The sequence below is a fragment of the Jannaschia formosa genome (assembly GCF_003340555.1).
GTDB classification, from domain to species: Bacteria; Pseudomonadota; Alphaproteobacteria; order Rhodobacterales; family Rhodobacteraceae; genus Jannaschia; species Jannaschia formosa.
Window position 1 is genome coordinate 1 of the sequence record NZ_QPLJ01000011.1, and the last position, 111,333, is coordinate 111,333.

Below are 111,333 nucleotides of genomic sequence, written 5' to 3' on the forward strand. Positions count from 1 at the left end.
TGATCGAGAACTTCTCGATCGCCCGGAAGGAGCCGCACGTCGCGATCTCGGTCGACATGCTCGACACGGGCGTCGACGTGCCGGAGGTGGTCAACCTCGTCTTCTTCAAGCTCGTCCGATCAAGACGAAATTCTGGCAGATGGTCGGGCGCGGAACCCGCCTGTGCCCCGACCTTTTTGGCCCGGGGATGCGAAAGACCGAATTCCGGATCTTCGATGTCTGCGGGAAGCTTGAGTTCTTCGGCGCGAATCCAGAGCTGTCCGACCCTCCCGTGCCCAAGTCCCTGACGGAACGGCTGATAGCGGCCAGGCTGAAGCTCACCCAGGCCATCGATCAGGCTGTCGCTACAGGATCGCCGCCGCAGACGATTCTGCCCGTGGCGCAGAATGAAGCCGTGTCTCGTGAAGAACTTGCCGAGGTCCGGACTGGCATGGTCGGCGAGGTCAGGCCCTTCATTTCGGGGCTGGATACGTCGTCCTTCAGCGTCAGGTCTCATCTCCGCCTCGTCGATGCCTGGCAGGCGGAAGACGCGCCGTGGTCGCAGCTTTCCGACGATGCGGCGGAGGAACTCGCCCATCTCGCCAGCCTTCCGAGCAGCACGGATCTTGGCGGGGAGGAGGCGAAGCGTTTCGATCTGCTGATGTTCGAGGTTCAGCTGAGCCTCTTCGGGCGGTCGACGAAGCTCGAAGCATGCCGGAGGAGGGTGACGGAGATCGCGACGGCGCTGTCCACGAAGATGGAAATCCCCGCAATCGCCCGCCACGCCGAGTTGATTGAGGACCTCATGAGCGAAGTTTGGTGGACGGGGTTGACCGTCCCGGTCGTGGAGCGTGCCAGACTTCGCCTGCGCGATCTGGTGCATCTCATCGACCAGGTGTCACGGCCGGTCCTCTACACGGACTTCTTAGATGAACTTGGCGTGCCGACTACGGTGGCGCTCAGCCCGACAGCTGATTTTGCGGCCTCCAAGAAGAAGGCACGTGCATTTCTTGCCGAGCATGAAGACCATGTCACGCTGCGGAGATTGCGCAGCGGAAAGGCTCTGACCGCTCTCGACATCTCTGAGCTTGAGCGCATGCTCCTGGCAGCTGGAGTCGGATCTGATGCCGACATCGGGGCGGCGAGGACCATGGAAGCTGCGCAGGTTGTTGGGTTCGGTGTCTTCCTGAGATCTCTGGTCGGGCTCGACCGGGGTGCTTCCCAAGAGTACTTCGCTGCCTTCATTGCTGACGGCGCAAGTGCCGATCAGATCGAGTTCATTGCCATGGTGATCGAGTATCTGGCGGAAAGCGGCGTCATCGATCCGGGGCTGCTCTATACGTCTCCCTTCACCGACACATCACCGAATGGACCTGACGACCTATTTGAGGCCGCTGTGGTCGAAGACCTATTCGAAAGGCTGCGTGCGATAAATCAGAGCGCGGTTGCGATCGCCGGCGCGAACGCGTCAGCAGAGGCGGGATAGGGTTCGACCCCGTTCATATTGGGTCCTGCCGTAGCTGCGCGCGGCCATTGACCTGCGCCCGCAAGCGCGCACTCCGCCATCGAACTGACCATCGGTCGCATGAAGACCGGCGGTCGCCTGTCGCGCTCGCCCCTCAAGCGCACCCTCGGTGACGCGCTGCACACGGTGATCTGCGGCGCAGGACATAACATCCCCCTTATCCTCGCCCACTTCAGGCATCTCCCACCCGCAATCACGGCCCCCCTCCTGCTCTTTTTTGGTGTTGGTCCAAACCAGCAAGGACGAGCAGAACGCCGGAATGGCCGCGACGGCGTGATGTTCAGAACCGACTAGTGAAGCACGGGGCGATGGGCGAGATCCTCTGCTCGATGGATCATGCGAACGATCGTCCGGAGTGACGGTCGCCGCTGCGGAGCGGCGCTCTCGATGATTTCGATGATGACCGCGCCGAGAAGGTGATCAAGGTCGCTTGCATCCAGTCTACGTAGCGCGAAGTCGATCAACTGCTTGTTCGACAGCTCGTGAGTGCGGGTGGGCGGGACGCGGCTCGGGAGCGGTCCCGGCAGGCCGATCGTCGAGTTCGCCGTCAGCACCCAGCCGAGCCACGACATGTCGCATGTCACCCGGAAGTAGGGGCAGCTCCACGCTCGTGCAGTAGACGGCTCAAGAAAGGCGAGAAGCGCGTTCGTGAGCGACCACGTCAGACCGTTTCGGGACGTGGGTGCGCCAGACTTCTCGACCTCGTCGATCACGACGAGGCCGTTCGCGAGGCGCGTGTCCAGTACCATCTCCAGGGGACGACCGGGGCTGGCGGGAGTCCATCCGCGTTGGCACCCGGCAACGCTGAAAGACGCATTCTCTGCAATGGCGTCCATGACGGTGGTAGGCAGGCAAAGCTTCTTGCCCAGGCTACGAGCCCAATGGGACTTGCCCACGCCGGCCGGGCCGACGAGAAGCTGCGGCGGCAGACGCAAGCCACGGTGACCCTCGCGCACGGAGCGGCGCAGGGCCCGCCAGACTCGCTCGGTCGCCACGTCCATCCAAGGCATCTCTTCGTGGATGGCCGACGCGATCTCGTCCGCACGATGTTCCGAGGAGATGGCAACGACATGTGCCCCCTCCTTCACTCTTATGAGCCGCTTGCGATCGTCGTGCTTGAGGTCCTTCGGGAGCATTTTCTGCCGATCCCTGGCGGCGACGTAGCGCTCTGCTCGACGGCGGATACGTGCTCGCTCGGCCGCAGTGATTTCAGGACGCAGACTCAGTCGCTCCTCCTCCTCCTCCAGCTGGTCCATGCGAAAATTTACCAAGTACCTCTGAAGGCGGCGTGCGACATCGGCGACCTCTCCTGTCGAGGCGGGCCAGATCAGGTCAAAGAAGGGAATGATATTCATGGACATGGCAGGCGGACTCCCGCCGAGGGACGCCGCGTCGAACTCTCGATGGAAAGTCCGCTTGGGCGTCAGATGGCGGGGTCCGGACCCGATGAAAGCCAGCCAAGACGATAACCAAAACAGATGAAAGACTTGACAGGGGTTGCGCATGAAAACCGTCAGATGCGCACTTTTATGGGTCGTTCACATTCCTTTCGGGCCCGTCAGCCGCATTTCGAGAAGCCGCAGGCCGCGCAGGTGGCGCAGCCCTCGACCATGTGGACCTCGAAGGATCCGCAATTGGGGCAGGAGGGGCCCGCCACGGGACGATCGGCCGGGGTGGCCGGGTCGATCTTCAGCCCCAGCCCCTCGCCCGACAGGAAGCCGATGGCGACCATGTGCCGCTCAATCACGCCGCCGATCGCGGCAAGGATCGAGGGCACGTATCTCCCCTGCATCCAGGCGCCGCCGCGCGGATCGAACACGGCCTTCAGCTCCTCGACGACGAAGCTCACGTCCCCCCCGCGCCGGAACACCGCCGAGATCATCCGCGTCAGCGCGACCGTCCAGGCGAAATGCTCCATGTTCTTGGAGTTCACGAAGATCTCGAAGGGCCGCCGCTGGCCGTCGAGCTCGATGTCGTTGATGGTGATGTAGAGCGCGTGCTCGCTCATCGGCCACTTGATCTTGTAGGTCTCGCCGGTCAGCTGGGCTGGGCGGTCGAGCGGCTCGAACAGGCGGACGATAGGATTATCGGGTCCCGCGCTTGCAGGTGCAGTCTCTTGGCTTGTCGCAGGATGCACTTCATCCGAGGCCAGTGAGGAGATGGGGACGTCGAGCGCCGCTGCGAGTGCCGTCACAGTCTGCAACTTCGGGCTTTTCGACCGACCTTCGAGAATGTCCGTCACCGCCCGTCTGTTCAAACCCGCCATCTTGGAAAGCGTCGCAGGCTTCAAATCGCGTTGCTTCATAATTCCCGCAAGCCTGTTAGCCAGCGACGCCGGCTCGGTGGCCGCCGCGCTCAGCACGCTCCCCGTGACGTCGTTCGGCCGGTAGGTCGTGCAGCCCTTGCAGCCCGTCCTCCAGGCCTGCGTGTAGACGTCCTTGAACGCCTCGAAGGAAATGTCGGCGGGCACGTTGATCGTCTTGGAGATCGAGGAATCCACCCATTCCTGCGCCGCCGCCTGCATCGCGACATGGTCGCCCGGCTCCAGGTCGCCGACCGAGACGATGCTGTCGGGCAGCGGGGCGTCGCCATGGAGCTTGCGCCAGACGGCGATGGCGAAGTCCTGCACCACCTCCTCGGTCCGCGTCCCGTCCGGCTGCAGCACCTTGCGCGTGTATTCGGTGGCGAAGATCGGCTCGATCCCCGAGGACACGTTGCCCGCAAGCAGGCTGATCGTCCCCGTCGGCGCGATCGAGGTCAGCAGCGCGTTGCGCAGCCCCGACTCGCCGATGGAGGCACGCACATCCGGGTCGAGCTTCTGCACCATCGGCGCGGCCAGGATCGCGTCGCGGTCGTAGAGCGGGAAGGCCCCCTTCTCGGCGGCCAGCCGGGCCGAGGTGAAATAGGCTGCGTTGGCGATAGTGCGCAGCCAGTTCCGCGTCGCCTCGACCGCCTCGGGCGCACCATAGCGCAGCCCGCACATCGCCAGCGCGTCGGCCAGGCCCGTCACACCCAGCCCGATCCGGCGCTTGGCCTTCGCCTCCTCGGCCTGCTGGGGCAGGGGGAAGCGCGAGGCGTCGACGACGTTGTCCATCATCCGGATCGCCGTGCCGGTCAGCTCCTCCAGCGCCTCGGCGTCGAGCGCGGCCTCCTCCGTGAACGGCGCCTCGACCAGCCGCGCAAGGTTGATCGAGCCCAGGAGGCAGGCGCCGTAGGGCGGCAGGGGCTGCTCGCCGCAGGGATTGGTCGCGGCGATGGTCTCGGCATAGGCGAGGTTGTTGGCCGCGTTGATCCGGTCGATGAAGATCACCCCCGGCTCGGCATAGTCGTAGGTCGCGCGGATGATCGCGTCCCACAGGTCGCGCGCGCGGATCGAGCGGTAGATCGTGCCGTCGAAGATCAGGTCCCAGTCGGCATCGGCGGCGACCGCCTCCATGAACGGGTCGGTGACGAGGACCGAAAGGTTGAACATGCGCAGCCGGGCGGGGTCGGACTTGGCGGCGACGAAGTCCTCGATGTCGGGATGATCGCAGCGCAGCGTCGCCATCATCGCGCCCCGGCGCGAGCCCGCCGACATGATCGTCCGGCACATCGCGTCCCAGACATCCATGAAGCTGAGCGGCCCCGACGCATCGGCGGCCACCCCCGAGACGGAAGCGCCCGCGGGCCGGATGGTCGAGAAGTCGTAGCCGATCCCGCCGCCCTGCTGCAGCGTCAGCGCCGCCTCCTTCAGGGCGTCGAAGATGCCGGCCATGCTGTCCTCGACCGTGCCCATGACGAAGCAGTTGAACAGCGTGACGGAGCGGTCCGTCCCCGCCCCCGCGACGATCCGGCCGGCGGGCAGGAAGCGGAAATCCTCCAGGGCCTCGCGGAAGCGGGGCCGCCAGAGCTCCGGCTCCTCCTCGGGTGCGGCGAGCGCGGCGGCGATCCGGTCCCAGGTCGCCGGCAGGTCCGCGTCGAGCGGCGTTCCGTCGGCGGCCTTCAGGCGGTATTTCATGTCCCAGATCTGCTCGGCGATCGGGGCGGCGAAATCGGACATCGGGTCGCGATCCTCTAGGGCTGGTTGCGCGCGGGGCTCCGGCAGCTAGATATGCACGTATAGCCCCGGGTGTCACATGATCAATCTCCTCAAACTGAGCGTCGGCAGCGACAGCATGTCCGACCTGGCCCGCTGGCAGGCGAGCGCCGGGGCCAAGGGCCCGGACGGCGCCCCGCGCCACGTCACCCGGATGTGGCCCAGGCGCGAGGCAGAGATCCTCGCCGGCGGCTCGATCTACTGGGTGATCCGCGGCGCGATCCTCTGCCGCCAGCGGATCGTCCGGCTGGACGAGGTGCGCCGCGCCGACGGCATCCCTCGCTGCGGCATCGTGCTGCACCCGGACTTGGTCCCCGTGGTCGCGACGCCGAAGCGCCCCTTCCAGGGCTGGCGCTACCTGACGGCCGAGGACGCCCCCGCCGATGCCGAGGGACGGCAGGACGAGGCGCCGCTGCCCCCGGCGCTCTCGGTCGCCCTGGCCGAGATCGGCGTGCTCTGACACAGGGAGCGTTAAAGCCCCATCAAGGTTAACGCCCGCCCTCTCCTTCGATGCTCCGGAAATATGCCGGGGGGCCCGAAGGGCGGGGGCAGAGCCCCCTCCGCTGTCTCAGACCAGCGCGCCCTCGGGCGAAAGCACCGTCTTCTCGCCCAGATAGGGCGCCAGCACCTCAGGCAGCACGACCGATCCGTCCGCCTGCTGTCCGTTCTCCAGCACCGCGATCAGGCAGCGCCCCACGGCGAGGCCCGACCCGTTCAGCGTGTGCACGAACTCGGGCCTGCCGCCGCCCGCGGGCTTGAACCGCGCGTTCATCCGCCGCGCCTGGAAGTCGCCCGTGGTCGAGCAGGAGGAGATCTCGCGATAGCTGTCCTGCCCGGGCAGCCAGACCTCGATGTCATGCGTCCGCCGCGCGCCGAAGCCCATGTCGCCGGTGCAGAGCACGACCGTCCGGTAAGGCAGACCCAGCCGCTCCAGGATGTCCTGGGCGAGTCCGGTCATCCGGTCGAGCTCCGCCCGCGACTCGTCGGGATGCGTGACCGAGACCATCTCGACCTTCTCGAACTGGTGCTGTCGCAGCATCCCCGCCGTGTCCCGCCCGGCCGAGCCCGCCTCGGACCGGAAGCACAGCGTATGCGCCGTCATCCGGATCGGCAGCGCCGCCTCCTCCAGCATCTCGCCCGCGACCGAATAGGTCAGCGTCACCTCGCTGGTCGGGATCAGCCAGTAGCCCTCGCGTGTCAGGAAGCTGTCGTCGCCGAACTTCGGCAGCTTGTCGGTGCCGAGCATCGCGTCGTCGCGCACGAGGACCGGAGTCATGTGCTCCACGAGGCCGTTCTCGGTCGTGTGGACGTCCAGCATGAACTGCGCCAGCGCCCGGTGGAGGCGCGCCACCGCGCCGCGCAGCATCACGAAGCGCGACCCCGACAGCTTCGCCGCCGTCTCAAAATCCATCCCCGGCACGACGCCCGCGATCTCGTAATGCTCCTTCGGGGTGAAGTCGAAGGCGCGGGGGGTGCCCCAGCGGTGGAGCTCGACATTGCCCGACTCGTCCGCGCCGTCGGGCACGTCGGCGTCGGGCAGGTTGGGGATGCCCAGCAGGGCGTCGCGCAGCCGGGCGTCGGTCTCGCGCGCCTCCTCCTCCAGCCGGGCGATCTCGTCCTTCTTCTCGGCGACCAGCGCGCGCAGCCGCTCGAACTCGGCCTCGTCCCCGCTGGCCTTGGCGCGCCCGACCTCCTTCGAGGCGGCGTTGCGTTCCTGCAGCGCGGCCTCCGAGGCCTGGATGCTGCCGCGCCGCGCCTCGTCGAGCGCCAGCAGGTCGGACGACATCGGCGCAAGCCCCCGGCGGGCGAGGGCGGCGTCGAAGCCGGCCGGATCGTCGCGGATGGTGCGGATGTCGTGCATGGCGCGGGGCCCTCCTGTGGCGTGGCGGTCCCATAGCGCGGCCCATGTCCGGGGGCCAGCCCGCCCGAGGCCGGTCCGGGCTTGTGACCCGCCCTTGCACGCCCCATGTGGCCCCCGTAGGTTCGCCGCGATTTCGACGGGGGCCGCCCCCGATCACTGCCGAGGACCCCGCCCATGTTCGCAACCCCCGCCTACGCCCAGGCCGCCGCTGGCGGCGCCGGAAGCGCATTCGCCCAGTTCATCCCCCTGATCCTGATCTTCGCGATCATGTACTTCCTGCTGATCCGCCCGCAGCAGAAGAAGGTGAAGGAGCACAAGGCGATGGTCGAGGCGCTGCGCCGGGGCGACCAGGTCGTCACCCAGGGCGGGCTGATCGGCAAGGTGTCGAAGGTGAAGGACGACGGCGAGCTGGAGGTCGAGATCGCCGAGGGCGTCAAGGTCCGCGTCGTCCGCGGCACCATCGCGCAGGTCCTGTCCAAGACCGAACCCGCGAGCTGAGCCCATGCTGCAGATCGCGCTCTGGAAGCGGCTGTCGATCCTTCTGGTCTGCGTGATCGGTCTGGCTCTGGCGGCGCCGAACCTGTTCTACGGCCCGGTCGAGCGTCACAACGACGCCGCCACCGCGCTGGAGCGGGGGGCCGTGCCGACGCCGGAGATCGAGGCTGCGCTGGCCGAATGGCCGGATTTCCTGCCCTCGGGGCTGGTGAACCTCGGGCTCGACCTGCGCGGCGGGGCGCATCTTCTGGCCGAGGTGCAGCTTCAGGACGTCTATGCCTCGCGCATCGACGGCTACTGGCCCGAGGTCCGCGACATCCTGCGCGAGCTGCGCGACACCGTCGGCACGATCCGCCGGCAGGAGGCGCCGCCGGACGAGCTGCGCGTCCGCATCTCCCAGCCCGAAGGGATGCAGGCCGCCGTCGAGGCCGTGCGCGAGCTCGCCTCGCCCATCGTCTCGATGACCGGCGTGGGCCAGACCGACATCGCCGTCTCGGGCAGCGGCGACGTGCTGACCCTGACCCTGTCGGAGGCCGAGCGCGCCGCGACCGACGACCGCACCATGCAGCAGTCGCTCGAGATCATCCGCCGCCGCGTCGACGAGGCCGGCACCCGAGAGCCGACCATCCAGCGCCAGGGTGCCGACCGCATCCTGATCCAGGTGCCCGGCATCGGCTCTGCCCAGGAACTCAAGGAGCTGATCGGCACGACCGCGCAGCTGACCTTCCACCCGGTCATCGCGCGCGGGGCCGACCCGTCGACGACGCCGTCGGCCGACGAGCTTCTGCTGCCCGACATGGAGGACGAAGGCGTCTTCTACCTGCTGGAGCGGTCCCCGGTCGTCTCGGGCGACGAACTGGTCGACAGCCAGCCGGGCTTCGACCAGAACGGCCTGCCCGCCGTCACCTTCCGCTTCAACCCGGCGGGCGCGCGCGCCTTCGGGGTCTACACCTCCGAAAATATCGGCGCCCCCTTCGCCATCGTCCTCGACGAGGAAGTGGTCACGGCCCCGACGATCCAGAGCGCGATCACCGGCGGCTCGGGCCAGATCACCGGCAACTTCAACGTCGAGGAGGCCAACCGCCTCGCCATCCTGCTGCGCGCGGGCGCGCTGCCCGCCGACCTGACCTTCCTCGAGGAACGCACCATCGGCCCCGAGCTGGGGCAGGACAGCATCGACGCGGGCCAGGTCGCGGCCGTCGTCGCGATGGTCGCCGTCATCGCCTTCATGATCCTGAGCTACGGCATCTTCGGTTTCTTCGCGACCGTCGCTCTCTCGCTCAACGTGGCGCTGATCTTCGGGCTGCTCAGCCTCATCGGCGGAACGCTGACCCTGCCGGGCATCGCCGGGATCGTGCTGACCATCGGTATGGCGGTCGACGCCAACGTGCTGGTGTTCGAGCGCATCCGGGAGGAGCTCAAGACCGCCAAGGGCCCCGCCCGCGCCATCGAGCTGGGCTACGAGAAGGCGCTTTCGGCCATCGTCGACGCCAACATCACCACCTTCATCATCGCGGTGATCCTCTTCGCGCTGGGCTCCGGCCCGGTCCGGGGCTTCGCGGTGACGCTGGGCATCGGCATCCTGACCAGCGTGTTCACGGCGATCTACGTCACCCGCCTGCTGATCGTGTTCTGGTTCGAACGCCGCCGCCCCCGCACAATCGAGGTCTGACCCATGCGCCTGCGACTCGTTCCCGACGAGACCCACTGGGATTTCATGAAGTGGCGGCACTGGACCTTCGGGGCCTCGGTGATCGCGATGGTGGCCTCGCTGATCATCTGGGCCGTCATGGGGCTGAACTTCGGCATCGACTTCCTCGGCGGAACCACGATCCGGACCGAAAGCACCCAGGCCGTCGATGTCGGCGCCTACCGCGCCGCGCTGGACCCGCTGGCCCTGGGCGACGTGACCATCACCGAGGTCTTCGACCCGACCTTCGGGCCCGACGAGAACGTGGCGCAGATCCGCATCCAGGCGCAGGAGGGGGCGGAGTCGGTCACGCCCGAGACCATCGCCGCCGTCGAGGCCGCGCTGCAGCAGGTCGATCCCTCGCTGACCTTCCCATCGGTCGAATCGGTCGGGCCCAAGGTTTCGGGCGAGCTGATCATGACGGCGCTGATCGCCGTGGGCGCGTCGCTCGCCGCGATCCTGTTCTACATCTGGCTGCGCTTCGAATGGCAGTTCTCGGTCGGCGCCATCGCGGCGCTGATCCACGACGTGGTGCTGACGGTCGGAGTGTTCTCGCTGCTGCAGATCCGCTTCGACCTGGCGACCATCGCGGCGATCCTGACCATCATCGGCTATTCGATCAACGACACGGTCGTGATCTTCGACCGGCTGCGCGAGAACCTCATCAAGTTCAAGAAGACGCCGCTGATCGAGGTGATGAACCGCTCGGTCAACGAGACGCTGTCGCGGACCCTGATGACCTCCGGCACGACGATCCTGGCGCTCGTGGCGCTGATCGCGCTGGGCGGGGACGTCATCCGCGGCTTCGTCTTCGCGATCCTCTGGGGCGTCGTCGTCGGCACCTATTCCTCGGTCTATGTGGCCAAGAACGTGGTGCTGATGCTCGGGGTGGAGCGGGACCCGAAGAAGCCGTCCGACGCCGGGACGCAATTCGCCGACATCGACGCCTGAACGACCGGGCCTCCGGTTTACCGGAGGCCCGCCGCGGGTCGACCCGCGGCGTCCCCGGCCTCAGCGGCGGGGATCGTCCTCGTCCTCGTCGTCGTCCCCGCCCTCGGGCAGGTTGAAGAAGCTGTCGGCGTCGCGCGGGTCGCGGTTGTCGCGCTTCTCCTCCTCGTCGTCCGACCCGGTCAGGCTGAACGTCTCCAGCCCGGCCATCGATGCGGGCAGGGCGGGCTCGCCGCCACCCAGCGACTGCTCGGTCGAGAGCAGCTTGCGCCGCTCCTCGTCGGACATGGCGGCGCCGTCCCGGGCCTTCTGCGCGGCGGCCTTCTGGACGGCGGCGTCGAGCTCGGTCTGCTTGCACAGGCCCAGGGCGACGGGGTCGATCGGCTCCATGTGCTGGATGTTCCAGTGCGTCCGCTCGCGGATCGACTGGATCGTCGGCTTGGTCGTGCCGATCAGCTTCGAGATCTGCGCGTCGGTCAGCTCGGGATGGAACTTGACCAGCCAGAGGATCGAGTTCGGCCGGTCCTGGCGCTTCGACAGCGGGGTGTAGCGCGGGCCGCGGCGCTTCTCCTCGCCGATGGCAGCTGCGTTGTGCTTGAGCTTCAGCTTGTGGCCCGGGTCCTTCTCGGCGGCCCGGATCTCCTCGGCGGTCAGCTGGTTGTTGGCGATCGGGTCGAAGCCCTTGACCCCGACGGCCACGTCCCCGTCGGCGATGCCCTGGACCTCCAGCTCGTGCAGCGAGCAGAAGTCGCCGATCTGCTTGAAGCTCAGCGTGGTGTTGTCCACCAGCCAGACGGCGGTGGCCTTGGCCATGATCGGTTTGTTCATCCTCGGTCTCCTATCTCTGTCCCAGGCGGGCAAGCCTCTCGCGCGGCCCGGATCAGGGGCTGCGGCCGGGGCCGCGGGTTCGCGCTTTCGGGGGAACTCTCCGTTGCATATAGTGACGGGCGCCATCAAGGGGAAGCCGTGAAATGAGACGCCTGCTGGCCCTGTTCGCCCTGCTGGCCGCGCCCGCCCTCGCCGACGGAGAGCCGGCGGGCGAGTTCGACTACTACGTCCTCGCGCTCAGCTGGTCGCCGTCCTGGTGCGCGCTTGAGGGCGACGCGCGCGGCTCGCCCCAATGCGCCGACGGCACGGGCTTCGGCTTCGTGCTGCACGGGCTCTGGCCGCAATACGAGGCGGGCTGGCCCAGCTACTGCCGTGGGCCGCATCCGGAGGCGACGCGCGCCCAGACCGCGGCGATGGCCGACATCATGGGCACGGCGGGCAGCGCCTGGCATCAGTGGAAGAAGCACGGCCACTGCTCGGGCCTGACGGCGGGCGACTACTTCCGCCTCGCGCGGCTGGCCTTCGACGGCGTGACGCGCCCCGCCGAGCTGCGCGCGCTCGGCCGCCCCGTGACCCTGCCCGCCGAGGTCGTCGAAGCCGCCTTTCTCGAGGCCAATCCGGGCCTCTCCGACGAGGGCGTGACCGTGACCTGCCGCGACCGGCGGGTGCAGGAGGTGCGCATCTGCCTGACCCGCGCGCTGGAGCCGCGCGCCTGCGCCCCCGACGCGGCCCGCGACTGCGGGCTGCGCGACGCGCTGCTCCTGCCGGTGCGCTGAGGGCGGGGGACAGGGGTCAGACCGCGCCCAGCCTGTCGGCCCAGTCCTCCACCGGGGCGGGACGGCCGAGGTAATAGCCCTGACCGTAGCGGATGCCGAGGGCAGTGACGGCGCAAAGCTGCGCCTCGTCCTCGATCCCCTCGGCGCAGACCGACATGCCCAGCTCGTCCGTCATCCGCACGAGATGGCGCAGGATCGTCTCCTCCCGCCCGTCGCCGCCGAGCCCGGCGACGAAGCCGCGATCCAGCTTCAGCACGTCCACCGGCATCTTGCGCAGCCGGTCGAGGTTGGACAGGCCGGTCCCGAAATCGTCCAGCGCGACCCGCACGCCCCGCGCCCGCAGGCGTCGGACCAGATCCTCGGCCCGGTCCGGACGGGCGATGACGGCGCTCTCCACGATCTCCACCATCAGACGCTCTGCCGGCAGGCGCTGCAGCACGTCCTGCAACCATCGGCAGGAGCCGGAGCCTTGGCCGTCCAGCACCGCCCCGGTGATGTTCACCGTCACGAACAGGTCGGGATGCGCCACGACCGGCTGCACGACCTTCTCCAGCAGCCCGGGCATCAGGTCCGAGAGGTGGCCGGGAATCCGTTCGAGAATGTCGACGAAGGCCTCCGGCTCGACCCGTGCGCCATCCGCCCGCGTCCACCGCAGCAGCGCCTCCAGCCCGGCGATGCGCCCGGTGGCCAGCTCGACGATGGGCTGGACGTGATACCTGAGCGCGCCGGAGGCCAGCCCTTCCGCGACCTCCGCCCGCGAGGGCGGAGAAGACCGGCTCCCCAGCGCGGCGCCGATCACCAGCCGGTCGCCGCCCAGATCCTTCGCCCGCGCCACCTGAGCGCCGCAGCGAAGGATCGCACGGGTCCGCGATTCGCCTGCGGGCACCTGGACCAGCCCGGCGGAAAGCGTCCGCATCGCCGTCCCCGTCGCGCTGTCGATCAGGGCGCGGCCACCGATGAGGCGGAGCGACTCTACGATCTCGGCCGCCGCCTCGAGTTGTGCGGCGGGCAAACGCAGGAGGAAACGCCCTTCGTCGACCTGCTCCAGCTCGGCCCTCGCCGGCAGGGCGCGGTGCAGCGCGTCCCCGATCCGGTCGATCAGGCGCGTGCTGACGTCGTAGTCGTGACCGTCGACCAGCGCGCGGAAGTCGTCGAGATCGAGCAGCGCAAGACAGCCTTCCTCCGCGGCGTCCAGGTCCGGCAGAACGGCGGGGGTCTTCGCCGCGCGCTTCTGCCACCACAGGGTCGCCGTCGCGCCCGCGGCCGCGCCAAGCAGGCAGGCGATGATCCAACCGTCGCGCATGGAACCCCTTCGATCTGGACGAACGGAGAAATAGTCACATCTGAAACGGATATCATGACAGACCGGACCAGCCGGCCGGGAGTGGAAGATGAGGCGTGACCTTTCGGCAACGCCGGACCCCGGCACCGGGGAGCTGCACGTTGGGCGACCGCATGAGATGCCGCCCGATGGCCCGCCGCCTCAGATCGGCTGGCGCTGTGCCAGGGCCGCGCGCAGCGTGCCGTCGTCCATGTAGTCGAGCTCGCCGCCCACGGGCATGCCGCGGGCGAGGCCGACGGCCCGCGCGCCGGTACCCTCGATCTCGCGGGCGACGTAATGGGCGGTGGTCTGGCCGTCGACCGTGGCGTTGAGCGCGAGGATCACCTCGGTCACGCCTTCGGCGGCGATGCGGTCGCGCAGCTTCGGGATCGACAGGTCCTCGGGCCCGACATCGTCCAGCGGCGAGAGCGTGCCGCCCAGCACATGATAGCGGCCCTGGAAGACCTGCGCCCGCTCCATCGCCCAGAGATCGGCGACGTCCTCGACGACGCAGATCTGGCCGTTGGCCCGCGCCTCGGAGGCACAGATGCCGCAGATGTCCCGGGTCGAGACGTTGCCGCAATTGAGGCAGGGCCGGACCGACTGCCCGACCTCGGTCAGAAGCCGGGCCAGCGGCACCAGCCGCGCGTCCCGCTTCTTGACGAGATGCAGCACGGCGCGCCGCGCCGACCGAGGGCCGAGCCCCGGCAGGCGCGCCATCTGCGCGATCAGCTCCTCGATGGCTTCCTGGCCGTCCAGGCTCCGCTGGGCCAAGGTCAGAAGGGCAGGTTCATGCCCGGCGGCAGGCCGAGTTCCTGCGCCATCTTCCCCATCTCCTCGCGGCCGCGCTCGTTGGCGCGCGCCTGCGCGTCCTTGATCGCGGCGAGGATCAGGTCCTCGGCCATCTCCTTGTCGTCGGGGCTGAAGATCGAGGGGTCGATGTCGAGCCCGATCAGCTCGCCCTTGGCGGTGGCGGTGGCCTTCACCAGCCCCGCGCCGCTTTCGCCGGTGACGTGGATATGGGCCAGGCTCTCTTGCATCTCGCCCATCTTGGCCTGCATCTCCTGGGCCTTCTTCATCATCCCGGCCATGTCGCCGAGGCCGCCCAATCCCTTGAACATCGCCGCTCTCCAAAAACTTGCGTCCCCACCGAGGTAGCGGTGGGGACGCAGGGCTTCAAGCGGGCGCCGGACCGTTCGGGTCCGGCGTGGTCCTGGGGCGGGGAGGGGCTCAGAGCTCCTCGTTTGCGCCGATGAACCAGGTGTCCTTCTCGACCATGCGGCTGACCTCGGTCAGCAGGTCGGCGGTATCCTCGTCCCCGGCCTCGTCGGCGGCGTCGATGCCTTCGCGCAGCGACTTGCCGTATTGCTTGAACCGGGTGACGAGCTCGCCGATGTGCTTCTGGATGTCGGTCAGCTCGACGGGATAGGCCGGCAGGTCGGACTTTTCGGCGACTTCCTGCGTCGTGCCGCGGGCAAAGCCGCCCATGATCGCGACGCGTTCGGCGATCATGTCGGTGCCCTCGCCGAGCCGCTCGGACACCTCGTCGAGCAGTTCGTGGACGCCGATGTAGCCGCGCCCGCGCAGGTTCCAATGGGCCTGCTTGACGGCAAGCCGGAGGTCGATGCCTTGCACAAGCCGGGCGTTCAGCACCTCGCACATCTGTTCCTGGGTCTGCTGGTCGATGCCTGTGACGAAGCTGTCGGGCATGGGTCTCTCCTCGTGGTGCGGTTTCCGAGAAGGCAACTTTGAGCGGCGCGATTCGGTTTCATCCCGCGGCGCCCGTTCCGAAGGCCGGGCCGGGGGACGCCCCCCGGACCCCCGACCGGAGCCGGGTGCTACCGCGTTGATGCGGAGTGGCCTCTCAGGTCGATCGAGGGTGATGCGCGCCGCCGCGAAGGGGCTTCATGCAAGCTCGGTCGGAGGGGGCTCTGCCCCCGCCCTGCGGGCCCCCCGGAGTATTTCCGGCCACAGGAAGACGCAGGATCGGCCGAGAGAGGGCCGCGGCCGGAGTCCGGTTCAGTCCTCGTCGAACGGATCCCATTCCTCCTCGACCTCTTCCAGCGCCTCGCCCGCCGCCTGCTTCTCGATCTGCGCGCGGGTGCGGACCTCCAGCAGTTCGGCGCCCGGGAACGCGGCGAGCACGGCCTGGGTCAGGGGATGGGCGAGGGCGGCGGCCTCGCTCTCGCGGCGGGCGGCGTCGCGGGTCTCGGCGATGGTGGGGGCGCCGCCCTTGCCGATGGTGACGACCCAGCGCACGCCGGTCCAGCCCTGCAGGCGTCCGGCGAGGCGCTGCGGCAGGTCAGGGGCGGCGCCGGGGGCCAGATCCAGCTCGATGCGGCCGGGGGCGTAGCGGACGAGGCGCAGGCCCGTCTCGACCTCGACCAGCAGCTTCACGTCGCGATTGGCGCGGATCAGCTCGACCACCTGAGGAAAGGTCTGGAACCGGGAGAGCGCCTGCTCCGGTTCGGCGGCCAGCGCCGGGGCCGCGCCGCCGCCGGCCCGCGCAACCGGGGCGCCGCCATTGCCCGAGGGCGCGGGGCGGGGGGCCTGAGACGGCGCGGGGGCGGCGGGCGCGTCGCGCAGCTTGCGGATCAGCTCGTCCGGGGAGGGCAGGTCGGCGACATGGGTCAGCCGGATCACCGCCATCTCGGCGGCCATCATCGGGTTCGGGGCCTGCGCGACCTCCTCCAGGGCCTTCAGCAGCATCTGCCACATCCGGGTCAGGCTGCGCATCGGCAGGGCCTGGGCCATGGCCTGGCCGCGGGCGCGTTCGTCGGGGCCGACGGTCGGGTCCTCGGCGGCGTCCGGGCTGATCTGGATGACCGAGACCCAATGCGTGACCTCGGCCAGGTCGCGCAGCACGGCCATCGGGTCGGCGCCGTCGCTGTATTGCGCGCCGAGTTCCATCAGCGCCGCCGCTGCCTCGCCCTTCATGATCAGGTCGAAGAGGTCGAGCACCCGGCCCCGGTCCGCGAGCCCCAGCATCGCGCGGACCTGATCGGCGGTCGTCTCGCCGGCGCCGTGGCTGATCGCCTGGTCGAGCAGCGACATCGCGTCCCGGACCGAGCCCTCGGCGGCCCGCGCGATCAGGCCCAGCGCATCGGCGGCGATCTCGGCGCCTTCCCGGTCGGCGATTGTCCGCAGATGCGCGATCATCACCTCCGGCTCGATCCGGCGCAGGTCGAAGCGCTGGCAGCGCGACAGGACCGTGACCGGGACCTTCCGGATCTCGGTCGTTGCGAAGATGAACTTCACATGCGCGGGCGGCTCCTCCAGCGTCTTGAGCAGCGCGTTGAACGCGCTGGTCGAGAGCATGTGGACCTCGTCGATGATGTAGATCTTGTAGCGGGCCGAGGCGGCGCGGTAGCGCACCGAGTCGATGATCTCGCGCATGTCGCCGACGCCGGTGTTGGAGGCGGCGTCCATCTCCAGCACGTCGACATGGCGCCCCTCGGCGATGGCGCGGCAGGGTTCGCAGACGCCGCAGGGATCGGTGGTCGGCCCGCCGGTCCCGTCGGGGCCGATGCAGTTCAGCCCCTTGGCCACGATCCGGGCCGTCGTCGTCTTGCCGGTGCCCCGGATGCCGGTCAGGATGAAGGCCTGCGCGATGCGCCCCTGCTGGAACGCGTTGCGCAGGGTGCGCACCATCGGGTCCTGACCGATGAGATCGGCGAAGGTCGCGGGCCGATACTTGCGGGCGAGGACCTGGTAGGCCCCCGTCGTCGTCCTGTCCTGCGGCTGATCCTGCATCGGGCCTCCTCGAGAGACTCCCGGTTCTAGTCACGCGGCCCCGTCGCGTCCACCGCGATCAGAGCGTCCAGAGGATCGCGCCGACCGCCACCGCGCCGGCCGAGAAGACGATGGCCAGCACTGCGAACATGCGGGGGCTCTGCTCCTCGGTGGCATGGGTCTCGAGACGGCGGGAGCTCTGCTTCGAATTGCGCCAGGCCGAGAAGAAGATGAGCAGCGAGGCCGCGATGAACACGCTGGCCACGAGCTTCGGCAGCCAGGGCGGATCGGCGGCGTCGAAGACGGCGCGCAGGCCCACCGCGATGGCGATGGCGGCCATGCCGGTCCGCATCCACCCCGCGAAGGTCCGGTCGTTGGCGAGCGCGGTACGGTCCTCGGCCCAGTCGGTGCGAGACTCGGCCCAGTCGGTCTTGCGGTCGTGGTCGGGAGGCGTCTGGTCCATGGCGAAGCAGATAGGGCGGAGACGGCCAGGCCCAACCTCGCGAGGCCCGGCAGCGGCGACAGCCCGCCCAACAGCGCGCAGGCGTCACCCTGTCCGACACCTTCCGCAAGCGGACGGGCCCGCTGTCGCAGGCCCGAGCGCGGGCGTCAGGCCGATTCGGCCATCCGTTCCTCGAAGCTCATCTCGATGAAGCTGGGGACATGATCGCCCAAGCCGACCACCCGCGACCCGCGCTCGCCCTGATCGCGCCCGCGTCCGCCGCGAGAGCGTGTGCCGCGGCCGCTCCGCTCGGCCGTGTCCGGCTCCTCGGCCCGCGCGGGGGCCTCCTCGGCGGGCTTGCGCGCCTTCGCCGCGAGATCGCGATCCCGCGCCTCGTCGGCGGCGGCATCCTGCGCCGCGTCGGGCTGCGCCGCGTCGGGCGCGGTTTCCTCCGCCGCCTCCTCGGAAGGCTTCGCCCGCGACCGGCTGCGCGAGCGGGTCCGCTTCGGCGCCTCCTCCTCCTCGGCGGCGTCGCCCGCGGGCGCGGTCCAGGGATTGTCGCCGCGGGGGATCGAATGGCCGATCAGCCGCTCGATGGCGTCGAGATACTTCTCGTCCGAGGGCGTGTAGAGCGTGTAGGCCGTGCCCGTCCTGCCCGCGCGCCCGGTGCGGCCGATGCGGTGGACATAGTCCTCGGCATGGCTGGGGACGTCGAAGTTGAACACATGGCTCACATTCGGGATGTCGAGCCCGCGCGCCGCCACGTCCGAGGCCACGAGGAACCGGAGCGAGCCGTCGCGGAACGCGTCAAGCGTGCGCGTGCGCTGCGACTGGTCGAGATCGCCGTGGATCGGCTCGGCGTTCAGCCCGTGCTTCTTCATCGACTTCGCCACCACGTCGACCTCGGTCTTGCGGTTGCAGAAGATGATGGCGTTGCGGCAGTCCTCGGCGTCGCGGGCGATGATCGAACGCAGGATCTCGCGCTTGTCCTTGGCGGCGTAGTGCTTGTTCTTCGGCCTGTGCTCCACCAGGACCTGGGTGATCGTCTGCGACGTCGTGTTCTGCCGCTCGACCTCGATCTTTACGGGGTTGGACAGGAAGGTGTTGGTGATCCGCTCGATCTCCGGCGCCATGGTCGCGCTGAAGAACAGGGTCTGGCGCGTGAAGGGCGTCATCTCGAAGATGCGCTCGATATCGGGGATGAAGCCCATGTCGAGCATCCGGTCGGCCTCGTCCACGACCATGATCTCGACGCCGGTCAGAAGCAGCTTGCCGCGCTCGAAATGGTCGATCAGCCGGCCGGGCGTGGCGATCAGCACGTCGACGCCGCGGTCGATCAGCTGGTCCTGCTCCTTGAAGGAGACGCCGCCGATCAGCAGCGCTTTCTTCAGCCGCGAGCCCTTGGCGTAGAGCTCGAAATTCTCGGCCACCTGCGCGGCCAGCTCGCGCGTGGGCGCCAGCACCAGGCTGCGCGGCATCCGCGCCCGCGCCCGGCCCTTGCCGAGTCGCGAGATCATCGGCAGCGTGAAGGCCGCCGTCTTGCCCGTGCCGGTCTGGGCGATGCCCAGCACGTCGCGGCCTTCCAGGGCGGGCTTGATCGCACCCTCCTGGATCGGGGTGGGGGTGGTGTATCCGGTGGCCTCGATGGCCTTGAGAACCTTCGGATCGAGGTTCAGATCAGAGAAAGTGGTCATTCGCGTCCTGATTGGAGAGCGGGGCCGTATTGCCCCGGCGCTCGGGTGGCGGAACGCGATCGAACAAGCGCTCCTCGGGATCGTCAGCCTGCATGTCCTGCGGGCGCGCTTCGCGTAGCAAAGTCGCCTCGTCCGGTCAATCGCTTGCGGGGTCGCGGGTCTGGACCCGGCCCATTACGACCTATGTGGTGCCCTCAACGCATCCGGACAAGAGGAGAATCGAGATGCCGAAGAAACGCGGAAGCGCCCATTGGGAAGGTGGTCTGAAGGACGGCAAGGGCACGGTCTCGACCGAGTCCAACGCCCTTGACGACCAGCCCTATGGCTTCAACACCCGGTTCGAGGACAAGGTCGGCACCAATCCCGAGGAGCTGGTCGCGGCGGCCCATGCCTCCTGCTTCTCGATGGCGCTGTCGATGGTGCTGGGCGAGGGCGGCATGACCGCTTCGGCGATCGACACCAACTGCGCGGTGACGCTGGACCAGGTCGACGGAGGCTTCGCGGTGACGAAATCGCACCTCGTCGTCACGCTGACCGTCCCCGGCGCCGAAGAGTCGGCCGTGCGCGACGCCTGCGAGACGGCCAAGGCGAACTGCCCGATCTCGAAGCTGTTGACGGCCGAGATCACGATGGAGGTGAAGATCGCCTGACCGCCGAAGGGTGCAGCGCGGGGCGGTAGCCCCCCGCCAGCACCGCGCGCGCGACGGGGTTGGTCAGGATCGTGACCGGCCCCGTCGCCAACGCCTCGGCCGAGCCATAGCCGTCCGGCGCGTAGGGCAGGGCGCGGCCGCCAGTCAGCAGGAAGGCGCGCCCGGCCTGCGCGAAGAAGCTGCCGTCGGGCAGATCCGCGGCCGTCCCCGTCTCGTGGCGCAGGCGCCGGGCGCCGGGGATCGCGCGGGCCGCGTGAAGGCGCGCGTCCATCGCCGACGCCCCCTCGCGCGTTCCGAAGGCTTCGGCCCAGGCACCGCGCCACCTTTCGTAGTCGGCCCGCCGACATTCGGCGCAGGGCCGATGCCCGGCCGCAAGCGCCACCGCCTCGTCGAGGAAAAACAGCTCGGTATAGCGCCCCGGACGGAGGATCTTCCGGGGCTTTCCCCTCGGAACCAGCGTGCAGCAGACCCAGTTGCGGTGCGCCCAGCGTTTCGGCCCGATCTCCCCGGCCTCGTCGTGCAGGACGCCGCGATTGCCCATCATCGTGCCGCGTTCGGGGACGGTGGCAAGGCTGCCGTCGGGCTGGACGCGGTTCGGATGCGGCATCTCAGCCGCCGGTATCGAGCCGCGCCGCCAGAGCCGGATCGTCCTCCGCCGCTTCCTCGATCCGCTCGGCCCAGCCGGGCAGGGCGCCCAGTTCCGCCAGCGGGTCCGCCAGCCGCCCGCCCTCGTCGATGGGGAGCCCGGCGCGGAGCGCGGCGAAAGCCAGCTCCGGCTCCTCGGCGATAAGCGCATCCATCACGACGCCGGTCCAGGCGTCCGGCGTCTCGGTCCCCGGCTCCTCGGTCCCCAGATAGGCGACGTATCGCGCGGCGAAACGGTCGAGCGGCAGGTCTCCGGGGGGCAAGGCGTCCGTCTCCTCGGGCAGGCCGAGGGCCCGGGCGACGAGGGCGCGGGGGATCATCGGCGGTACCCTGTGCAGGGGGCAGAGGAGGCCTCCGCTCTCCGGCCCGCGGCCTCCACCCGAGGTGCCCCCGGCGATGCGAAGAAGCTGGATCGGCGCGACGACGGGAAGCGTCCGCTCACACCATCATCTCCTTCGTCGCGCTCAACGTCACCTTCGGGTGGTCGCGCTCGATCCGGTCGATGTCCCATTGCAGGCGCGTCAGGAAGACCGGGTCGCCGTCGTTGTCATGGGCGATGTGCTGGCCGTTCTTCGCGATCACCTGATCCACCGCGTCCTTCGGCCCCGACAGCCAGCGCGCCGACTTGAACTGCGACGGATCGAACCGCACCGGCAGGCCGTATTCCTGTTCGATCCGGCTGGCCAGCACCTCGAACTGCAGCGCGCCGACAACGCCGACGATGAAGCCCGAGCCGATGGCGGGTTTGAAGACCTTGGCCGCGCCCTCCTCGGCGAACTGCATCAGCGCCTTCTCCAGGTGCTTGGCCTTCATCGGATCGCCCGCCCGCGCCGTCTGCAACAACTCCGGCGCGAAGGAGGGGATGCCGGTGAAGCGCAGCGTCTCGCCCTCGGTCAGCGCGTCGCCGATGCGGAGCTGGCCGTGGTTCGGGATGCCGATGATGTCGCCGGCCCAGGCCTCCTCGGCCAGCTCGCGGTCGGCGGCGAGGAACAGCACCGGGTTGGTGATCGCCATGGGCTTCTTCGACCGGACATGGGTCAGCTTCATCCCCCGCTCGAAATGTCCCGAGGCAAGGCGCACGAAGGCCACCCGGTCCCGGTGCTTGGGGTCCATGTTCGCCTGCACCTTGAAGACGAAGCCCGTGACCTTCGACTCGTCGGCGCTGACCTGGCGCGGTTCCGCCCTCTGCGGCTGCGGAGGCGGCCCGAACTCGGCGATTCCGGTCATCAGCTCCTGCACGCCGAAGCTGTTGATGGCCGAGCCGAACCAGATCGGCGTCAGCGTGCCGTCGAGAAAGGCCGTGCGGTCGAAGGCGGGCAGCAGCTCCCGCGCCATCTCCACCTCCTCGCGCAGCTTCGCGAGCAGGTCGGCGGGGACGTGGCTTTCAAGCTTCGGGTCGTCCAGCCCGCTGATCTTCACCGTCTCGGCGACCCGGTTGCGGTCGGCCCGGTCCATCAGCTCCAGCCGGTCGTGCAGCATGTCGTAGCAGCCGAGGAAGTCGCGCCCCATCCCGATCGGCCAGGAGGCGGGGGCCACGTCGATGGCGAGGTTCTCCTGGATCTCGTCGACGATGTCGAAGGTGTCCCGGCTCTCGCGGTCCATCTTGTTGCAGAAGGTCAGGATCGGCAGGTCGCGCAGGCGGCAGACCTCGAACAGCTTCTGGGTCTGGCTCTCGACGCCTTTCGCGCCGTCGATCACCATCACGGCGGCGTCGACGGCGGTGATCGTGCGATAGGTGTCCTCGGAGAAGTCCGAGTGGCCGGGCGTGTCGACGAGGTTGAAGCGATAGGCCTGGCCACCCTTCGTGAAGTCGAAGGACATCGCCGAGGCGGAGACCGAGATGCCCCGCTCCTGCTCCATCTTCATGAAGTCCGACCGCGTCCGCCGCGCCTCGCCCTTGGCGCGCACCTGCCCCGCCATCTGGATCGCGCCGCCGTAGAGAAGGAACTTCTCGGTCAGGGTCGTCTTGCCCGCATCCGGGTGCGAGATGATCGCGAAGGTGCGGCGCCGCCCGATCTCGGGCGGCAGCGGGGGCGCGTTGGTCTGGAGCGTGTCGGGCATGCCGCCCCTATAGGCGCGCCCGCGACCCGTCGCAATCGGGGGCCACGCGTTAACGGTTTGCAGCAATTCGCGCGCTAACGCTGGCGGCAGGAGGGTGCGCCATGCGGGCATTCAGACGTCAGGCCATCGCCATCGAATGGGCGGTCGGCCTTGCCGCGCGCGGGGTCGCGCGGGGCTACCACATCGTGCGGGCGGCGCGTTCCGGCCATTCGGCGTCATAGGCGGCGCCGTCGAACCCGGCCTTCGCCTCCGCCAGCAGCGCCCCGACGCTGGGCAGGTCCGGGGCAAGCCGGCCGGACCAGAGATCCGCGCGCAGGATCGCGCGGGCGCATTGGCTGTAGATCTCGCCGATCGTGACGACGACGACGAGGGTCGGTCGCCGCCCGCGATCCTCGAACCGCGCGACCAGACCGGGATCGGTCGTCAGCCGGGAAGTGCCGTTGACCCGCACGACATTGGCCGACCCGGGCACGAGGAACATCAGCGACATGCGCGGATCGCGCACGATGTTGCGCAAGCTGTCCAGCCGCTGGTTCCCCCGCCAGTCGGGCAGCAGCAGCGTCCGGTCGTCGGGCGCCTGCACGACCGGGCCATCGTCGCCGCGCGGGCTGGCATCCGTCCCCTCGGGCCCGACCGTCGAGAGGATGCAGAAGCGCGAGGCCATCACCCACCGGCGGTAGAGCGGCGTCAGCCGGTCCGCCACCTTGTCCAGCGCCGGCGCGCCCGGAGCGCCATAGAGCGCGTGCAGCGCGTCGAGATCGGTGACGTCGTGAGCCATGCCCGCCTTATCCCCGCCGGAGGCTGTCGGCGCAACGGCGGCGAGGTCGCCCGGACCTCCTCGTCACGGGTTCGCGGGTTCCCGAATTCCAACCTCTACCCCGCGACCGATCCTTCAGGCCGAAGCGCGGCGCGACAGCGCCCGGGCGGGCGGGGGCTCGATGCCCCCGGGCGCCCGTCTCCCCCTAGTGCGTCGGCTCGACCACCGGATCGATGAGCGTGCGGCCGCCGTCGACGGTCAGGATCTGGCCGATCATGAAGCCCGACGCGCTCGACACCAGGTATTGCACCGTCTCCGCCAGCTCCGTCGGGGCGGCGATGCGGCCCATCGGCGTCGCGTCGACGATGGCGCGGCGCAGGTCGCTCTCCTCCGAGATGCGCTGCTTGAGGTTGGCCGACATGACCGAGCCGACCGCCAGCCCGTTGACGCGGATACGCTTGGAGGCAAGCGAGACCGCCAGCGAGCGCGTCGCCTGGTCCAGCGCGGCCGCGCTGACCGAGTAGGCCAGAAGCTCCGGCTGCGTGCGCCGCCCGGCGATCGAGCCGACGTTGACGATCGAGCCGATGATCCCCTCGTCCTGCCCGTCCTCCTCGGCCTGGTGGATCATGCGCTTCGCCACGGCCTGGCTCAGCCGCAGCGCGGTCATCAGGTTCTGCTCCAAGAGGATGCCGACGCTGTCGTCCTCGGGGTCGAGCGGATCGGTGATCATGATCTGGCGCGAGGCGTTGACCAGGATGTCGACCCGGTCGAAGGCGTCGATGGTCGCCGACAGCAGGTTGGCGATGGTCAGCCGCTCGCGCAGGTCTCCCGCGAAATAGCGCAGGTTGCCGGCCTCGTCGCTCTGCGCCTCGCCGATCTCGTCCTCCAGCCTTCCCTCGTCGCGGTCGGCGAACATCACGTTCGCGCCCTGCTCGACGAAGTGGCGCGCGATGGCGAGGCCGACGCCGTTGGCGGCGCCGGTGACGATGGCGGTCTTGCCCTCGATGCTGAGGCTCATGCCTGTCTCCGGTTGGGGCGGCGGGCCGCGATCACCTTGTAGCCCCGGGCGTCCTCCAGGACCGTGACCTCTCCGAAGGCCGCGTTCAGGGCCGCCTCATAGGGCAGGTGGCGGTTGGCGACCAGCAGAAGGCGGCCGCGCGGGCTCAGAAGCCGCGCGGCCGCGGCGACGAAGGCGCGCCCGAGGTCGGGATCGGCCTTGCGCGCGGCATGGAAGGGCGGGTTGGTGACGATGGCGTCGAAAGGGCCGCCCTCGAACCTCGTCGCATCGGCCCAGTGGAAACGCACGCGGGGGTCGGTGACGTTCGCGCGCGCGCTCTCCAGCGCCGCGTGCTCGGCCTCGACCAGATGGCACTCCCGCACCGCGTCGGAGTCCAGCACCCGCGCGGACAGGTATCCCCAGCCCGCGCCGAGGTCGCAGACCGACCCCGAGAGGCCACCGAGATGCCCGGCCAGAAGCGCCGAGCCCGGATCGACCCCATCCGCCGAGAACACGCCCGGCGCGGTCCGGAAGCCCCCGGCCACCGAAGGCGCGGTCGCCCAGTCTTCCGGCACCGTCGCGGGCGCCTCGAAGGCGAAGCACTTGCCGTGGGCCTTGGAATAGACCTCTCCGACCGGGACGGAGCCCCGCAGCCGCTTCAGCACCGAATCGACGCCGTCGGTCTTGGCCCCGTCGACGATCACGGTCCCGCCGGCGCCCACCCTCGCGCAGGCCCGCGCCAGCAGATCGAAGCTCAGCGCCTTGGCGCGGGCGGCGAAGACCACGGCGGCAGCGAAGGAGCCTTCCGCGCGCGGAACGACCGTCAGCCCCCGCGCCTCCAGCGCGTCGACATCCGGCCGGAACCCGTGCTCGACCACGACCCGGTCGACCGGCAGCCCGTCCAGCGACAGGTCGCCCGGTGGCCGCAGCAGCAGGACCCGCCCCTCGGGCGGCAGCCGGACGATCCCGCCGGACAGCGCGAGGGACAGGCGATCGGTCATGAGCGGAGGATTACTCCTCCTTCTCCATCGTGCATTGCAGGGGGTGCTGGTTGCGGCGGGCGAAATCCATCACCTGCGCGACCTTGGTCTCTGCGATCTCGTGGCTGAAGACGCCGACGACGGCCACGCCCTTCTTGTGGACGGTCAGCATGATCTCGACCGCATGGCTGTGGCCGATGCCGAAGAACCGCTCCAGCACGTGGACGACGAATTCCATCGGCGTGTAGTCGTCATTGAGCAGCAGCACCTTGTAGAGCGGCGGCTTCGCCGTCTTCGGCTTGGTCTTGGTGACGACCGAGGTGTCGCCCTCGTCGTTCCGGCCCGGCGGCTTGCCGGCCATTGCCTGAAACTGGATATCGTTGCGCATGGGCGCCTCTGGCGTTTGCGTCTGGAACCGGGTGACCTTCGGATATAGGCGGCCCAGACCTATAGAAAAGAGGCGCCGATGACCAGCCCCAAGACGCGCGGACCGACCGCGATCGGCTTCGATGCCGACGACACGCTGTGGCACAACGAAGCGGTCTTCCGCCTCACGCAGGAGCGTTTCGCCGACCTGCTGCGCGACCATGCCGAGCCCGACCACCTGATGGAACGGCTGCTGGAGGCCGAGCGGCGCAACCTCGGGCATTACGGCTTCGGGGTGAAGGGGTTCGTGCTGTCGATGATCGAGACCGCCATCGAGGTGACCGAGGCGCGGGTCCCCGCCGCGACCATCGCCGACCTGCTCGCGGCGGGGCGCGAGATGCTGCGCCATCCCGTCGACCTGATGCCCGGCGCCGAGGAGACGGTGCGCGCGCTGGCCCCGACCCATCGCCTCGTGCTGATCACCAAGGGCGACCTGCTCGACCAGGAGCGCAAGCTGGCCGAGAGCGGGCTGGGCGAGCTGTTCGACGGCATCGAGATCGTCAGCGACAAGACCGCCGCGACCTATGTCGCGGCCTTCGACCGTCACGGGGACGGGCCGGGGCGCGCGCTGATGGTCGGCAACTCGATGCGCTCGGACGTGCTGCCCGCGCTGGAGGCGGGCGCCTGGGGCGTCTTCTGTCCCTCCGAGATCGAATGGGCGCTGGAGGCTGCCGAGCCCCCGCGGGACGCGCCGCGCTATCGCCGGATCGGGACGCTGGCGGAGCTGCCGGAGCTGATCGCCGACCTCGATTGAAGGCGCCTCCACCGGGGAGGGGTGATGCCGGAACCGCGCGCCTTCGCGGCCGATGGCGGTCTTCGTGACGGGGCGGCGGAAGGCGCGCCCGGCCCAGGATGCGCCCGGGCCGGCGCCGTTCAGCGGACCAGGATCGCGTCCTCGGGCGCGTCTTCGGGCGGGCGGGTGCCCGGATAGACCAGCCCCGCCGAGATCACGAGCTTGGCCGCGTCCTCGACCGTCATGTCCAGCAGGATGACGTCCTCCTCGGGAACGTAGAGCAGGAAACCCGAGGTCGGGTTCGGCGTCGTCGGCAGGAAGACCGACAGCATCGGGACCGAGGCGCGGTCGCGGATCTCTCCCTTGGCGGTGGTCGAGATGAAGGCGATGGCCCAGATCCCGCGGCGGGGATATTCCACGAGGCAGGCCTTCTCGAAGCTCTGCTGGTCCTGGTTCAGGATCGTCTCGGCGATCTGCTTGAGACCGCCATAGACCGAGCGGATGATGGGCGTCTTCTGCACAAGGTTCTCGCCCCAGCGCAGGATCGAGCGGCCGACATAGCCCTTCACGACCCAGCCGACGAGCAGCGTGAACAGCAGGAAGAAGGCGACCCCGATGCCGCGGATGTTGACCTCCAGCCCGAAGCGCTGGAGCAGCCAGATGTCGGGCCGGTAGCTGAGCGGGACGAAGGGCAGGACCCAGCTGTCGAACCAGCCGATCACCGTCCAGATCAGCCAGGTCGTCAGCCCGATCGGAGCGATCACCACCAGCCCGGTCAGGAAGTTGTTCCTGATCCGGGTCAGGAACCCCGTCCGGGATCCCCGGGGGGGCGTGTCGTCTCCGAGCTGCATCGAGGGTCCGCCGGTCGATCGTCGGCCCTGACATATGCGGAGGGTCGGACGGGAACAAGGCGAAGCCGGACCGCCCGGCGCCTGGCTTCCCGTACGGCAAGGCCGGTGCCCGCTATTTCGGCAGCGACCGGCGAGAGCGGGTCGCTTCGCGACGCCGGGCCGCGGCCCTCGCGTCGGGCCCGGGGACGGGGGCCAAGGCAGGCCTGGGGACGCCTCAGGCGCTCCGCTCCTCCAGGTCGACTGCGGCGGCGCGGGCGGCATCCGCGTCCTCGCCGAAGCGGCTCAGCAGCGCGGCTTCCAGCCCCTGGTTGAGCGCGCGCGCCCGATCCACGTATTCGGGGTTGTCCTTCAGCGGCACGCCCGGCTTCCAGAGCTGCGCCAGCTCCAGCATTGTCTGGCGGTCGTGGGTGTAGAACGCCTCGCGCGCCTCGTGCGCCTCGGTCTCGGTCCAGCCCAGCCGCTCCAGCGTGTAGCGCCCCGCCCGCAGCGAGCTGTCGAACATCTCGCGCACGATGTCGCGGGCGCCCGCGCGATAGAGTTCGTAGACATGGACCCGGTCGTAGGCGCGGGCGACGATGTGGATGTCCGGGTTGGCGGCCAGCGCCATCTTCGTCAGCTTGACCGCGTCGGCGGGGTTGTCCAGCGCGACGACGAGGACCTTCGCCTTGGCCAGCCCTGCGGCCTGCAGCATCTCGGGCCGGGTCGGGTCGCCCATGTAGGTCTTGATGCCGAAGCCCCGCAGCAGCTCGATCGTGTCGACGTCGCGGTCGAGCACGACCGTCCGGACCCCCGCGCCCTGCAGCATCCGGTGCACGACCTGCCCGAAGCGGCCGACGCCGGCGATGATGACGTCGGCGGTCTCCTCGATCTCGTCCTCCGCGTGCCGCGTCGCGGCGACGAGGCGCCGGGCGAGACGCTCGTAGAGGATGAAGAGCAGCGGGGTCAGCAGCATCGACAGCGCGATGACCAGAAGCAGCAGGCTCGACGTCTCCGTCCCGAACACCTGGCCCTGCAGCGCGACCGAGACGAGGACGAAGCCGAACTCCCCGGCCTGCGCCAGCGACAGCGCGAAGAGCAGCCGGTCGCGGCCCCTGAGCCGGAACAGGATCGCGAGTCCCAGGAGGATCGTGACCTTCAGCGCGATCAGCCCGACGACCAGGCCCAGCAGCCCGAACGGCGCACCGAGGAAGGCGTCGAGGTCGATCCCTGCGCCGACGGTGATGAAGAAGAGGCCGAGAAGGATGCCCTTGAACGGCTCGATATCGGCCTCGAGCTCGTGCCGGTACTCGGAATTGGCCAGCACGACGCCGGCCAGGAAGGTGCCCAGCGCGGGCGACAGCCCGACCAGCATCATCAGGACCGCGACCCCGATCACGAAGAGCAGCGAGACGATCGTGTGCATCTCCCGCAGCCGCGCCCGGCCCGCATAGCGGAAGACCGGGCGGGTCAGGAACATGCCGCCCAGGATCACTCCGGCCACGGCGCCCACGGTCATCAGCGTGACGCCCCAGCCCGGCAGCGTCTCCAGCCAGTAGTCGAACTCGGCCATGAAGGTGGCGCTCTCGCCATCGCCCATGGAGGTTTCGTGCCCCTCGGCCTCGGTGGCGGCATGGCCCGCGCCGAGCAGCGGCATGATCGCCAGCATCGGGATCACCAGCACGTCCTGCGCCAGCAGCACCGAGAAGGCAGACCGCCCGCCCAGCGTCGGCGTCAGCGCCTTCTCCTCCAGCGTCTGCATGACGATGGCGGTCGAGGAAAGTGCCAGGACCATGCCGATGGCCACCGCGACCTGCCAGGTCATCCCGAGCAGGATCGAGACGCCGGCGACGGCGGCCACGGTCAGCACGACCTGTCCCAGCCCCAGCCCGATGAGCCTGGCGCGCATCTGCCAGAGGGTGCGGGGTTCCAGCTCCAGTCCGATGACGAAGAGCATCATGACGACGCCGAATTCGGCGAAGTGCTGCAGGCTTTCCGTCTCGGAGCCCACGAGCCCGGTGATCGGACCGATCAGGATGCCCGCGACGAGATAGCCCAGCACCGACCCAAGCCCGAGCCGCACCGCGAGCGGCACGCAGATCGTCGCCGAGGCGAGGTAGATCGCAGCCATGAAGAGGAAGGTTTCCATTGCGTGACGCTAGGCGAGGGCGGGGGCGGGAGCAACATGGCGCGGTGGGCTGGAGAGCGCCCGTCAGACCGGAAGCGGCGCGTCGCGCTTGGGCTGGTCGAGCACGATCTGCGACTGCACCCGCGCGACCGCCTCATGCGGCAGCAGGACCCGGTGCAGCAGGTCGTTGAGCTGCGCGAGGTCGGCGCACCAGACCCGCAGCAGGTAGTCGGCCTCGCCGGTCATCGTCCAGACCGAGGCGACGCGCGGCTCTGCCTCCAGCAGGCGCAGGAAGGCGCGGGCACGCTCGGGCGCGTGGGTGGCCATCTGGACCTGGATGAAGGCCTGCACGGTCAGGCCGACGCTGGCCGGGTCGATCCGCGCGACGGTACCGCGAACGATGCCCGCCTGCTCCAGCCGCGCGCGGCGGCGGCCCGCCTGGCTGGGCGAGAGGTTCAGCAGCGTGCCCAGCGCCTCGGCCGTAAGGCTCGCGTCGCGCTGCAGGGCGCGCAGGAGCGCGCGGTCGATATCGTCCATTCCAGGCCTCATGCGCCATCCCCGCGCCGAACAGGTGTTTCGCACGCGAAACACGTAAATAGAAGGTTAATCCGGACGTGGAACGCGCGCCGTCCGCAGGGTGTTCGGCATATGTCCTGCTCAGCCATGCAGAGGAGACTTCAATGGGACCCTTCCCCCACGACGCCCCGCATTCCGAGATTTCCGAAGCCAACCCCGCCGGTACGGACGGATTCGAATTCGTCGAATTCGCCCATGAGGACCCGCAGCAGCTGCGCGACCTGTTCACCCGCCAGGGCTATGCCCATGTCGCGACCCACAAGGCGAAGGCCGTCGAGGTCTGGCAGCAGGGCGACATCACCTACCTGATCAACGCCGAGCCCGGCAGCCACGCGATGGCCTTCGTGGCCGAGCATGGCCCCTGCGCGCCCTCGATGGGCTGGCGCGTGGCCGATGCGAAGCACGCCTTCGATCATGCCGTGGGCAAGGGCGCCACGCCCTACGAGGGGCCGGGCAAGGTCATGGACGTGCCCGCCATCGTCGGCATCGGCGGCTCGCTGATCTACTTCATCGAGGACTACCGCGATACCTCGCCCTACAACGCGGAGTTCGACTGGGTCGGCAAGGCCAACCCCGAAGGCGTCGGCTTCCACTATCTCGACCACCTCACCCACAACGTCCACAAGGGCAACATGGACCTCTGGTTCCGGTTCTACGGCGATCTGTTCAACTTCCGCGAGATCCGGTTCTTCGACATCGAGGGCAAGTTCACCGGCCTTCTGTCCCGCGCGCTGACCTCGCCCTGCGGCCGCATCCGCATCCCGATCAACGAGGACCGGGGCGAGACCGGGCAGATCGTCGAATACCTCAAGCGCTACAACGGCGAGGGCATCCAGCACATCGCGGTCGGTGCGAAGGACATCTACCAGTCGGTCGATGCCATCGCCGAGCGCGGCGTGAAGTTCATGCCGAAGCCGCCCGCGACCTACTACCCGCTGTCGAAGGAGCGGGTGACCGGCCACGAGGAGCCGCTCGACAAGCTGGAAAGGCACGGCATCCTGATCGACGGCGAAGGCGTCGTCGGCGGGGGCGAGACGCGCATCCTTCTGCAGATCTTCTCGAAGACCTGCATCGGGCCGATCTTCTTCGAGTTCATCCAGCGCAAGGGCGACGACGGCTTCGGCGAGGGCAACTTCAAGGCCCTGTTCGAGGCGATCGAGCAGGATCAGGTCGATCGTGGCGTTTTGAAGGCATCCTGAGAATCGGCTTGGAACTTCCGGGGATGCGGCCCGTTATTCAATCGTGACACCGCGGCGGTGGCTCCGGCCGCCGTATCAGGGCTCCGGATGCCCTCAGATGGTTGTGCGGTGACGAGGGTATCCGTTTGAGCGGCGCCCCGGACCGAAAGGGCCGGGGCGTCTGCAGTTCCGGGTCCCGAAAACGCGGGGCCTTCAACGCGCATCCGAGGCGGTGGTTCCCGACAAAAACCGGGAAATTGCGTGAAACCAAACGGCTCGTTTCGCGGTTCTTTTCCCAAGACGCCGCACGACGACGTCGCTTTACGCATGAAAGGACGCACAACATGAAACTCGCATCCCTTACCGCCGCCGCTACCCTCGCCCTCTCCGCCTCGGCCTTCGCCTATACGGGCGTGTCGCCGACGATGGTGTCCTCGGTGGAAAACATTCTGGAAGAGTCCGGCATCGAGAACGTGGACATCACCACCCTGACCGACGAGCAGGTTGTCGAGATCTACGTCGCCGGCCAGCAGATGGACTCGAACCAGCAGATCGGCATGATCCGTGCCGCGCTGGACGCCGACAACTACACCATGCGCCCCGTCACCGAGCGTCGCATGACGCTGACCGACGTGGACGCCGAGACGGGCCTCGCGCCGATGGGCGAGAACTCGGTCGTTGTCTCGGTTCAGAACTATCTGGACCGCCTGGGTCTCGAGGCCGACGCCTCGCTTCTGACGGACAACCAGGTCGCGGAAATCTACTTCCTCGCCTACTCGAACGACGAGATGAACGAGACGAACCGTGACGAGGTCGAGACGATCCTCGGCATGTGATCGCCTCACGGCGACTAAGGAAAGGCCGTCCTTCGGGGCGGCCTTTTTTCGTGTGGGCTGCGGAGGGTTTGGCCGAGCTTCGTCAGCCTTGGGCGGCATTCCAGCGGCTTCCTGCAGGATGATCGCCGGATCATGGGGAATCGATCTGGGGAAGGGTCACGGACAGCTCGGCCGCGCGTGATGCGCGGGGCGGACGATCCGGGGCGACTGCTACCCCTCCCGATGAGACGGCGACGTCAATCGACATCGGGGCCCGCGCCAGGGCCTGTGTGTTCACCCGGGCCGGGCTCGACCGCGTTCAGCGGGACGGGCGACAAGGCCCGCAGGGTCTATGCAGGACGACGGTCCCGCCTGATCCGGCAGGGCGGAAAAGAAAAGGGGCGCCCGCGGGCGCCCCTTGTTTCGTAGCCTCCGGGGAAGGTCAGTCGATCTTCGGCAGCAGCGCGTCGAGCGAGGCCTTGGCGTCGCCGTAGAACATCCGCGTGTTGTCCTTGAAGAAGAGCGGGTTCTCGATGCCCGAATAGCCCGTGCCCTGGCCGCGCTTCGACACGAAGACCTGCTTGGCCTTCCATACCTCCAGCACCGGCATCCCCGCGATGGGGGAGTTGGGGTCGTCCTGTGCGGCCGGGTTCACGATGTCGTTCGAGCCGATGACGATGACGACGTCCGTATCGGGGAAGTCCTCGTTGATCTCGTCCATCTCCAGCACGATGTCGTAGGGCACCTTCGCCTCGGCCAGCAGCACGTTCATGTGGCCGGGCAGGCGGCCGGCGACCGGGTGGATGGCGAAGCGCACCTCCTTGCCCTTGGCGCGCAGCTTCTTCGTCAGGTCGGCGACGGCGCTCTGGGCCTGGGCCACGGCCATGCCGTAGCCGGGGACGATGATGACGCTGTCGGCCTCGTTCAGCGCGGTAGCCACGCCGTCGGCGTCGATGGCGACCTGCTCGCCCTCGACCGCCATCTGCGGGCCGGACGCGCCGCCGAAGCCGCCGAGGATGACCGAGACGAAGCTGCGGTTCATCGCCTTGCACATGATGTAGCTGAGGATCGCGCCCGAGGATCCGACCAGGGCGCCGACCGTGATCAGGAGGTCGTTGCCCAGGCTGAAGCCGATCGCCGCCGCCGCCCAGCCGGAATAGCTGTTCAGCATCGAGACCACGACCGGCATGTCCGCGCCGCCGATCCCCATGATCAGGTGGTAGCCGATGAACAGCGCGGCGAGCGTCAGGATGGCCAGCGCCAGCCCGTTGCCGGAGCCGAGATACCAGACCAGGCAGATGAGCGAGAGCGCCGCCGCCGCCGCGTTCAGCGCGTGGCCCCCGGGCAGCTTCTTCGCCGCCGTGTCGATCTTGAAGGGCAGCAGGCTCGAATTGCCCGAGAGCTTTCCGTAGGCCACGACCGAGCCGGTAAAGGTAATCGCGCCGATCCAGATGCCCAGCGCGAGCTCGATCTGGAGGATCGTGATCTCGACCGGGATCTTCTTCGCCACCAGCGCGGCGAAGCCCCGGAACTGCTCGGCCACGGCGACCGAGGCCAAGGCGATCTCGGGCGTCTCGGCGTAGGCGCGCGGGAAGGGCAGCCCTGCGGAGGTGAAGGCGGCGGCGACGCGGCCGATCTCGATATGCGCGTTGATGCCGACGAAGACGGCGGCAAGGCCGACGAGGCTGTGCATCGCCGCGACCAGCTCCGGCATCTGGGTCATCTGGACGCGCGTGGCCAGCTGATAGCCGATGGCGCCGCCGAGGCCGATCAGGATGACCGAGAGCGGCCAGAGCCCGGCGCCGGGGCCGACCAGCGTGGCCAGCACCGCGATGGCCATGCCGGTGATGCCGTACCAGATCGCGCGCTTGGCGCTTTCCTGACTGCTCAGGCCGCCCAGCGACAGGATGAAGAGGACGCCTGCGACCACATAGGCCGCATTGGTGAATCCGAGTTCCATGTGCCTGGCCCCGCTTTAAGATTTCTGGAACATGGCGAGCATGCGCCGGGTGACGAGGAAGCCCCCGAAGATGTTGATCCCGGCCATGAAGACCGCCAGCGCCGCGAGGATCGAGACGAGGATCGAGCCCGACCCGATCTGCACCAGCGCGCCGAGGATGATGATCGACGAGATCGCGTTCGTGACCGCCATCAGCGGCGTGTGCAGCGAATGGGCGACGTTCCAGATGACCTGGAAGCCGACGAAGCAGGCCAGGGTGAAGACGATGAAATGCTGCATGAACGAGGCGGGGGTGAACAGCCCTGCCAGCAGCAGCAGCGCGCCGCCCACGGCCAGCAGGCCGACCTGGAACTTCGTCTCCGACCGGAAGGCGGCCACCTCGGCGGCACGTTTCTCCTCGGGCGTCAGCTCCTTGGGTTTTTCCTTCTTCTGGACCGCGATGGCCGCGACCTTGGGCGGCGGGGGCGGGAAGGTGATCTCTCCGGCATGCGCGACGGTCGCGCCGCGGATCACGTCGTCCGCCATGTTGTGGACGACCTGGCCGTCCTTCCCGGGCGTGAGGTCGAACATCATGTGGCGGATGTTGTTGCCGTAGAGCGTCGAGCTCTGCGTCGCCATGCGGCTCGGGAAGTCGGTGTAGCCGACGATGGTGACGCCGTTCTCGGTGACGAACTTCTCGTCCTTGCGCGTCAACTCGCAGTTCCCGCCGCGCTCGGCGGCGAGGTCGACGATGACCGAGCCGGGCTTCATCGCCTCGACCATGTCCTTCGTCCAGAGGACGGGGGCAGGGCGGTTCGGGATCAGCGCGGTGCAGATGACGATGTCGATTTCGGGCGCCAGCTCCCGGAACTTCTCGAGCTGTTTGGCCTGGAACTCGGGACTGGACGGCGGGGCGTAGCCGCCCGTGGCGGCGCCGTCGGGAAGCTCGCTGTCCTCGAATTCAAGGAAGACGAACTGCGCGCCCATCGACTCGATCTGCTCGGCCACCTCGGGGCGCACGTCGAAGGCGTAGGTGATCGCGCCGAGCGAGGTGGAGGTGCCGATTGCGGCCAGCCCCGCGACGCCCGCGCCGACGACCAGCACCTTCGCGGGCGGCACCTTGCCCGCCGCCGTCACCTGTCCGGTGAAGAAGCGGCCGAAATTGTTGCCCGCCTCGATCACCGCGCGGTAGCCCGCGATGTTCGCCATCGACGACAGCGCGTCCATCTTCTGCGCGCGGCTGATGCGGGGGACCATGTCCATCGCAATGACCGAAGCGCCCTTGTCCTTCGCCAGCTCCATCAGCTTTTCGTTGGACGAGGGGTAGAAGAACGAGATCAGCAGCTTGCCCTGTTCCAGCCGCGCCACCTCCTCCTCGGTGGGGGGGCGGACCTTGGCGATCACGTCGGCGATCTTCCAGAGTTGGGCGGCGTCGTCCACCACCTCGACGCCGGCGTCGCGATAGGCGCTGTCGAGGAAACCCGCCTTCTCGCCCGCGCCCGCCTCGACCGCGACCTCGTAGCCCAGTTTCTGAAGGTGCCCGGCGCTTTCCGGGGTGATGGCCACCCGGGCCTCGTCCGCATGAACCTCTTTCGGTGCGCCGATCTTCATTGCATGGTCTTCCCTGATGGTGGCGGTGACGCCTCATACAAAGGGGGCGCGGAAGGGACAAGGCAAGCCCTGCCTCCGGGACACTTTATTGCGCGGAGACTGATGACGTTGGGGAATCTGGAGGGGCGCCACGCGCTGGTGACGGGCGGCGGCACGGGGATCGGGCGTGCCATCGCGGAAGGCTTGCGCGACGCGGGCGCCGCGGTCACGGTGACGGGACGGCGCCGCGACAAGCTGGAGGAGGTCGCGGGCTGCACGCCCGTCGTGATGGACGTCGCCTCGGAGGAGAGCGTCGTGGCGGGCGTGGCCGAGGCGCGGGCGGCGCACGGGCCGGTCACGATCTGCGTCGCCAATGCCGGCATCGCCGAGGGGCGCTCCCTGCGCGACACCGACGCCGCGTTCTGGCGGCAGGTGATGGCGATCAACCTCGACGGCTGTTTCTTCACCTTCCGCGCCTGCATCCCCGACATGCTGCAGGCGGGGTGGGGCCGGGCCATCGCGATCTCGTCCATCGCCGGGCTGAAGGGGCTGCGCGGGGCCTCGGCCTATACTGCGTCGAAGCACGGGATGATCGGGCTGGTCCGGGGGCTGGCCGCCGATTTCGTCGCCAAGCCGCTGACGATCAACGCGATCTGCCCCGGCTATGTCGAGACGGCCATCGTCGACCAGAACCTCGCCCGGATCATGGAGCGGATGGGCAAGACCGAGGCCGAGGCGCTGCAGGTCATGCAGGGCGCGAACCCGCATGGCCGCCTGATCGCGCCGGAGGAGGTGGCGTCGATGGCGCTCTGGCTCTGTTCGGAGGGCGCGGCCAGCGTCCACGGGCAGGCATTGCAGGTCAGCGGAGGGGAGTTCTGATGGATTGGGACGCGATGCGCGGGCGGTTCCACCTGCCGCCGGGGGTGATCTATCTCGACGGCAACTCGCTGGGGCCGATGCCGAAGGCCGTCCCGGCCGCCGTCGGCGACGTGATGGAGGAATGGGCGGAACTTCTGATCCGCGGCTGGAACGACGGCGACGGCGGGGCGGGCTGGATGGGCTGGCCATCGCGCCTGGGCGACCGGATCGGGCGGCTGATCGGCGCGCCCGCGGGCACCGTCACGGTGGGCGACACTTTATCGATCCGGGTCTATCAGGCGCTGGCCTCGGCACTGCATCTGGCCGGGCAGGGGCGGTCTGTCGTGCTGTCGGACACGGGCAACTTCCCGACCGATCTCTACATGGCCGAGGGGCTGATCGGCACGCTGGGCCGGGGCGAGCTGCGCACGGTGGAGCCCGAGCAGGTCATGGACGCGCTGACCGAGGAGGTCGCCGTGCTGATGCTGACGCAGGTCGACTACCGCACCGGACGCATGCACGACATGACGGCGCTGGAGGCGGCGGCGAATGCGAAGGGGATCGTGACGGTCTGGGACCTCGCCCATTCGGCGGGGGCGCATGAGGTCGACCTGGCCGGCGCCGGCGCCGATTTCGCGGTCGGCTGCAGCTACAAGTACCTGAACGCGGGGCCGGGCGCGCCGGCCTTCATCTACGTGCGGACCGAGTTGCAGGACCGCGTGCGCCCCGCGCTCGCCGGCTGGTTGGGCCATGCCCGGCCCTTCGCCTTCGACCTGGGCTATGTCCCCGGCGAGGGGATCGAGCGGATGCGCGTGGGCACCCCGCCGGTGCTGCAACTCGCCGCGCTGGATGCCGCGCTCGATGTCTGGGACGGGGTCGACATGGCCGCGCTGCGCGCCCGCTCGCTGGAGCTGTCGGAGAGGTTCGGCCACGGGGTCGCCGCGCGCTGCCCCGAGCTTCTGCCCGCGCTGCCGCCGGACGTGCCGCGCGGCAGCCAGGTCAGCCTGCGCCATCCCGAGGGCTATGCCATCGTCCAGGCGCTGATCGCCCGTGGCGTCATCGGCGATTTCCGCGCCCCCGACATCCTGCGCTTCGGCTTCACGCCGCTGTTCCTGTCCGAGGCGGATGTCGACGCGGCCGTCACCCATCTGGGCGAGGTCATGGCGAGCGAGGAATACAGGCTGCCCGCCTACCGTGCGCGCCGCGCCGTGACCTGACGGGCACGAATACCTCGGCATACCGCGTATCTTCTGGGCAGGCTGCCAGACCGGCGCTAGCTGACGGCCATCATCCCCCGGAGACGCCCATGCTGCGCGATCATCCCCGCCGCTACGATCTGGCCAACGAGCTGCACGCGCGGCCCTTCCCGGCGCTGACCGCGCCCTGCCGCGCGGCCTTCCTCGCCATCAAGCGCGAGAAGGACGCGGTGGGGCGCGACCGGGCGCTGGACCGGGCGCATCTCGACGCGCTGCTGGAACGGTTCGGCGCCAGCCGGCCCGCCCCCGGCGCCACGCATTTCTTCGGCCAGCTCGGCAAGCACCACCTCAAGTGGGAGAGCCATACCGAGTTCGTGACCTACACCCTGTTCTCGGACGGGGTGGCCGACCGGCCGTTCGACGGGGCAATGTTCGACGTCTTTCCCGCCGACTGGCTGGCCGAGTCGCCGGGCCTGCGGCTGACCTCGGCGCTGATCCGGGTCGAGGCGGAGACCCCCGCCGACGCCATCGAAAGCAAGATCCAGGACTGGTTCGTGCCCGAAAGCCTTGCGGCCAGCCGGGTGCTCGACGACAGCGCGCTGATCGCGTCGGACTTCCGCATCGACACGGCAGGCCATGTCCGCTTCGCCGTCTTCGTGTCCAGCGACACCGGCGCGCGCCGGGTGGGGCGGATCGTGCAGCGCCTGACCGAGATCGAGACCTACAAGGTCATGGCGATGCTGGCCCTGCCGCGCGCCCGCGCGCTGTCGGTCGATGTCGGGCGCATGGACCAGGAACTGTCGGACCTCGTCGGCCGGTTGCGCGCGGGCGAGGCTGGCACCGACGAGACGCTGGAGGGCCTTCTGGAGATCGGGTCGGAGCTCGAGACGATGCTCGCCCGCTCGGCTTTCCGCTTCGGCGCGCAGGAGGCCTATGAGCGGCTGGTCAACCAGCGCATCGAGGTCCTGCGGGAGGAACGCTTCGGCGGGCGCCAGACCTTCGCGGAGTTCATGATGCGCCGCTTCGACCCGGCGATGCGGACCTGCCGTTCCGTCCAGAACCGGATGGAGGCCCTGGCCGAGCGGGCGAAGCGCGCGGGCGACCTGCTCTCGACCCGGGTGAACGTGGACCGCGCCAACCAGAACGCGGCGCTGCTGAAGTCCATGGACGGGCGGGCGGCGGCGCAGCTGCGCCTGCAGAAGACGGTCGAGGGTCTGTCGGTGGTCGCCATCAGCTACTACGCGCTGGGGCTGGTCTCGGCCCTTCTCTACCCGCTGGGCACGCGGTTCGGGCTGTCGAAGGAGATGGTGTCGGCCCTCGTCGTGATCCCGGTCGTGGCCGCGGTCTGGTTGGTCGTCCAGCGCATCCGCAGGATCGTCGAGAACTGACGGGGGGCGGGGCACTGGCCCCGCCGCCCCGTCGGCTCAGGCGGCGGCCGCCTGCGGGACGTCCGCCTCCCAGGTGAGGCCGGGGCGGTAGCGGGCGTCGACGCGCCCGTCCTTGAGCGTGAAGAGATGCAGCCAGCCGTTGTCGAACAGCGCCCGGACCGCCGGGTGCCGCTCCAGCACGTCGGCGATCGCCTCGCGCGGGGCCTCGATCATGACCGACAGGCGCAGCGGCTCGTGGCGCAGGGCCTCGCCGTCATGCACCGCCTGCCAGGGCAGGCCCGGGCGCAGCCGTCCGTTGTTGCCCTCGATCACGCCGATGCCGCCGACGACGTTGTGGATCAGCTTGTTGCCGCCGCCGAAGACCTCCGACGCGACGGCGGAGCCGTAATATTGCAGGCTGATCCAGCTCGCCACGACGACGGGGGCGGTGAGGATCAGCTCCAGCGTCCCGAAGCCCTCGTCGGCCTGCCAGTCGTAGCTGTGCAGGAAGGCGCGCCCGCCCAGATCCTTGCCCGCCGTCGCCCGGCGCGGCGCCGCGACGAAGGCGGCGCATCCGGCGAGACCCCATTCGGGCCGGACCTCGGCCCAGTTGAGCGCCCGCGCGGCGACCGTGTCGGCGGTGGCGCCGGGCAGCAGGCGCGCCCGCTCGGTCCGCGCGGCGCGGCCGGCCTGCCGCATCCATCCGCGCAGCCTGGCGATCTCCTCCGTGCGGGTATCGACATCGTAGAACGTGATCTCGTCCGTCGTCGTGTCGTGCAGGCCGGCGACGAAGCGCGTATCCTCGGGCACGATCACGCCGCGCTGGCCGAGCCCCGCGCGGGTCTCGGGGTCGTTGAGCAGCGCGGCGAGCAGCCGGGCCGAGACCTCGCCCGTGTAGCCGCCGCAGGCGCCGCAGTGATAGGCGCTCTCGTGCGGGTTGTTGGTGACCTGCCCGCCATGGCCCAGCAGCAGGACGATCCGGCCGTGGCCCTCGGTCAGGCTCATCGCCTTCAGGACGGCGGCGCCGGTGTCGGCCTTGGCCTCGGCCGACATGCCGCCGACCACCTGCGGCGCAGGGGCGGGCGCGGCGGGCGGGTGGGCGATGCCGAGGGCGTCGCGCACCAGCTTGCCGGCATAGAGCAGCCCCGACGCCTCGACGAAGGCGAAGGAGGACACCGCGGCCTGCCGGAACCGGCCCCAGGCGCGGACCGTGCGGGCCGAGACGCGGGTCTCCTGCTCGGCTTCCGCGTCGCGGTGGCTCGAGGTCTCGACGGCCGGGTTCAGCAGCACCGGCAGATGCGCCTCGGCCACGTCCGAGCCATGCGCCTTGTGCGACAGCGGCAGGCCGAAGAAGCCCGCGAAGCCGATGGTCTCGATCGAGGGATCGACCGCTTCCAGCGCCCGCCGGAACACCTCCGACCGCACGTCGATGCAGAACGCGGCCTGCAGGAAGGGCCGGTCGCCGCCCGGCGCGGCGCCGTCGAGCGCGGCGGCGAGGCGGCGCTGGTGGCCGCGGTCGGCGGCCTCCTGCAGGATGGCGAGCGCGACTTCCTCCTCGGTCGGGGCGACGGGCGCGGCATGGGCGGCGACGACGCCCGCCCAGGCCTCCGCGATGGACGGCACATGCGCCAGCAGCGCCTCCTCCCAGATCAGCCGGATCGCCAGCAGGTCGACCATGGTGCGGTCGGTCTCTCCCACAAGCTCCGCCTGCCAGAGCAGCCAGCGCGCATGCTGCGACCAGCCGCCCAGATCCATGTAGAGCCGGTGGAAGGCGGTCTCGGCCGCCTGCTCGGTCAGGCCCAGCGCGTCCGAGGCCCGCAGGATCGCCCGCTCGGCGGTGTCGGGGGCTTCGGAGACATGGGCGCAGAAGCCGCCCAGCCCCGCGATCTCGGGCGTGAGGTCGTTCACGGCCCAGGCGCGCCAGGCGGCGAAGGCGCCGTCGGTCGGGTTCGGCGACCAGAGCGCCTGGCCGCGGTCGAACTGGCCCGCGGCCCAGAGGCCCACGGTCTTCTCGATGATCGAGGGCCAGTCCGTCCCGGTCGCCTCGGCGGCGAGATCGGCGACGGTGGGACAGGGGGCGACCGGGCCGCTTTCGCTGCTGCTTTCGGCCATCTCCATCAGCCGGGCGACGTCTGCCTCGCCGGCCGGGGATCCGGCCGCGGCGAGCGCCTCGGCGATGTCGGCCTCGACGATCCGGCCCGCGCGGATCGCGGCGGCGTAGTCGGCGAGGCTCCGGGTCGCCCGCACTCCGGCGACGCGGGTCAGGCGGGCCGAGGCGGTGGCGAGGTCCTCGGAGGTCTGGCCGAGGAACGGGTTGACCGCGACGGTCGCCTCGAGCGGGAAGGCCGGCGGGATGGCGCGCGCGGCGGCCTCGGCGGCCTTCAGGATCCCGGAGATCTGGGCGGGAGCGAACTGGGAGGGCTTCATGAACATGTCGGTCTCCATGGATCAGCCGGTCTTCGCGATGCGGAAGCCGCCGATGGCGCGGTCGAGAAGGGCGTTCAGGTAGAGGCCGTTGGCCAGGTGGACGCGCAGGCCCGCGGTCGCGGGGTGATGCGCCCAGAGCGGGAACAGCGACTGCGCGAAGGCCACGAGGCCGAAGGACAGCACGGCAAGCACGATCAGCGCCCATTCCAGCGGCCCCGGATAGGGCGCCGCGGGCAGGCCGCCGCCCCAGATCCCCTGTGCGGCGGCCTGGAAGGTGAAGTAGGCGATGGCGGTGGCGAGCGAGGCCAGCACCGTCCGCTTGGTCAACTCGGCCGGTGCCATGTCGGCCAGGCCCTGCGCGACCAGATAGGCGACGCCGAAGATCAGGATCGCGCCGAGCGCCAGCGCCTGCGCGGTCTTCGGCCCGATGACCAGCGTGAACAGCGCCGCGATCGCGGCATAGAGCACGAGCGCCAGGCCGAAGGACTTGAAGACGGCCCCGACGCTGGGCACGGCCACGGGACCGGGCCGCCGGATCGAGGCGACGGCGGCGACCGCCCCGCCCGAGGACAGGAAGGCATGCGCCTTGTAGAGCGAGTGGGCCAGGATGTGCAGCAGCGCCAGCGCCCAGAGGCCCAGGCCGCATTGCAGCAGCATGAAGCCCATCTGCGACACGGTCGACCAGGCGAGCGAGGTCTTGATCGCGCTCTGCGTCAGCATGACCGCCGCCCCGAAGAGCGCGGTGAAGCCGCCGATCATGGCGAGCGCGGCCATCGCGCCCGGGCTGAGCTGGACGAGGCCCGAGGCGGTGATCAGCAGCACGCCGCCGGAGTTGATGATCCCGGCATGGAGCAGCGCCGAGACGGGGGTCGGCGCCTCCATCACCTCGGTCAGCCAGCCATGAACCGGGAAGGACGCCGTCTTCAGGATCGCCGCGACGACCAGCAGCGCGACCGCCAGGTGCCCGGCAAGGCCCAGCCCGCCCGTGGCGGCGGCCAGCGACAGCGCGGCCAGATCGCCGGTCTGGAAGCGGCTCGCCAGCAGGACCGCCGCCAGCAGCAGCGCCACGTCGCCACCATGCCAGACCAGCGCGAACTTGGTCGCCGCGCGGCGCGCCTCGGGGCGGTGCGGGTAGAACAGCAGCAGGCGCTTCAGCCCCAGCCCCACGGCGATCGTGGCCAGCAGCAGCAGCCAGACATTGCCCGACTGGACGAAGACCAGAACGGCGGCCAGCGTGGCCAGCATCAGCCCGTGGAACGCGCCTTCCCGCTCCTCGCCGTCGAGATAGGTCCGGCTGTAGCGCATCACGATCCAGCCGATGAAGGACACGAGCAGCGCCAGCGTCAGGCCGACGAGGTCGGCGCGCAGCCCGAGCGGCCCCGCCGTCCCGGCGGGCGTGCCTCCGGCGGCGAATTGCACAAGGCCCAGCACCGACAGCGCCACGGCCGAGAGTGCCGCGAGCTCCGACAGCTGCGGCAGCTTGCCGGGGCGTCGGCCGGGCCGGGTGAAGGCGAAGGCCGCGACGGCCAGCAGCAGGACCGGGGCGAGGAAGGACAGCGAGAAGAGGGACGGCATCGGGGTCTCCGGCTGAGAACGACTAGCGGGTGACCTAGCGGGAAGCTGCCATCAAGAAAATTTCATATTGCTTCGGGGATGGTTCTGTTTTCCAGAAGGATGGACCTTCCCGGCAAGCCCGCCGGCCGCCGGCCGCCGGACGGCGGGCATAAGGCCCGTCTTTCAGATCCTTGCGGGGTCCAGACGGCAGGCGGGCCGCGTCAGAGCCGGTTCACCGGCAGCTTCAGGGCCACGTTGCCCTCGGCATCCGGCTCGGGCATGCGCCCGCCGCGCATGTTCACCTGCAGGGACGGCAGGATCAGCTTCGGCGCGCCCAGCGTCGCGTCGCGCTCGGTGCGCAGCTTGAGGAAGGCGTCGCGGCCCCCGGTCAGGTGCTTGTTGCGTTTCTCGGCGGCGACCGTCGTCTCCCAGGCGAAATCGTCGCGGCCGGGCGCCTTGTAGTCGTGGCCGACGAAGATGCGGGTCCGGTCGGGCAGGGCGAGGATCTTCTGCATGGAGTCCCACAAAGCTTCGGCCGAGCCGCCGGGGAAGTCGCAGCGCGCGGTGCCGAAATCGGGCATGAACATCGTGTCGCCGACGAAGGCCGCGGCCTCCTCCTCGGGGCCGACGACATAGGTCAGGCAGGCGGGGGTGTGGCCCGGCGTGTGCAGGACCCGGACGGGCAGGGTGCCGATCTCGAACCGGTCCCCCTCGCGGAACAGCGCGTCGAACTGGCTGCCGTCGCGCTGGAAGCGCGTGCCCTCGTTGAAGATCTTGCCGAAGGTCTCCTGCACGGCGACGATCTCGGCGCCGATGCCGATCTTCCCGCCCAGCCTCTCCTGGATGTAGGGCGCCGCCGAGAGGTGGTCGGCATGGACATGGGTCTCGAGCAGCCAGTCGAGGGTCAGGCCCTTGTCGCGGACGGCCGCGATCAGCCGGTCGGCGGTCGCAGTCGAGGTCCGGCCCGCCGCCATGTCGAAGTCGAGCACGGTGTCGATCAGCGCGGCATGTGTCCCGTCATGGACGAGATAGCTGATCGTGTTGGTGCCGGGGTCGAAGAAGCCTTCGACGGTCGGTGCGTCGGTCATGGGCGGATCCTCCTCGGGCCGGAGGGTCGATCCTCGCGGTCCGCCGGTCAAGGCCCCATCGGAGGGCTGGAGGCCCGGATCGGTGCCGGCCTGCTCGGCGCGGCTCTCGCCATGGGCCGCGAGGGCCATGCCGGAGGTGAGGATGCTGACGCGGCCCGGAACATCGCCCGGTGCGCCAGCGCCCCCGCCGCCTTGCAGGGCGGGGTGAAGGTCACGTCCGGGCGGATGAAGGCGGCAGGGTCGAACTTCTCGCGCAGGTCGAAACCGTAGGGCAGCGATGCGCCGAAGGTCGGACGAGGGCCGACCGGTCCCGTGCTTGCGTGCCGCGCGGGCGAGGTCCTAGATGGCGCCGCGAAGATCGGCGGAGGGACGAGATGGGCTGGAAGGCGGAATGGGAGCGGGCGAAGACCGATCCGGAGGGGTTCTGGATGGAGGCCGCGCGCACCATCGACTGGGACGAGATGCCCTCGAAGGCGCTGCACGACCAGGGCGGGCCGGTGCCGGAGTGGTTCGCGGACGGGATGGTGAACGCCTGCCACAACGCCGTCGACCGCCATGTCGCGGCGGGGCATGGGGACAGGCTGGCCGTGATCCATGACAGCCCCGTCACCGGGACCGTCACCCGCCTCACCTATGCCGAACTGCAGGACCGGGTCGCGCGACTGGCGGGGGCGCTGGCGGCCCGGGGCGTCACGGCGGGGGACCGGGTGATCGTCTACATGCCGATGGTCCCCGAGGCGCTGGAGGCGATGCTGGCCTGCGCACGGATCGGGGCGATACATTCGGTCGTCTTCGGGGGCTTCGCCGCGGCCGAGCTGGCCGTCAGGATCGACGACGCGAAGCCGAAGGCGATCCTCGCGGGTTCGGGCGGGATCGAGCCCAACCGGGTCGTGCCCTACAAGCCGCTGCTCGACGCGGCCATCGGGATGGCGAAGACCAAGCCCGAGTTCTGCATCATCCTGGAGCGCGAGGGGCTGGAGGTCGAGCTGGGTCCGAACGACGTCGACTGGAAGGCCGCCGTGGCCGAGGCCGAGCCGCATCCCTGCGTCCCCGTCCGCGGCAATCACCCGGCCTACATCCTCTATACCTCCGGCACGACCGGCGCGCCCAAGGGCGTGGTCCGGGCCACCGGCGGGCATCTCGTCGCGCTCGACTGGTCGATGGCGAATGTCTACGGCGTAAAGCCCGGCGAGGCCTTCTGGGCCGCCTCGGACGTGGGCTGGGTCGTGGGTCACAGCTACATCTGCTACGCGCCGCTGATCCACGGCTGCACCACCATCGTCTACGAGGGCAAGCCCGTCGGCACGCCCGACGCCTCGGCCTTCTGGCGGGTGATCGCCGACCACGGCGTGCGCGTCTTCTTCACCGCCCCCACCGCCTTCCGCGCCGTCAAGCGCGAGGACCCGAGGGCCGAGGCGATGGCGGGCCACGACCTGTCGAAGCTGCGCGCCATCTTCCTCGCCGGGGAACGGGCGGACCCCAACACCGTCGAGTGGATCGCCCGCGTCTCGGGGAAGCCGGTCATCGACCACTGGTGGCAGACCGAGACCGGCTGGGCCATCGCCGCCAACCCGATGGGGCTGGAGCATCTGCCGGCCAAGATCGGCTCGCCCTCGGTGCCGATGCCCGGCTACGACGTGCAGGTGCTGGACGAGGGCGGGCATCCAGTCGCGCCCGGCACGCTGGGCGCCATCGCCGTCAGGCTGCCGCTGCCGCCCGGCACTCTGCCGGGCCTCTGGGGGGCCGAGGCGCGGTTCCGGAAATCCTACCTGGAGACCTTCCCCGGCTACTACGAGACCGGCGATGCGGGAATGCTGGACGAGGACGGCTATCTCTGGATCATGGCGCGCACCGACGACGTCATCAACGTCGCGGGCCACCGCCTGTCGACCGGCGCGATGGAGGAGGTCCTGGCCTCTCATCCGGATGTCGCCGAATGCGCCGTCATCGGCGTCGCCGACGAGCTGAAGGGCCAGCTTCCGATGGGCTTTCTCTGCCTGACCAAGGGCGTCGACCGCCCGCACGACGAGATCGTGCGCGAGGCGGTGGCGCTGGTGCGCGACAGGATCGGCCCGGTCGCCGCGTTCAAGCTGGCGGTCGTGGTCGACCGCCTGCCCAAGACGCGCTCGGGCAAGATCCTGCGCAAGGTCATGGCGCAGATCGCCGATGGCGCGGAGTGGAAGATGCCCGCGACCGTGGACGATCCCGCCATCATGACCGAGATCGCGGACGCGGTCGCCACGCTGGGCTACCCGGCGAAGGCCTGAGCGATGGCCCGGCCGGACGCCCCTCCGGACCGGCGCGACCTGCTGGCCCATGACATCCGGGCCGCGGTCTCGGACGTCATCGGCGGGCTGCGGCTGATCGACCCCGACGACCTGTCGGAGGTCAATCGCGAGCAGCTCGGCCGCATCCACGTCGCTTCGGAGCTTCTGGCCCGGCTGGTCGAGGAGATGCTGCTCGACGCGCCGGCCGAGCAGGCCGAGGTCGGCGTGCTGAACCTGCGCCGCTTCCTCGACGACGAGCTGCGGCGCTGGCACGGCGCCGGGCGGCCCACCGGCACGCGCGTCATGCTGGACCGCACCCCCGAGGTGCCGGAGGTGGTGCGGCTCGACGGGCTGCACCTGCGCCGCGTGGTGGCCAACCTGATGGGCAACGCCCTGCGCCACGCCCCCGGCGGGCGCGTCGTGCTGGGCGCCGAGGTCCATGCCGACGGAACCCTGTCGCTCTGCGTCAGCGACGACGGTCCGGGCTTCCCCGACGATCTGCTGCCGCTCCTGTTCCGGCCCGCGACGCGCGGGTCGCGATCGGCGCCGGGCACCGGGATGGGGCTGCACATCGCCTCGGCCCATGCCGAAGGGCTGGGCGGCAAGCTCTCGGCCAGCAACCTGCCGTCGGGGGGCGCGCGGGTGACGATGACCGTGCCCGAGCGCGTCTGGAAGCCGCAGCCCGAGGAGGACGGCGCGCCGAACCTGACCGGCTGGCGTGTGCTGGTCGCCGACGACAGCGGCACCAACCAGGCGCTGCTGCGCGCGATGCTGGCGCGGCTGGGCGCGGAATGCGAGGTCGCGGGCGACGGGATCGAGGCGCTGAACTGGCTGTCGCGGGAACGGTTCGACCTGGCGCTGGTCGACCTGGAGATGCCACGGCTGGGCGGGATGGACGTCATCCGCTCCGAAAAGCTGCGCCAGGCGCGCGGGGTGGCGCCGCCGATGGTGATGATCGCGATGACGGCCTACGTCCTCAGCGACAACCGCGAGGCGATCCTGGAGGCGGGGGCAGACGGCATCCTGGGCAAGCCCATCCCCGGGCTGGAGGTCTTCGGCAGGACCCTCAAGGCCTGGCTGGAGGACGCGCCCGACCCGGAGGCGTGGAAGCCCGAACTGGCGCCCCCGTTCAGCGCGGCGCTGCTGGCCGAGTTGATGTCGACCGCCGGGGCGAAGGACGGCGCCGCGCTGATCGCGCGGCTACAGGCCGATCTGGGCGGGGTGGCCCACGCGCTGGGGCAGGCGGCCGGAGAGGACGACCTGCCCGCCATCCGCGCGCAGTCCCATGTCCTGATGTCGCTGGCGGGCACGATCGGCGCCCTGCCGACCGAGGAAGCCGCGCGCCGGGTCAACCGGCTGGCGCATGAGGGCGACGCGGGCGCCGTCCGGATCGCGGCGAGGACCTGCCTCGGCCGGCTGGAGGAGCTGCGAGAGATGCTGGCGGATCTCGACTAGGGCGGCTTTGCTTCGCGGTGTCGGCGCCTCGTGTCCGGCCCGGGTCGAGGCCGGGGAGGGTGCCCTGGGGGCCGACTCCGGGCGGAGGCTGCCCCGCGGACGACCTCTGCGGGTCGAGCTTGCTGCCCGACGCCGGTAGGGCAGTTTCGCCCGCTCAGACCGGCTCCGCCACCGTGTCGACGAGCTCCGTCTCGACCACGGCGCCGGCCTCGAGCGTGCGGTGGACGGGGCAGCGGTCGGCGATCTCCATCAGCCGCGCGCGCTGCGCCGCGTCCAGCGGTCCGGTCAGCGAGATGCGCCGGTGGAAACGGTCGATCCGCTCCGAGGTCGAGGAGGCGTCCTGCGCGTGCATCCGGTCGTGGGTCACGTCGACCGAAACATGGGCGAGCGGCCAGTTCTTGCGCCGCGCATACATCCGCAGCGTCATCGAGGTGCAGGCGCCCAGCGCGGCGGCGAGGAACTGGTAGGGCGTCATCCCCAGGTTGGTGCCGCCATAGGCGGCCGGTTCGTCCGCGACCGCGTGGTGGATGCCGCCCGCGATCACATCCTGCGCGAAGCCCGCCCGGTCGATCTCGGAGACGCGGGTCACGCCTTCCGGCGCGCCGATGGGCGGGGCGGGGCGGGTAATCTCGACATAGCGGGTGACCCAGGCGCCGATCACCTCGGCGGCGTATTCGGCGTCCTCGGGGCGGGTGACGAGGTGGTCGGCGTCGTCGAGCGTGACGAAGCTCTTGGGATGCCTGGCGGCGGCGAAGATCTGGGTGGCGTTGTCGATGCCGACGATCTCGTCGCGCGGGGCGTGCAGGATCAGGAGCGCGCGGTCCAGTCCGGCGATGGCCGGGGCCAGCCGCTGCGCTTCCACGTCCTCGACGAAGGCCTGGCCGATCCGCAGCTTGCGCCCGCCCAGCGTCACCTCGGCCGACCCGTCGCGGGCGATGTGGTCCAGCGCGTCGTCGAAATTGTGCGTGACGTGGCCCGGATCGAACGGCGCGCCGATGGTGACCACTGCCTTCACGCTGTCGATCCCGCCCGCCGCGCGCAGCACGGCGGCGCCGCCCAGCGAATGGCCGATGAGGATCTGCGGTGCGAGGCCCCGGTCGGCCAGCGCACCCGCCGCGGCGGTCAGGTCGGTGACGTTGGAGGTGAAGGAGGTGTTCGCGAACTCGCCCTCGGAGTGGCCGAGCCCGGTGAAGTCGAAGCGCAGCACCGCGATCCCCATCGCGGCCAGCCGCGCGGCGATGCGGCGGGCGGCGGCGATGTCCTTGCCGCAGGTGAAGCAATGCGCCATCAGCGCAACGGCGCCCACCGGCCCGTCCGGCAGGTCGAGACGGGCGGCAAGCTGGCCGCCGTCATGGCCGGTGAAGGTGAAGCGTTCCGTCGGCATGACGCGGGTCCTTTCCGTTCAGGCCCAATCTGCGCATCCCGCCCCGCGGCGGGCAAGGGAGCGGGCGCCTACGTCACGCAGGGGTGAGCATCCGTGCGCAGGCGAGCCGAGGCCCGGCGGCGGCAAGTCCGCATGCGCCGTTCCGGGGGCGAGCCCGAGGGCAACTCCCCAGCCTGCCCGCGCGGGCGCCGGATGCTTCAGAGCTTCGGGCCTGCCCGCAGGAGCGGCATCAGCGAGGCCATGTCGGGCCCCCGGTCCGTCCCCGTCATCGCCCGGCGCAGCGGCTTGAAGAGGGCCGGGCCCTTGCGCCCCGTGGCGTCCTTGACGGCGGCGGTCCAGCTGCCCCAGGTCTCTTCGGTCCAGGGCGGCGGGGGCAGCAGGGCAAGCGCCTCGCGCACGAAGGCGGCGTCCTCTTCGGGGAGGTCGGGCCTCGCGCCCTCGGACATCACGCGCCACCAGCCCGCCATCTCGCCCCGGCTGGAGATGTTGTCGCGCACGACGGTCCAGAACCGCTCCGCTTCTTCATCCGGCACGCCCAGCGCGCGGAGCTCGTCCGCGACCGCCGCGAGCGGCGTCCGCTGGAGCACGTTCGCGGTAAGCGGGCGCAGATCGGCCTCGTTGAACTTGGTCGGCGCCACGCCGAACTGGGGGAGCTCGAACCCTTCGGCGAGCTCCTCGGGGGTGTCGCGCAGGACGATCGGCTCGGTGGAGCCGAGCCGCGCCATCAGCGACAGCAGCGCCATCGGCTCGATCCCCGCCGCGCGCAGGTCGCGCAGGGACAGCGTGCCTAGCCGCTTCGACAGCGCCTCGCCCTGCGGGCCGGTCAGCAGCGAGTGATGGGCGAAGGTCGGGTGGCCGAAACCCAGCGCCGCCATGATCTGGATCTGCGTCGCGGTGTTGGTCACATGGTCCGAGCCGCGTACGACATGGGTCACGCCCATGTCGGTGTCGTCCACGACGCTGGCCAGAGTGTAGAGAACCTGCCCGTCGCCCCGGATCAGCACCGGGTCGGAGACCGAGGCCGCGTCGATGGAAAGCGGCCCGAGGATCGCGTCGGGCCACTCGATCCGCTCCTGATCCAGCTTGAAGCGCCAGTGGCCGCCGCGCTCGGCGCGCAGGCGGTCCTTCTCGGCCTCCGAAAGCTCCAGCGCGGCGCGGTCGTAGACCGGCGGGCGGCCCATGTTGAGCTGCTTCTTGCGCTTCAGGTCCAGCTCGGTCGGGGTCTCGAAGGCCTCGTAGAGCCGGCCCTGCGCGCGCATCTCGTCGGCGGCGGCGGCGTAGCGGTCGAGCCGGTGCGACTGCCGCTCCTCCCGGTCCCAGGTCAGGCCGAGCCATTCGAGATCCTCGCGGATCGCGTCGGCATATTCGTCCTTCGACCGTTCCGGGTCGGTGTCGTCGAGGCGCAGGATGAAGGTGCCCTCCGCCTTCCGGGCGATCATCCAGTTCAGCAGCGCCGTGCGCAGGTTGCCCACATGCAGATAGCCCGTGGGCGAGGGGGCGAAGCGGGTGACGGTGTCGGACATGGCGGGCAGGCTCCTTTGCGCGGGGCATGCCACCCGGGCGCAGGGCTGTCCAGTGGCGCGGCTCGCGGGAACGTGATCCGGGCTCCGGCCCCGGCGCGCTAACTGCCGTCACGTCACAACCGAAGGGAGACCCGACCATGCCCAACCTGACCCGCCGCGCCGCCCTGGCCGCCGGCGCCGCGCTGCCCGCCGCCGCGCTGATCCCGGCGACCGTTGCGCGCGCCGATGCCCATGCCTCCGGGCCCGCGCAGCCGAAAGCGCGGGGCGCCATGCTGGGCGAGATGACCGTTACCGCGCTGCTGGCCGGGACCGCCACGCGCGAGGGCGACCAGCAGGAGACCTTCGGCATGAACGTCTCGCCCGAGACCTTCGCCGAGGTCAGCCGCGCCGCCTTCATCCCGACCGACGCCGCGCAGTTCTTCTTCACGCCCACGGTCGTGCAGGCGGGCGAGAACACGATCCTGTTCGACACCGGCCTGAACGCGGCGGGCATCACCGGCGCGCTGGCGCAGGCCGGGATCGCCCCGGGCGACGTCACCCATGTCGTGCTGACGCATTTCCACGGCGACCATATCGGCGGGCTGATGAACGAGGGGTCTCCGACCTTCGCGAACGCGGCCTACATCGCCCCGCAGGCGGAGTTCGACCACTGGTCGGCCAACCCGAACGACGGCTTCACAAACAACGTGCAGCCGCTGGCCGAGGGGATGAGCTTCGTCTCCGACGGCGACGAGATCGCGCCGGGCATCACCGCGATGGCGATGCACGGGCACACGCCGGGACATACGGGCTTCATGCTGTCCTCGGGCGACAGCGCGCTGCTGATCACCGGCGACATGACCAACCACTATGTCTGGTCGCTGGCCCATCCCGACTGGGAGGTCCGCTTCGACATGGACAAGGAGGCCGCCGCCGCCACCCGCCGCCGCGTGCTGGGCATGGTCGCTGCGGAGCGGATCCCGATGCTGGGTTACCACATGCCCTTCCCGGCGATGGGCTTCGTCGAGGCCAGTGGCGACGGCTTCCGCTGGGTGCCTGAGAGCTATCAGCTGATGCTGTGATTGGGTGAGGCGGGGCAGCGGAGGGCTGCCGCCCCCCGCGCCCCCCGCTCGAAGGGGGCCGCGGGCCCCCTTCGAGATCCCCCCGGAGTATTTTCGGCCACAGGAAGGGGGCCATTGCTGCGCCTTAGGCCGAGGGGCTGGGCCTCTGGCCGTTGGGCAGAGATGGCACGGCTGTAGCGGGTCGGCCCTTGCAGGCGTCGGGGTCAGGCCCGTCGGATCGACCCGCTCCGCCCCCCTTGCGAGGCTGCGCCCTTGCCGGTCCGCGCCCGCGGGACTAGCAGGGGGCGATCCCAGCCCGGAGGCCGCCATGCCCGACATCCTGCGAGACGCCGCCCTCGCCGTGCGCGAGAACGCCCACGCCCCCTATTCCAACTTCAAGGTCGGTGCCGCGCTGCGCACCGCCGAGGGGCAGGTCTTCGTCGGCTGCAACGTCGAGAACGTCGCCTATCCCGAGGGCACCTGCGCCGAGGCCGGCGCCATCGCCGCGATGTGCGCGGCGGGCGCGCGGACCATCGCCGAGGTCTATGTCGTCGCCGGCTCGCCCGATCCGGTCCCGCCTTGCGGCGGCTGCCGCCAGAAGCTCGCCGAGTTCGGCGCGGGAGACGTGCCGGTGACGCTGGCCACGGTGGCGGGCGCCGAGCGCCGGACCACCGTGGCTGAACTGCTGCCCGGCGCCTTCGACGCGGGCTACATGGCGTGAGCGTGCGCGCGACCCTTTCGCGCCTGCGCCGGGGCGAGGCGCCGGGGGCGGAGGCGCTGGCCGCCTTCGCCGAAGGGCTGGCCGAGGGCACGGTATCGGACGCGCAGGCCGGGGCCTTCGCCATGGGTGTCTGCCATACTTCGCTGGGATCCTCGGGCCGGGCGGCGCTGACACGGGCCATGCGCGACGGGGGCGAGGTGCTGCACTGGGACCTGCCGGGGCCCGTGGTCGACAAGCATTCGACCGGGGGCGTGGGCGACTGCGTGTCGCTCGTCCTGGCCCCGGCGCTCGCCGCCTGCGGTGCCTATGTTCCGATGATCTCGGGCCGGGGCTTGGGCCATACCGGCGGCACGCTCGACAAGCTGGCCGCGATCCCGGGCTTTCGCACCGAGATGCAGGCCGACGAGCTGCAATCCATCGTGGGCCGCGTCGGCTGCGCCATCGTCGGGGCCACCGCCGACATCGCGCCCGCCGACCGCCGGCTCTATGCGGTGCGCGACGTGACCGGGACCGTGGAAAGCCTGGACCTGATCGTGGCCTCGATCCTCGCAAAGAAGCTGGCCGAGGGGCCCGAGGCGCTGGTGCTTGACGTCAAGACCGGCTCCGGCGCGTTCATGGCGGACGAGACGGCGGCCCGGGCCCTGGCTGCGGCGCTGGTCGAGACGGGGCAGGCGAACGGGGTCATGACCTCGGCGATCCTGACCGACATGTCCCAGCCGGCCGCGACCAGCGCGGGCAACGCGCTGGAGGTCATCGCCGCGATGGAGGCGTTGACCGAGCCGGACGGGCGCGCCGCGCTCCGCCTCGTGGCACTCACGAAGGCCTTGGGCGGCGAGTTGCTGGCGCTGGGCGGGCTGGCCGTCGATGCTGAGGACGGGGCCGAGCGGATCGGGCGGGCCCTGGGCTCGGGCGCCGCGGCCGAGACCTTCGGGCGCATGGTCCAGGCGCAGGGAGGGCCGGGCGACTTCCCCGACCGCTGGCGCGACCGGCTGCCCGCCGCGCCCGTCGTGGCCGAACTGCGCGCCGACCGCCCCGGCGTCGTGGCCCGGATCGACACCCGTGCGCTGGGCGAGGCGGTGGTCGAGCTGGGCGGTGGCCGCCTGCGCGAGGACGACCGGATCGACCCCACCGTCGGCATCAGCCACCTCGTCTCGCTGGGCATGGTCGTGGGCGAGGGCCAGCCGCTGGCTCGCGTCCACGCCGCTGACGGTCCCTCGGCAGAACGCGCGGCGGCGCAGGTGGCGGGCGCGATCCGCTTCACGCCGGGTCCGGTGACGCCGCCCGCCCTGATCCAGGAGACGCTGCGATGAGCCGGGCCTTCCTGATCGTGATGGATTCCGTCGGCGCGGGTGGCGCGCCGGACGCGGCCGAGTTCGGGGACGAGGGCGCGAACACCCTGGCCCATATCGCCCAGGCGCTGCCGGACCTGCGCGGCAGGCCGCTCGCCATGCCCGTTCTTGACGGGCTGGGGCTGGGCGCGGCGGTGCGACTGGCCTCGGGTGCCGAGACGCCGGGGCTCGGTGCCGAGCCGCAGGGTGCCTGGGGTGCCGCGACAGAGGTGAGCCCAGGCAAGGACACGCCCTCGGGCCATTGGGAGCTTGCCGGTCTGCCGGTGCCCTGGGACTGGACCTATTTCCCCGAGACGGAGCCCTGCTTCCCCCCCGCGCTCGTGGCGCTGGTCGAGAAGCATGCGGGGACCGCCGGCATCCTCGGCAACCGCCACGCCTCCGGCACCAACATCATCGAGGAGGAGGCCGAGGCGCATCTCCGCACCGGCTGGCCGATCTGCTACACCTCGGTCGACAGCGTCTTCCAGATCGCCGCCCATGAGGAGCATTTCGGGCTCGACCGGCTCTACGACCTCTGCGCGGCGCTGGCGCCGACGCTGCACGGGATGCGCGTGGGCCGCGTCATCGCCCGGCCCTTCGTGGGCGAGGGGCCGTGGCGGCGGACCGCGAACCGCAAGGACTATGCGATCATGCCGCCGGCGCCCACGCTCTGCGACGCGGTGCAGGGGGCGGGGAGGACGGTCCATGCCATCGGCAAGATCGGGGACATCTTCTCGATGCGGGGCATCGACACGGTGGTGAAAGGGCCCGACGCGGCGCTGATGCGGCACCTGGCGGATGCGGTGGAGGGGGCGCCCGATGGCTCGCTCACCTTCGCCAACTTCGTCGAGTTCGACAGCCTCTACGGCCACCGCCGCGATGTCATCGGCTATGCCGACCACCTCGAATGGTTCGACGGCTGCCTGCCGCCGATCCTGGCTGACCTGCGCGAGGACGACCTGATGATCTTCACCGCCGATCACGGCAACGACCCGACCTGGCGGGGCACCGACCACACGCGGGAGCGGGTGCCGGTCGTCGCGGCGGGCGCGACGGGCGAATGGGGGCAGATGGCCTTCACCGACGTCGCAGCGACGGTCTGCGCGCATCTGGGCGTCCCCGTCATCGGCCCGGGGAGGAGCATGCTGTGACCGACCTGCCCAGGATAGAACTGCACCTGCATATCGAGGGCGCGGCGCCGCCGGCCTTCATCCGGGGACTGGCCGCCGAGAAGGACGTGACGCTCAGGGGCGTGTTCGACGAGACGGGGGCCTATGCCTTCCGCGATTTCGGCCACTTCCTTCAGGTCTACGAGGCGGCGACCGAGGTGCTGAAGACGCCGGACGACTACCGCCGCCTGACCCGCGCCGTGCTGGAGCAATCCGCCGAGCATGGGGTGGTCTATACCGAAATGTTCCTCAGCCCCGATTTCTGCGGCGGGCGCGACGTCCCGGCCTGGCGCGACTACCTCGCCGCGATTCGGGAGGGGGCCGCCGAAGTGCCCGAGGTCGAGATGCGCGGCGTCGTCACCTGCATCCGCCATTTCGGGCCCGACAAGGCGCGCGAGACGGCCACCTGCGCCGCCGAGACGGCGGGGGAGTTCGTCACCGGCTTCGGCATGGGCGGCAACGAGGCGATCGGCACCCAGGGCGACTTCGCCTGGGCCTTCGACTGCGCCCGCGAGGCGGGGCTGGGCCTGACCACCCATGCCGGGGAGTTCGGCGGCCCCGAAAGCGTCCGGCAGGCGCTGGAGCTGGGCGTCAGCCGGATCGGTCACGGCGTGCGCTGCATAGAGGACGACACGCTGGTCGATCGTCTCGCCGAGGACGGCATCGTGCTGGAGGTCTGCCCGGGCTCGAACGTGGCGCTGGGGCTATACCCCCGCTTCGACCGCCATCCGATCGAGCGGCTGCGCGAACGCGGCGTGAAGGTGACCGTCTCGACCGACGATCCGCCCTTCTTCCACACCGACATGACCCGCGAATACGAGGCCCTGAACCGCGCCTTCGGCTGGGACGAGGCGATCTTCTCCGATATCTACCGCACTGCCGCCGAGGCCGCCTTCTGCGACGCCGCCACCCGCAAGCGTCTGCTGGACCGGCTCGCCCCCTGATCCCTTTCACCCTTCATTAAGGTTAACGCCCCCCTTCCTCTTCCTGTGGCCGCAAATACTCCGGGGGTCCGGGGGCTGGCCCCCGGTCCTGCCGGCGAAGCCGGGCGGGCCGCCTCGAACGGAGCACCAAGATGGACCATCTCACCGTCGTCAAACATCCGCTGATCCAGCACAAGCTGACCATCATGCGCGAGCAGGAGACGCCGACCGCCGTCTTCCGCCAGCTTCTGCGCGAGATCAGCCAGCTGCTCGCCTACGAGATCACGCGCGACCTGCCGATGGCGACGAAGCGCATCGAGACGCCGGTGGCGCCGATGGACGCGCCGACGCTGGCGGGGCGCAAGCTGGCGCTGGTCTCGATCCTGCGCGCCGGAAACGGTTTGCTGGACGGCATTCTGGAGTTGGTCCCCTCGGCGCGGGTGGGCTTCGTCGGGCTCTACCGCGACGAGGTGACGCTGGAGCCGGTGGAATATTACTTCAAGGTGCCGGAGCTTCTGTCCGAGCGGCTGGTGATCGCCGTCGACCCGATGCTGGCGACCGGCAATTCCTCGGCCGCCGCGATCACCAAGCTGAAGGAGGCCGGGGCCACCGATATCCGCTTCCTCTGCCTTCTGGCCGCGCCCGAGGGGATCGCCCGGATGAAGCAGGCGCATCCCGACGTGCCCATCGTGACCGCCGCCGTCGACGAGAAGCTTAACGAAAAAGGCTACATCGTGCCCGGACTTGGCGATGCCGGGGACCGGATGTTCGGAACGAAGTAAACAATCTGTCTCGGAGAGGGGCTCTGGACCCGGCGCCCTGCCCGCGCCACATTCATGCCCGGAACACGCCGCTTCCGGAGGGCTATGCCATGATCCGCGCCACACGCCGCCTGAGCGCCTGTCTCCTCGTCGCGGCGGGGATGCTGGGCGGGCCCGTCTTCGCGCAGGGCGCGGGTCCGGCCGAGATCCCGGCCGAGACCTATCGCGGCGACCAGTATGTCGACAGCACCGGATGCGTCTTCATCCGCGCCGCCATCGGCGGCGCGACCCGCTGGCTGCCGCGGGTGGGCCGCGACCGCCTGCCGGTCTGCGGCGCGCGGCCCAGCGTCGCCGCGCTGACCGCGTCCCCCGCTGGCCTGAGCCATGCGGCAGAACTCCGCCCCGCCGCGACCGAGCGCCCGGAGACGCATCCGGTTGCGGAGATGCCGTCGGCCTGCGGGACCTCGGCGCTTTCGGCGCGCTACGTGCCGGGCTGCGCCTCGGACGGGACGGTGACGCTGACCTCCGCCTCAAACCCGTCGGCGATCCCGGGGTCCGGGCCGGCGACATCCGCAGTGACGCGGCCGCGCCGCGTCGGCGAGCAGACCGTCGTCCGCCTCGTGCCACCCCCGGATGCCGTGCGGATCGGGTCCACGCTCCCCTCGCCGAACCGCTCCGTGGGCGCCGGCGGCACGGCCGAGCCCGCCGCGCGTGGCTGCGCCCCCGATTGCGATGTGCCCCACACCGCCCTTGCCACGCCGTTGCCGGTCGCCGTGATCGAGCGCCCGCGCGCCGTCGTCGTCCCGGCCGCGCGCACGACCTTCGACGTCGGCACGCCCCCGCGCGGCTATCGCCCGGCATTCGAGGACGGGCGCCTGAACCCACTGCGCGGCCCGCGCACGCTGCAGGGCGACTATCAGACCCGGGCGATCTGGACGAATGAGACGCCGCGCCGCCTGCGCGGCGTCATCTACACCTCGCGCTGAGCACGCCCGGGCTCGATCACCCCGATCGCGTCCATCATCGCCTCGAAGGCCGCGTCGTCCGTCCTGGACCGCCCGGCCTTCAGCGCGTCGAAGCGACGGCGCAGTGCCGCCTTCTCCTCGCCCCGGCAGTCGTTCCAGGGGCGGCCCTGAAGCGCCATCTCGATCACGTAGAAGCCTATGAAATGCGGCCGCGTCCCGGCGGCGAGCAGCCTGGCATAGGCCGCATCGGTGCCGAGCGCGCGCAGAGCCTCGGCGGAGGGGATGCCGGCGCGGGTGCATTCCGCCTCGAAGGCGGGGCCGAGACCGGGGAGCGACGAGACGGGAGCGGGGTCGGACATGACCCGATCAGGCCCCGTTCGGGCCGGTCTGTCCAGATCAGATCGACGCCCAGTCGGTGAAGGTCACTGGCTTCGGCTTGGGGCGGCCTGGAATGGGGCGGGCGGGGGGTTTGGGTTTCCGTTTCATGAAGAACAAACGCGAAGCCCGCGGGTCGGGTCCCGACCGCGTGGCGCCAGAGTCAAGGTCCGGGGGTCTGGAAGATGCGGTCCCGTCCAGGGAGGAGGAGGAGGACGGGACCGCGGACTTCCGCGAAGCGCAGGACCTGGGAGGAGGAGTGGCCCGGCGCTTCGATGAGGTTGAGATTAAGCTGCACCGCAGAAAGGTCAATGATGCACGTGCAGAGAAACGCGAATATCTTCGAGAAAGAAAGAAAATGTCCGGTGGGCGGGCCATGCCGAAATCATCGCGATTCGCAAGATGCGGCGAAATCGGGCGCCCGGCCCTCTGCCGGTCATTCGTGTCCCGGTTGCAACGCCCGCCGCGCCGTCCGCCATGCGAGCGCCGCAAGGAACAGGGCCGTCAGCACGACCACGATGCTCGCCCCGGGGGCCGAATCCAGCGCGATGGAGAGGTAGAGACCCGCCACGGCCGAGAGCAGGGCGACACCGAGGCTGGTGAGCAGCATCGCCCCGAAGCGGCGCACGAGCAGGAAGGCGGTGGCCCCCGGTGTCACCAGCAGCGCGATCACGAGGATGATCCCGACCGCGCCCAGCGCCGAGACCACCGCCGCCGAGATCATCGCGAGCAGCCCGTGATGCAGCCACCCAACGGCCAGCCCTGCCGCCCGCGCCTGGGTCGGGTCGAAGGCGTGCAGCAGGAAGTCGCGCCAGCGCAGCGCCATGATGCCCATGACCACGAGGGCGACCGAGGCGGCGGTCCAGAGCTCGAACGGCTCCACCCCCAGCAGATTGCCGAACAGGATGTGGTCGAGATGGATCTCGGGCGCGATCCAGGTGATCGCGACGAGCCCCGTCGCGAACATCCCCGAGAAGACGACCCCCATCAGCGTGTCCCGCTTGACCCGGCTGTGGGTGTCGAGCCAGCCGGTCAGCAGCGCCGATCCCATGCCGGCCACGAAGGCCCCGGCGATCAGCGGCACGCCCAGCAGATAGGCGGCGACCACGCCGGGCAGGACCGCGTGGGAGATGGCGTCTCCGATCAGGCTCCAACCCTTGAGGACGAGGAAGGCCGACAGGAGCCCGCAGGGCGCCGCGACCAGAAGCGCGGCCAGCATCGCGTCCCGGAGGAAGGGCAACTGGAAGGGCAGGGCGAGGATCTCGATCATGCCCGCGCCCTCCGCCGCGCGGCGAGCAGTCCGTGGGTCGGCGCGAAGACGAAGGCCGCCGCGAAGGCCAGCGTCTGGAGCACGACGATGACGCCCCCGGTCGCGCCGTCGATGAAGTAACTCAGATAGGCGCCGACCGCGCAGGAGGCGGTGCCGAGGAGGACCGACAGGGCCAGCAGCCGCCCGAACCGGTCGGTGAGCAGGTAGGCCGTGGCGCCGGGCGTGACGACCATGGCGACGACGAGGAAGGCGCCGACGGTCTGCATCGCCGCCACGGCGCAGGCCGACAGCAGGGTGAAGAGCACGGCCTTCCAGAAGGTCGGGTTGAGGCCGGTGGCGCGGGCATGGGCCTCGTCGAAGAAGACAACCAGCAGGTCGCGCCATTTCAGCGTCAGCACTGCCAGCGTGACGACCGAGATGAGGACGACCTGGACCGTGTCGCCGGGCGTGATGGCGAGGATGTTGCCCAGCACGATGGTCTGAAGATCGACGGACGCCGGGGACAGGGAGGCCATGAACAGGCCGACCCCGAAGAAGCCGGTGAAGATCACGCCGATGACGGTGTCGGTCTTGAGCCCGGTGCGCTCGGTCAGCAGCAGCATCGCCGCGGCGGCCAGCCCGCCCGAGAGGAATGCGCCGAGCGCAAAGGGCAGCCCCAGCATGTAGGCGCCCGCCACGCCGGGGACGACGGAATGGGAAAGGGCGTCGCCGATCAGGCTCCAGCCCTTGAGCATCAGGAAGGCGGAAAGGAAGGCGCAGGTGCCGCCGACCAGGGCCGAGACCCAGATGGCGTTGACCATGTAGCCATAGGCGAAGGGCTCGAGGAGGGCGTTCATCTTCGCGCGGCGTGCCGGTGGCCTGGGGGCAGGGGGGCTCTGCCCCCCGTCGCCTTCGGCGCCTCCCCCCGGAGTATTTTCGGCCACAGGAAGGAGGCGGCCGCGTTAACCTTAATGCGGGGTGAATGGTCAGTCATGGTCGTCGCCGTAGATGACGAAGGGGCGTTCGTCGTCGGTCAGGACGGTGACGCGGCGCTTGTCGGCCTCGTCGTCATGCAGGTCCTCGCCGCCGAGATCGTAGCGGCGCAGGACGCCGCCGAAGGCACGGCGCAGGTTCGCCGGGGTGAAGACCTCGGCGGTGGGGCCGTAGTCGAGCACGGTGCCCTTGATCAGGATCACCCGGTCGCAGAATTGCGGCACGGAGCCGAGGTTGTGGGTCGAGACCAGCATGACCCGGCCCTCGTCGCGCATCTGCTTGAGCAGCGCGACGATCGCGTCCTCGGTCCTGACGTCGACGCCGGTGAAGGGCTCGTCGAGCAGGATCACCCGCGCCTCCTGCGCCAGCGCGCGGGCGAGGAAGACGCGCTTCTTCTGCCCGCCCGACAGCGCGCCGATCTGGCGGTCGGCGAAGTCGGTCATCTGGACGCGGGCCAGCGCGTCGGCGACGGCGGCACGGTCGGCGGCGGAGGGGCGGCGGAGCCAGCCCATATGCCCGTAGCGGCCCATCATCACCACGTCGCGGACGAGCACCGGGAAGGACCAGTCGACCTCTTCGGACTGGGGAACATAGGCGACGAGGTTCTGCTTGAGCGCCTCGGGGATGGAGCGGCCGAGCAGGGCGATCCGTTCGGCCCGGACCGGCAGGAAGCCCATCAGTGCCTTGAAGAGGGTCGACTTGCCTGCCCCGTTCACGCCCACCAGCCCCGCGATGGTGCCGGTGGGCAGGGTGAAGGAGGCGTCGCGCAGCGCGGTCACGCCGCCGGCATAGGTGACCGACAGGCCCTCGGCGGCGATGCCTTCCTCGGGGGCGGAGGCGTCCTTCACTCGCTCAGGCCCTCCAGGATGGTTTCGGAGGTGACGCGCAGGAGGTCGAGATAGGTCGGCACGGGACCGTCCGGGCCCGACAGGCTGTCGACATAGAGGACGCCGCCGTAGTCGATCCCGGTCTCGCGGGCGACCTGCTGCGCCGGATCGGCGGAGACGGTGGATTCGGAGAAGATCGCGGGGATGTCGTGCTCGCGCACCGCGTCGATCACCGCGCGGACCTGCTGCGGCGTGCCCTGCTGGTCGGAGTTCATCGGCCAGAGATAGAGCTCCCGCAGGTCGTAGTCGCGGGCGAGGTAGCTGAAGGCGCCTTCGGAGGTGACGAGCCAGCGGCGCTCCTCCGGCAGGGCGCGGATGGCGTCGCGGAGGGGGGCGAGGGTCGCCTCGATCTCGGTCTTGTAGGCTTCGGCGTTGGCGGCATAGGTCGCGGCGTTCTCCGGGTCGTGCTCGGACAGGGCGGCGGCGATGTTGTCGACGTAGATGCGCGCCGAATCGAGCGCCATCCAGGCATGGGGGTTCGGCTTGCCGTCATAGCTGCCCCCGGTGATCGAGATCGGGTCGATGCCGTCGGTCAGGGTGGCCTGGGGGGTGTCGCCGAGGTTGCGGAAGAACTGCTCGAACCAGAGCTCGAGATTCATGCCGTTCCAGAGGATCAGGTCGGCGTCGCGGGTGGCGATGATGTCGCGCGGGGTCGGCTGGTAGCCGTGGATCTCGGCGCCGGGCTTGGTGATCGAGACGACTTCGGCCGCGTCGCCGGCCACGTTGCGGGCCATGTCGGCGATCACCGTGAAGGTCGTGGCGACCTTGAAATCCTGCGCCCAGGCGGGCGCGGCGAGCGTCAGGGCGGCGAGAAGCGGGGCGATGCGGGCGAACATGGGTCTCCTCTCGGGTGGGCGAGACGGGGTCTCGGGATGGGGCGGCGCGCGGGTCCCGACGCCGCGCCGCTGCTTGCGAACCGTTCTCATCTAGATACGCGGTTGGTTCCGTCAAGGGGGCGGGGCCGGGTGTCGGTGCCGTTACGGGCAGCCCTTGAGGCTCCGAGGGGGATCCATCGAGGAAGGCTGTGGCGCATCAGCCAGCCGAGTGAAGCACTCGTCTCGACTCCGGCGAGAGGGCCCCGTGGCAGGGGAGGCCGGCGCACCGTCCGATGGTCTTCCGGGCGGTCGAGCTGTTCATTGTGCCGCTCGCCCCGGCCACGACAGGACGGCCGACGCGCTCCACGCTCCTCCAGCTCTAAGCCTCCGCGATGCCGTTCCTCGGCGTCGCGGTCAGCGCCACGGTCCGCCGCCTTCTCCTCGTCTGGCATCCGGGGGCCCCAGCGCCCAGCCCATCACCCACCGGCGCACGCTGATCGCGCGCTCGGCCTTGGGGGCGCGGCTGAGGGACTGTCCGATCATGCCTGCGCTTTCGAGCGAGGTCGCGGGCGAGCGGGGGGCGCCGTCCCAACGACGCCCCCTGGATCACTCGGCGGCGCGGAGCGGCGGATAGGGAAGCTCGGGCTCGTCCGCGCGGGTGGGCGTTCGCTCGTCTGCCGGGTCTTCCTCCGCCCAGAGGATGAGGGGCGCCCTGATCCGGCGCGCCGCGCGCCGCAGCGCCCAGTCCTGCCCGGCGCGCGAGGCGCGGCCGAAGCCCAGCCGCCCGGCCACCCGCGAAAGCGCGATGGCATAGGTCACCGTCCAGACCCGCATCGCCAGCATCGCGGGCGTGAAGAGCAGCGTCAGCACCGTCGCCACGCCCAGTCCCCAGACGACTGCCGTGGCGAGCTGGATCCACCACAGCGCCGTTGGCGAGCCGATGGAGTAGCCGCCCCCGATGAAGTCGACAGAAAGGCCGAACATCATCGGCGCGAGTCCTGCCATGGTCGTCAGCGTGGTCAGCAGGACGGGGCGGATGCGGTCCTCCGCCGTCCGGGTGATCGCCTCCAGCTTGGGCATGTAGCGGCTGTATTCCTGGTAGGTGTCGATCAGGACGATGTTGTTGTTCACCACGATTCCGGCCAGCGCGACGATGCCGGTGCCGGTCATGATGATCGAGAAGGCCTGGTCCATGACCATCATCCCGATGAACACGCCGGTCGTGGACAGCACCACCGCCAGCAGCACCAGCACCGAGTTGTAGACCGAGTTGAACTGCGCCAGCAGGATGATGAACATCAGCCCCAGCGCGCCGAGGAAGGCCTGGCCGAGGAAGGCCTGGCTCTCGGCCTGCTCCTCCTGGTCGCCCGTCCATTCCCAGGCGACCGAGGCGGGCAGAAGGCCCCCTTCGGTCAGTTGTGCGGTGAGTGTTTCGATCCGTTCGGTCGCGGTGACGGAGACGACGTCGATCGTCGCGCCATCCACCAGAACGTCTACGAGAGCGGCTTCTCCGCGCGGAATGGTGAACTCGTCGACCCGATAGTAGTCGGTCACATTGGGATCTCCGATGCCGATGCTTGCCAGCAGCCCCAGCAGACCGGTTTTCGGGTAGGTGAATTCGATCACGTTTTCCGCTGTCAGGTTATCGACCTCGGGGTCAAGCTTGTCCCCAAAGCCGATGAACACTCCGACTGGCTCAATATCGACGCCGACGTCACTCGGCGGTGGGGTCACGTGCAGCAAATTGAGGCCACTGACGACGTCGGCCTTCACGTCGAAATAGCGCTCTCCATCGACGCGGTTGATCTGCGCGAGCTGCGGCACCGGGCGGCGCTCGATGAAGTTCGCAAGCGGCACGAGGCCGTCGGCGGTGCGGACCTTCAGCGTGTCGAGGGTCGACAGCACCCGGTCCGCCTCGGGCAGGCGGACCCGGATGTCGATCTCCTCGTCCGACGAGTCGACCCGCATCGTGTCGAGCAGGATGCCGCGGGTGACGAGCTGGACCATCGCGCCGACGGTGGCGACGTCCGCGCCGAAGCGGCCGGCCTTCTCGACATCGACGTCGATCTCCCAGTCGATGCCGGGCAGGGGGAGCGTGTCCTCGATGTCGATGAGGCCCGGGACCCCCTCGAGATGGGCGGCCATGGCGCGGGTGCCGGCCTGAAGCTCCTCCCAGTTCTCGCCCTTGAGGCGCAGCTGCACCGGCTTGCCCTGGGCGGGGCCGCGGTCGTTGGCCGACAGGTCGACCTTCACGCCTGGCAGCTCGCGCAGGCGGTCGAGCAGCGCGTTCGCGATGGCGTCGCCGTCGAAGGCGGGGTCCACGACCTGGGTGTTCACGGTGTAGCCGAAGATGTCGAACCACGGCGCGGGGACCGTGGGCCGGTCCTCCCACGCGACCATCTCGATCTGGATCTGGCCGATCGTGTCCGACGGGCCGCCCGCCGCGCCCGGACCGCTGTTGTTGAGGCCGCCGTCGCCCGCGAAGGCGAAGGCGGACTGGATGCCCGGCGTTTCCAGCACGATCCGCTCGGCCCGGCGAAGCAGCGCGTCCTTTTCCTCCAGCGAGAGGTTGCCGCGGGCGCGGACATAGAGGTTGGCCTGCTCCAGCTCGCTCTCGACGAAGAACTCCACGCCCTTGAAGTTGTTGGGCAGCAGCACGAAGAAGGTCACGAAGACAGTGGCGCCGGTGGCGGCGATGGCGACCAGGGGGCCGATCGGGTTGCCAACCAGAAGATGGACGACCTGGCCGAAGAACGACCGGCGATAGCCGGCCTTGATGCGCCGGGGCTGGCGCTTCCAGGTGACCGAGCCGAGCAGCGTCGAGAGCAGCGCGCAACTCACGAGGAACATCGCCGCGCCCGGGATGGCGGGGCCGAGCGTGCCGGGCTGGCTGTCGGGCAGGATGAGCTGCGGGTTCAGCGTCGCCAGGATCGACGCCGCCATCAGCCAGGCCGCGCCTGCGGTCAGGACGACGCGGACGATCCAGGGCAGGGTGCGGCGCAGCAAGTTCGACGCCCGCTCCAGGAGGCGGGAGAAGCGGCCGAAGACGCCGCCCAGCACCGGCAGGTAGACCAGCGCCACGACCAGCGAGGCCGTGAGCACGAAGATCAGCGTGACCGGCAGCATGCCCATGAACTCGCCCGGGACGCCGGGCCAGAACAGCATCGGCAGGAAGGCGCAGAGCGTCGTCGCCGTTGACGAGACGACCGGCCAGAACATGCGCTTCGCCGCGTCGGTATAGGCCGTCATCGGGCCGGTGCCTTCGGAGATGCGCTTATCTGCGTATTCGGTAACCACGATGGCGCCGTCGACCAGCATTCCAACGGCGAGGATCAGGCCGAACATCACGATGTTCGAGATCGTCAGCCCCGCGGCGCCCATGATGGCGAAGGCCAGCAGGAACGAGGTCGGGATCGCGAAGCCCACCAGCAGCGCAGAGCGGGTACCCAGTGCCGCCAGAACCACGATCATCACCAGCGCGATGGCCGTCAGCACCGAGCCTTCGAGCTGCGAGACCATCGACCGCACTGTCCGCGACTGGTCCATCGTGACCTCGACCCGCACGGCCTGCCGCAGCTCCGCGGGCCAGGTCGCGACCTCGCGGTCGACCTGCTGCCGGACCTCGGCGGCGGTCTCGATGATGTTGAAACCCTTGCGCTTGATCACCTGCAGCGCGACCGTCGTCTCGCCGTTGTAGCGGGCCGTGCCCTCGCGGTCCTGGAAGGTCAGGTTGATGATGGCGAGGTCGCCCAGCGTGATGATCCGGTCCCCGTCGGTCTTGACGGGCAGGTCGTAGACGTCCTGAGGCTCGTCGAAGCTCGACGGCAGCTTGACCGAGAAGGCGCCGGTCGCGCTGCGCGCCTCGCCCGCGGCGACCAGCAGGTTGTTGTTGGCGACGACGTTGATCAGCTCTCCGGCGGTGACGTTGTAGGCCTCCAGCGCCAGCGGGTCGATCAGCACCTCCAGCATCTCGTCGCGATGCCCGGCGAGCCCGGCCTCGAGAATGGCGGGCATGCTTTCGAGCCGTGCCTGCATCTCGTTGGCGAGCCGGAGCAGCGTCCGCTCCGGCGCCTGGCCGGAGAGCGAGATGATGAGGATGGGGAACTCCGAGAAGTTGATCTCGTCGATGGCGTATTGCTCGGCGCCGGCAGGGAACTCCGCTTCCGCGTTGTTCATCTTGTCGCGCACGTCGGCGATGGTGGCGGACTTGTCCCAGCCGAACTCGAACTCGAGGAAGATGCCGGCGAAGCCCTCGGCCGCGGTGGCGGTCATGGTCTTGAGCCCGTCGAGCTCCTTCAGCTCGGTCTCCATCGGCTTGATCAGCAGCTTCTCGGCATCCGAGGCCGAAATCCCGGGAAAGGGGACGTTCACGAAGATGCCCGGGATGTCGATATCCGGCTCGCCCTCCTTCGGGAGCGAGATGTAGGCCACCGTGCCCGCCATGATGGAGAGCACGACGAAGGCCAGCACCATCCGCGCGCGTTCGGCGGCCCAATCGATCAGGCCGGTCATTGCGTCGCCTCCGCCGCAAGGCCCAGCGGCTCGAAGGTGGCGCGCACGGGCACGCCCTCGGTCACGTATTCCTGGCCGACGACGATGACGTCGATCGTGTCGGGAATTCCGGTCACGAGCACCCCGTCCTGGGTGTCGCGCACGATGGAGGCCGCCATGAAGCCGACGGTCCCGTCCGATTCGACGACGCGCAGGCCCAGCGTGCCCTCGTCGTTGAGCGTCAGCGCCGAGGCGGGGACCAGATGGGCGCGCGTCGCCGGAGTCCGGATCAGGATCTCGGCGGTCTGGCCATCGCGGATCGCCAGGTCGTCGTTGGGCACGGTCACCTCGACGCGGAAGGTGCGCGTCAGCTCGTCGGCAGAGCGGCTGAGAAAGGTCACCTCGCCCGCCGTCTCGCCGCCCGAGGCGAGCCGCGCACCGGCCTGCGCGCCGACCGAGACGCGGTCGACCTGCGCCTCGGGCAGGAAGCCGACCAGCTTCATCGGGTCGAGCTGGATCACGGTCGCGCAGGGCAACCCGGGCTGCAGCAGCGCGCCCAGCTCGGCGGTGTCGGTCTCGAGCAGGCCCGAGAACGGCGCCCGGATCGACAGCTTGTCGATCTCCAGCGACGCCTGCTCCACCCCCGCCTCGGCGGTCTGGACGTTGGCGCGGGCCGTCTCGATTCCCGCCTGCACCGTCTCGAGGCCGGTCGCGGCGGCGGTCAGGCTGGCCTCCGCGGCGCGCAGCGCGGCGGCGGCGCTGGCGACGCGGGTATCCGAGGCAAAGCCGCCCTCGGACAGGCGGGAGGCGGCGTTCTGGTTGATCCGCGCCTCCTCCAGCCGGGCTTCGGCTTCGGCGACCCGGGCCTGTGCTTCGGGGATGCGGGCCTCGGCCTCGGGCACGGCGGCGCGGGCCGCGGCGAGCCGCGCCTCGGCCTCGGCCAGCGACGCCCCGCGCGAGCCGGGGTCGATCCTGCACAGCAGATCGCCCGTCTCGACGAACTGTCCCTTGCGCAGCGGCTCGGACTCGACGACGCCCGAGGTCTCGGACCGGACCTCGACCTCGCGCGCGGCCTTGGACTGGCCCCGCACCATCACCGCGTCCGGCACCTCGCGCGCCTCGGAGCGCAGCGCGATGACATGCATGGCGTCCTCGGGCCGATCCGCGGCGGCCGCGGCGATCGCCACGGGAACCGACTCGGCCGCCTCCGCCTCGGCGACCTGCTCCTCGGGGGTGTCGCCGGTGAGCGAGCGGGCGAAGCCCAGCAGGGCCTCGCGCTGAAGCACGAGGAAGAACAGGGCGATACAGACCAGCACGGCGGTCAGGATCGGAAAGAAGCGCATGACGGACCTCGGATCGGCGGTCGCCCCTGATGGACGTGTCGGCCGTATTACGCTGAACCGTTCGGTTCAGATTAGTCTTTCTGCTACGCTGCGCGCCTTTCTGTGGCAAGGTTTTTCCTGACGCACAAATGCAGGGCAGACCTGCCGATGGGTTGCACCTTGGCCCCCCGTCGGGAAGACGTTAGACAGCCTCCACACCCGAGGAGGCACATATGTCGAACCCCGAGAGTTTCATCGACGAGGTGACCGAGGAGGTCCGCCGCGACCGCACCATGGCGCTGATGCGGCGCTGGGGGCCGATCGCGCTGGCCGTCGTCGTCCTGGTCGTCGGGGCCGCTGCCTGGAACGAGTGGCGCAAGGCACAGGCCGAGGCGCGGGCGCAGGCCTTCGGCGATGCCGTCCTCTCGGCCCTGGGCGGCCCCGACATCGCCGCCCGCCGCGAGGCCATTACCGCGATCGACCCGGCCCGGCCGGGGCAGGCGGCGATCCTGTCGCTGTTGCAGGCGGCCGCCCTGAACAACGGCGAAGGCGGCGATCCGGAGGCGGCCCGCGCGCGCCTGCTGGCCCTGGCCGAGACGCCGGACATCGGTCCGATCTATCGCGATGTCGCCCTTCTGAAGGCGATCCTGCTGGGCGGCACCGGGGACGCGGCGCAGGACGGCGCCATCCTCGACGAGCTGACCACGCCGGGCGCGCCGTTCCGGGCGCTGGCCGTGGAGCAGCAGGCGATCCGCGCCCTTGCCGCGGGCGACAGCGGCACGGCCATCACGCTGCTGCGCGCGCTGACCGAGGACGCCACGGCCACGCCGGACTTGCGCCGCCGCGCCGCCGAGACCATCGTGGCGCTGGGCGCCTCGCCCGATCCGGCCTGATCGGCCCCGGCCCATCGCAAGGAACGGATGACGCGCATGACCCTCAGGACCGGCCTTCTTCTCGCCGCCGCCGCGCTGGCGCTCGCCGCCTGCGCCGAGAAGGAGGAGATCCTTCCCGGCGAGCGCCTCGGCGTCCGTCCCGGCGAGAGCGGGCCCGTGCTGGCCGACGCCGCCCCCGACGTCGCCACGGAGCCCGTGCCGATCTCGCTGGAGCCGCCGCAACGCCTGGCCGACTGGCCGATGCGCGTCGGCAACGCCGCGAACGATCCGGCGCACGCGACTTTGTCGCCCCAGCCGCAACGGGTCTGGAGCGCGGATGTCGGCACCGGGGACAGCCGCCGCCTGCGGATCACGGCGGACCCGGTCTCGGACGGAAGCCGGATTTTCACCCTGGACGCGCGCAGCGTCGTCGCCGCCACGACCACCTCGGGCGCGCTGGTCTGGTCACGCAGCCTCGTGCCCCCGACCGAGCGGGAAGGGGACGCGGCGGGTGGCGGCCTCGCCGTCGTGGGCGGCACGCTCTATGCCACGACGGGATATGGCGAACTCCACGCGCTCGACCCTGCGACCGGCGCCACGCGCTGGGTGCAGGGGCTGGACGCGCCGGTCACCACGCCCAAGGTGGCGGACGGGCTGGTCTATGTCGTCAGCCGCGACAACCGCGCCTGGGCGATCGAGGCTGACAGCGGCCGCCTGCGCTGGGACATCCCTGCCGGACCCGCCCCCGCCGCGATGGCCACGGCGCCCGCACCCGCTCTGACGGACCGGCTGGCGATCTTCCCCTTCGCCTCTGGCGAGGTCGTGGCCGCGCTCAGGCAGTCCGGCATCCGCGTCTGGGGCAGTTCGGTCGCGGGGCGGCGGCGGGGAATTGCCTCTGCCTTCGTCGGCGACATCACCGGCGATCCGGTCGTCGAGGACAACTCGGTCTATGCGGGCACCACCTCGGGCCGCCTGGTCGCTCTGGAGCAGTCCTCGGGCCTGCGCCGCTGGACCGCGAACGACGGCGCGGTCAGCCCGGTCGTCGCGGCGGGCGGGTCGATCTTCGCCGTGACGGACCGGGCGCAGCTGGTGCGGCTCTCGGCCGAGACCGGCGAGACGATCTGGCGCGCCGACCTGCCCTTCTACCGCGCCGAGCGGGTCAGCCGGCGCGAAGGCGTCTTCGTCCATTACGGCCCGGTGCTGGCCGGCCGGCGGCTCTGGGTCGCGTCCTCGGACGGGGCGCTGCGCGGCTTCGATCCGGCCACCGGCGCGTTGGCCGCGCAGGCCGAGGTTCCGGGCGGCGCGGCCTCGCGGCCGATCGCCTTCGGCGACGCGCTCTATGTCGTCGGGCAGGGGGGCGACCTGCACGCCTATCGCTGAGGGTTCCCCCGGGCGCGCCTCTGCGCTATGTGCCCCGTCTCATCGGAGCGCCCCATGTTCACCCTCGCCATCGTCGGACGGCCCAATGTCGGCAAGTCCACCCTGTTCAACCGCCTCGTGGGCAAGCGGCTGGCGCTGGTCGACGACCAGCCCGGCGTCACCCGCGACCTGCGCGAGGGCGCGGCCCGTCTGGGCGACCTGAAGTTCACCGTGATCGACACGGCGGGCCTGGAGGAGGCGACGGACGACTCGCTTCAGGGCCGCATGCGCCGCCTGACCGAACGCGCGGTCGAGATGGCCGATGCCGCGCTCTTCGTCATCGATGCACGGGTGGGGGTCACGCCCGCCGACGAGGTCTTCGCCGACATCCTGCGCCGCTCCGGCCGCCCGGTCCTGCTTGCTGCCAACAAGGCCGAGGGGCGGCTGGGGGAGGCCGGCATGTTCGAGGCCTATTCCCTGGGCCTGGGCGAGGTGATCGGCCTCAGCGCCGAGCATGGCGAGGGCATGGCCGACCTGGCGCAGGCGCTGCGCCCCCATGTCGAGGGCCATGTCGAGACCGAGGAGGCCGAGGCCGAGGTCGAGATCGACGAGGACGACATGGAGGCGGACTGGGCGCCGACCCGCAGGCGCCCGCTCAAGATCGCGGTCGTCGGGCGGCCCAACGCGGGCAAGTCCACGCTGATCAACCGCATCCTCGGCGACGAGCGCCTGCTGACGGGCCCCGAGGCGGGAATCACCCGCGACTCGATCTCGCTCGATTTCGAGTGGGACGGGGTGCCGACGCGCATCTTCGACACGGCGGGCATGCGCAAGCGCGCCAAGATCACCGAGAAGCTGGAGAAGCTGTCGGTCTCGGACGGGCTGCGCGCGGTGAAGTTCGCCGAGGTCGTCGTCGTCCTTCTCGACGCCGCCATCCCGTTCGAGCAGCAGGACCTGCGCATCGCCGACCTCGCCGCGCGCGAGGGGCGTGCGGTCGTCGTCGCGGTCAACAAGTGGGACCTTGAGGAGGAGCGGCAGGCCAAGCTGGCCGGGTTGAAGGAAGCCTTCGAGCGGCTTCTGCCGCAGCTGCGCGGCGCGCCGCTGGTGACGGTCTCGGCGCGCACCGGGCGGGGGCTGGACCGGCTGCAGGCGGCCATCGTCAAGGCGCATCAGGTCTGGAACCGCCGGGTGCCGACCGCCGCGCTCAACCGCTGGCTCACCGGCATGCTGGAGCAGCACCCGCCCCCCGCGCCGCAGGGCCGCCGCATCAAGCTGCGCTACATGACGCAGGCCAAGACACGGCCGCCGGGCTTCGTCGTCATGTGCTCCCACCCCGACGCGGTGCCGGAAGCCTACAGCCGCTACCTAGTGAACGGGTTGCGCGAGGATTTCGACATGCCCGGCACGCCGATCCGGCTGCATCTGCGCGGGCAGGGCGACGCGAACCCCTACAAGGGGCGCGCACGGCCGCAGGCCTCGCGGCTGCGCAAGCATGTTGAGGGGCGGCGGAAGGACTGATCCGCCGCCGGGGCCGGATCGGGTCCGAGGCGCGCGTCCTGGCCGCTGTCCAAGCGCGCGGCCGGGCGGGCAGAGGCGCGCGCATTTCGTCCTTTCTCCAGCCTTCGCAGCTTCCTTTTGGAATGGCGCCGTCACCATCGACCGGGTGCTGCTGGCCGCCGCCCTCCCGGGTTTGGGCCTCGCTATCATTGGCGTGGTCTCGGACGGGTCGAGAACCTCGCCCGCGACATCCAGGCGCAGCTCGACGTCGATCACGTGAACGCCTTCACCGACAAGTTGGCGGCCGCCTTAGCGGGCATGGCGGAAGGATCCGGGGCGCTGCCCGGCCCTTTCGCGCAGGCCCACCGGACGGGTAAAATGAAAGAAAAATCATAAGGAAAGCACAAGTTCCCGCCGGATTCCCGGCGCGGACTCACCCAAGGGCCGGGGCAGGTAGCGGTGCAGCGAAACGAAAGGAACCGCTATGACCGACCCGATCCTCAATGCCCGCAGCTTCCTTGCCGCCGAGGACGGCGCCGTGACCGTCGACTGGGTGGTGCTGACTGCCGCCCTGGTGGGCCTCGGCCTCGCCGTGATGGGCGTGATCTCCAGCGGGATGGAGAACCTGACCGACGACATCAACACCCAGCTCAACACCGACCACATCACTGACACCTTCGGCGACGGCTGACGCGGCGCGGCAACGGAGGCCGGGCGCTCGCCACCCGGCCTCTTCGGGTTCAGGCGTTGGCTTCGCGGATCTTGTCGGCGGCCGCCTTGTCGAAGGCCACGCCCTTCTCGGCCAGCATCGCGTCGAGCTCGCCCGACAGCGTCATCTCGGTGACGATGTCACAGCCGCCCACGAACTCTCCTTTGACGTAGAGCTGGGGGATGGTCGGCCAGTCGGAGTAGTCCTTGATGCCCTGGCGGATCGCGTCGTCGGCCAGGACGTTCACGTCCGAGTAGTCGACCGCCATGTAGTTCAGCACCCCCGCCACGCGGCTGGAGAAGCCGCATTGCGGCATCGCCTTGGTGCCCTTCATGAACAGCACCACGTCGTGGGCCTTCACCAGTTCCTCGATCTGCGTCTTGGCGTCGGTCATTGTCCGTCTCCTATCGCCTGCGGCGCGGCACGAAGCTGCGCGCGTATTCCTGTGGGTCGCGGGGCACGCGGCTGGTCAGCTGGTTGCCGCCGCCGACGCCCGACGAATAGTCTGATTCGATCTCGATATAGCCCTTGCCCGGCTCGATCCCGCGCGGGCGGCCACCATCCTCTTGCCGGGCTTCGCGCCGCAGGATCCAGACGGCCCGTGCCACGAGCAGGGCGATGATCGCCGCCGCGAGCCAAGCCGAGAGCGCCGTCATTCCGGCGCCCGCGTCGTCAGGGCCAAGGCGTGCAGCTCGCCCGAGGGTCCGTCCATCGCGCCCTGGAGCGCGGCATAGACGGCGCGCTGCTGCGCGACCCGCGACTGGCCCTTGAACGAGGGATCCACGACCATCGCCGCCATGTGCACCCCGTCCTCGCCCGATACCTCGATCTGCGCGTCCGGGAAGGCGGCGCGCAGCAGGGCCTCGATCTCGTGGGCTTGCATCGGCATGGGCGGCGGTCCTCTTGCGTGGCTCCCCCCGTATCTAGGCAAGCGGAGCGGTCAGTGCCAGTCCCCAGAACGCCGTCCGGCGCCTCAGGCCAGCTCCACCGCCAGACGTTCGACCGACAAGACGATGTCGTTGAGGTCGTTGTCGAAGAGCGGGTCGTCTTCCAGGTGCTCCTCCATGCCGATCGCCAGACCGGGCAGGGGGGTGGCCCCGAACGCCGCGTGGGAGCGTCCATCGGCGTTCAGCCCCTCCTCCGCGGAGTGGATGATGACGCCGGAGACGATCTCTCCGCCGACCTCGGCGAAGATCGCGCTGCCATCGTCGAGATCCGCCCGCTCCCCCGCCGCGTCCACGAAGTAAAGCTGTCGACATCGTCCAGCGCGCTCTCCTCGTCCGGTCGCATCACGAAGATGCCGATGCTCTCGCCCCGCCCGACATCGTCGATCAGGAAGAGGCTGCCGAACGCCTCGACCGCATCCGCCGTCAGGATGCGGGCGTCCGAGATCGCGCCCGTCTCATCGTAGGTGTAATACCCGAGGACGGTGCCGTCCTCCGTCGTCGTCGATACCTTCCGCAGCGTCAGCTCGAAATCGGCATGGCCGTCCCCGCGCAGGTATTCCTCAGTCGTTCTGGTGCCGGACCAGCGATTCTGTTCCTGGTCGCGGCCGTCCGTCGGGAGGTCCGGAACGAAGCCGACATAGGTTCCGTTGCGCGCCGTGGCCGTCAGCATCGAGCCGGCTCCATACTCGTATGTCGAAAACTGCCCGTCTCGAACGCCGTCGCCGTCGATATCGACGCCCCAGCCTGAGAGCCCAAAAAAGAAGCCGAACGTCCAAACGACATTCTCCTGCCCGAAGCTGACACCTTTGAAGACCAGCACATCGTCGAAGTTCATGTAGATTTCGTCGAAGAAATGTTCCTCCGGCGTTCCGACGATCGTGGTCACGCTCCCGTCAGTCCATGACAGGATCCGGTCTCCGCCAAGTCCCGGAAAAACGAAATCCTGGCCGGCCCCAGGCTCTATCCGGTCGGGGTTGTCCGTTCCGAAGAGGGTGTCGCTTGCAGGCGTTCCGAGGATCGGCGGTGCGGAGGTGAGGATGACCTCCTGCCCCGGCAGGTTACTGGTCACGCGGTCCGCTTCGAAGGTAAAGGCGAGGACGCCCGCGTCCGGCAGATCCCGTCGGCCTGCCGCAGTCTCCGTGCCCGGGATATTGAAGAAGGGGCCGCCGCGGTCGCCGAAGGTGAACCCGGCGGCGCCGCCGCCGAAGGGGTCGTCCGAGTAGAAACTTGCGTCGTAGTCGAGCCCGTCTGTGGCCCACCGGACCTCCTCGTACCGGTACTCCACCCTGAAATCGCCCGGCGCCGCACCGGGTTCGTCCGAAACGTCCAGGAAGCGCAGCTGGTAGGCGTTCTTCGGGTAGTTGTCGTAATGGGCCGGTCCGACATCGTCATATGTCACGGTGAACGCGCCCCCATCCGGGTCCAGATCCCACCCGATCTGTCCCGATCCGGTCGACGTCCCGCCCGGCGTGGGAGGCGCCTCGGAGATCCGGAACCTGGGATCGTGCTCCGCCCAATAGAGGTAGAACCCGGCTGGATCGGATGGGTCTATCCGCTCCCCGCCGGGATAGCCCGAATAGTTCTCGGTCAGCAGAACGTGGCCCTCGGGCGTGACGTAGACGGTATCGTAGGCCTCGCTGAACATCCGGAGGCCGTTGGGGAAGACGGAGGTTATATCGACCGCCTCTCCGCCTCGGAAGGACGATATCAGCCGGTCTTCACCGAACCCGCGGGGGCCGCCGAGGCCGTCGATCAAATCTGTCATGGCGATGTTCCTGTCTTGCACCGGCAGCCGGAAATACGCGCTGCCTCATCAAGCTGACGGCAACTCGGAACCCGTCGTCAACCTCCGGAGCGGACGGGGCCTCAGCCGAACGCCGCCTCGAACGCCCCGCGATAGAGTTTCGACAGCTCCGCCAGAGGCGCCTGCGTCCCGCCCAGCTTCACGAGATTGCCGCCGAACTGGCCTACCATCGTCAGCGGCACGTCCGCCTTCCCGGCGGCGACCATCAGCGCCTCGGCGCAGTCGAAGGTGCAGGCCAGCAGGTAGCGGCCCTGGTCCTCACCGAAAAGCGCCTCGGCGCCCTTGACGTCCAGGGCGACGCCAAGGCCCTGCGCCTCGGCCAGGGTGAAGGCCGCATAGGCCAGCCCCCCGTCGGAGATGTCGGTGCAGGCGGTGATCCAGGCGGCGTTGGCCAGCACGAACTCGCCATGCGCCCGCTCCGCGGCCAGGTCGACCGGCGGCGCGTCGCCCTCGGAGCGGCCCAGAAGCTCGGCCAGGAGGGCCGACTGGCCCAGATGCGTGCCGCTGCCGCCCAGTTCCAGCGCAAGCATTCCGGGCTGGACGACGCCGCGGATGCGGTCCTCCAGCCTCTCGATCAGGCCGACGCCGCCGATGGTGGGGGTGGGGTGGATCCCGGTCCCGTCGGTCTCGTTGTAGAGCGAGACGTTGCCCGACACGATCGGCATGTCGAGCGCGCGGCAGGCCTCGCCGATGCCTTCCAGCGCGCGCACGAACTGGCCCATGATCCGGGGCTTCTCGGGATTGCCGAAGTTCAGGTTGTCGGTCGCGGCGAGCGGACGGGCGCCCTTGGCCACAAGGTTGCGATAGGCCTCGGCCACGGCCTGCCGGCCGCCTTCCAGCGGATTGGCGGTGACGTAGCGCGGGGTGACGTCCGAGGTGAAGGCGAGGCCCTTCTCCGTCCCGTGGACCCGGATGACCCCCGCGTCGAGCCCGGGCAGCACGACCGTGTCGGCCATTACCTGCGTGTCGTACTGTTCGATCACCCAGTCCCGGGCGCAGTAGTTGACCGAGCCGATCAAGGCACGCAGCCCCTCCATCGCGTCCACGGCGGGCAGATCGCCCAAGGGCGCCGGGGGCGGGCTGTCCTCCCACGGGCGGTCGTATTCCGGTGCGCTGCTGGCCAGCGTCGAGAGCGGCAGGTCGGCCTTGGTCTCGCCGCCATGAATGACCACGAAGCGGTCCTCGGCGATCGTCTCCCCCACGACCGCGAAGTCGAGATCCCATTTCTCGAAGACGGCGCGGGCCTCGGCCTCCTTCGCGGGGTCGAGGACCATCAGCATCCGCTCCTGGCTCTCCGACAGCATCATCTCGTAGGCGGTCATGTTCGTCTCGCGCACCGGCACCGCGTCGAGATCGAGCCGGATGCCGAGCCCGCCCTTGTCGCCCATCTCGACCGCCGAGCAGGTCAGCCCCGCCGCGCCCATGTCCTGGATCGAGACGACGGCGCCGGTTGCCATCAGTTCCAGGCAGGCCTCCATCAGGCGCTTCTCGGTGAAAGGGTCGCCGACCTGCACGGTGGGGCGCTTTTCCTCGATGGTGTCGTCGAACTCCGCGCTGGCCATGGTCGCGCCGCCGACCCCGTCGCGCCCCGTCTTCGCGCCGAGATAGACGACCGGCCGCCCCACGCCCGAGGCGGCGGAGTAGAAGATCGAATCGGCGTCCGCGATGCCCGCCGCGAAGGCGTTGACGAGGCAGTTGCCGTCATAGCTGTGGTGGAACCGCACCTCGCCCCCCACCGTGGGCACGCCGAAACAGTTGCCGTAGCCGCCGACCCCCTCGACCACGCCGTGGACGAGCTGGCGGGTCTTCGGATGCTCCGGCCGCCCGAAGCTCAGCGCGTTCATCGCCGCCACGGGCCGCGCGCCCATGGTGAAGACGTCCCGCAGGATGCCGCCAACGCCGGTCGCCGCGCCCTGATAGGGCTCGATATAGGAGGGGTGGTTGTGGCTCTCCATCTTGAAAACCACTGCCAGTTTCCTGCCATCGGGCCCGTCGCCGATATCGACCACGCCCGCGTTCTCGCCCGGCCCGCAGATGACCTGCGGCCCCGTCGTGGGCAGCTTCCTCAGGTGGATCTTCGACGACTTGTAGGAGCAGTGCTCGTTCCACATCGCCGAGAAGATGCCGAGCTCGGTGAAGCTGGGCTCCCGCTCCAGGATCTCGAGGATGCGCTGGTACTCGTCGGGCTTCAGCCCGTGGGCCGCGACCAGGTCGGGAGTGATGGCGGGGTCGGACATGGGCGCGGTCTCCGGCGGTGCGGATATTCCTTAACCAGCCCCGCGCCGGAGGCAAAGGCCCCTAGCTGCCGCCGATCGGCAGGCGCATGCGGTCGGCCAGCGTATCCGAAGCCTCGGCCAGCCGCAGGGAGCCGTCGGGCGCGCGGCGCAGGCCCTCGACGATCAGCGCAGAGGTCCGCGCCTCCAGCGCGGCGTCGAGCATCACGATGCAGACGAAGCCACCCTCGGGCGCGGGCCGCGTCGCGACCAGCCGGCCCAGCGGGATCGCGTCCGCCGTCAGGACCGGCTCGCCGATCAGCGCCTCAGCCTCGTCGAAGCTGAGCGGGACATGCTCCGCCGCCGCCGGGACGGCGGCGCAGAGGGCGAGGCCGAGCAGGAAGGCGCGCATGTCGATGTCCTTTTGAGGTGACGCTAGGGTAGACCCTGAGGGCCTTCTGTCAAACAGTCATGACACCTTCGGCCTAAAGATCGGACAGCACCGGCAGCAATTCGCCATAGCCCGTGAACCGCCTCTCGAAGCCGAGGCCGAGCGTCGCCGCCGCGCGCTCGGCCCGGGCGGTCAGGTCGGGGTCGTCGGTCTGCGCCAGGTAGACCAGCGTCTCGTAATGGCCGAAATAGGCGTCCCGCAGCTCCGGGTGACGGTCGAGGCCAAGGGGGCGCGTGACGAAGGCGTCGAACTGGCGGGCGAGGAAGTCGGTCAGGTAGAAGGCGGTGATCTCGTCGCGGGCGGCGAAGCGCACGTTCCCGTCGAAGAAGGCATAGCAATGCGGACCCTCGAGCATCTCTACCCCGTGGCGCGCGCAGACGCGCGCCAGCTCGCCGCCGGTCCCGCAATCGGCATAAGCCACGAAGACGCGCCCGTAGCGGTCGCGTGCCTCGGCCAGCGCGGCGTCGACGGCGGGCGCGATGCGCTCGGGGTGGTTGTGCAGGATCGCCGGCAGGCAGTGCAGGTCGACATGGTCCAGACCGGAGAGCCGCCGGATGGCCTCGATCTCGCGGGCGAGCGCGCCGCAGGCGAGGACGAGGACCCTCTCGGGATTTTTTTCTTCGGTCAATGAAACTCCTCCGGGGACGGGTCGTGTCTTAGGGCACCTGCGCAAGGAAGTCTGCGCTCCAAAGGGAGATTATCAATGGCTCATCTCGGATCCTCGTTCACGTCCTACGAGGCGTTTCTCGGGCTGGCAGACGCCGTCTACGGGGTCAACCTGACCGCGCTGAACAACTCTGGCGTCGAGGGCACGGCACTGGTCGCGGTCAGCTTTTCGGACGACGTGCCCTATCTCAACGTGTCGCTCTCGGCCTACAACCTCACGCCGAATGTCGCTCACATTCAGCACATCCACGGACTCGTCGATCCCGAGACCGGGGAGGCGCTGGACTCGACCACTCCGACGCTGGCGTCGGACGCGGACCGGGACGGCTTCGTCGAGGTGCTGGAAGGCGTGCCCTCCTATGGCGATGTGCTGCTGTCGCTGCTCGGCGGCGACGGGCTGATGCCCACCGCGAACGAGTTCGGCACATCGGCCTTCATCCAGAACTATGACCTGACCGACGTCAGCCAGTTCCTGAGCCCCGTCACCGGCGTTCAGTACAGCGCGCTCGACCTGCTGCCCGCGACCTCACGCGAGATCGTCGTCCACGGGCTCGACGTGGCGCCCGAATACGGCGCGGGCACCGAGGGCGAGGTGAACGGCATGCAGGACGGCTACGTCCCGATCCTGCCGGCGGCAGCTGGCGAGATCGAGGTGATGAGCGACGCCGCCATCGACGTGTTGCTGGCCACGCAACGCGCCCGCGCGAGCGAGAGCTTCACCGGGACCGTCATCGCCGACGAGATCCGCGGCGGTGCCGGGGACGACATGATCAACGGCGGCGACGGAGACGACATGCTGTTCGGCGAGGGCGACAACGACATGATCATGGGCGGCGCCGGTGCCGACACGATCACGGGCGGGTCCGAAGACGACATGCTGTCTGGCGGCGCCGGGGCGGACGTTTTCGTCTACAAGACGCTGGCCGACGGCGCCGACATGATCACCGATTTCGTAGACGGCGAGGACATGGTGGACCTCAGCGGGATCGACGGCCTGCGCGGCTCGATGGTCTCGATCGAGGACGTTGATTCGGGCGCGATGGTGATGATCGGCGATACCTCGATCCTGTTCCTCGGCGTCGAGGCGTCGGAGCTGTCGCGCGCCGACGCGATCCTCTGACGACGTCGCGTCCCGGGGCGGTGCGCCGCCCCGGAATCCCGGCGGCCACGGCTGACCGCCACATCCGTCCATGTCATGGCCGGGCTTCGATCCGGCTGTCCATCGACTCCCTCTCGCCGAGTTCCGAGCGGTGGATCGTCAGGCCATGTCTTGCGATGACGGACCGGCCGGCTTCGAGATGTCCCGAGATGCCTCAGTGCCTCCGCCGAGGTCGCGCGTCAGCGCAGCTTGACCGCCGTGCCGTAGGCCACGACCTCGGAGGCGGCATGGGTGATCGTCGATGTCTCCAGTCGCAGCCCGACCACGGCGTCTGCGCCCAGCAGCCGCGCCTCGGCGGCCATGCGGTCCAGGGCCTGCTCCCGCGCGCCGGTCAGAAGCGCCGCGTACTCCTTGACCTCGCCTCCGACGAGGTTACGCAGCGCGGCCACGATGTCCGATCCGACATGCTTCGAGCGCACCGTCGAGCCCTTCACAAGGCCCAGCGTCTGCACCACCTCGCGCCCCGCGACGCCCTCGGTCGTGGTCATGATCAGGTCCGGCATCGTCACTTCATCCGGTCGTAATGGTCGTCCTCGGCATTGCCGAGCCGGTCCGCGATCACGCGCCAGCCGACGAAGGCCGCCAGCGCGGCGGGGATCAGCATGAGCCAGCCGAGCGGCATCGCCGTCGCCGAGGCGACCAGCGCGCCGAGCCAGACCGTCGCCAGGGCGGCGGCCAGCACGATGACGATGAGGAGGACGAAGCGATCGAGTGGCATGGGACACCTTTCCTTGGGCCCAATATGGGCAGCGCGCGGCCCGTTGCCAATCGCCGGCGCGACGGTATCGTGAACGTCGCCCTAAGCCCGGAACCCCGCCGATGCCGGACTTCCTCCTCGCGCTCTGGCCGCTTTCGACGCTGCAGGTCGCGGCCTTCCTGCCGGCCGCGCTGCTGGTCGGGTTGACGCCGGGACCCAACAACTTCCTGGCGCTCGCCACGGCGGGACGTGCGGGGCCTGCGGCGGCGTTGCGCGGGCTGATCGGGCGCTGCGCGGCCTTCGCGGTGCTGACGGTGCTGGTGGCGCTGGGGCTCGACCGGCTGCTGGCCGGGTCGCAGCTGGCCTTCTCGGTGCTGAAATGGGGCGGGGTAGCCTATCTGTGCTATCTCGCCTGGCGGACCTGGACGGCGCCGGTGGAGGGCGAGCCGGAACGGGCCTCCGGCGGCTGGCGGGAGTTCCTGACCTGCATGGCCAATCCGAAGGCCTATCTGCTGATGACGGCCTTCCTGCCGCAGTTCCTCGGCCCCGGGTCGCCGCTGGCGCAGCTTCTGGCGCTGGGCGCGCTCTATATCGTGATGGAAGCGATCGCGGCGCTGGCCTGGATCGGCGCGGGCACGCTGCTGCGGCGCGGGGCGCTGACGGCGCGCGGCAAGCGGTGGCTCAACCGGGTGTTCGGCGGGCTCATGGGGCTCGCCGCGCTGCTGCTTGCGCGGGCCGCGCGCCCGGGTTGACGCGCGGCCCGCGACTGGCCGATCAGTTCTCTGCGGCGGCCGGAACGGCGTCGAGCACGGCGCAGGCGATGCGCGAGCCCGAGTCGCCGCTCGGCTGGCTGATGTAGTCGTCGGGCCCGGAATGGACGATCAGCGCCGAGAGGTCGTCGTCCCGCAGCATGTCCATGGTCAGGTTCGCGTTGGCGAAGGCTTCCATCGACAGCTCTCCGTCCTCGCCGACCAGCGCGTTGGGCAGGTCGCCGGGATGCGGGCCGCCCTCGACGAGACCATGGTTCGCGTCGCCCGCGATATGGCCGCCGGCGGAGGAGAAGTCGCCCTCGCAGACGCCGGTCTCATGCAGATGGACACCGTGGGCGCCAGGGGTGACGTCGACGCCCTGGACAGCGACGCGGATCACGCCGCTGGCCGTCTCGATCACCGCGACGGAGCCGATCTGCGACCCGTCGGCGGAAACGAGGTTCCCGGCGAGGGAGGAGGTAACATGGTTGTTGGCCAGCGCGCTGACGGGCAGGACCAGGGCGAGGGAAAGGGCGGGAAGGATACGCATGGGTAAAGCCTCTCGATTCGGTTGGGGATCGAAAGACTATCGCGCGCGGGGGTGGATCGGTTCCGACCAAGCGGGCTCAGGCCAGCGGGTGGAAGCAGGCGGCCGCGCTGCCGCCCGCGCCTTCGGTCAGGCCCGGGATCTCGGCGCGGCAGCGTTCGCTGGCGCGGGGGCAGCGGGCGGCGAAGGCGCAGCCGGGCGGTGGGTTCAGCGGGTCCGGCAACTCCGTCTCCCGGCCCTCGGGCGCCTTCAGCGCCCGGCCCACCACGGGCGCGCTGTCGGCCAGCAGCTTCGTGTAGGGATGGCGGGGCGCACGGAACACCTCCTCCGCCGGGCCAAGCTCCACCATCGAGCCGAAATAGAGCACCGCGATCCGGTCACTGACTGCCTCGACCACGGCGAGGTCGTGGCTGATGAACAGGTAGGTCAGGTCGAACTCGGCCTTGAGGTCCGCCAGCAGGTTCAGCACCTGCGCCTGCACCGAGACGTCGAGCGCCGAGACCGGCTCGTCCAGGATCAGGATGCGCGCGTTCGCGGCCAAGGCCCGGGCGATGCCGATGCGCTGCGCCTGCCCGCCCGAGAACTCGTGCGGATAGCGGTCGAGGAACTCTTCCCGCAGGTTCACCGAGGCAAAGATCTCGGAGATGCGTTCGGCGCGTTGCGCGCGGCCCAGCCCGTGCAGGCGCTTGAGCGGCGCCTCCATGATCTGGCGGATCGTCTTGCGCGGGTTCAGCGACGAGATCGGGTCCTGAAAAACGTACTGGATGCGCTTGCCGAAGACGGCAGGATCCGCGTTGTCGAGCGCGGCGCCCTCGATCTCGATGGTTCCGGTCGTGGGCTCCAGCAGGCCGACAAGCATCCGGGCGAGGGTGGACTTGCCGCAACCCGACTCGCCCACGATGCCCAGCGTCTCGTTCCGCTCGACCGTCAGCGTGATCGGGTGGACTGCCTTGACCGAGGCAGTCGACCGGCCGAACAGGGTGCGGCCAACGGGGAAGGTCTTCGACAGGTCGGTGAGCGTCAGTGCGGCGGTCATTCGGCGGCCTCCCGCAGCGGGGTGACGGGGTGCAGGCAGCGGACGGCGCGGGCGCCGTGGCGCGCGAGGTCGATCTCGCCCGCGCGGCAGTCGGGCTGCGTGCGGTCGCAGCGGTCGGCGAAGGCGCAACCGACCGGCAGCCGGTCGACCACCGGCGGCAGGCCCGGGATCGCCTCCAGCCGCCGCTTGCCCGCCCCGAGCTCGGGCACGCAGGCCATGAGGCGCGCGGTATAGGGATGGGTCGGCGTGTCGAGGATCGCCGCCGTCGGCCCCTCTTCGACGATCCGGCCGGCATACATCACCGCCACCCGGTCACAGAGTTGCGCGACCACGCCGAAGTCGTGGGTGATGAAGACGATGGCTAGTCCGCGCGACCGCCGCAGGTCGTCGAGCAGCGCCAGGATCTGCGCCTGCACCGTCACGTCGAGCGCGGTCGTCGGCTCGTCCGCGATGATGATGTCGGGGTCGTTCGCCAAGGCCATGGCGATGCCGACGCGCTGGCGCATGCCGCCAGACATCTCGTGCGGGTAATCGTCGATGCGCCTTGCGGCGTTGGGGATGCGGACGGCGTCCAGCAGGTCGATGGCCTTGGCGCGGCCTTCCTTCGCGCCGATGGGACGGTGGACGCGGATCGCCTCGATCAGCTGGTCGCCCACTCGCGTCAGCGGGTGGAGCGTCGCAAGCGGGTCCTGGAAGATATAGGCGACGTTGCGCCCCCGCATCTCGCGCAGGCGGGCATAGGGGGCGCCGATCAGGTCCTCGCCGTCGTAGCGCACCGCGCCGCCGGTGATCACGCCGGGCGGCGAGGCGACGAGCCCCATGACCGACAGCGCGGTGACGGACTTGCCCGAGCCGGATTCACCGATGATGCCGAGGCATTCGCCGGGCTTCACGTTCAGCGTCACGCCGCCCACGGCCCGGTAGCTGCGGCCCTTGACGTGGAACTCGGTCCGCAGGTCCTGCACCTCCAGCAGGCCCGCGCCGGTCGCCGCGGGAACGGGGCCGTCGCGCTTGACCGTGGTCGCGGCCCTCGGGCGGGACAGGGCGCCGGACTTGAGGCGCGGGTCCAGAGCGTCGCGCACCCCGTCGCCCAGCAGGTTGATCGCCATGACGATGACAAGGATCATCACCCCCGGCACGACCGAGGTATGCGGGTTGGTGATGAGCGCCGAGCGCGCCTCGCCCAGCATCGAGCCGAGATCGGCCTGCGGCGGCTGGCTGCCGAGGCCGAGGAAGGACAGGCCCGCCGTCTCCAGGATCATCCAGCCGATGGTCGTGGACATGGCGATGACGATGACCGGGACGACGTTGGGCAGGATCTCGGTGGTGATGATCCGCAGGTCCGACAGGCCCGAGAGCCGGGCGGCGTCCACGAACTCCTTGTGGGCGATGCCGACGGTGATGCCGCGGATGTTGCGCGCGAAGAAGGGGACGTTGACTGCGGCCACCGCGATCAGCGCGTTCATCAGCCCGGGGCCCAGCGCCGCGACGATGGCGAGCGCCAGCAGGATGTAGGGAAAGGCCATCAGCATGTCGACGCCGCGCATGATGACGTTGTCGATGCGGCCCCCGAAATAGCCCGCCACGATGCCGATGGCCGCGCCGATCGTCGCGGCGGTGATGGCGGCGGCGAAGCCCACGGCGAGGCTGAGCCGCGTGCCCCAGAGGAGCCGGCTGAGCAGATCGCGGCCCAGGTGGTCGGTGCCGAGCAGCGCGCCCTCCGAGAAGGTCGGCTTGAAGCGGTTCGCGGTGTCGGTGACGTCCGGATCGGCCAGCGGCAGCAGCGGCGTGACCAGCGCCAGCAGGACAACCGCCGCCATCACGATCCCGCCCGCCAGCGCCAGCCGGTTGCGGGCGAGAAGCCTGAGGAACGCCATCATGTCTTGATCCTCGGGTCGAGCAGGCCTTGGGCAACGTCGACGGCGATGTTGAACAGCACGTAGCAGGCGGCGACGAAGACCACGCCGCCCTGAACCAAAAGGATGTCGCGCCTGAGGATCGCGTCGACCAGCATCCGGCCGACGCCGGGCCACTGGAACACGATCTCGATATAGACCGCGCCCGACAGCACGAAGCCCGCCTGGATGCCGAGCACCGGGATGATCGACACCATGGCTGCCTTCAGCGCGTGGCGCCAGATCACACCCCGTTCGGGCACGCCCTTGGCACGGGCGGTTCGGATGAAGTCCTGACGCAGCACCTCCAGCATGGCGGAGCGGGCGAGCCGCGCGATGACGCCGGTGGCGACCACGGCGAGCGCGAGCGCGGGGAGCGTCAGGTGGCTGATGAGCGCGGAGAGGTCGCGGTCGCCGTAGATCGGCCACATGCCCGAGACCGGGAAGAGCCGCAGGTTCACCGCAAAGACCAGGATCATCATCATCCCGAGGAAGAAGGACGGGATCGAGATGCCCAGCAGCACGACGAAGGTGATGAGCTTGTCCGCCGCCCCGTACTGGTTCGATGCCGAGGCGACCCCCGCCGCCACGCCCAGAACGGCACATAGCACGAAGGCCGTCCCGGCCAGGACCAGCGTGGCGTTGAACCGCTCCAGCACCTCGTCGAGGACGGGCCTGTTGAGCGCGAAGGAGGTGCCGAAATCCCCGGTCAGCATGTTGCCGAGCCAGACGAAATACTGCTGCCAGAGGGGCCGGTCGAGCCCGAGATCGGCGTTCAGCTTGGCCACGTTCTCGGGCGTGGCATAGCTTCCGAGGATCGCCGTCGCCGGATCGCCGGGGATCAGCGCCATGATCAGGAAGACGATCACCGTGATCCCCAGCAGCACCGGGACCGCCGAGACCAGCCGTTTCAGGATGTAGCCGCCCATCTCGCGTCACTCCCCCTTTCCGGTCGTCGGGGAGCCGCGCTCCCCCTTCTTCCCTCCGGACATGCCCGGGGGGCGCCACATGCGCGGGGACAAAGCTGCCCGGTCGGTCGGGCCGCGCCAACGGTCCGACCGGCGATGTCGTCATGACGTCAGTTCTTCACCACGTCGTCGAGCAGCAGGAAGAACGACGGCTGGAGCGAGAAGTTCTCGACCCGGTCCGAAGTCACCGCGTTCTGCTTCCAGTTGGCGACGAAGACCCAGGGCGCGTCCTCCTGCACGATGGCCTGCATCTCCTTGTAGAGGCGGGCGCGCTCCTCCTGGTCGGTGGCGACGCGGGCCTGCTCAAGCAGCGCGTCCACCTCCGGGTTGGAGTAGTAGCCGGAGTTGAATCCGCCCTGGTCGGGCCAGGCGGCCGTGCGCAGCGCGAGGAAGGGCAGCGTGTCGGGATCGTTGGTCATCCACGCCATCTGCGCCATGTCCGCCTTCCCCTCGAGCCCTGGGTTCACATTGCCCAGGAAGGTGTTCCACTCGTAGGTCTCGATGGTGACGTCGAAGCCCACCTCCTCCAGGTCGGCCTGCATGGCGGTGCCCATGGCGATGGGGTCCAGCATGCCCGATCCGCCCTCGGTCACGTAGAAGGTGATCTCGGCGCCTTCGGCCCCGGCCTCGGCGAGCAGCTCGCGCGCCTTCTCGGGATCGTGGGGGTAGGGCTCCAGCTCCTCGTTATAGGCCCAGGCGAAGGCCGGCGGCGTCGGCCCGGCAGCGACCTCGGCGGTGCCTTCCAGCACGTCGTTGACGATGGCCTCCTTGTCGATGGCATAGTTCGCGGCCTGGCGGACGCGGACGTCCGAGAAGGGACCTTCCTTGGCGTTCAGGATCAGGAACCAGACATGCGGGCCGGCCTGTTCGTGGATTGTGTAGGGGTCGGCCTGAAACTCGCTCAGCGCTACCGGCGGGACCTCGACCATCAGGTCGATGCCGCCCGCCAGCATTTCGGCGGTGCGGGTGTTGGCGTCGGTGATCGGGCGGAAGACCACCGCCTCCAACTCGGGCGCGCCATCCCAGTAGTCCGGGTTGGCCTCGACCACGACCGCCTCGTTCGAGCGCCACTCGACGAAGCTGAAGGGCCCGGTCCCCGAGGGGTTGCGCCCGAACTCGGCGCCGTGCTCCGCAACCGCGGCAGGGGAGACGATCAGGCCGGTCGGGTAGGCGAGGTTCGACAGGAAGGGCGCGTAGGGCTCGTTCAACGTGAACTTCACCGTCAGCGGGTCGACCACCTCGACCTCCTCGACGGCCGAGAAGAAGAAGGCCAGCGGGAAGGGGCCGGTGTCGTGATAGGGATGGGACTCGTCGAGCATCCGGTCGAAGTTGAACTTCACCGCCTCGGCGTCGAAGGCGCTGCCGTCGTGGAAGGTGACACCCTCGCGCAGGGTGAAGGTGTATTCGGCCCCGTCCTCCGAGATCTCCCAGCCGGTGGCCAGCGCCGGCTCGACCTCCAGCGTGCCGTCCTTGTAGCGCACGAGCCCGTCATAGACGTTCATCAGGATGCGGAAGTCGTTGACCGCCGTCACCGCCGCCGGGTCCAGCGCCTTCGGCTCGGCGATCTGGCCCACGATCAGGACGCCCGGAGGGGTCTGCGCCATCGCGCCCGAACCGCCGCCGACCGCCAGCGCAAGCGCCGTCCCGGCGGCCAGAAGGCCCCGGCGGGTGAATGAATACAGCGACATGGCTTTACCTCCGCGTTGTTGTTTGACAGTTATTTATCATGATAAATACCATCACCGCAAATTCTCATGATAAATTCAAGCGCGAACAGGGGGTGCCGACAACATGACGATCTCGATCCTCGCGCATGATGAAAAGACGGGCGCTTTCGGAGGTGCCGCGACGACCGGCAGTCTCTGCGTCGGCGGCTGGGTGCTGCGCGGCGACGTCGACTCGGGGCTGAGCGCGTCGCAGGGGTCGCTGCCCTCGACGATGTGGGGCGTCGAGGTGCTGTCGCGCATGAAGGGCGGCGTGTCGGCCGAGGCGGCCGTGGCCGCGGTCACCGGGTCCGATCCGGGCCGCCACGAGCGGCAGTTGTCGGCGCTGGATCCGACGGGCGGCACGGCCGGCTTCACCGGGGCGGCGAGCCTGCCCGCCGCCGGGGCGCGGCCGGGGCCGGGGGTCGTCGTGGCCGGGAACATGCTGGCGTCCGAGGGAGTGCTCGACGCCTGCCTCGACGGGTTCCGCGCGGCGGAGGGGCCATTCGACCTGCGCCTGCTGGCCGCGCTCGACGCGGCGGAGCGGGCGGGCGGGGACAGCCGGGGCCTGCTGTCGGCGGCGCTTCTGGTCGTGCGTCGGGACGCGGCGCCGCTGACCCTGCGGATCGACCATTCCGCCGCGCCGCTCACCGCGCTGCGCGACCTGCACGGCCGCGCCACCTCCGGCGCCTATGCCGACTGGGCCGCGCTGGTGCCTGTGCCGGACGATCCGCACCGGGCGGAGCCTTATGTCGCGAAGGCCGACCCGCGCGGCTGAGGCCCGGGCCTCAGTCCTGCATGAACCGCTTCATCACGACCGCCTCCTGATCCTCCATCAGCCGACGGGCCAGCGTCATGTGCTCGTGCATGATGGCGCGCGCGGCCTCGGCGTCGCCACGGCGCAGCGCGTCGATCAGCGCGATCTGGTGGCTGCGCCCCTGCCGCCAGAGCTCCAGGTTCGGCTCGGCATAGAGGCGCTGGTAGACCGTCAGGTCGGTCAGGATTCCCGCCATGAAGTCGACGAAGAAGGCCAGCAGCGCGTTCGACCCGAAGCGCGCCAGCGTCGCGTGGAAGCGCAGCGAGGCGACGTGCTGGTCGCGCTCTTCGGTCGCGTCGGCGGCGGGCGCGGCATAGAGTTCGAGGATCGCCTCCAATGCCCCGAGCTGCTCCTCCGTCAGCCGCCCGGCGAGCGAGGCGGCCAGCTCCGGCTCCAGCGCGATGCGGAGCTGGTAGATGTCGTCGATGGAGACCTGCTTGAAGAAGAAGTAGTTGCCCAGAAGCGCCCGGGCGCGGTCGGCGCTGACCTCGCCCACGAAGCTGCCGCCGCCGGGTCCGGTCTTGGTCGTGACCAGCCCCTGCGCCTGAAGGATGCGCATCGCCTCACGGATGGTGCCCTTGGCCATGCCGAAGCGCGCGATCAGCTCCGCCTCGCCGGGCAGCCGGTCGCCCGGCTTCAGCCCCTTCTCGACCACCCAGTCCTTGATTGCCTCGGCCACGCGGACGGGCCGCGACCGGCGCGGCGTGGCGGCGAACTCGCCGCGGGACGGAGGGGCCTCTGACGGATGCCGCATGGGGAGTGGTTGGAGCAATTTATCATGATCGATTCAAGGGGCCGGGCGCGACCCCGCTCGCCTGCGCCGGGTCCGCGACGGCCGCGCAGCTCTGCGGCGCCCGCTTTTCCGGTGAGGTCTCTCGCCGCCTAGGAGCGGACCTGCCGCGCCTCCCGGACCCCTGTCCTGCAGGCCCGGGACGGAGCCCGCCTACGCCCCCCGTCCGCAGGCTCAGTGCTGCGCGGCCACGCGCGCGACGGCCGGGCGGGCCTCGATCCGCTCCCGGAATGCGTGCAGGCGCGGGTAATCCGCCAGCGGCACCCCGTCGCCGTCGAGCCAGCGCGTGATCACCCAGAGATAGGGATCGGCGACCGAGAAGCTGCCCGCCACCCAGTCGCCCTCCATCCGGTCCTCCAGCCACCGGGCGGAGGCGGCCATGGTCTCGGGCACCTTGGCGCGCATCGCCGCGTGCGCGGCCGGATCGTCCGCCCAGCGATGGCCGCGCATCTTGTGGGCGTGGTTCACATGGGCCGTCGAGGCGAGGTAGGTCATCGTCTCGCGCATCCGGGCACGCGCCCAGGCGGTGTCGGGCATCAGGGGCGGCGCCTGCGTCTCGGCGATCCATTCGAGGATGGCGATGGTCTCGGTCAGCGTGCCCTCCGCGGTGACCAGGGTCGGCACGCGGCCCTTCGGGTTGATCGCCAGATAGGCGTCGGAGGTCTGCTCCGCTGCCGTGAAGTCGAGCCAGCGCAGCTCGTACTCGGCGCCCGCCTCCTCCAGTGCGGCATGGACGGCGAGGGCGATGGTGCCGGGTGCGAGGTGAAGCGTGAGGGTCATCTGGGGCCTTTCGCGATGTCGATCGCGATCTTGCCGACATGGCGCTTGGATTGGAATGCCTCCTGCGCGGCGGGAAGGTCCTCCAGCGGCCAAGTCCCGGCGAGCGGCGGCACGAGGCGCCCCGCCTCGACCAATCCGATCAGCTCCGGCAGCAGCGCCGCGTCCTGCTCGGTCGATCCGAGGAAGGTCAGGTCCTTGAGGTAGAGGTCGCGCAGGTCGAGCGTCACCATCGGCCCCGCGATGGCGCCGGACACGACATAGCGGCCCCGGCGCGCGAGCGCTCCGATCAGCGCGGGCCAGGCCGGGCCACCGACGAGATCGAGGACCACGTCGAAGCCGTCCGGGGCCGGGGCCTCGTCGCGGGCCAGCGTCGTGGCAGCGCCCAAGGCGCGCAGCGCCTCCGCCTTGGACGGGGCGCATTGGGCGACCACCTCAGCCCCCCGCAGCGCGCAGAGCTGCACCGCCGCCGCGCCGACCCCGCCCGAGGCGCCGGTGACGAGAACCCGGTCGCCCGCGCCGGCGCCTGCCCGCGAGACCATGCCCAGCGCCGTCGCATAGGCGCAGGGAAGCGCGGCCAGCACCGTGTCGGGCAGGTCCGACCGCAGGTCGAGCGCGTCGAAGGACCGGGCCACGGCGTAGTCGGCGAAGCCGCCGTCGCACTCCGCCCCGAAGGTCCAGACCGGGGTGTCCGGCCGCTGCTGCAGGGCGCGCACCAGCACCCGCGCGCCGATGCGCGCCGGCGGGACCCCTTCCCCGACGGCGACGATCCGTCCGCTGCAATCGGCGCCCTGGATGCGGGGCAGGCGCAGGGCCGAGCCGGCCCAGCCGGCCGCCGCGTCGTCCGGCGTCGCGGCGTCGGCGGTCGCCCCTGTGACCCCCTTGGAATACCAGCCGACCCGCGTGTTGATGTCCGTGTTGTTGACCGAGGAGGCACCGACCGCGATCAGCACCTCGCCCGGGCCGGGGGAGGGCACCGGCAAGTCCGTCCGCCAGCGCAGCATCTCCGGCCCGCCATGGCCGACGAGCTGCCAGCCGCGCATCCTGTCGGGCAGGGCGGGGGTCATGCGCCGTCTTCCGCGCGGAGGCGCCGTCTCCGGCCGGGACGCGCTCGACCCGCCGGCCGGAGGGGAGCCGGGGCCCGGATCAGCCCGCCGCCATCCGGTTGTGCTTGCGCGCCATGAAGGACTTGGCTGTCTCGACCGCCACGGCCGCGTCACGGCAATAGGCGTCGGCGCCGATGGCGCGGCCGAACTCCTCGTTCAGGGGCGCGCCGCCGACCAGCACGGTGTAGTCGTCGCGGATGCCCTTCTCCTTCAGCGCGTCGATGACGACCTTCATGTAGGGCATCGTCGTCGTCAGCAGCGCGGACATCCCGAGGATGTCGGCATCCTCGCGCTCCAGCGCCTCCAGATAGGCGTCGGCGGCGTTGTTGATGCCGAGGTCGACGACCTCGAAGCCCGCGCCCTCCATCATCATCGAGACGAGGTTCTTGCCGATGTCATGGATGTCGCCCTTGACCGTGCCGATGACCATCTTGCCGACGCGCGGGGCGCCGGTCTCGACGAGAAGCGGCTTCAGGATGGCCATGCCGCCCTTCATCGCGTTCGCGGCCAGCAGCACCTCGGGCACGAACAGGATGCCGTCCCGGAAGTCGTTTCCGACGATGGTCATGCCGCCGACCAGCGCCTTGGTCAGGATGTCGTAAGGCTCCCATCCCCGCTCCAGCAGGATGTTCACGCCTTCCTCGATCTCTTCCCTGAGCCCGTCGTAGAGGTCGTCGAACATCTGCTGGACGAGCTCGTCGTCGTTCAGCTCGCTCAGGACGATCTCGTCGTCTTCGTCGGACATGCGTGTTCCTTTCGATGGCCTGATCCGGCTCCCTCGATCCCCCGTGTCGCACCCAAGCCCGGGTCCGACGCGGCGAAAACCGACGCGGCGCGGTCCCGGCGCGACGCCGGCCACCGGTCCCGGGATGCCACGGGGCTGGATCGCACGGCGCGCGGGGGGCGTCCAATCGAAGCTTCGCGTCTCTTGCATGAGTCGCGTTCATGTTCTACATTCGTTCTCATGTTCGACGGATCGCCCCAGACCCAGGCCATCGCCACCCGCGGCGCGCTGTCCAACGGCGTCAGCCGCTTCGATCCCTACACCCGCGAGGTGCCGCTGCCGGTCCGGCCCCGGACCGAGGTGCGGGAGGAGGCGCTGGGTCGGGCGATCACCCGCAACAGCTCTCCCGACCTGGGGTTCGACCGCTCGGTGAACCCCTATCGCGGCTGCGAGCACGGATGCATCTACTGCTATGCCCGCCCCAGCCACGCCTATCTGGGCCTGTCGCCGGGCCTCGACTTCGAGACCCGGCTGATCGCGCGTCCCGGCGCGCCCGAGGCGCTGGCGCGCGAGTTGCGGGCCAAGGGCTACCGCCCGGCGACCTTGGCCATCGGGACGAACACCGACCCCTACCAGCCGATCGAGCGCGACCGCCGCATCATGCGCGGCCTGCTCGAGGTGCTGCGCGACCACCGCCACCCGGTCGCGATCACCACGAAGGGCTCGCTGGTCGAGCGCGACGTCGACATCCTGTCCGAGATGGGGCCGGAACTATGCCGCGTCGGCCTGTCGGTGACGACTCTGGACGACGCGCTGGCCCGCAAGCTGGAGCCGCGGGTCCCGGTGCCGTCCCGCCGCCTGCGCGCCATCGAGCGGCTGGCCGAGGCGGGCGTGGTCGTGCGGGTCATGGTCTCGCCGACGATCCCCGGCCTGACCGATCACGAGGTCGAGGCGATCCTGCGCGCGGCCCGCGACGCCGGAGCGCAGGCGGCCAGCATGATCCCCCTGCGCCTGCCGCTGGAGGTGGCGCCGCTCTTCGAGGAATGGCTGCGGGAGCATGTGCCCGACCGCGCCCGCAAGGTCCTGAACCGCGTGCGGGAGTTTCATGGCGGCAAGCTCTACGACGCGGGGTTCGGGCACCGGATGCGGGGCAGGGGGGGCCATGCCGACCTGCTCCAGGCGCGCTTCCACCGGGCCTGCGGCGAGCTCGGGCTCGCCTATCGCCTGCCCGCGCTGCGCACCGACCTGTTCGAGGTGCCTGCCCGGGCGGGGGACCAGCTCGCCCTGTTCTGAAGCGTCGGACGATTTCCTCCAGGGGATGAGATCCGGGAAGGTCCCGAGGGCGAAGCCCCGCAGGGTCCTTCCGGGTCGACATCATCGTCCGATGCTTTGAGCGTGGCGGTTGCCCCGCGCCGGGACGGCGCCCCGTCACACCTCGGCATCCACCGGATGCCTGCCGTGCGCCGCGACCGTGGCGCCGCTCAATCCAACGGTCGCGGGTGCAGCGTCGCCGTCACGGCGTGGTGGTCCGAACCGTGACGTTCTCCACGCACGGCCGCGACCTGCCAGCCACGGGGCGCGAGGATGTGGTCGATGGGCAGGCGCAGCGCGCCGCCGAGGTCGACATAGGTGGCGCGCAGGCCGGGCGCGACCTTTGCACCGACGCTGTCGGCCAGCGTGCCGACAGCGGCGGACCAGGGCATCTGGTTGAAGTCGCCGCCCAGAAGGACCGGGCCGGGCAGGGCCGACAGCTCCGCCCTCAGGCCCGCCACCTGCTGCGTCTGGCGGTCGCCCGCGGCGGGCCAGGGCCAGAACACGTGGACGGAGACGAGCGTCAGCTCGGCCCCCGGGGCGCCGACCCCCTCCGGCAGCCGCAGTCGTATCCAGGCCGCGCCGGAGGGCGTGCAGCCCGAGGCGATGACCGGATGCCGGGTCAGCGCCGCGGTCGTAACCCAGCCGGGACGGGGGCAGATCTCGAGGTGCCACTCGGGCGGCAGGTCCGACAGCGTGAAGATCGCTTCGCCGACCTCCTGCAGGGTGGCGGTGTCGACGCCGGCCAGGCGCTCGGGAAGATCGGCCGCGCGATTCCCCTGATGCAGGTTGTGCTGAAGGTGGCGCAGCACGGGCGCCCCGGTCACGGCGTCTGGGGTCACGGCATGGCTCAGCACGTCCCACGCGCCGAGGCAGGCCAGGGCCCCCAACCCCGGACGAAGCGCGGCCGGCAGGATCGGGAAGGACGCGAGCAGCAGCAGGGCGGCCGCCAGATACAGCTGCGGGACGGCCAGGCTGTCGAGCGGGGCCCAGAGCCCCCCCAGCAGCGCCCCGGCAAGCGCCGCCGCCAGCACGAGCGCCAGGGCGGCGGCGAGTCGTCTCACTCGCGCGCGCGCCTGCGGCTGCGGCGTTCGCGGGTCGGGCCGCGCCCGTCGGTCCCGTCGCTGTCCGACGAGAAGCCGCCCAGTGCCTCGACCACGTCGTCGAGCCCGGGAACGGGGCCGCGCGGCGTCGACTCCAGTGCGGCGCGCATGACCCGCAGGTGGTCGGGCGTCGTGCCGCAGCAGCCGCCGATGATCGTCGCCCCCGCATCGCGCGCCATCACGGCGTAGCGACCCATCAACTCCGGCGTGCCGTCGTAATGAATGTGCCCGTCGTGGTATTTCGGGATGCCCGCGTTGCCCTTGGCGATCACCGGCAACTCGCCGGTGAAGCCGGTCACGGTGCGGATCAGGTCCGAGGCGCCGGTGCCGCAATTGGCACCATAGGCCAGCGGCGGATGCGGCAGCCGGGCGACGAGCCGCGACATCTCGGCCGAGGTCGTGCCCATCATCGTCCGACCGGCGGTGTCGAAGCTCATGGTCACGCACCAGGGCATCTCGGCCAGGCGCGCGGCCTCGGCGGCGGCCTTCAGCTCTTCCGGGGCGCTGATCGTCTCGACCCAGAGCACGTCGGCGCCGCCCTCCTTCAGGCCCTCGGCCTGCTGGTGGAAGATCTCGACGGCGGACTCGTGGCTCAGCGGTCCCATCGGGGCCATGATCTCGCCCGTGGGACCCATCGAGCCTGCGACGATGACCTTCCGCCCCGACGCATCCGCGATCTCGCGCCCGATCTCGGCGCCCATGCGCGACAGCTCTCCGGCACGGTGGCCCGCATCATGCAGCTTCAGCCGCGAGGCGTTGCCGCCGAAGGTGTTGGTCAGGAACAGGTCCGACCCCGCCTCGACCGAGCCGCGATAGAGCGCGCGCACCTTGTCGGGCGCCGTCTCGTTCCAGAACTCGGGCGCGTCCCCGGACTGCAACCCCATGTTGAACAGGATCGTCCCGGTCGCCCCGTCGGCCATCAGCCAGTCGCGTTCGCCGAGCAGGGTCTCGAGTGGGGATGGCATTGTCGCGCTCCGTCGGATGGGTCGGGGCCGTATGCGCGCCCGCGCCCCGGGGCGCAAATCGAAATCGCTCATGGGAGAGGTGAGCCGCGCCTCAGCTTCGGGGAACTCCCGTAGAATGCGACCCATCCTCTCCGCTTTCGCGCCGGTTTGTGCCATCTTCAGGCCCATCGCGACCGCCACCCCGGGGGCAGTCATTTCAACCGGAGGCGGCGATGTCACAGTTCAGCGATCTCAGGGCCGTAAGCCGGCATGGCGCGGGCTTCCTCGTGGCGCGGGACGTCCTGTCGGTCGCGATGATCGTCGCCGATGCCGATGGCCGCAGCGGCGCTGACGGGGCCGAGCGGGTGATCGACACGGTGCACGCGCTGCCCGGACTCGAAGGGCTGGACCGCGCCGCCATCCGCAAGGCCGGCCTGCAGGCCAGTGAAGGCCTCGCCCGCAGGGGGGTGGAGGCGGTGTTCTCCGACGCGGCGGAGCGGCTCGACGCGCGCACCGCGAACGCCGCGATCCTGCTGGCCTGCCGCGTGGCGCTGATCGACGGCGGGATCAGCGCCGATGGCGACGCGGTGCTGCGCCCGATGGCGCGGCGCCTCGGGATCGGGCCGTCGCGGCTGGAGGCGATCCGCGTCCTGGCCGCCCGGCGCGAGGCGCGGGCCGGGGGACGGCCGTGACCGCGCCGCGCCCCTGGACCGCCCATCGTCCGCGCGGCGAAGGCGCGCGGCGCCTGGCCGCGCCCTTCCGCATCCTCGTCATGCTGGAGGACCGGCTGAACCTGCGCCTGCACGAGCTGCGCGACGCCCTGCGCGAGGATTTCCCGCAGATCGACTGGCCGGACGATCCCGCCGTGCCGGACCTGCCCTTCGACACCCATGACGCGCCGGTCGGCGTCGTCAGCTGCGGGCGCGCCGCGCTGCCGGCGCAGATCACCGCCCATCGCCGCGCCGACATCGCCTGGTCGGCGCTTCTGCCGCGCAACCGCCTGACCCCCGTCGACCGGCTGGCCCGGCGGCTCGCCGCGGCGGGCACCCATCTGGAGATTGCCGTAACCAGCCGCGGCCCGGCGCTTCCCGACCGGCTGGAGGCCGCGCGCCGCGCCACCGCCATCGCCGCGGTCTTCGCCGACCTGCCCATCGCCGCCGGCGCGGTGCAGCTCTGGTCCGACCGGGTGCTTTCGCCGCAGCAGACCATAGACCTCGCCGCCTCCGCCGCCGCCGGAGAGGTGCCGCTGCTCGACTGGACGCTGCCGCTCCTGTTCTACCACGACGCCACCGACGAGGAGGCCGAGCTGTCCAGCGGGACGACCGTCGGCCTCTCCGCGCTGCTGGGTTACGAGCTGGAGCTGCGCCAGAGCCCCGAGCCGGCGGGCCTCGTCATTGCGGCCATCATGGACGTCGCGCAGCAGCTCGTGACCGAGGGGATCGCCCTGCGCGACGGCGGCGAGATCGCGCCTTTCGGCGCCGAGGCGCATCGCACGCGGCTTCTGCCCGAGGGGCTGCTCGGCAACGACACGGATCGCTGGTGCCTCGTCCATCCCGACAGCGCCTTCCACGACCAGGAGCTGCTGGGTCCCACGCTGTCGCAGGCGGCGCCGAAGGGCCTGCTCGCGCGGGCGATGGACCTGTTCGCAAGCCGACCGCCCGCGCATCCGCAACGCCGCGGCGCCCCGCGGGGGGTGTGACACGCGCGGGGCCGCGCGCCGGGTCCGAGTTCGCCCGAACGGGGCGGGGCCGTCGCCTTCTTCGAGCCAACCCCGACGATCCCGGCCCGCGAGGTCGTCGGGGCGAGCCTTGGGATCACGCGGCGTTTAGAGTCGGACGTATCGCCGCACCGCGAGCGAAGGCCCTGGATCGACCAAGGTGGCCTTGGCCGCCCCGACAGGGCGCGAGCTAAAAGCTGGCCCCGGAGATTGGCGAGGCATCTGAGGCCCCGCCGTCCAGAACGCTCCCCGGGACGGCGGCCGGGCCGCGACCGGACGCCTCTAGCTCAGCTCGGTCATCACCTGCTGCTTCGCCGTCTCCATCAGCTCCGCCATCTTGGCACGAATCTCGGCCTCGCCCGCCTTGCCCTCAAGATCACCCGAGACCTTGCGGTACACGTCCTCGTCCCCGGCTTCCTGGAAGTCGGACTTCACGACCTCGGTCGCATAGGCCTTCAGCGCGTCGCCGGACTTGCCCAGCTTGCCGCCCGCCCATTCGCCCAGCAGGCGGTTGCGCCGCGCCTCGACCTTGAACTGAAGCTCCGCGTCATGCGCGAACTTGTTCTCGAAGCTCTTCTTGCGATCGTTGAAGTTGTCGGACATGGCCCCTCTCCCGGTGACTGCCCGCCCGATATGGGCCAGCGTCCTCGCGCAGACAAGGCCGTGCAGGGCCCGCGCGCTTGCGGCGCGCGGGCTTAAGCCCTATGTCGGCGTCTACCCCGCAGATTCCCCCGGAGACAACATGGCCAGGCGCAAGAAGGTCTACGAAGGCAAGGCCAAGATCCTCTACGAGGGCCCGGAACCCGGCACCCTGGTGCAGTACTTCAAGGATGACGCGACCGCGTTCAACGCCGAAAAGAAGGCGGTGATCGACGGAAAGGGCGTGCTGAACAACCGCCTGTCGGAGTTCTTCATGACCGGCCTCGCCCAGGTCGGGGTGCCGACGCATTTCATCCGCCGCCTCAACATGCGCGAGCAGCTGATCCGCTCGGTCGAGATCATCCCGCTCGAGGTCATCGTCCGCAACATCGCCGCCGGCAGCCTGTCGAAGCGCCTCGGCATCGAGGAGGGCACGCCGCTGCCGCGCCCGATCATCGAGTTCTGCTACAAGGACGACAAGCTGGGCGACCCGCTCGTCGCCGAGGAGCACATCATCGCCTTCGGCTGGGCCAGCCAGCAGGACCTCGACGACATCGTCGCGCTGGCGCTCCGGGTCAACGACTTCATGTCCGGCTGCATGCTGGCGGTCGGGATCAAGCTCGTCGACTTCAAGATCGAGGTCGGCCGCATCTGGGAGAACGACTTCCCCCGGCTGATCCTCGCCGACGAGATCAGCCCCGACAGCTGCCGCCTGTGGGACGTCGAGACCGGCAAGAAGCTGGACAAGGACGTGTTCCGGCAGGACCTCGGGAACCTCGCCGACGCCTACACGGAGGTCGCCCGCCGTCTCGGCGTGCTGCCGACCAACTCCGCGCCCGTCACCCGGCCGACGCTGATCAACTGAAGGGCGGGAGCATCCCGCTTCGATGCTCCCCAAATATGCCCGCCGGAGGCGCAGGCCGGAACCGGGCGATCCCGCCCGTCATCCCGGCCTGTCCCGGCGGGCGCCCGGCCGGGCGGGCGTCTGCGCCCCCCTCCGGATTGAACTCCGCCCCGCAGCAGGCTAGGCCCGGCGCAGGCACAGGAGGGTTTCCTATGAAGGCGCGCGTGACGGTCATGCTCAAGGACGGCGTCCTCGACCCCCAGGGCGAGGCGGTGCGCCACGCGCTCGGCGCGCTGGGCTTCGACGGGGTGAACGGCGTCCGCCAGGGCAAGCTGATCGAGCTCGACCTGGCCCAGGGCACCACCGAGCAGGAGGTGCGCGCCATGTGCGACAGGCTGCTCGCCAACACCGTGATCGAAAGCTACCGGATCGAGATGTGATCCCGCCGGGTCATCCGACCCGCACCGCCACCTTGCCGAAGTTGCGTCCTGCCAGCACGTCCCGCAGGGCGCGCGGCGCGGCCTCGAGCCCCTCGACCGTCTGCTCGGTATAGCGGATCTTGCCGTCGGCCAGCCAGCCGGTCATCTCCGCGACGAAGGCGTCGTAGGCCGAGGGCGGGAAGCTGTCGTAGACGATGAAGCCCTGCATCTTCACCTTCATCCGCAGCAGCGTCGACATGATCTGCGGGCCGCGATCCGGCCCCTCGGGCAGGCCCGACAGGTTGTACCAGGCCGCGACGCCGCAGACCGGCACCCGGGCGAAGGGGTTGAGCAACGGCAGCACGCCGTAGAGGACGCGGCCTCCGACATTGTCCCAGTAGATGTCGACCCCATCGGGACAGGCGGCCTTCAGCTGCGCCTCGAAGTCCTCGGTGCGGTGATCGATGCAGGCGTCGAAACCCAGCTCCTCGACCGCATGGCGGCACTTCTCCGGTCCGCCGGCGACGCCGACCGCGCGGCAGCCCCGCAGCTTCGCGATCTGGCCCACCGTGGCGCCGACGGGCCCGGTGGCGGCGCTGACGACGAGGGTCTCGCCCGGCTTCGGTTCGCCGATATAGGCGAGCCCGGCATGGGCCGTCAGCCCCGGCATGCCGAGGATGCCCAGCGCCCAGGAGGGGTGCGCCATCCCCTCGGGCAGCGCCGTCACGCCGCTCCCCTCCGAGACAGTCCAGTCCTGCCAACCGCTCATTGCGAGCACGCGGTCGCCGGGCGCGAAGCCCGCGACATCGGAGGTCACGACCTCGGCCACGACCTGTCCCGTCATCACCCCGCCGATCGGCACCGGCGTGGCATAGGATTTCGCGTCGTTCATCCGGCCCCGCATGTAGGGATCGATCGACAGCCACTCGGTGCGCAGCAGCATCTCGCCCGGCCCGGCCTGGGGGACAAGACCCGTTTCCAGCCGCAGGGTGTCGTCGTCGGGCTCGCCCACGGGGCGCTGGGCCAGCACCCAGGCGCGGTTCGTGTCTCGGCTTTGCATGGCGTCCTCCGTCTCGGCTTGCCTTCGGCAGCTAGCGCGGGCCACATCCCGCGCAAAGGGAGGAAAGACCATGCGTGCCGCCGTTCTGAAGGAATACCGAAAACCGCTCGCCATCGAGGAGGTGCCCGACCCGGAGGTGCCGCGCGACGGCGTCGTCCTGAAGGTCATCGCCTGCGGCGTCTGCCGCTCCGACTGGCACGGCTGGGTGGGGGAGCATCCGCGCGTCAAGCCGGGCCAGATCGGCGGCCACGAATATTGCGGCGAGGTGATCGCGGCAGGACCGGACGCGCTCTACAAGCGGGGCGACAAGCTCGTCGCGCCCTTCATCCTGAGTTGCGGGACCTGCCCACAATGCCGCTCCGGCGCGTCCAACACCTGCCTCGATCAGCGCCTGCCGGGCTTCGTCGAACCGGGCGCCTTCGCCGAATATGTCGCCGTCCCCCGCGACCACAACCTTGCGCGGCTTCCCGAGGGGCTGTCGCCGACCGTGGCGGCCGGGCTGGGCTGCCGGGTGACGACCTCCTGGCATGCGCTGACGGACCGGGCGGCGCTGAAGGCCGGGGAGTGGCTTGCCGTGCACGGCACCGGCGGCATCGGGCTGTCGGCGGCGATCCTTGGCCGGGCGATGGGCGCGCATGTCGTCGTCGTGGACGTGGTGCAGGAAAAGCTCGACCACGCGCTCTCGCTCGGCATCGACGCCGCCGTGCTGGCCGACGAGGACACCGGCGCCCGCATCAAGGAGATCACCGGCGGCGGCGCCCATGTCTCGGTCGAGGCGCTGGGCATTCCGGCCACGGTCAATGCCTCGCTGCAATGCCTGCGCCCGCTGGGCCGGCACGTGCAGGTCGGCCTGCCGACAGGCCACACGGCGCGGATGGAGGTCGACATGTCCGCCGTCTACCAGGGCAACCTCGCGATGTTCGGCACGCGCGGAATGCCGGCCTGGCGCTATCCGTCGCTCCTGTCGCTGATCACCAGCGGCAAGGTCGACATGGCGCCGATGATCGCCCGCGAGGTCGGCCTGTCCGACGTGTCGGCAGAACTCGCGGCCTTCGACGGCCCGACCCCGCCGGGCGTGGCCATCGTGACCGATTTCTCTCGCTGACCGCGGCGCGTGGCTGAGGGGCGGGCCGGGGCTCTGCCCCGGACCCCGGCATATTTGAGGAGCATCGAAGCGGGCGGAACCTCAGCGCTCTGACAGGTTTGCGGGTTGCCCGGGCGCGGGAGCGACGGGCAGCCAAAATACCTGTTGCCGAAACCGGTTTCGGAACTCAGCCTCCGTGTCATGGAGGAGATCGACACACCGCCGACGCTGGGTCGTCGCGCGACGATTTCGGACGTCGCGCGGGACATGGGCGTCTCGAAGGGCACGGTCAGCCGGGCGCTGAACGGGCATCCCGACATCGCGGACTCGACGCGGCTGCGCGCCGTCCGGACAGCGGCGCGGCTGGGCTACCGGCCGCTCGGCTCGGCGCAGGCGATCCGCACCGGGCGTTGCCGCGCCCTGGGCCTCGTGATCGAGACCGGAGAGCACGACGCCCACCGTCCCTTCCTGGCCGCGTTCCTCGCCGGTCTCTCGGACGGCGCGGCGCGAGAGGGCTGGACCCTGACCGTCGCCACCGCGCCCGAGGGCGACACGCTGGCGACCTACCGCCGGCTGATCGACGACCGGAAGGCCGATGGTTTCGTGCTGCCGCGCACGCGGCTGCGCGATCCGCGGGTCGAGATGCTGCGCACGGCCGACGTGCCCTTCGTGCTGTTCGGGCGCCACGGCGACCCCGTGGGCTGCGCCTGGTTCGACATCGACATGGGCGCCGCGATGCGCGGCTCCGTCGCGCGTCTGGCCCGCGCGGGGCACCGGCGGATCGCCTATGTCGGCGGCAGCCCCGGCCATACCTATGCCGCCCTGCGCGAAGAGGGGTTCCGCGCCGGGATGGCCGCGGAAGGGCTCTCTGCCGACCTGATCGGCCCGGGCGCCGTCGATCGCGGTGGCGGGGCGCGGGCCGCCGCCGTCCTGCTCGACGCCGCCGACCCGCCGACCGCCTTCGTCTACGCGCTCGACGCCGCGGCGCTGGGCCTGTGGCGGGCGGCGCGGGCGCGGGGCCTCGTCGTCGGGCGCGACCTGGCCGTGATCGGCTATGACGGCACGCCCGAGGGTGCGCATGCCGAGCCGCCGCTTGCGACCTGGAAGGTCGACACCCATGCCGCCGGGCTGCGCCTGGCGGAGCTTCTGATCCGGCGCGTGCGCGGCGAGGCCCCCGAAGGTCTCCGCGAACTGGCGCCGGCCCGCTATCTCGACCGCGGCTCGGCCGCCTGCACGGCCATCGGCGGGCCGTCGGGCGGCGCGGGGCGAGCAGACGCCGATCCAACGGGAGGAGAGACATGAAACTCAGGACCACATTGCTGGCCGGGACCGCGCTGGCGCTGACCGCCGGCCTCGCCGCGGCCGAGGAGCTGCGCTTCTGGACCACCGAGGAGCAGCCGGAGCGCCTGGCCAAGCAGGAGGAGATGGCCGCCGCCTTCGCCGAGGCCACGGGCCACAGCGTCGAGGTGATCCCGGTGACGGAAAGCGATCTGGGCACCCGCGCCACCGCCGCCTTCGCGGCGGGCGACCTGCCGGACGTGATCTATCACACGCTGCAATACGCGCTGCCCTGGGCCGAGGCCGGCATCCTGGACACGGATGCCGCGACCGACGTGATCGAGGAGCTGGGCGAGGGCACCTTCGCCTCGGGCGCGCTGTCGCTGGCCTCGGTCGACGGCGGCTATGCCTCGGTTCCCGTCGACGGCTGGACGCAGATGATCCTCTACCGCAAGGACCTGTTCGAGGAGGCGGGTCTGGAGCCGCCGACCTCTTACGCCAACGTGCTGGCCGCCATCGAGGCATTGCACAACCCGCCCGAGATGTACGGCTTCGTCGCCGCGACCAAGATCGATGACAACTTCATGTCCCAGGTGCTGGAGCATGTCTTCCTCGCCAACGGGGTCTCCATCGTCGACGAGGACGGCGTGGCCGAGCTGGAGGAGGGGCCGACGCTGGAGGTGCTCGACTTCTACAAGGCCCTTGCCGAGGCCTCGCCCCCCGGAGAGCTCTACTGGGACCAGTCGCGCACGCTCTACTTCTCGGGCAACGCGGCGATGATCATCTGGTCGCCCTTCATCCTGGACGAGCTGGCGGGCCTGCGCGACTCGGCGCCGCCCACGATCACCGACGACCCGACCTCGCCCGAGCTCGCCTCGCGTACCGGGATCGTGACCAACTTCGCCGGGCCCTCGAACCCGGACGGCGCGGCCTGGGGCGACATCCGCTATTTCGGCATCACCACCGATGCTGCCACCGACGCGGCGATGGAGTTCGTGACCTACTCGATGGGCGAGGGCTACGGCCAGACGCTGTCGATCGCGCCCGAGGGCAAGTTCCCCGTGCGCCGCGGCACCGCCGAGAACCCGACCGAGTTCACCGATCTCTGGGCGACGCTGCCGGTCGGCGTCGACCGCAAGGCGCCGCTGGGCGATCTCTACGAGGCGTCGATGATCGAGGAGATCGTCGGCGGACTCGACGTGGCCCAGCGCTGGGGCGTCGAGGAAGGCCAGCTCGCCACCGCGTCGAAGGTCATCAACAGCGGCGTGATCAACCGCATCGTCCGCCAGTATATCGACGGCGAGATCGAGGGCCCGGCCGCCGTCGCCGCGCTGAACGAGGCGATCGCCGGGGTCGAGTGACGCCGGCCGCGAAACGTCCTCCCCGGGCCGGGCCCGGGGAGGACGCCCGCGACCCTTCGGAGCAGGCAAGATGAGCGAGCGCCTCCCATCCGCGGCCCCCGGACCGGATCCGATGCCGATCTCGGGCACGCCTGCCGACGCGCCCGTGGCCGTCCCTCCCACGGGCCGGGGCGCGCTGGCGCGGGGCGAGGCGCGGCTGGCCTGGGGGCTGCTGGCGCCGACGCTCGCCATCGTCTCGGCGGTGGTGATCCTGCCGCTGCTCGCGATCTTCTGGATCAGCGTCAAGCCGGTGCAGCTGTCGGACCTGCGCCCGCCCGAATTCGTCCTGCGCGAGGACCTGCGCCGGATAGAGGCGCCCGGGGACGAGGGGGCCTGGCGCTTCCGGCTGCGCAACTCCTCTCCGGACCGGGCGCTGCGCGACGTGTCCTTCTCGGACGTGGTGCCGCCGGGCCTGACGCTTGGCCCGCTGCCTGCGCCCTGCGCCGTAAATGGCGGGACCCTGACCTGCCGCTTCGGCGAGGTTCCCGGCGGCTGGCGCGAGACGCTGGAGATCCCCGCGACGGCGACCGACGCCTTCGACCCGGCGCGGGACCCGGACGAAACCCCCGCCGTGACGGAGGCGCAGGCTACGTCGGTCCTGACCGACACGACCTTCACGCTGGAGAACTTCGCCCGCATCCTCGACGGGGAGGAGTTCCTCTCGGTCCTCTGGGCCACGGTCTTCTACACCGTCTTCGGCACGGTCGGCGCGATCGTGATGGGTCTCTTCGCGGCCTTGCTGCTCGACAGGTCGTTCAAGGGGCAGGGCCTGCTGCGCGGCCTCTACCTCTTTCCCTACGTGGCGCCGGTCATCGCGGTCGCCTTCGCCTGGATCATCCTGTTCGACCCGTTCTCGGGCTCGGCCAACGCGCTGCTGGTGCAGATGGGCGTGACCTCCGAGGCGATAAACTTCTTCGGCGCGCGGCCGCTGGCGCTGATCATGGTCACGGTCTTCGAGATCTGGCGCTATTTCCCGCTGTCCTTCCTGTTCATCCTGGCGCGGATGCAGAGCATCGACGCCGACATGTACGAGGCCGCCGACATGGACGGCGCCTCGCCGTTCCAGCAATTTGCCTGGCTGTCGCTGCCGCAGCTTCTGGGCATCCTGTCGGTGCTTTTCCTGCTGCGCTTCATCTGGACGTTCAACAAGTTCGACGACATCTTCCTGCTGACGGGGGGCAATGCCGGCACCCGTACCCTTACCGTCAATGTCTACGAACAGGCCTTCGCCGTCTCGAATATCGGGGCGGGGGCGGCCGTGGCCGTCGTGATCTTCGCCTGCCTGCTGCTCTTCTCGGCGTTCTTCTTCCGGTTCATCTCGCGGGAGGAGGGGCTGTGAGCGGTTTCGCCGCCTTCGGCGCCGACCCGGCGGGGGGGCTCCGCCCCCCCGCGCCCCCCCGGAGTATTTCCGGCCACAGGAAGGAGGACCGGGCATGACGGTGCGATCGGGCATCGTGACCGGCGCGCTGCTCGGGGCCGCCTGGCTGGTCACCCTGTCGGTCACCGTCGCCGTGGTCCTGTCCTTCGCGACCGGAGGAGCGTTCCGGCCGTCGGTCCTGTTGTCGGCGCTCTGGGGCGCGGCGGCGGGGGCGGGGCTGGTGGTGCGTCCCGGGCGGGGGGCGCCGGTCGCGGCGGGCGTCGCGATCCTCGCGGTCTGCCTGATGCCGCTCGGGCCGATGCAGGCGGGGCCGGAGGTCGGCTGGCCGGCGGCACTGACGGGCGTCGCGATCCTGGCTGCGGCCTTCGTTCTGGCGTTGCGGCCCACCCTCGCAGGGCTCGTGCCGGGCGAGAACGACCGTCATGCCTTCGAGGCGGCCGTCATCCGGTTCCTGACTGGCTTCGGCTACATCTTCTTCACCGCTATCGTCGCGATCCCGTTCTGGGTGATGCTGGTGACCTCGACGAAGAACCGGGCGGAGCTGGTGACGAACCCGCTCGACCTGTCCATCGACCTGTCGAAGGGGACCGGGCTCTTCCGCTCCTATGTGGAGCTTTTCGCCGACTTCAACTTCGGCACCTATCTCCTGAACTCCGCCTTCATCTCGGTCGTGACGGTCCTCGTCACGCTGGCCTTCGCCATCCCCGGCGCCTATGCCGTCGCCCGCCTGCGCTTTGCGGGGCGGGCGGCGTTCTCGCGCTCGATCCTGCTGATCTACATGGTCCCGATGATCGTGCTGGCGCTGCCGATCTACATCGCCTTCTCGGTCACCGGCCTGCGCAACTCGATGATCGGCATCCTGCTGATCTATCCGGTCACGACGATCCCCGTCGCGCTCTACATGCTGCAGGGCTACTTCCGCGGCCTGCCCGCCGAGGTCGAGGAGGCGGGGCTGATGGACGGGCTGAACCGGCTGCAGGTGATCTGGAAGATCACCCTGCCGCTGTCGCTGCCGGCGCTGGCTTCGGTCAGCCTCTATGTCTTCATGATCGCCTGGAACGAGTTCCTGCTGGCCTTCATGCTGCTCGACGACCCGTCGAAGTTCACGCTGACGCGGGGGATCGCCTCGCTCAACTCGTCCGAGATCCCGCGCCAGCACCTGATGGCGGGCTCGGTCATCGCCACGGTGCCGATCATGGCGCTGTTCCTCGGATTGGAGAAGTTCATGACGAAAGGTCTCGCGGCCGGGTCGGTCAAGGGATGAGCGCCGGGTCGGCGAAGCGGCCGACCGCTCCGGCGGAGCTTTCGAGGCCCGAAGGGGCGGAGCGCCGGGGAAAACTGCAATGGTGACCGATCTCGACGCCCGCGCCCGCGCCATCCTGACGGGCAACGACCGGGGCGGCTATACGGTGCCGACGGCGGGGCTCTACCCGTTCCAGTGGAACTGGGACTCGGCCTTCGCGGCCTGGGGCTTCTCGACCTTCGACCCGGATCGCGCCTGGACCGAACTCGAGACGCTGCTGGCCCATCAATGGCCGGACGGGATGGTGCCGCACATCGTCTTCCACCGCGACGACAGGGGCTATTTCCCAGGCCCGGACGTCTGGGACACAGGGCGGCCGGTGCCGACATCGGGGATCACGCAGCCGCCGGTCGCGGCGACGATGGCGCGGATGATCCTCGCCGCCGATCCGGGGCAGGCCGGGCGCGCCGCGGCGCTGGTGCCGAAGCTGGCCGCCTGGCACCGCTGGTGGATGCGGGCGCGGGTGCGTGAGGGGGTGGCCTGCGTCGTCCATCCCTGGGAATCGGGGCGCGACAACGCCTTCGACTGGGACGGGGGCATGGCCAATGTCGATGGCTCGGAGGTCGGGACCTATCAGCGCCGGGACACCGGCCATGTCGACGCCTCGATGCGGCCCACGAAGGCGGAGTACGACCGCTATCTCGCGCTCGTGCAATGGGGGCGGGCGCATGGTTGGGATCAGGTGCGGATGGCCGACGAGGGGCCGCTGCTGGTCGCCGATCCGGGAACCTGCTTCATCCTGATCCGGGCCTGCGACGACCTGGCCGCGCTGGCCGCGGCGGCGGGCGTGTCGGACGAGGGCGCGGGCGACATGGCGCACGAGCTGCGCGCGGGGCTCGGCGGGATCTGGAACGCCGAGGCCGGGTTCTGGGATGCCCGCGACCTGCGCACGGGGGCTTTCAGCGGCATCCTCTCGGCCGGGGCGTGGCTCTGCTGGCTGGCGGGTGCGGGGCGGCCCGAGATGGCTTCGCATCTGGCGCGGGCCATGGACAACGTGCGCTACGCCCTGCCGACGGTGGACCCGACCCTGCCGACGTTCGAGGCGCGCCGCTATTGGCGCGGGCCGGCCTGGCCGTTCTACAACGCCCTGGCCGCGCTCGGGCTGCGCGACGCCGGGCTTGGCGCCGAGGCCGAGCGGTTGCGCGCCGACACCGAGGCCCTGATCCGGGGCGGCGGGTTCTACGAATATTTCGACCCGACCGACGGCACCCCTTGCGGCGGCAAGGACTTCACCTGGACGGCGGCGATCTGGCTGACCTGGGCCGGGAGGGGCGCATGACCGCGCAGGTGGAGCTGAGAGGCGTCGAGAAGTGGTTCGGCGAGGCGCAGGTCATCAAGGGCGTCGACCTGGCTGTGCAGCCCGGCGAGTTCGTGGTCTTCGTCGGCCCCTCTGGCTGCGGCAAGTCCACTCTGCTGCGGATGATCGCCGGGCTGGAGGAGACCTCGCGCGGGCAGATCCTGGTCGAGGGGCGGGACGCGACGGCCGAGCCGCCGTCGAAACGGGGGCTGGCGATGGTGTTCCAGTCCTACGCGCTCTACCCGCATCTGACCGTGCGCGAGAACGTGGGCTTTCCGCTGAAGGCGGCCGGCCTGCCGAAGGAGGAGATCGCGGCGCGCGTCGACGAGGCGGCGCGGGCGCTGCGGCTCGACGAGTATCTCGACCGCAAGCCGAAGGACCTGTCGGGCGGGCAGCGGCAGCGGGTGGCCATCGGCCGCTCCATCGTGCGCAAGCCGACGGCCTTCCTGTTCGACGAGCCGCTGTCGAACCTCGATGCCGCGCTGCGCGTCGAGATGCGCTACGAGATCGCCAAGCTGCACCAGCAGCTCGGCACGGCGATGATCTACGTCACCCATGACCAGATCGAGGCGATGACGCTGGCCGACCGGATCGTGGTCTTGGAATTCGGCCGGATCGCGCAGGTCGGCACGCCGAGGGAGCTCTATACCGCGCCGGCGAACCTGTTTGTCGCGCAGTTCATCGGGAGCCCGAAGATGAACGTCTTCGACGCCGCCGCCGTGCCCGCGATTGCGGTGCCCGGTGGCACCGAGAAGATCGGGCTTCGGCCCGAGCACCTTCGGATCGAGACGGAAGGACAGGGGCCTATCGCGGGGACGGTCGACGTGCTGGAATATCTCGGCGCCGATACCTTCGTCATCGTCGATGGCGGCAAGGCAGGGCGGATCACCGCGCGGGTCGCGGGCGACGTGGACGTGGCGCCGGGCACGCCGGTCTCGCTGTCCTTCGACCGGGGCGATCTTCGCGCTTTCGGGGCGGACGGGATCGCGATCCGCTGACCGGGGCATGACTCAGAGCATCCCTCCCGCGGGGGGAGGGGGCGCGGTGATCCTCGCCCGGGCCGACCCGGAGCGAGGGCAGAGGCTCTGGCGGCGTCGGCCGTTTGGCGGTAACGGGTGGCGCGCCAGCCGGAGGTCCCCCAGATGAAAGCCGCGATCCTCGTCTTCCCCGGGTCCAATTGCGACCGCGACCTCGCCATGGCCTTCCGCGCCGCGGGGTTCGAGACCGAGATGGTCTGGCACAAGGAGACCGCGTTGCCCGCGGGCACCGACCTCGTCGGCGTGCCGGGCGGGTTTTCCTACGGTGACTACCTGCGCTGCGGGGCGATCGCGGCGCGCTCGCCGGTCGCCGCGGCGCTGAAGGCGCATGCGGAACGGGGTGGCTATGTTTTCGCGCCCTGCAACGGCTTCCAGATCCTGACCGAGGCCGGGATGCTGCCCGGCGCGCTGCTGCGCAATGCCGGGCTGAAATACATCTGCCGCACCGTCGCCCTGCGGGTGGATGAACACGAGAGCGTCTTCACCTCGGGCTACGCGCCCGGCGCGGTGATCGAGATCCCCATCGCCCACCACGAGGGCAACTACCAGGCCGACCCCGAGACGCTCGCGCGGCTGAACGGCGAGGGCCGGGTCGCGTTCCGCTATGTCGATACCCCGAACGGCGCGGCGGACGACATCGCGGGCATCCTCAGCGCCAACAAGCGCGTCCTCGGCATGATGCCTCATCCCGAGCGCGCCTCCGAGCCCGCTCACGGCAATACCGACGGCGCCGCGCTCTTCGCCGGGATCGCCCGGGCGCTGGTCGCGGCGTAACCGCGCCGGCCGCTTGAGGCGGCGGGGCGGCCGGGCTAGTCTGGCGCATGTTCTGGCGCCGTTCCGACCCTGCCGAAGGCCCGTCGGGCCCTCCGGGACCGCCCCGCCTGCCGATGGCGGCGCGGATCATCATCGCCGTGGCGACCGCCGTCGCGGTGGCCGTGGTCTTCGTGGCGAATACCTATCTGACCGACCGTTTCGTCGAGACTACGCGCATCCGGGCCGAGCTGCGGCAATCGCTCTATGCCGGAGCGATCCTTTCGGAGCTGCAGCGCAACTCGGTCGTGCCGCTGCTGCTGTCCCGGGACCAGACGCTGATCTCGGCGCTGACGGCGCGCGATTTCTCGGCCTCGTCGCAGCGCCTGATCTCCTATGTCGGCGAGATCGGCGCCGCCTCGATCCGGCTTCTGGACATGGAGGGCCGCACCGTCGCCGCGACCGACCGGACCCAGCTGGGCGCGATGCATCGCGAGAAGCCCTTCTTCACCGAAGCCATCGACACCACCGACACCGTCTTCACCCTGGCCCCGAACGAGACCGGCGCCTACGAGGCCAATTTCAGCCGCCTCGTGCGGTCGGGGACCGAGCCGCTGGGCGTGCTGCAGGTGCAGGTCGATCTTGCCCAATTCGAAAGCCGGTGGCGCGGCACCACCGCCGCCGTCGCCGTGACCGACGCGGCCGGGACCGTGATCCTGTCGACCGAGCCGCGATGGCGTGGCAAGAAGCTGGAGGACGCGCTGGACCAGATGCCGGTGCCCTCCGCGCTGGAACGGGCGCTGGCCTCGACCGGCGCCTTCGGGCCCGGGATCGAGGATGGCTGGTTCTCGTCGGCGGCCTTCATGCAGATGGAGGCGCGGGTGCCGTTCCGCGGCTGGCGGCTGGTCAGCTTCACCAGCTACGAAAGCGTGCGTGAGCGGGTGAACGGGGTGCTCGCGCTCATCATCATGGGCTTCGCGCTGCTGCTGGCGCTGGGCTTCTACCTGCTCAATCGCCGCTCGACCCTGCGCTCCCTCCTGTTCCAGCGGGAGTCGGTCGCGCTGCGCCGCCTCAACGACCGGCTCTCGCGCGAGATTGCCGAGCGCAAGCGCGTCCAGGCGGAACTGAAGGAGACGGAGCAGTCGCTCGCGCAATCCTCGAAGCTGGCCGCGCTGGGCGAGATGTCGGCCGCCGTCAGCCACGAGCTGAACCAGCCGCTGGCCGCTATGAAGACCTATCTCGCCGGCGCGCGGCTGCTGCTGCAGCGCCGCCGGCCCGAGGAGGCACTGTCCTCCTTCCAGCGCATCGACGACCTGATCGACCGGATGGGGGCGATCACCCGGCAGCTCAAGTCCTATGCCCGCAAGGGCGAGGACGCCTTCGAGCGGGTCGACGTGCGCCACGCGCTCGCCGCGGCCCTTGCCCTGATGGAGCCGCAGCTGCGCCAGCAGCGCGTCCGCCTGACCCAGGCCGTGCCCGAGCAGCCGGTCGAGGTCATGGCCGACCGCTTGCGGCTGGAGCAGGTCATCATCAACCTCGTGCGCAACGCGCTCGACGCGATGCGCGGGGGAAACGACCCCGAACTCGACCTTCTGATCACGATGGGGGAGGAGGTCGTGATCGCCGTCCGCGACACCGGGCCCGGCATTCAGGAACCCGAGAAGCTGTTCGAGCCTTTCTATACGACAAAGAAGCCTGGAGAGGGCGTCGGGCTGGGTCTCGCCATCTCGTCCGGCATCGTGGCCGATCTGGGTGGGCGGTTGACCGCCCGCAACGGCGAGACCGGCGGCGCGGTGTTTGAAGTCCGCCTGCCGGCATTGGAAACACGGCTCGACGCAGCCGAATAGAGGGGGAAGTCGACACATGGCCGAGCAGACGAGGATCGCCATCGTCGACGACGAGCAGGACATGCGCCAGTCCATTTCCCAATGGCTGGCGCTGTCGGGCTTCGCGACCGAGACCTACGGCTCCGCCGAGGACGCGCTCAAGAAGGTGACGGCGGACTTCCCCGGTGTCGTGATCTCGGACATCCGGATGCCGGGCATGGACGGGATGACCTTCCTGAAGCGGCTGATGAGCGCCGACAGCTCGCTTCCGGTCATCATGATCACCGGCCATGGCGACGTGCCGATGGCGGTCGAGGCGATGCAGCTCGGCGCCTACGACTTCATGGAGAAGCCGTTCAACCCCGACCGCCTGACCGACCTCGCCCGCCGCGCGGCGCAGGCGCGCAAGCTGACGCTCGACAACCGCGCGCTGCGGCGGGAGCTGTCGGACGGCACGGTCCTGATGCGGAAGCTGATCGGCACGTCCCCTTCGATGGAGCGGCTGCGCGAGGACATCCTCGACCTGGGCCAGGCCGACACCCATGTGCTGATCGACGGCGAGACCGGCACCGGCAAGACGCTGGTCGCGCATGCGCTGCACGCCGTGGGTCCGCGCGCGGGGAAGACCTTC

Annotated in this window: 103 protein-coding genes (1 of these 103 only partly in view); 45 read left to right on the plus strand and 58 right to left on the minus strand. The window is 70.1% G+C overall.

Annotation, left to right across the window (positions count from 1 at the left end; translation table 11 throughout):
• Nucleotides 1–187 precede the first annotated feature (187 nt).
• Nucleotides 188–1,465, plus strand: coding sequence for a type I restriction-modification enzyme R subunit C-terminal domain-containing protein (locus DR046_RS12580; RefSeq protein ID WP_167767100.1), 1,278 nt, complete (start codon nt 188–190; stop codon nt 1,463–1,465).
• Nucleotides 1,466–1,794: 329 nt separating this feature from the next.
• On the opposite strand, the gene DR046_RS12590 is transcribed toward DR046_RS12580, so the two are convergent.
• Entirely contained in the window at nt 1,795–2,865 is a 1,071-nt protein-coding gene (locus DR046_RS12590; RefSeq protein ID WP_115382745.1) for an AAA family ATPase, read from the minus strand.
• 197 nt (nt 2,866–3,062) lie between these two features.
• Nucleotides 3,063–5,543 (minus strand): adenosylcobalamin-dependent ribonucleoside-diphosphate reductase, encoded by a 2,481-nt coding sequence (locus DR046_RS12595; protein WP_115382746.1) that lies wholly within the window; start codon nt 5,541–5,543, stop codon nt 3,063–3,065.
• A 76-nt stretch (nt 5,544–5,619) separates the two neighbouring features.
• Here DR046_RS12595 and DR046_RS12600 point away from each other — a divergent pair, with 76 nt between their 5' ends.
• The gene (locus tag DR046_RS12600) at nt 5,620–6,039 is read left to right on the plus strand and encodes a DUF1489 family protein (RefSeq protein WP_115382747.1); all 420 of its coding nucleotides are present in this window, start codon (nt 5,620–5,622) and stop codon (nt 6,037–6,039) included.
• Between the two features lie 108 nt (nt 6,040–6,147).
• On the opposite strand, the gene serS is transcribed toward DR046_RS12600, so the two are convergent.
• Nucleotides 6,148–7,440 carry a serine--tRNA ligase gene (serS, locus tag DR046_RS12605; RefSeq protein WP_115382748.1) on the minus strand — a complete coding sequence of 431 codons (1,293 nt, stop codon included), beginning with the start codon at nt 7,438–7,440 and terminating at the stop codon, nt 6,148–6,150.
• A 174-nt stretch (nt 7,441–7,614) separates the two neighbouring features.
• On the opposite strand from serS, the gene yajC reads away from it, so the two are divergent.
• From yajC to secF, 3 genes are read left to right on the plus strand one after another with little or no spacing between them, the layout of a single operon-like run.
• Nucleotides 7,615–7,938: a preprotein translocase subunit YajC gene (yajC, locus tag DR046_RS12610; RefSeq protein ID WP_115382749.1), complete on the plus strand. Its 324-nt coding sequence runs from the start codon at nt 7,615–7,617 to the stop codon at nt 7,936–7,938.
• Between the two features lie 4 nt (nt 7,939–7,942).
• Nucleotides 7,943–9,607, plus strand: a complete 1,665-nt coding sequence (secD, locus tag DR046_RS12615) for a protein translocase subunit SecD (RefSeq protein WP_115382750.1) — start codon at nt 7,943–7,945, stop codon at nt 9,605–9,607.
• A gap of 3 nt (nt 9,608–9,610) precedes the next feature.
• The gene (gene secF / locus DR046_RS12620; protein WP_115382751.1) at nt 9,611–10,576 is read left to right on the plus strand and encodes a protein translocase subunit SecF; all 966 of its coding nucleotides are present in this window, start codon (nt 9,611–9,613) and stop codon (nt 10,574–10,576) included.
• A gap of 60 nt (nt 10,577–10,636) precedes the next feature.
• On the opposite strand, the gene DR046_RS12625 is transcribed toward secF, so the two are convergent.
• Nucleotides 10,637–11,401, minus strand: coding sequence for a DUF1013 domain-containing protein (locus DR046_RS12625; RefSeq protein WP_115382752.1), 765 nt, complete (start codon nt 11,399–11,401; stop codon nt 10,637–10,639).
• 143 nt (nt 11,402–11,544) lie between these two features.
• Here DR046_RS12625 and DR046_RS12630 point away from each other — a divergent pair, with 143 nt between their 5' ends.
• Complete coding sequence (locus tag DR046_RS12630) at nt 11,545–12,177, plus strand: ribonuclease T2 family protein (RefSeq protein ID WP_115382753.1); 633 nt, start codon at nt 11,545–11,547, stop codon at nt 12,175–12,177.
• 16 nt (nt 12,178–12,193) lie between these two features.
• Here DR046_RS12630 and DR046_RS12635 read toward each other — a convergent pair whose 3' ends face one another.
• The 7 genes from DR046_RS12635 to DR046_RS12665 form a co-directional block, all read right to left on the minus strand.
• The gene (locus DR046_RS12635; RefSeq protein ID WP_115382754.1) at nt 12,194–13,480 is read right to left on the minus strand and encodes a bifunctional diguanylate cyclase/phosphodiesterase; all 1,287 of its coding nucleotides are present in this window, start codon (nt 13,478–13,480) and stop codon (nt 12,194–12,196) included.
• Nucleotides 13,481–13,660: 180 nt separating this feature from the next.
• Nucleotides 13,661–14,272: a recombination mediator RecR gene (gene recR / locus DR046_RS12640; RefSeq protein WP_280652839.1), complete on the minus strand. Its 612-nt coding sequence runs from the start codon at nt 14,270–14,272 to the stop codon at nt 13,661–13,663.
• Between the two features lie 2 nt (nt 14,273–14,274).
• A complete protein-coding gene (locus tag DR046_RS12645; protein ID WP_115382755.1) occupies nt 14,275–14,619 on the minus strand; it encodes a YbaB/EbfC family nucleoid-associated protein in 345 nt (114 codons plus the stop codon).
• Between the two features lie 109 nt (nt 14,620–14,728).
• Complete coding sequence (gene dps, locus DR046_RS12650) at nt 14,729–15,208, minus strand: DNA starvation/stationary phase protection protein Dps (protein WP_115382756.1); 480 nt, start codon at nt 15,206–15,208, stop codon at nt 14,729–14,731.
• A gap of 309 nt (nt 15,209–15,517) precedes the next feature.
• Nucleotides 15,518–17,251: a DNA polymerase III subunit gamma/tau gene (locus DR046_RS12655; protein WP_115382757.1), complete on the minus strand. Its 1,734-nt coding sequence runs from the start codon at nt 17,249–17,251 to the stop codon at nt 15,518–15,520.
• Nucleotides 17,252–17,309: 58 nt separating this feature from the next.
• Nucleotides 17,310–17,693, minus strand: a complete 384-nt coding sequence (locus tag DR046_RS12660; RefSeq protein ID WP_115382758.1) for a YidH family protein — start codon at nt 17,691–17,693, stop codon at nt 17,310–17,312.
• A gap of 146 nt (nt 17,694–17,839) precedes the next feature.
• Complete coding sequence (locus DR046_RS12665) at nt 17,840–19,366, minus strand: DEAD/DEAH box helicase (protein WP_115382759.1); 1,527 nt, start codon at nt 19,364–19,366, stop codon at nt 17,840–17,842.
• A 224-nt stretch (nt 19,367–19,590) separates the two neighbouring features.
• Between DR046_RS12665 and DR046_RS12670 the strand changes: the two genes are divergently transcribed.
• Entirely contained in the window at nt 19,591–20,016 is a 426-nt protein-coding gene (locus DR046_RS12670; RefSeq protein WP_115382760.1) for an OsmC family protein, read from the plus strand.
• Here the strand turns inward: DR046_RS12670 and DR046_RS12675 are convergent.
• From DR046_RS12675 to clpS, 7 genes are all read right to left on the minus strand, one after another.
• Nucleotides 19,991–20,623, minus strand: a complete 633-nt coding sequence (locus DR046_RS12675; protein WP_115382761.1) for a hypothetical protein — start codon at nt 20,621–20,623, stop codon at nt 19,991–19,993. The genes DR046_RS12670 and DR046_RS12675 overlap by 26 nt on opposite strands.
• Nucleotide 20,624: 1 nt before the next feature.
• Nucleotides 20,625–20,981, minus strand: a complete 357-nt coding sequence (locus tag DR046_RS12680) for a hypothetical protein (RefSeq protein ID WP_115382762.1) — start codon at nt 20,979–20,981, stop codon at nt 20,625–20,627.
• A 118-nt stretch (nt 20,982–21,099) separates the two neighbouring features.
• Complete coding sequence (locus DR046_RS12685) at nt 21,100–22,722, minus strand: peptide chain release factor 3 (RefSeq protein ID WP_115382763.1); 1,623 nt, start codon at nt 22,720–22,722, stop codon at nt 21,100–21,102.
• A 175-nt stretch (nt 22,723–22,897) separates the two neighbouring features.
• A complete protein-coding gene (locus DR046_RS12690; protein ID WP_115382764.1) occupies nt 22,898–23,500 on the minus strand; it encodes a pyridoxamine 5'-phosphate oxidase family protein in 603 nt (200 codons plus the stop codon).
• 184 nt (nt 23,501–23,684) lie between these two features.
• The gene (locus DR046_RS12695; RefSeq protein ID WP_115382765.1) at nt 23,685–24,497 is read right to left on the minus strand and encodes an SDR family NAD(P)-dependent oxidoreductase; all 813 of its coding nucleotides are present in this window, start codon (nt 24,495–24,497) and stop codon (nt 23,685–23,687) included.
• Nucleotides 24,494–25,477, minus strand: a complete 984-nt coding sequence (locus DR046_RS12700; protein WP_115382766.1) for a class I SAM-dependent methyltransferase — start codon at nt 25,475–25,477, stop codon at nt 24,494–24,496. Before DR046_RS12700 ends, DR046_RS12695 begins: the two co-directional genes overlap by 4 nt.
• 10 nt (nt 25,478–25,487) lie before the next feature.
• The gene (gene clpS, locus DR046_RS12705) at nt 25,488–25,817 is read right to left on the minus strand and encodes an ATP-dependent Clp protease adapter ClpS (RefSeq protein ID WP_115382855.1); all 330 of its coding nucleotides are present in this window, start codon (nt 25,815–25,817) and stop codon (nt 25,488–25,490) included.
• Nucleotides 25,818–25,922: 105 nt separating this feature from the next.
• On the opposite strand from clpS, the gene DR046_RS12710 reads away from it, so the two are divergent.
• Complete coding sequence (locus DR046_RS12710; RefSeq protein ID WP_115382767.1) at nt 25,923–26,636, plus strand: HAD family hydrolase; 714 nt, start codon at nt 25,923–25,925, stop codon at nt 26,634–26,636.
• 119 nt (nt 26,637–26,755) lie between these two features.
• Here the strand turns inward: DR046_RS12710 and DR046_RS12715 are convergent, their stop codons facing one another.
• The 3 genes from DR046_RS12715 to DR046_RS12725 all read right to left on the minus strand — a co-directional run bounded on the left by DR046_RS12715 (nt 26,756) and on the right by DR046_RS12725 (nt 30,107).
• Nucleotides 26,756–27,466, minus strand: a complete 711-nt coding sequence (locus DR046_RS12715; protein WP_115382768.1) for a DUF502 domain-containing protein — start codon at nt 27,464–27,466, stop codon at nt 26,756–26,758.
• A gap of 214 nt (nt 27,467–27,680) precedes the next feature.
• Nucleotides 27,681–29,591 (minus strand): cation:proton antiporter domain-containing protein, encoded by a 1,911-nt coding sequence (locus DR046_RS12720; RefSeq protein WP_115382769.1) that lies wholly within the window; start codon nt 29,589–29,591, stop codon nt 27,681–27,683.
• Between the two features lie 63 nt (nt 29,592–29,654).
• On the minus strand, nt 29,655–30,107 hold the full coding sequence (locus DR046_RS12725) for an Lrp/AsnC family transcriptional regulator (RefSeq protein ID WP_115382770.1): 453 nt from the start codon (nt 30,105–30,107) through the stop codon (nt 29,655–29,657).
• 143 nt (nt 30,108–30,250) lie between these two features.
• On the opposite strand from DR046_RS12725, the gene hppD reads away from it, so the two are divergent.
• Both hppD and DR046_RS12735 read left to right on the plus strand, forming a co-directional pair.
• Nucleotides 30,251–31,345 (plus strand): 4-hydroxyphenylpyruvate dioxygenase, encoded by a 1,095-nt coding sequence (hppD, locus tag DR046_RS12730; protein WP_115382771.1) that lies wholly within the window; start codon nt 30,251–30,253, stop codon nt 31,343–31,345.
• Between the two features lie 323 nt (nt 31,346–31,668).
• The gene (locus DR046_RS12735) at nt 31,669–32,160 is read left to right on the plus strand and encodes a hypothetical protein (protein WP_115382772.1); all 492 of its coding nucleotides are present in this window, start codon (nt 31,669–31,671) and stop codon (nt 32,158–32,160) included.
• 421 nt (nt 32,161–32,581) lie between these two features.
• On the opposite strand, the gene DR046_RS12740 is transcribed toward DR046_RS12735, so the two are convergent.
• Together DR046_RS12740 and DR046_RS12745 are read right to left on the minus strand one after the other, a co-directional pair.
• Nucleotides 32,582–34,099, minus strand: coding sequence for an NAD(P)(+) transhydrogenase (Re/Si-specific) subunit beta (locus DR046_RS12740; RefSeq protein ID WP_115382773.1), 1,518 nt, complete (start codon nt 34,097–34,099; stop codon nt 32,582–32,584).
• 15 nt (nt 34,100–34,114) lie between these two features.
• On the minus strand, nt 34,115–35,689 hold the full coding sequence (locus tag DR046_RS12745; RefSeq protein WP_115382774.1) for a Re/Si-specific NAD(P)(+) transhydrogenase subunit alpha: 1,575 nt from the start codon (nt 35,687–35,689) through the stop codon (nt 34,115–34,117).
• Nucleotides 35,690–35,791: 102 nt separating this feature from the next.
• On the opposite strand from DR046_RS12745, the gene DR046_RS12750 reads away from it, so the two are divergent.
• The 3 genes from DR046_RS12750 (at nt 35,792) to DR046_RS12760 (ending at nt 39,110) form a co-directional block, all read left to right on the plus strand.
• Nucleotides 35,792–36,547, plus strand: a complete 756-nt coding sequence (locus DR046_RS12750; protein WP_115382775.1) for an SDR family NAD(P)-dependent oxidoreductase — start codon at nt 35,792–35,794, stop codon at nt 36,545–36,547.
• Nucleotides 36,544–37,743 (plus strand): kynureninase, encoded by a 1,200-nt coding sequence (gene kynU, locus DR046_RS12755; protein WP_115382856.1) that lies wholly within the window; start codon nt 36,544–36,546, stop codon nt 37,741–37,743. The genes DR046_RS12750 and kynU overlap by 4 nt, the downstream gene beginning before the upstream one ends.
• An 89-nt stretch (nt 37,744–37,832) precedes the next feature.
• On the plus strand, nt 37,833–39,110 hold the full coding sequence (locus DR046_RS12760; RefSeq protein WP_115382776.1) for a DUF3422 family protein: 1,278 nt from the start codon (nt 37,833–37,835) through the stop codon (nt 39,108–39,110).
• Between the two features lie 36 nt (nt 39,111–39,146).
• Here DR046_RS12760 and DR046_RS12765 read toward each other — a convergent pair whose 3' ends face one another.
• The 3 genes from DR046_RS12765 to DR046_RS12775 all read right to left on the minus strand — a co-directional run bounded on the left by DR046_RS12765 (nt 39,147) and on the right by DR046_RS12775 (nt 44,158).
• Complete coding sequence (locus DR046_RS12765) at nt 39,147–41,522, minus strand: YbcC family protein (protein WP_115382857.1); 2,376 nt, start codon at nt 41,520–41,522, stop codon at nt 39,147–39,149.
• 15 nt (nt 41,523–41,537) lie between these two features.
• A complete protein-coding gene (locus tag DR046_RS12770; protein WP_115382777.1) occupies nt 41,538–43,091 on the minus strand; it encodes a proton-conducting transporter transmembrane domain-containing protein in 1,554 nt (517 codons plus the stop codon).
• Nucleotides 43,092–43,291: 200 nt separating this feature from the next.
• A complete protein-coding gene (locus DR046_RS12775) occupies nt 43,292–44,158 on the minus strand; it encodes an MBL fold metallo-hydrolase (protein WP_115382858.1) in 867 nt (288 codons plus the stop codon).
• Nucleotides 44,159–44,532: 374 nt separating this feature from the next.
• Here DR046_RS12775 and DR046_RS12780 point away from each other — a divergent pair, with 374 nt between their 5' ends.
• Together DR046_RS12780 and DR046_RS12785 are read left to right on the plus strand one after the other, a co-directional pair.
• Nucleotides 44,533–46,425, plus strand: coding sequence for an AMP-binding protein (locus DR046_RS12780; protein WP_115382778.1), 1,893 nt, complete (start codon nt 44,533–44,535; stop codon nt 46,423–46,425).
• Nucleotides 46,426–46,428: 3 nt separating this feature from the next.
• Nucleotides 46,429–47,880, plus strand: coding sequence for a hybrid sensor histidine kinase/response regulator (locus DR046_RS12785; protein ID WP_115382779.1), 1,452 nt, complete (start codon nt 46,429–46,431; stop codon nt 47,878–47,880).
• 154 nt (nt 47,881–48,034) lie between these two features.
• Here the strand turns inward: DR046_RS12785 and DR046_RS12790 are convergent, their stop codons facing one another.
• Together DR046_RS12790 and gltX are read right to left on the minus strand one after the other, a co-directional pair.
• Nucleotides 48,035–49,264: a bifunctional alpha/beta hydrolase/OsmC family protein gene (locus DR046_RS12790; RefSeq protein WP_115382780.1), complete on the minus strand. Its 1,230-nt coding sequence runs from the start codon at nt 49,262–49,264 to the stop codon at nt 48,035–48,037.
• Between the two features lie 197 nt (nt 49,265–49,461).
• A complete protein-coding gene (gltX, locus tag DR046_RS12795; RefSeq protein ID WP_115382781.1) occupies nt 49,462–50,787 on the minus strand; it encodes a glutamate--tRNA ligase in 1,326 nt (441 codons plus the stop codon).
• Between the two features lie 137 nt (nt 50,788–50,924).
• Here gltX and DR046_RS12800 point away from each other — a divergent pair, with 137 nt between their 5' ends.
• The 7 genes from DR046_RS12800 to DR046_RS12830 all read left to right on the plus strand — a co-directional run bounded on the left by DR046_RS12800 (nt 50,925) and on the right by DR046_RS12830 (nt 57,715).
• Nucleotides 50,925–51,848 carry an MBL fold metallo-hydrolase gene (locus tag DR046_RS12800; RefSeq protein ID WP_115382782.1) on the plus strand — a complete coding sequence of 308 codons (924 nt, stop codon included), beginning with the start codon at nt 50,925–50,927 and terminating at the stop codon, nt 51,846–51,848.
• A 307-nt stretch (nt 51,849–52,155) separates the two neighbouring features.
• Nucleotides 52,156–52,548 (plus strand): cytidine deaminase, encoded by a 393-nt coding sequence (locus tag DR046_RS12805; protein ID WP_115382783.1) that lies wholly within the window; start codon nt 52,156–52,158, stop codon nt 52,546–52,548.
• Complete coding sequence (locus DR046_RS12810) at nt 52,545–53,858, plus strand: thymidine phosphorylase (protein ID WP_115382784.1); 1,314 nt, start codon at nt 52,545–52,547, stop codon at nt 53,856–53,858. The genes DR046_RS12805 and DR046_RS12810 overlap by 4 nt, the downstream gene beginning before the upstream one ends.
• Complete coding sequence (locus DR046_RS12815) at nt 53,855–55,027, plus strand: phosphopentomutase (protein WP_115382785.1); 1,173 nt, start codon at nt 53,855–53,857, stop codon at nt 55,025–55,027. Before DR046_RS12810 ends, DR046_RS12815 begins: the two co-directional genes overlap by 4 nt.
• A complete protein-coding gene (locus DR046_RS12820; RefSeq protein WP_245190929.1) occupies nt 55,024–55,989 on the plus strand; it encodes an adenosine deaminase in 966 nt (321 codons plus the stop codon). Before DR046_RS12815 ends, DR046_RS12820 begins: the two co-directional genes overlap by 4 nt.
• A 131-nt stretch (nt 55,990–56,120) precedes the next feature.
• Complete coding sequence (gene upp / locus DR046_RS12825; RefSeq protein WP_115382787.1) at nt 56,121–56,750, plus strand: uracil phosphoribosyltransferase; 630 nt, start codon at nt 56,121–56,123, stop codon at nt 56,748–56,750.
• Between the two features lie 89 nt (nt 56,751–56,839).
• Nucleotides 56,840–57,715: a hypothetical protein gene (locus DR046_RS12830; RefSeq protein WP_115382788.1), complete on the plus strand. Its 876-nt coding sequence runs from the start codon at nt 56,840–56,842 to the stop codon at nt 57,713–57,715.
• Here DR046_RS12830 and DR046_RS12835 read toward each other — a convergent pair.
• The 8 genes from DR046_RS12835 to DR046_RS12865 all read right to left on the minus strand — a co-directional run bounded on the left by DR046_RS12835 (nt 57,700) and on the right by DR046_RS12865 (nt 67,847).
• Nucleotides 57,700–58,053, minus strand: a complete 354-nt coding sequence (locus DR046_RS12835) for a TfoX/Sxy family DNA transformation protein (RefSeq protein ID WP_115382789.1) — start codon at nt 58,051–58,053, stop codon at nt 57,700–57,702. The two genes, DR046_RS12830 and DR046_RS12835, sit on opposite strands and share 16 nt — an antisense overlap.
• A 452-nt stretch (nt 58,054–58,505) precedes the next feature.
• Nucleotides 58,506–59,339 (minus strand): metal ABC transporter permease, encoded by an 834-nt coding sequence (locus tag DR046_RS12840; RefSeq protein WP_115382790.1) that lies wholly within the window; start codon nt 59,337–59,339, stop codon nt 58,506–58,508.
• Complete coding sequence (locus DR046_RS12845) at nt 59,336–60,175, minus strand: metal ABC transporter permease (protein ID WP_115382791.1); 840 nt, start codon at nt 60,173–60,175, stop codon at nt 59,336–59,338. Before DR046_RS12845 ends, DR046_RS12840 begins: the two co-directional genes overlap by 4 nt.
• Before the next feature lie 129 nt (nt 60,176–60,304).
• Nucleotides 60,305–61,159, minus strand: a complete 855-nt coding sequence (locus DR046_RS12850; protein WP_115382792.1) for a manganese/iron ABC transporter ATP-binding protein — start codon at nt 61,157–61,159, stop codon at nt 60,305–60,307.
• Nucleotides 61,156–62,034 (minus strand): metal ABC transporter substrate-binding protein, encoded by an 879-nt coding sequence (locus DR046_RS12855; RefSeq protein WP_115382793.1) that lies wholly within the window; start codon nt 62,032–62,034, stop codon nt 61,156–61,158. The genes DR046_RS12850 and DR046_RS12855 overlap by 4 nt, the downstream gene beginning before the upstream one ends.
• Before the next feature lie 393 nt (nt 62,035–62,427).
• Nucleotides 62,428–62,556, minus strand: coding sequence for a hypothetical protein (locus DR046_RS24645; RefSeq protein WP_280652840.1), 129 nt, complete (start codon nt 62,554–62,556; stop codon nt 62,428–62,430).
• Between the two features lie 63 nt (nt 62,557–62,619).
• The gene (locus tag DR046_RS12860) at nt 62,620–66,525 is read right to left on the minus strand and encodes an efflux RND transporter permease subunit (protein ID WP_115382794.1); all 3,906 of its coding nucleotides are present in this window, start codon (nt 66,523–66,525) and stop codon (nt 62,620–62,622) included.
• On the minus strand, nt 66,522–67,847 hold the full coding sequence (locus DR046_RS12865; RefSeq protein WP_115382795.1) for an efflux RND transporter periplasmic adaptor subunit: 1,326 nt from the start codon (nt 67,845–67,847) through the stop codon (nt 66,522–66,524). The genes DR046_RS12860 and DR046_RS12865 overlap by 4 nt, the downstream gene beginning before the upstream one ends.
• On the opposite strand from DR046_RS12865, the gene DR046_RS24650 reads away from it, so the two are divergent.
• From DR046_RS24650 to DR046_RS12890, 5 genes are all read left to right on the plus strand, one after another.
• A complete protein-coding gene (locus tag DR046_RS24650; RefSeq protein ID WP_280652841.1) occupies nt 67,846–67,968 on the plus strand; it encodes a hypothetical protein in 123 nt (40 codons plus the stop codon). The genes DR046_RS12865 and DR046_RS24650 overlap by 2 nt on opposite strands.
• Before the next feature lie 91 nt (nt 67,969–68,059).
• Complete coding sequence (locus DR046_RS12870; RefSeq protein WP_115382796.1) at nt 68,060–68,719, plus strand: tetratricopeptide repeat protein; 660 nt, start codon at nt 68,060–68,062, stop codon at nt 68,717–68,719.
• A gap of 36 nt (nt 68,720–68,755) precedes the next feature.
• Nucleotides 68,756–70,078 carry an outer membrane protein assembly factor BamB family protein gene (locus DR046_RS12875; protein ID WP_115382859.1) on the plus strand — a complete coding sequence of 441 codons (1,323 nt, stop codon included), beginning with the start codon at nt 68,756–68,758 and terminating at the stop codon, nt 70,076–70,078.
• Nucleotides 70,079–70,132: 54 nt separating this feature from the next.
• Entirely contained in the window at nt 70,133–71,575 is a 1,443-nt protein-coding gene (gene der, locus DR046_RS12880; protein ID WP_115382797.1) for a ribosome biogenesis GTPase Der, read from the plus strand.
• 463 nt (nt 71,576–72,038) lie between these two features.
• Nucleotides 72,039–72,245 carry a pilus assembly protein gene (locus DR046_RS12890; protein WP_115382798.1) on the plus strand — a complete coding sequence of 69 codons (207 nt, stop codon included), beginning with the start codon at nt 72,039–72,041 and terminating at the stop codon, nt 72,243–72,245.
• A gap of 49 nt (nt 72,246–72,294) precedes the next feature.
• Here the strand turns inward: DR046_RS12890 and grxD are convergent, their stop codons facing one another.
• The 7 genes from grxD to DR046_RS12930 all read right to left on the minus strand — a co-directional run bounded on the left by grxD (nt 72,295) and on the right by DR046_RS12930 (nt 78,306).
• The gene (grxD, locus tag DR046_RS12895; protein ID WP_115382799.1) at nt 72,295–72,657 is read right to left on the minus strand and encodes a Grx4 family monothiol glutaredoxin; all 363 of its coding nucleotides are present in this window, start codon (nt 72,655–72,657) and stop codon (nt 72,295–72,297) included.
• Between the two features lie 10 nt (nt 72,658–72,667).
• Complete coding sequence (locus DR046_RS12900) at nt 72,668–72,919, minus strand: hypothetical protein (RefSeq protein WP_115382800.1); 252 nt, start codon at nt 72,917–72,919, stop codon at nt 72,668–72,670.
• Nucleotides 72,916–73,152 carry a BolA/IbaG family iron-sulfur metabolism protein gene (locus tag DR046_RS12905; RefSeq protein ID WP_115382801.1) on the minus strand — a complete coding sequence of 79 codons (237 nt, stop codon included), beginning with the start codon at nt 73,150–73,152 and terminating at the stop codon, nt 72,916–72,918. The genes DR046_RS12900 and DR046_RS12905 overlap by 4 nt, the downstream gene beginning before the upstream one ends.
• 239 nt (nt 73,153–73,391) lie before the next feature.
• Nucleotides 73,392–74,975 (minus strand): hypothetical protein, encoded by a 1,584-nt coding sequence (locus DR046_RS12915; RefSeq protein WP_115382803.1) that lies wholly within the window; start codon nt 74,973–74,975, stop codon nt 73,392–73,394.
• Between the two features lie 101 nt (nt 74,976–75,076).
• Nucleotides 75,077–77,251: a phosphoribosylformylglycinamidine synthase subunit PurL gene (gene purL / locus DR046_RS12920; protein ID WP_115382804.1), complete on the minus strand. Its 2,175-nt coding sequence runs from the start codon at nt 77,249–77,251 to the stop codon at nt 75,077–75,079.
• A 61-nt stretch (nt 77,252–77,312) separates the two neighbouring features.
• Nucleotides 77,313–77,639: a hypothetical protein gene (locus DR046_RS12925; protein ID WP_115382805.1), complete on the minus strand. Its 327-nt coding sequence runs from the start codon at nt 77,637–77,639 to the stop codon at nt 77,313–77,315.
• Nucleotides 77,640–77,712: 73 nt separating this feature from the next.
• The gene (locus tag DR046_RS12930; RefSeq protein ID WP_115382806.1) at nt 77,713–78,306 is read right to left on the minus strand and encodes a DUF1638 domain-containing protein; all 594 of its coding nucleotides are present in this window, start codon (nt 78,304–78,306) and stop codon (nt 77,713–77,715) included.
• 75 nt (nt 78,307–78,381) lie between these two features.
• Between DR046_RS12930 and DR046_RS12935 the strand changes: the two genes are divergently transcribed.
• The gene (locus tag DR046_RS12935; protein ID WP_115382807.1) at nt 78,382–79,464 is read left to right on the plus strand and encodes a M10 family metallopeptidase C-terminal domain-containing protein; all 1,083 of its coding nucleotides are present in this window, start codon (nt 78,382–78,384) and stop codon (nt 79,462–79,464) included.
• 218 nt (nt 79,465–79,682) lie between these two features.
• Here the strand turns inward: DR046_RS12935 and DR046_RS12940 are convergent, their stop codons facing one another.
• On the minus strand, nt 79,683–80,006 hold the full coding sequence (locus tag DR046_RS12940; protein ID WP_245190930.1) for a YbjQ family protein: 324 nt from the start codon (nt 80,004–80,006) through the stop codon (nt 79,683–79,685).
• 2 nt (nt 80,007–80,008) lie between these two features.
• Nucleotides 80,009–80,221, minus strand: a complete 213-nt coding sequence (locus DR046_RS12945) for a hypothetical protein (protein ID WP_115382808.1) — start codon at nt 80,219–80,221, stop codon at nt 80,009–80,011.
• A gap of 101 nt (nt 80,222–80,322) precedes the next feature.
• Between DR046_RS12945 and DR046_RS12950 the strand changes: the two genes are divergently transcribed.
• A complete protein-coding gene (locus DR046_RS12950) occupies nt 80,323–80,952 on the plus strand; it encodes a LysE family translocator (RefSeq protein ID WP_115382809.1) in 630 nt (209 codons plus the stop codon).
• 22 nt (nt 80,953–80,974) lie between these two features.
• Here the strand turns inward: DR046_RS12950 and DR046_RS12955 are convergent, their stop codons facing one another.
• From DR046_RS12955 to DR046_RS12975, 5 genes are all read right to left on the minus strand, one after another.
• Entirely contained in the window at nt 80,975–81,499 is a 525-nt protein-coding gene (locus DR046_RS12955; RefSeq protein WP_115382810.1) for a superoxide dismutase family protein, read from the minus strand.
• 76 nt (nt 81,500–81,575) lie between these two features.
• The gene (locus DR046_RS12960) at nt 81,576–82,532 is read right to left on the minus strand and encodes an ABC transporter ATP-binding protein (RefSeq protein WP_115382811.1); all 957 of its coding nucleotides are present in this window, start codon (nt 82,530–82,532) and stop codon (nt 81,576–81,578) included.
• Nucleotides 82,529–84,409, minus strand: a complete 1,881-nt coding sequence (locus DR046_RS12965; RefSeq protein WP_115382861.1) for a dipeptide/oligopeptide/nickel ABC transporter permease/ATP-binding protein — start codon at nt 84,407–84,409, stop codon at nt 82,529–82,531. The genes DR046_RS12960 and DR046_RS12965 overlap by 4 nt, the downstream gene beginning before the upstream one ends.
• Nucleotides 84,409–85,356: an ABC transporter permease gene (locus tag DR046_RS12970; RefSeq protein ID WP_115382812.1), complete on the minus strand. Its 948-nt coding sequence runs from the start codon at nt 85,354–85,356 to the stop codon at nt 84,409–84,411. Before DR046_RS12970 ends, DR046_RS12965 begins: the two co-directional genes overlap by 1 nt.
• 149 nt (nt 85,357–85,505) lie before the next feature.
• Complete coding sequence (locus DR046_RS12975) at nt 85,506–87,083, minus strand: ABC transporter substrate-binding protein (protein ID WP_115382813.1); 1,578 nt, start codon at nt 87,081–87,083, stop codon at nt 85,506–85,508.
• A gap of 103 nt (nt 87,084–87,186) precedes the next feature.
• Between DR046_RS12975 and DR046_RS12980 the strand changes: the two genes are divergently transcribed.
• Complete coding sequence (locus tag DR046_RS12980; protein WP_115382814.1) at nt 87,187–87,876, plus strand: DUF1028 domain-containing protein; 690 nt, start codon at nt 87,187–87,189, stop codon at nt 87,874–87,876.
• 10 nt (nt 87,877–87,886) lie between these two features.
• Here DR046_RS12980 and DR046_RS12985 read toward each other — a convergent pair whose 3' ends face one another.
• From DR046_RS12985 to DR046_RS13000, 4 genes are all read right to left on the minus strand, one after another.
• Nucleotides 87,887–88,594 (minus strand): FadR/GntR family transcriptional regulator, encoded by a 708-nt coding sequence (locus DR046_RS12985; RefSeq protein WP_245190931.1) that lies wholly within the window; start codon nt 88,592–88,594, stop codon nt 87,887–87,889.
• 285 nt (nt 88,595–88,879) lie between these two features.
• Entirely contained in the window at nt 88,880–89,485 is a 606-nt protein-coding gene (locus DR046_RS12990; RefSeq protein ID WP_115382816.1) for a glutathione S-transferase family protein, read from the minus strand.
• Entirely contained in the window at nt 89,482–90,549 is a 1,068-nt protein-coding gene (locus DR046_RS12995) for a zinc-binding dehydrogenase (RefSeq protein ID WP_115382817.1), read from the minus strand. The genes DR046_RS12990 and DR046_RS12995 overlap by 4 nt, the downstream gene beginning before the upstream one ends.
• Nucleotides 90,550–90,628: 79 nt before the next feature.
• Entirely contained in the window at nt 90,629–91,333 is a 705-nt protein-coding gene (locus tag DR046_RS13000) for a cobalamin B12-binding domain-containing protein (protein ID WP_115382818.1), read from the minus strand.
• 219 nt (nt 91,334–91,552) lie between these two features.
• On the opposite strand from DR046_RS13000, the gene DR046_RS13005 reads away from it, so the two are divergent.
• Nucleotides 91,553–92,605, plus strand: coding sequence for a PA0069 family radical SAM protein (locus tag DR046_RS13005; protein WP_115382819.1), 1,053 nt, complete (start codon nt 91,553–91,555; stop codon nt 92,603–92,605).
• A 188-nt stretch (nt 92,606–92,793) separates the two neighbouring features.
• Here the strand turns inward: DR046_RS13005 and DR046_RS13010 are convergent, their stop codons facing one another.
• Nucleotides 92,794–93,687 (minus strand): endonuclease/exonuclease/phosphatase family protein, encoded by an 894-nt coding sequence (locus DR046_RS13010; protein ID WP_115382820.1) that lies wholly within the window; start codon nt 93,685–93,687, stop codon nt 92,794–92,796.
• On the minus strand, nt 93,684–94,691 hold the full coding sequence (bmt, locus tag DR046_RS13015; protein ID WP_115382821.1) for a betaine--homocysteine S-methyltransferase: 1,008 nt from the start codon (nt 94,689–94,691) through the stop codon (nt 93,684–93,686). The genes DR046_RS13010 and bmt overlap by 4 nt, the downstream gene beginning before the upstream one ends.
• Nucleotides 94,692–94,903: 212 nt before the next feature.
• On the opposite strand from bmt, the gene DR046_RS13020 reads away from it, so the two are divergent.
• Both DR046_RS13020 and DR046_RS13025 read left to right on the plus strand, forming a co-directional pair.
• Nucleotides 94,904–95,362 (plus strand): TerB family tellurite resistance protein, encoded by a 459-nt coding sequence (locus DR046_RS13020; protein WP_115382822.1) that lies wholly within the window; start codon nt 94,904–94,906, stop codon nt 95,360–95,362.
• Nucleotides 95,359–96,369: a hypothetical protein gene (locus DR046_RS13025; protein ID WP_115382823.1), complete on the plus strand. Its 1,011-nt coding sequence runs from the start codon at nt 95,359–95,361 to the stop codon at nt 96,367–96,369. The genes DR046_RS13020 and DR046_RS13025 overlap by 4 nt, the downstream gene beginning before the upstream one ends.
• A 300-nt stretch (nt 96,370–96,669) precedes the next feature.
• Here DR046_RS13025 and DR046_RS13030 read toward each other — a convergent pair whose 3' ends face one another.
• A complete protein-coding gene (locus tag DR046_RS13030; protein ID WP_115382824.1) occupies nt 96,670–96,990 on the minus strand; it encodes a DUF1476 domain-containing protein in 321 nt (106 codons plus the stop codon).
• 139 nt (nt 96,991–97,129) lie between these two features.
• Here DR046_RS13030 and purC point away from each other — a divergent pair, with 139 nt between their 5' ends.
• Entirely contained in the window at nt 97,130–97,891 is a 762-nt protein-coding gene (gene purC, locus DR046_RS13035) for a phosphoribosylaminoimidazolesuccinocarboxamide synthase (RefSeq protein WP_115382825.1), read from the plus strand.
• Nucleotides 97,892–98,082: 191 nt separating this feature from the next.
• Nucleotides 98,083–98,310, plus strand: a complete 228-nt coding sequence (purS, locus tag DR046_RS13040; RefSeq protein WP_115382826.1) for a phosphoribosylformylglycinamidine synthase subunit PurS — start codon at nt 98,083–98,085, stop codon at nt 98,308–98,310.
• Between the two features lie 10 nt (nt 98,311–98,320).
• Here the strand turns inward: purS and curA are convergent, their stop codons facing one another.
• Nucleotides 98,321–99,349, minus strand: coding sequence for an NADPH-dependent curcumin/dihydrocurcumin reductase (gene curA / locus DR046_RS13045; RefSeq protein ID WP_115382827.1), 1,029 nt, complete (start codon nt 99,347–99,349; stop codon nt 98,321–98,323).
• A gap of 70 nt (nt 99,350–99,419) precedes the next feature.
• Here curA and DR046_RS13050 point away from each other — a divergent pair, with 70 nt between their 5' ends.
• The 10 genes from DR046_RS13050 to DR046_RS13095 form a co-directional block, all read left to right on the plus strand.
• The gene (locus tag DR046_RS13050; RefSeq protein WP_115382828.1) at nt 99,420–100,454 is read left to right on the plus strand and encodes a zinc-binding dehydrogenase; all 1,035 of its coding nucleotides are present in this window, start codon (nt 99,420–99,422) and stop codon (nt 100,452–100,454) included.
• A gap of 180 nt (nt 100,455–100,634) precedes the next feature.
• Nucleotides 100,635–101,735: a LacI family DNA-binding transcriptional regulator gene (locus tag DR046_RS13055; RefSeq protein ID WP_115382829.1), complete on the plus strand. Its 1,101-nt coding sequence runs from the start codon at nt 100,635–100,637 to the stop codon at nt 101,733–101,735.
• Nucleotides 101,732–103,072, plus strand: coding sequence for an ABC transporter substrate-binding protein (locus DR046_RS13060; RefSeq protein ID WP_115382830.1), 1,341 nt, complete (start codon nt 101,732–101,734; stop codon nt 103,070–103,072). The genes DR046_RS13055 and DR046_RS13060 overlap by 4 nt, the downstream gene beginning before the upstream one ends.
• A gap of 112 nt (nt 103,073–103,184) precedes the next feature.
• Nucleotides 103,185–104,450, plus strand: coding sequence for a carbohydrate ABC transporter permease (locus DR046_RS13065; RefSeq protein ID WP_115382831.1), 1,266 nt, complete (start codon nt 103,185–103,187; stop codon nt 104,448–104,450).
• A 94-nt stretch (nt 104,451–104,544) separates the two neighbouring features.
• Nucleotides 104,545–105,753, plus strand: coding sequence for a carbohydrate ABC transporter permease (locus DR046_RS13070; protein ID WP_115382832.1), 1,209 nt, complete (start codon nt 104,545–104,547; stop codon nt 105,751–105,753).
• Nucleotides 105,754–105,832: 79 nt separating this feature from the next.
• Nucleotides 105,833–107,071 (plus strand): MGH1-like glycoside hydrolase domain-containing protein, encoded by a 1,239-nt coding sequence (locus DR046_RS13075; protein WP_115382833.1) that lies wholly within the window; start codon nt 105,833–105,835, stop codon nt 107,069–107,071.
• Nucleotides 107,068–108,087, plus strand: coding sequence for an ABC transporter ATP-binding protein (locus DR046_RS13080; RefSeq protein WP_115382834.1), 1,020 nt, complete (start codon nt 107,068–107,070; stop codon nt 108,085–108,087). Before DR046_RS13075 ends, DR046_RS13080 begins: the two co-directional genes overlap by 4 nt.
• 144 nt (nt 108,088–108,231) lie before the next feature.
• The gene (gene purQ, locus DR046_RS13085) at nt 108,232–108,900 is read left to right on the plus strand and encodes a phosphoribosylformylglycinamidine synthase subunit PurQ (RefSeq protein ID WP_115382835.1); all 669 of its coding nucleotides are present in this window, start codon (nt 108,232–108,234) and stop codon (nt 108,898–108,900) included.
• A 47-nt stretch (nt 108,901–108,947) separates the two neighbouring features.
• Nucleotides 108,948–110,723: a sensor histidine kinase gene (locus DR046_RS13090; protein ID WP_115382836.1), complete on the plus strand. Its 1,776-nt coding sequence runs from the start codon at nt 108,948–108,950 to the stop codon at nt 110,721–110,723.
• Nucleotides 110,724–110,739: 16 nt separating this feature from the next.
• Nucleotides 110,740–111,333, plus strand: the start of a protein-coding gene (locus DR046_RS13095) for a sigma-54-dependent transcriptional regulator (protein ID WP_115382837.1). Its footprint extends 741 nt past the window's final position; 594 of the gene's 1,335 nt are visible here — the first part of the coding sequence; the start codon lies at nt 110,740–110,742; its stop codon lies beyond the right edge, outside the window.

What these genes read in the sequence shown, in the direction of transcription:
- DR046_RS12580 (WP_167767100.1), top strand. Translation starts at nt 188, where the DNA reads ATGCGAAAGACCGAATTCCGGATCTTCGATGTCTGCGGGAAGCTTGAG.
- DR046_RS12590 (WP_115382745.1), bottom strand. Translation starts at nt 2,865, where the DNA reads ATGTCCATGAATATCATTCCCTTCTTTGACCTGATCTGGCCCGCCTCG.
- DR046_RS12595 (WP_115382746.1), bottom strand. Translation starts at nt 5,543, where the DNA reads ATGTCCGATTTCGCCGCCCCGATCGCCGAGCAGATCTGGGACATGAAA.
- DR046_RS12600 (WP_115382747.1), top strand. Translation starts at nt 5,620, where the DNA reads ATGATCAATCTCCTCAAACTGAGCGTCGGCAGCGACAGCATGTCCGAC.
- serS (WP_115382748.1), bottom strand. Translation starts at nt 7,440, where the DNA reads ATGCACGACATCCGCACCATCCGCGACGATCCGGCCGGCTTCGACGCC.
- yajC (WP_115382749.1), top strand. Translation starts at nt 7,615, where the DNA reads ATGTTCGCAACCCCCGCCTACGCCCAGGCCGCCGCTGGCGGCGCCGGA.
- secD (WP_115382750.1), top strand. Translation starts at nt 7,943, where the DNA reads ATGCTGCAGATCGCGCTCTGGAAGCGGCTGTCGATCCTTCTGGTCTGC.
- secF (WP_115382751.1), top strand. Translation starts at nt 9,611, where the DNA reads ATGCGCCTGCGACTCGTTCCCGACGAGACCCACTGGGATTTCATGAAG.
- DR046_RS12625 (WP_115382752.1), bottom strand. Translation starts at nt 11,401, where the DNA reads ATGAACAAACCGATCATGGCCAAGGCCACCGCCGTCTGGCTGGTGGAC.
- DR046_RS12630 (WP_115382753.1), top strand. Translation starts at nt 11,545, where the DNA reads ATGAGACGCCTGCTGGCCCTGTTCGCCCTGCTGGCCGCGCCCGCCCTC.
- DR046_RS12635 (WP_115382754.1), bottom strand. Translation starts at nt 13,480, where the DNA reads ATGCGCGACGGTTGGATCATCGCCTGCCTGCTTGGCGCGGCCGCGGGC.
- DR046_RS12645 (WP_115382755.1), bottom strand. Translation starts at nt 14,619, where the DNA reads ATGTTCAAGGGATTGGGCGGCCTCGGCGACATGGCCGGGATGATGAAG.
- dps (WP_115382756.1), bottom strand. Translation starts at nt 15,208, where the DNA reads ATGCCCGACAGCTTCGTCACAGGCATCGACCAGCAGACCCAGGAACAG.
- DR046_RS12655 (WP_115382757.1), bottom strand. Translation starts at nt 17,251, where the DNA reads ATGCAGGATCAGCCGCAGGACAGGACGACGACGGGGGCCTACCAGGTC.
- DR046_RS12660 (WP_115382758.1), bottom strand. Translation starts at nt 17,693, where the DNA reads ATGGACCAGACGCCTCCCGACCACGACCGCAAGACCGACTGGGCCGAG.
- DR046_RS12665 (WP_115382759.1), bottom strand. Translation starts at nt 19,366, where the DNA reads ATGACCACTTTCTCTGATCTGAACCTCGATCCGAAGGTTCTCAAGGCC.
- DR046_RS12670 (WP_115382760.1), top strand. Translation starts at nt 19,591, where the DNA reads ATGCCGAAGAAACGCGGAAGCGCCCATTGGGAAGGTGGTCTGAAGGAC.
- DR046_RS12675 (WP_115382761.1), bottom strand. Translation starts at nt 20,623, where the DNA reads ATGCCGCATCCGAACCGCGTCCAGCCCGACGGCAGCCTTGCCACCGTC.
- DR046_RS12680 (WP_115382762.1), bottom strand. Translation starts at nt 20,981, where the DNA reads ATGATCCCCCGCGCCCTCGTCGCCCGGGCCCTCGGCCTGCCCGAGGAG.
- DR046_RS12685 (WP_115382763.1), bottom strand. Translation starts at nt 22,722, where the DNA reads ATGCCCGACACGCTCCAGACCAACGCGCCCCCGCTGCCGCCCGAGATC.
- DR046_RS12690 (WP_115382764.1), bottom strand. Translation starts at nt 23,500, where the DNA reads ATGGCTCACGACGTCACCGATCTCGACGCGCTGCACGCGCTCTATGGC.
- DR046_RS12695 (WP_115382765.1), bottom strand. Translation starts at nt 24,497, where the DNA reads ATGAGCCTCAGCATCGAGGGCAAGACCGCCATCGTCACCGGCGCCGCC.
- DR046_RS12700 (WP_115382766.1), bottom strand. Translation starts at nt 25,477, where the DNA reads ATGACCGATCGCCTGTCCCTCGCGCTGTCCGGCGGGATCGTCCGGCTG.
- clpS (WP_115382855.1), bottom strand. Translation starts at nt 25,817, where the DNA reads ATGGCCGGCAAGCCGCCGGGCCGGAACGACGAGGGCGACACCTCGGTC.
- DR046_RS12710 (WP_115382767.1), top strand. Translation starts at nt 25,923, where the DNA reads ATGACCAGCCCCAAGACGCGCGGACCGACCGCGATCGGCTTCGATGCC.
- DR046_RS12715 (WP_115382768.1), bottom strand. Translation starts at nt 27,466, where the DNA reads ATGCAGCTCGGAGACGACACGCCCCCCCGGGGATCCCGGACGGGGTTC.
- DR046_RS12720 (WP_115382769.1), bottom strand. Translation starts at nt 29,591, where the DNA reads ATGGAAACCTTCCTCTTCATGGCTGCGATCTACCTCGCCTCGGCGACG.
- DR046_RS12725 (WP_115382770.1), bottom strand. Translation starts at nt 30,107, where the DNA reads ATGGACGATATCGACCGCGCGCTCCTGCGCGCCCTGCAGCGCGACGCG.
- hppD (WP_115382771.1), top strand. Translation starts at nt 30,251, where the DNA reads ATGGGACCCTTCCCCCACGACGCCCCGCATTCCGAGATTTCCGAAGCC.
- DR046_RS12735 (WP_115382772.1), top strand. Translation starts at nt 31,669, where the DNA reads ATGAAACTCGCATCCCTTACCGCCGCCGCTACCCTCGCCCTCTCCGCC.
- DR046_RS12740 (WP_115382773.1), bottom strand. Translation starts at nt 34,099, where the DNA reads ATGGAACTCGGATTCACCAATGCGGCCTATGTGGTCGCAGGCGTCCTC.
- DR046_RS12745 (WP_115382774.1), bottom strand. Translation starts at nt 35,689, where the DNA reads ATGAAGATCGGCGCACCGAAAGAGGTTCATGCGGACGAGGCCCGGGTG.
- DR046_RS12750 (WP_115382775.1), top strand. Translation starts at nt 35,792, where the DNA reads ATGACGTTGGGGAATCTGGAGGGGCGCCACGCGCTGGTGACGGGCGGC.
- DR046_RS12760 (WP_115382776.1), top strand. Translation starts at nt 37,833, where the DNA reads ATGCTGCGCGATCATCCCCGCCGCTACGATCTGGCCAACGAGCTGCAC.
- DR046_RS12765 (WP_115382857.1), bottom strand. Translation starts at nt 41,522, where the DNA reads ATGTTCATGAAGCCCTCCCAGTTCGCTCCCGCCCAGATCTCCGGGATC.
- DR046_RS12770 (WP_115382777.1), bottom strand. Translation starts at nt 43,091, where the DNA reads ATGCCGTCCCTCTTCTCGCTGTCCTTCCTCGCCCCGGTCCTGCTGCTG.
- DR046_RS12775 (WP_115382858.1), bottom strand. Translation starts at nt 44,158, where the DNA reads ATGACCGACGCACCGACCGTCGAAGGCTTCTTCGACCCCGGCACCAAC.
- DR046_RS12780 (WP_115382778.1), top strand. Translation starts at nt 44,533, where the DNA reads ATGGGCTGGAAGGCGGAATGGGAGCGGGCGAAGACCGATCCGGAGGGG.
- DR046_RS12785 (WP_115382779.1), top strand. Translation starts at nt 46,429, where the DNA reads ATGGCCCGGCCGGACGCCCCTCCGGACCGGCGCGACCTGCTGGCCCAT.
- DR046_RS12790 (WP_115382780.1), bottom strand. Translation starts at nt 49,264, where the DNA reads ATGCCGACGGAACGCTTCACCTTCACCGGCCATGACGGCGGCCAGCTT.
- gltX (WP_115382781.1), bottom strand. Translation starts at nt 50,787, where the DNA reads ATGTCCGACACCGTCACCCGCTTCGCCCCCTCGCCCACGGGCTATCTG.
- DR046_RS12800 (WP_115382782.1), top strand. Translation starts at nt 50,925, where the DNA reads ATGCCCAACCTGACCCGCCGCGCCGCCCTGGCCGCCGGCGCCGCGCTG.
- DR046_RS12805 (WP_115382783.1), top strand. Translation starts at nt 52,156, where the DNA reads ATGCCCGACATCCTGCGAGACGCCGCCCTCGCCGTGCGCGAGAACGCC.
- DR046_RS12815 (WP_115382785.1), top strand. Translation starts at nt 53,855, where the DNA reads ATGAGCCGGGCCTTCCTGATCGTGATGGATTCCGTCGGCGCGGGTGGC.
- upp (WP_115382787.1), top strand. Translation starts at nt 56,121, where the DNA reads ATGGACCATCTCACCGTCGTCAAACATCCGCTGATCCAGCACAAGCTG.
- DR046_RS12830 (WP_115382788.1), top strand. Translation starts at nt 56,840, where the DNA reads ATGATCCGCGCCACACGCCGCCTGAGCGCCTGTCTCCTCGTCGCGGCG.
- DR046_RS12835 (WP_115382789.1), bottom strand. Translation starts at nt 58,053, where the DNA reads ATGTCCGACCCCGCTCCCGTCTCGTCGCTCCCCGGTCTCGGCCCCGCC.
- DR046_RS12840 (WP_115382790.1), bottom strand. Translation starts at nt 59,339, where the DNA reads ATGATCGAGATCCTCGCCCTGCCCTTCCAGTTGCCCTTCCTCCGGGAC.
- DR046_RS12845 (WP_115382791.1), bottom strand. Translation starts at nt 60,175, where the DNA reads ATGAACGCCCTCCTCGAGCCCTTCGCCTATGGCTACATGGTCAACGCC.
- DR046_RS12855 (WP_115382793.1), bottom strand. Translation starts at nt 62,034, where the DNA reads ATGTTCGCCCGCATCGCCCCGCTTCTCGCCGCCCTGACGCTCGCCGCG.
- DR046_RS24645 (WP_280652840.1), bottom strand. Translation starts at nt 62,556, where the DNA reads ATGATCGGACAGTCCCTCAGCCGCGCCCCCAAGGCCGAGCGCGCGATC.
- DR046_RS12860 (WP_115382794.1), bottom strand. Translation starts at nt 66,525, where the DNA reads ATGACCGGCCTGATCGATTGGGCCGCCGAACGCGCGCGGATGGTGCTG.
- DR046_RS24650 (WP_280652841.1), top strand. Translation starts at nt 67,846, where the DNA reads ATGACGGACCTCGGATCGGCGGTCGCCCCTGATGGACGTGTCGGCCGT.
- DR046_RS12865 (WP_115382795.1), bottom strand. Translation starts at nt 67,847, where the DNA reads ATGCGCTTCTTTCCGATCCTGACCGCCGTGCTGGTCTGTATCGCCCTG.
- DR046_RS12870 (WP_115382796.1), top strand. Translation starts at nt 68,060, where the DNA reads ATGTCGAACCCCGAGAGTTTCATCGACGAGGTGACCGAGGAGGTCCGC.
- DR046_RS12875 (WP_115382859.1), top strand. Translation starts at nt 68,756, where the DNA reads ATGACCCTCAGGACCGGCCTTCTTCTCGCCGCCGCCGCGCTGGCGCTC.
- der (WP_115382797.1), top strand. Translation starts at nt 70,133, where the DNA reads ATGTTCACCCTCGCCATCGTCGGACGGCCCAATGTCGGCAAGTCCACC.
- DR046_RS12890 (WP_115382798.1), top strand. Translation starts at nt 72,039, where the DNA reads ATGACCGACCCGATCCTCAATGCCCGCAGCTTCCTTGCCGCCGAGGAC.
- grxD (WP_115382799.1), bottom strand. Translation starts at nt 72,657, where the DNA reads ATGACCGACGCCAAGACGCAGATCGAGGAACTGGTGAAGGCCCACGAC.
- DR046_RS12900 (WP_115382800.1), bottom strand. Translation starts at nt 72,919, where the DNA reads ATGACGGCGCTCTCGGCTTGGCTCGCGGCGGCGATCATCGCCCTGCTC.
- DR046_RS12905 (WP_115382801.1), bottom strand. Translation starts at nt 73,152, where the DNA reads ATGCCGATGCAAGCCCACGAGATCGAGGCCCTGCTGCGCGCCGCCTTC.
- DR046_RS12915 (WP_115382803.1), bottom strand. Translation starts at nt 74,975, where the DNA reads ATGACAGATTTGATCGACGGCCTCGGCGGCCCCCGCGGGTTCGGTGAA.
- purL (WP_115382804.1), bottom strand. Translation starts at nt 77,251, where the DNA reads ATGTCCGACCCCGCCATCACTCCCGACCTGGTCGCGGCCCACGGGCTG.
- DR046_RS12925 (WP_115382805.1), bottom strand. Translation starts at nt 77,639, where the DNA reads ATGCGCGCCTTCCTGCTCGGCCTCGCCCTCTGCGCCGCCGTCCCGGCG.
- DR046_RS12935 (WP_115382807.1), top strand. Translation starts at nt 78,382, where the DNA reads ATGGCTCATCTCGGATCCTCGTTCACGTCCTACGAGGCGTTTCTCGGG.
- DR046_RS12940 (WP_245190930.1), bottom strand. Translation starts at nt 80,006, where the DNA reads ATGCCGGACCTGATCATGACCACGACCGAGGGCGTCGCGGGGCGCGAG.
- DR046_RS12945 (WP_115382808.1), bottom strand. Translation starts at nt 80,221, where the DNA reads ATGCCACTCGATCGCTTCGTCCTCCTCATCGTCATCGTGCTGGCCGCC.
- DR046_RS12950 (WP_115382809.1), top strand. Translation starts at nt 80,323, where the DNA reads ATGCCGGACTTCCTCCTCGCGCTCTGGCCGCTTTCGACGCTGCAGGTC.
- DR046_RS12955 (WP_115382810.1), bottom strand. Translation starts at nt 81,499, where the DNA reads ATGCGTATCCTTCCCGCCCTTTCCCTCGCCCTGGTCCTGCCCGTCAGC.
- DR046_RS12960 (WP_115382811.1), bottom strand. Translation starts at nt 82,532, where the DNA reads ATGACCGCCGCACTGACGCTCACCGACCTGTCGAAGACCTTCCCCGTT.
- DR046_RS12965 (WP_115382861.1), bottom strand. Translation starts at nt 84,409, where the DNA reads ATGGCGTTCCTCAGGCTTCTCGCCCGCAACCGGCTGGCGCTGGCGGGC.
- DR046_RS12970 (WP_115382812.1), bottom strand. Translation starts at nt 85,356, where the DNA reads ATGGGCGGCTACATCCTGAAACGGCTGGTCTCGGCGGTCCCGGTGCTG.
- DR046_RS12975 (WP_115382813.1), bottom strand. Translation starts at nt 87,083, where the DNA reads ATGTCGCTGTATTCATTCACCCGCCGGGGCCTTCTGGCCGCCGGGACG.
- DR046_RS12980 (WP_115382814.1), top strand. Translation starts at nt 87,187, where the DNA reads ATGACGATCTCGATCCTCGCGCATGATGAAAAGACGGGCGCTTTCGGA.
- DR046_RS12990 (WP_115382816.1), bottom strand. Translation starts at nt 89,485, where the DNA reads ATGACCCTCACGCTTCACCTCGCACCCGGCACCATCGCCCTCGCCGTC.
- DR046_RS12995 (WP_115382817.1), bottom strand. Translation starts at nt 90,549, where the DNA reads ATGACCCCCGCCCTGCCCGACAGGATGCGCGGCTGGCAGCTCGTCGGC.
- DR046_RS13000 (WP_115382818.1), bottom strand. Translation starts at nt 91,333, where the DNA reads ATGTCCGACGAAGACGACGAGATCGTCCTGAGCGAGCTGAACGACGAC.
- DR046_RS13005 (WP_115382819.1), top strand. Translation starts at nt 91,553, where the DNA reads ATGTTCGACGGATCGCCCCAGACCCAGGCCATCGCCACCCGCGGCGCG.
- bmt (WP_115382821.1), bottom strand. Translation starts at nt 94,691, where the DNA reads ATGCCATCCCCACTCGAGACCCTGCTCGGCGAACGCGACTGGCTGATG.
- DR046_RS13020 (WP_115382822.1), top strand. Translation starts at nt 94,904, where the DNA reads ATGTCACAGTTCAGCGATCTCAGGGCCGTAAGCCGGCATGGCGCGGGC.
- DR046_RS13030 (WP_115382824.1), bottom strand. Translation starts at nt 96,990, where the DNA reads ATGTCCGACAACTTCAACGATCGCAAGAAGAGCTTCGAGAACAAGTTC.
- purC (WP_115382825.1), top strand. Translation starts at nt 97,130, where the DNA reads ATGGCCAGGCGCAAGAAGGTCTACGAAGGCAAGGCCAAGATCCTCTAC.
- purS (WP_115382826.1), top strand. Translation starts at nt 98,083, where the DNA reads ATGAAGGCGCGCGTGACGGTCATGCTCAAGGACGGCGTCCTCGACCCC.
- curA (WP_115382827.1), bottom strand. Translation starts at nt 99,349, where the DNA reads ATGCAAAGCCGAGACACGAACCGCGCCTGGGTGCTGGCCCAGCGCCCC.
- DR046_RS13050 (WP_115382828.1), top strand. Translation starts at nt 99,420, where the DNA reads ATGCGTGCCGCCGTTCTGAAGGAATACCGAAAACCGCTCGCCATCGAG.
- DR046_RS13055 (WP_115382829.1), top strand. Translation starts at nt 100,635, where the DNA reads ATGGAGGAGATCGACACACCGCCGACGCTGGGTCGTCGCGCGACGATT.
- DR046_RS13060 (WP_115382830.1), top strand. Translation starts at nt 101,732, where the DNA reads ATGAAACTCAGGACCACATTGCTGGCCGGGACCGCGCTGGCGCTGACC.
- DR046_RS13065 (WP_115382831.1), top strand. Translation starts at nt 103,185, where the DNA reads ATGCCGATCTCGGGCACGCCTGCCGACGCGCCCGTGGCCGTCCCTCCC.
- DR046_RS13070 (WP_115382832.1), top strand. Translation starts at nt 104,545, where the DNA reads ATGACGGTGCGATCGGGCATCGTGACCGGCGCGCTGCTCGGGGCCGCC.
- DR046_RS13075 (WP_115382833.1), top strand. Translation starts at nt 105,833, where the DNA reads ATGGTGACCGATCTCGACGCCCGCGCCCGCGCCATCCTGACGGGCAAC.
- DR046_RS13080 (WP_115382834.1), top strand. Translation starts at nt 107,068, where the DNA reads ATGACCGCGCAGGTGGAGCTGAGAGGCGTCGAGAAGTGGTTCGGCGAG.
- purQ (WP_115382835.1), top strand. Translation starts at nt 108,232, where the DNA reads ATGAAAGCCGCGATCCTCGTCTTCCCCGGGTCCAATTGCGACCGCGAC.
- DR046_RS13090 (WP_115382836.1), top strand. Translation starts at nt 108,948, where the DNA reads ATGTTCTGGCGCCGTTCCGACCCTGCCGAAGGCCCGTCGGGCCCTCCG.